A 115,343-nucleotide genomic window follows, 5' to 3' on the forward strand; every position below is an offset into this window, starting at 1 on the left:
GTCACCGGTTGTTCGGGATGCAGGCTCATGCCGCTGCTGAAGCGGTTTTCAAACAAGCCACTGAGGCGCTGGGTGCTTTCGCGCAGGCTGCTGTGAAAGGTGTTGAGCTGGTCCGCCAGCAGGCGCGCTTCGCTGGCCAAGTGCTCTTCTCGGGTGTCGAGATTCGCCGAATCCAGAGAACGCAGGGCAAACAGGGTACTGCCGCTGATCACCAGGGCGAGTATCAGGGCAAGGGCAAGCCCTAGCTGGGAGGCTATCCGGGCACGGGGTTGGGACATGATGGCTCCTGGCCGAGAAGGCGGATCATCCTGATCGAGTGGCACGCTCGGCAACAATATTTCTAAGTGTTTTTAGTAATTAGGACCTTCCTGAACGCTGGTTCCATGTCCTAGGATTCGGCGGCGCCGGGCAATACTTGAGCGTCTTGCAAGGATATGTGCACAACCTTGCCGGCCGGGTGCTTCAACGTTTCAGCCCAGGCGCTCTACCGCAGGCAATTGCATCGCCTCGACCTCACCCTGGAGAAAGTCGCTGAGACGACGCAAACGTTCACCTCCCGGCCGGGTCTTGGGCCACACCAGGTAATAGTTCAAGCCGCTGGCGACGGCAGTCGGCCAGGGCAGGCTCAAGCGACCTTGAGCGACATCCTCGGCCACCATCAGCAGGTCCCCCATGGACACGCCGTAGCCCCGAGCCGCCGCAATCATCCCCAGCTCCAGAGTGTCGAACACCTGCCCGCCCTTGAGGGAAACCTGATCCGTGAGCCCCATCTGCTCCAGCCAACTGCGCCAGTCCCGCCGGTCAGGAGTCGGATGCAACAACTCCGTGGCCGCCAGCCGCGCCACATCCCAGGGCAGGTCTTCGAGCAGATTCGGAGCGCCCACCGGGACCAGTAACTCCGGGAACAGGTAGCTGGCTTCCCAATCCGGTGGAAAGTGTCCGTTGCTCAGCAGTACCGCACAGTCGAAGGGTTCCTGGTTGAAGTCCACGGAATCCACATCCATCCAGGCACTGGTGAGCTGCACTTCGTTGCCCGGCTGCAGATGGCGGAAACGGCTGAGGCGCGCCAGCAACCAGCGCATGGTCAGGGTCGACGGCGCCTTCATGCGCAGGATGTCGTCTTCGGCCCGCAAGGTATTGCAGGCCCGCTCCAGGGCACCGAAGCCCTCGCGGATGCCCGGCAGCAGCAAACGCGCCGCTTCGGTCAGTTGCAGATTGCGCCCACTGCGCTGGAACAGCCGGCAAGCGAAGTGCTCCTCCAGGGTGCGGATATGCCGGCTGACAGCACTCTGGGTAATGGACAGCTCCTCGGCCGCCCGGGTGAACGAGCTGTGCCGCGCCGCTGCTTCAAAGGCACGCAGGGCATAAAGAGGAGGAAGACGGCGGGACATGGATGCGCTCCGGCAGCGGAATGACGCAACGCTACCAGAAAGTCGTTCGCATGAGTTTTAATCATGCCAGCAAGTATTTTTATCCCTTTGTGCTATGGCCAAGAAGCGCCGAGAATCAGCGCTCTCCCCGACTTTACCCTGATCGAGCCTGATGACCATGCAGCATCCAGCACGTACCGAACTCTGGGCCATCCTGCGGCTGGCGGGGCCGCTGATCGCCTCCCAGCTGGCGCACATGCTGATGGTACTCACCGACACCCTGATGATGGCCCGCCTCAGCCCCGAAGCGCTGGCCGGCGGCGGTCTGGGCGCCGCCAGCTATTCCTTTGTCTCGATTTTCTGCATCGGCGTGATTGCCGCTGTAGGCACCCTGGTGGCGATTCGTCAGGGCGCCGGAGACATCGAGGGCGCCGCCCGCCTGACCCAGGCCGGCCTGTGGCTGGCCTGGGTCATGGCCCTGGTCGCCGGCCTGCTGCTGTGGAACCTCAAACCGCTGTTGCTGCTGTTCGGCCAGACCCCAAGCAACGTCCAGGCCGCCGGCCAGTTCCTGCTGATCCTGCCGTTCGCCCTGCCCGGCTACTTGAGTTTCATGGCCTTGCGCGGTTTTACCAGCGCCATCGGCCGGGCGACGCCGGTGATGGTCATCAGCCTGGCAGGGACTGTGGCCAACTTCCTGCTCAACTATGCATTGATCACCGGCATGTTCGGCCTGCCGAAACTCGGCCTGGTGGGCATCGGCCTGGTGACCGCCATCGTCGCCAACTGCATGGCGCTGGCACTGGCCTGGCACATCAAGCGCCATCCGGCCTACGCCGCGTACCCGTTGCGCCAGGGCCTGGCCCGGCTGAACACCTATTACCTGCGGGAACTGTGGCGCCTGGGCCTGCCCATTGGCGGCACCTATGCGGTGGAAGTCGGGTTGTTCGCCTTCGCCGCGCTGTGCATGGGCACCATGGGCAGCACCCAGTTGGCGGCGCACCAGATCGCCCTGCAGATCGTGTCGGTGGCGTTCATGGTGCCGGCTGGCATCTCCTACGCCATCACCATGCGCATCGGCCAGCACTACGGTGCCGGACAACTGCTGGATGCAAGGTTGGCCGGACGGGTCGGCATCGCCTTCGGCGCGGTGGCGATGCTGGGGTTCGCGATGATTTTCTGGCTGCTACCCAACCAGTTGATCGGGCTCTTCCTGGACCACAATGACCCGGCCTTCGCCGAGGTGATTCAACTGGCGGTGAGCCTGTTGGCGGTGGCGGCCTGGTTCGAGCTGTTCGATGGCACCCAGACCATCGCCATGGGCGCGATCCGCGGCCTCAAGGATGCCAAGACCACCTTCCTGGTGGGCCTGGGCTGCTACTGGCTGATCGGTGCCCCTTCGGCGTGGCTGATGGCCTTTACCCTGGACTGGGGACCGACCGGTGTCTGGTGGGGACTGGCCCTGGGCCTGGCCTGCGCGGCCATCAGCCTGACCCTGGCGTTCGAGTGGCGGATGCGCCGCATGATCAAGCGCGAGCCCGTGGCAGCGGCGATGAACCTTCAGACCAGCAGCGCGGATTGACAGGGAGCTGATCACCGCCGCCCAAGGCGGTGGATCAGCACCGGTATCAGTCGCTTAAAGCGTCCCTTCCTGCAGCGACTGCTGGCTGCTGCCGAACGTCAGGTACTCCATCAGATCAGCCAGGGGCAGCGGCTTGCTGATCAGGTAGCCCTGGACCTGATCGCAGCCAAAGCCTCGCAGCAACGCCAGTTGCTCCGCGGTTTCCACCCCCTCGGCCACCACATCCAGATTGAGGTTGTGGGCCAGGTTGATCATGGCGTGCACCAGTTTGCGGTTCTCTTCACGCTGCTCCATGCCCCCGACAAAGCTCTTGTCGACCTTGAGCAGGGTGATCGGCAGGCTGTTGAGGTGGACGAAGGAAGAGAAACCGGTACCGAAGTCGTCCAGGGAAAAACGCACCCCCAGGCGCCCGAGGGCATCCATGGTCTGCTTCACCAGATCGCTGCGGCGCATCACTGCGGTTTCCGTCAGCTCGAACTCCAGCCACTGGGCTTCAACCCCGCGCTCGGCAATCAGCCGGCTCAGGGTCGAGAGCAACTGGCTGTCCTGGAACTGGCGGAACGACAGGTTGACCGCCATATGCAGCGAAGGCAGCCCGCGCTCGCGCAGGGCCTGCATGTCTCGTAGAGCACGGGAAATCACCCAGTAGCCCAGGGGCACGATCAGCCCGCTCTGTTCCGCCAGGGGCACAAACTCGCTGGGAGGCAGCAGGCCGCGCTCGCCGTGACGCCAACGCACCAGGGCTTCGAGGCCGACAATCTTGCCGTCATGCAGGTTCAGCCGCGGCTGGTAATGCAGCTCCAGCTCGTCACGGCGCAAGGCCCGACGCAGCTCGCTTTCCAGATCGGCAAGGCTGCGAGCGTTGCGATTGATCCGCTCGTTGAAGATATGAAAGGTGCAACCCTGGGTGCTCTTGGCCTGCTGCATGGCGATATGTGCATGCCACATCAACGGGTCGGCGCCGGCATTGGCCCGGGCATGAGCAATCCCCAGGCTGCAGCCGATCAACAGGCTTTCGCCGTCGACCCAATAGGGTTCGGCCATGGCTTCGGTGATGCGTTCGGCCATCCATTCGGCACGCTGCGGCGCGCGGCGGGTGTCGATCAGCAAGGCAAACTCGTCGCTGCCCAGGCGGGCCAGTTGGTCACCGGCCTCCAGCTGGCTCTTGAGCCGCGACACCACCTGCAGGATCAGCCGGTCACCGGCCTGGTGGCCGAGGGCATCGTTGGCGTGACGGAAGTTATCCAGGTCCAGGTGCCCCAGGGCCAGGCCGCGACCATCGTTTTCCGCCAGCCGCGCGGCCAGCAGGGTCTGAAAGCCCTGCCGGTTGGCAATACCGGTCAGGGGGTCCTGCTCGGCCAGGCGTTGCAAGGTGTTTTCCAGCACACCGCGCTCACGCACATGACGCAGGCAGCGGCGCAGGGCATCGGTACTCAGGCAGGAACCCACCAGCCAGTCGCTGACGCCCACCGGGGCCACCGAGGGCTCATGGTCCAGCAATAGAATGGTGGGCAAACTGCAACGCCCGGGACCGGGCTGCAGGCGTGGAATGGTCAACAGGACCGCATTGCGATCGTCTTCGAACAAACGACTGACCGACTCCCAGGTGGGAGCACTGATCAATACCACCGAGTCTCCCAACGGAGCGACACACTCGCGCAACAACGCTGTCCACACAGGCTCTTCGGCCAGTAGCAGCAAACGCAAGGGTTCGACAGGCTTAGACAAGCTAGCTCCCTAGACTCTGCAAAATAAGTTGGCGGCGGGCATTATGGCGCGCAAATAAGCAATAACAATTGATATTGATTATCATACGCAATTTCTTGTACCGCTCTAACTCGAACATTAGACGCATATTCAGCGCGCATCCTGAGGGAAAGTATCAAAACCGGCAAATTTAGATAGCGTTGTGCGTCACAAGTCGGAGAGAGCAGCAGAATCTGTCCAGCCTGTTAAAATGCCCGCCCTTTTCGTAACCGATCCCTTTTTACTGTCATGTCCCGACTCAATCCCCGGCAGCAAGAAGCCGTGAACTATGTCGGCGGCCCTCTTTTGGTGCTCGCCGGCGCAGGCTCCGGCAAGACCAGCGTGATCACCCGCAAGATCGCGCACCTGATCCAGAACTGCGGCATCCGCGCCCAGTACATCGTCGCCATGACCTTTACCAACAAGGCCGCGCGGGAAATGAAGGAGCGGGTCGGCACCCTGCTGCGCAGTGGCGAAGGTCGCGGCCTGACCGTGTCGACCTTCCACAACCTGGGCCTGAACATCATCCGCAAGGAGCATGCGCGGCTGGGCTACAAGCCGGGCTTCTCGATCTTCGACGAGACTGATGTCAAGGCCCTGATGACCGACATCATGCAGAAGGAGTATTCCGGAGACGACGGCGTCGACGAGATCAAGAACATGATCGGCTCGTGGAAGAACGACCTGATCCTGCCCGCCGAAGCCCTGGAAAATGCCCGCAACCCCAAGGAACAGACTGCGGCCATCGTCTATACCCACTACCAGCGCACGCTCAAGGCGTTCAACGCGGTGGACTTCGACGACCTGATCCTGCTGCCGGTGAAGTTGTTCGAAGAACACGCCGACATCCTGGAAAAATGGCAGAACAAGGTCCGCTACCTGCTGGTGGACGAATACCAGGACACCAACGCCAGCCAGTACCTGCTGGTGAAGATGCTCATCGGCAAGCGCAACCAGTTCACCGTGGTGGGCGACGACGACCAGTCGATCTACGCCTGGCGTGGCGCGCGCCCGGAAAACCTGATGCTGCTCAAGGACGACTATCCGTCCCTGAAAGTGGTGATGCTGGAGCAGAACTATCGCTCCACCAGCCGTATCCTGCGCTGTGCCAACGTGCTGATCTCCAACAACCCCCATGAGTTCGAAAAGCAGCTGTGGAGCGAGATGGGCCACGGTGACGAAATCCGCGTGATCCGCTGCCGCAACGAAGATGCCGAGGCCGAACGGGTGGCGATGGAGATCCTTAGCCTGCACCTGCGCACCGACCGGCCCTACAGCGACTTCGCCATTCTTTACCGGGGCAACTACCAGGCCAAACTGATCGAACTGAAGCTGCAGCACCATCAGGTGCCCTATCGTCTGTCCGGCGGTAACAGCTTCTTCGGACGCCAGGAAGTAAAGGATCTGATGGCCTACTTCCGCCTGATCGTGAACCCGGACGACGACAACGCCTTTCTCAGGGTGATCAACGTGCCGCGCCGGGAAATCGGTTCCACGACCCTGGAAAAACTCGGCAACTACGCCACCGAGCGCAAGATCTCGATGTACGCCGCCACCGATGAAATCGGCTTGGGCGAGCACCTGGACAGCCGTTTCACCGACCGCCTGGCGCGCTTCAAGCGCTTCATGGACCGGGTCCGCGAACAATGCGCCGGCGAAGACCCGATCTCCGCCCTGCGCAGCATGGTCATGGACATCGACTACGAGAACTGGCTGCGCACCAACAGCTCCAGCGACAAGGCCGCAGACTACCGGATGGGCAACGTCTGGTTCCTGATCGAGGCCTTGAAGAACACCCTGGAAAAAGACGAAGACGGCGAAATGACCGTCGAAGACGCCATCGGCAAGCTGGTCCTGCGGGACATGCTGGAACGCCAGCAGGAAGAGGAAGACGGCGCCGAAGGTGTACAAATGATGACCTTGCATGCCTCCAAGGGCCTGGAATTTCCCTACGTGTTCATCATGGGCATGGAAGAGGAAATCCTCCCGCACCGCTCCAGCATCGAAGCCGACACCATCGAGGAAGAACGACGCCTGGCCTACGTGGGCATTACCCGTGCTCGCCAGACCCTGGCCTTCACCTTCGCAGCCAAGCGCAAGCAATACGGTGAAATCATCGACTGCGCGCCGAGCCGATTCCTCGATGAACTGCCCCCGGACGATCTGGCCTGGGAAGGCAACGACGACACGCCGACCGAAGTCAAAGCCGTTCGCGGCAATAGCGCTTTGGCGGATATACGCGCGATGTTAAAGCGCTAAAATCGACTATTTTTAACTGACCTTTGGCGCAACAGGCGCTATTTGAGGAAGCTCCGTGGAAGCACTGCACAAGAAAATTCGCGAAGAAGGCATCGTGCTTTCCGATCAAGTACTGAAAGTCGACGCCTTTCTGAACCATCAGATCGATCCGCAGTTGATGAAGCTGATCGGCGACGAATTCGCCACGCTGTTCAAGGACTCGGGCATCACCAAGATCGTCACCATCGAAGCCTCGGGGATTGCCCCGGCGATCATGACCGGTCTGAACCTGGGCGTGCCGGTGATCTTCGCCCGCAAGCACCAGTCCCTGACCCTGACCGAGAACCTGCTGTCGGCCACCGTGTACTCCTTCACCAAACAGGTGGAAAGCACCGTCGCCATCTCCCCACGGCACCTGACCAGCAGCGACCGCGTACTGATCATCGATGACTTCCTGGCCAACGGTAAGGCGTCCCAGGCGCTGATCTCGATCATCAAGCAGGCCGGTGCCACCGTGGCCGGCCTGGGCATCGTGATCGAAAAGTCCTTCCAGGGCGGCCGTGCCGAACTGGACTCCCAGGGCTACCGCGTGGAATCCCTGGCCCGGGTCAAATCCCTGGCTGGCGGCGTGGTCACCTTCATCGAGTAACCCCGCCCGTCTTGTGGGAGCTGGCTTGTGTAGGAGCTGGCTTGCCAGCGAAGACGCCCTTGAGAGCAATGCAAGACTTGATGGCCCATTCGCCGGCAAGCCGGCTCCTACGACAAGGTGGTTGCCGTGGCCTGCAGGCCAGCCAGCAGGAAACGCTGGTACAGGTCTTCACGCAGGCCTTCGGGCTTCTCCAGCCCCATGCGCTCAAGGTGCGCCGGGAATGCCTCAGGCTCCGGCGCATCGAGTGCCGCCTTGCCCAGCTCAAGGATCTCGCTGAGCTTGAACTTGCTCTTCAGCCAGTTCAGTGCCCGCAGCAGGTCACGCTCTTGATCGCTGAAATCACTGCCCAGCGGATACTCCGGAAACAGGTGGCTGTGACGTGCCTGAATATTCTGCAAACGCTGTGGGCTGTTGTCGGTAAAACGCGGATCCAGACGAAAATCCTTTGGCAGTTTTCCGGCTTTCTGTGCCTGCTCCATCAACCCCGGCTGAAAGCGTGAGTCGCTGATATTGAGCAGCGCCTCGATCACTTTCGCATCCGTTTTACCCCGCAGATCGGCAATACCGTACTCGGTGATCACAACGTCCCGCAGATGGCGCGGGATGGTGCAATGGCCGTACTCCCAGACAATGTTGGAACTGACCTCGCCAGCGGACTCACGCCAGCTGCGCAGGATCAGCACCGAGCGAGCATCGTGCAGAGCATGGCCCTGGGCAACGAAGTTGTACTGCCCGCCAACACCACTCAGTACCTTCCCGCCCTGCAACTGATCGGACACCGCCGCCCCCATCAGGGTCATGGTGAAGGCACTGTTGATGAATCGTGCGTCCCGACGCTGCAGGCGCTTGAGGGCCTCGTAGCCATAGAGTTCGTTGATGTAGCTGATGGCGGTCATGTTGAACTCCGCCAGCTTGCCCTTGGGCAGCTCTCGCAGCCGCTGATAGAAACTGCGCGGGCCCAGGAAGAAACCACCGTGGACCGAAACCCCGCCAGCCGTGGCCGGGTCCAGGGTGCCGGCGTTGGCTTGTTGTTGCAGCTCCAGGGTCGGGTAGACCTTGCGCCGCACGATGCCGGCATCCGCCAGGGCCAGCAGACCGTTGACGAACATTTCACTGCAACCGTAAAGGCCCTGGGCAAAGGGCTCGACGCCACCTTCACGGTCAATCAGCGACTGCCATTGGTTCACCTGCAGGTCCGCCAGTAGGGCACGATAACCGTCGTTGTCAGCCTGCCGCGCCAGCAAGGCTGCGGTCAGTGCATCACCCATGGAGCCGATGCCGATCTGCAGGGTGCCGCCGTCGCGCACCAGGGTGCTGGCATGCATGCCGATGCAATGATCCTGAATCCCCACCGGCATGTTCGGCGTGGAAAACAGCGTGCTGTGCTCTTCTTCGTCGATCAGCAGGTCGAGGTCCGCCGCGTCGATCTCGGAGTCCCCGGGCATATAAGGCAGGTCGCTGTGGACCTGACCGAGAATCAGGATGGTCTCCCCTGCGGCACGGCGCTTGGCGATCATCGGCAGCATGTCGAGGGTGATATCCGGGTTGCAGCTCAGGCTCAGACGGCCGGGGTGTTGCGGATCGCGGGCCAGCAGTTGCGCCACCAGGTTCAAGCCGGCGGCGTTGATGTCCCGGGCTGCATGGCTGTAGTTGCTGCTGACGTAGTCCTGCTGCGCTGCGGCGCTGTGTAAAAGGCTGCCGGGCTGCATGAAGAACTGCTCGACGCGGATGTTCGCCGGCAGGCTGTTGCGGTGCAGGTCGGCGAGATAATCCAGTTCCGGGTAGTCGCCGAACACCCGTTCCACAAAGGGTTCGAGAAAGCGCTTCTGCAAGCCGTCGCCCAGGGACGGACGGCCCAGGCTCAGGGCGGTGTAGATCGTCAGTTGGCGTTCGGGCAATTGGGCAATGCGGCGATACAGGGCGTTGGCAAAACGGTTGGGTTTGCCCAGGCCCAGGGGCATGCCCATGTGAATGTGTTGCGGCAAACGGGCGAGCACTTCATCTACCGCATGCTCGATAGAACAGGATTGCAGCATCTGACCCTCCGGGGACCATCCATGAATTGAGGTTGGACCGAGCTTGCCGGGAGTTTGCTGCGTTGAACAGTGCACAGGCTGAATTACGCCCACAAAAAAGCCGCTCGTAAGCGGCTTTTTCGCTGAAGATGGCGGCTTATTTCAGGCCGGACATCTTCTGGATAGCACCTTTGAGCTCGTCATCGGAGCAATCCATGCAAGTGCCTTTAGGCGGCATGGCGTTGATACCGGTGATGGCCTTGGCCAGGATGCCGTCGAGGCCGCCCTGGTGATCGGCGCGCTCTTTCCAGGCTGCGGTGTCACCGATTTTCGGTGCGCCCAACAGGCCGGTGCCGTGGCAAGCATTGCAGTGCTTGGCGATCACGTCATCCGGGGATTTCGCCCCACCGCCGCCGCCAGCAGAAGCAGCGACTTCCATACCCTTGCATTCCTGCCCCTGGACGCAGACCTGGCCAACAGGCTCAAGACGCTTGGCAATGTCATCATTAGTCGCAGCTTGAGCGCTGACTGCCCAAAGGGCCAATACGGTTGCTGGTGCGGCCAGCATTTTCATAATTAGGTTCACGCGTACACCCTCAATGGTGGCTAGTCACGCCTGCGGCCACGGTTTCGCAGGCGGGCGAAAGTATAACGGTTAGCCCGCCACACTGAAACAACCCCAAAGTCGAAGGGGTCTTAATCGCGGCGAAATGTCGCTGGGGCCCTCTCTGCAAGCCTTGCAGGATGCCTCTTGGTCTAGAAATTCGCCGGAGTGGCTGCGCTGATTAGTCGCGCCGGAGCATCGAACGGATTACGAAAACGGTGCGGCTTCGTACTCTCAAAGTAGTAGCTGTCACCGGCTTCGAGGACAAATGTTTCCAGCCCTACCACTAATTCCAGGCGACCCTCGAGGAGAATCCCGGTTTCTTCGCCGTCATGGGTGAGCATCTCTTCGCCAGTGTCGGCGCCCGGCGGATAGATCTCGTTGAGAAAGGCAATGGCGCGACTTGGATGGGCCCGGCCCACCAGCTTCATGGTGACTGCACCATCGGAGATATCGATCAGTTCGTGGGCCTTGTAGACGATCTGAGAAGGCGTTTCCTGGAGAACTTCCTCGGAAAAGAACTCGACCATGGACATGGGAATGCCGCCCAGCACCTTTCGCAGTGAGCTGATCGAGGGGCTGACACTGTTCTTTTCGATCATTGAAATGGTGCTATTGGTGACGCCCGCGCGCTTGGCGAGTTCACGCTGGGAAAGACCTTTCAGTTTACGGATGGATTGTAGTCGTTCACCGACGTCCAATGCGGCAGCCTCCTAGGCGGGAATCAGGCGTTGTTGTAATTGAGCGTTATCATGGCGACAGCGTTCAGTATTTACAACACTTGGCCCCGATTCCCCCGAGGGCAGGCGACTTTCGGTACAACCCGCGCAATCTCAGTCTTCGCAGTACACCAGCGGCACCCGACGCAGGTTGCAGAACAGCTGATAAGGGATGGTATCGGCGGCCAGGGCGACCTCGCTGGCGAGGATGTTCTTGCCCCATAGCTCAACGGTGGAACCCAGCCCGGCCTGAGGCACATCCGTCAGGTCGACACACAGCATGTCCATGGACACCCGGCCCAGCAGGCGGCTGCGCTGACCGTCCACCAACACTGGAGTGCCGGTTGGCGCGTGGCGTGGATAGCCATCGGCATAACCCATGGCGACCACGCCGATGCGCATCGGCTTGTCGGTGATGAACTTGGCGCCATAGCCAACCGGCTCGCCGGCGGGCAGCTCACGCACACAGATCACCTTGGATTCCAGGGTCATGACCGGCTGCAGACGCTCTGCCACGGAGTTGTTTTCTTCGAACGGCGTGGAACCGTAGAGCATGATGCCCGGGCGAACCCAGTCACTTGGCACGCTGGGCCAGCCCAATACTGCGGGCGAATTGCGCAGGCTGATCTCGGCCCCCAGCCCCTGGCGAGCCGCCTCGAATACCGCGACCTGCTCACTGCTGCGTGGGCAGTCCAGCTCATCAGCGCGAGCGAAGTGGCTCATCAGCACGATCTTCTCGACCTTGCCGCTGGCCTGCAGCCGTTGATAGGCCGCCTGGTAATCCTTGGGATGCAGGCCAACCCGGTGCATGCCCGAATCCAGTTTGAGCCAGACCGTCAGCGGCTTGGCCACCGGCGTCTGCTCGATGGCCTCGAGCTGCCACAGCGAATGCACCACACACCAGAAATCATGCTCGACGATCAGCGCCAGCTCAGAGGCTTCGAAGAACCCCTCCAACAACAGCACCGGCGCACGGATGCCGGCGGCGCGCAGTTCCAGGGCTTCCTCGATACAGGCCACGGCAAAGCCATCGGCCTCGCTCTCCAGCGCCTGGGCGCATCGCACCGCGCCATGACCGTAGGCATCGGCCTTGATCACCGCGAGAGCGCGAACACCCGAAACTTCACGGGCCAGTTGGTAGTTATGACGCAGGGCTTGGAGATCGATCAGGGCACGGGCAGGACGCATGGCGGCAGACTTCTAGGCGGTCATGGGGAATAAAAAACCGGTGCTGGATGACGGCGGACCACCACCGGCACCGGGAGAGGGATCTTGTCGCTTAAGGCAGAGCGGCCACTACCGACAGCTCGATGAGGATTTCCGGCTCACAGAGCTTGGCTTCCACAGTAGCCCGGGCCGGTGCCACGCCTTTTGGCAACCACTGGTCCCAGACACTGTTCATGCCTTCGAAATGGGCATCGATGTCCTTCAGGTAGATGGTCACCGACAGCAGCTTGCTTTTGTCGGTGCCGGCCAGGTCCAGCAGACGCTCGATGTTGGCCAGGGTCTCCCGAGTCTGCTGTTCAATTCCGGCCTGCAGGTCGTCACCGACTTGCCCGGACAGATACACCGTACCGCTGTGAACGACGATCTGACTCATGCGCTCATTGGTGAGCTGGCGCTGGATTGACATGTTTAGCTGACTCCTGAGGGTTGCCGTAACGGGAAATATCGAGGCCTTCGGCGCTGATCTGCGGCTTTTTCTTGGCCATCAGGTCCGCAAGCAAACGACCGGAACCACAGGCCATGGTCCAACCGAGGGTGCCATGACCGGTGTTCAAGAACAGATTGCGAAACGGCGTGGCACCGACGATTGGCGTGCCATCCGGGGTGGTAGGACGCAGCCCGGTCCAGAAACTGGCCTGGGACAGATCACCGCCCTGAGGATAGAGATCGTTGACGATCATCTCCAGCGTTTCGCGCCGGCGCGGGTTCAGCGAGAGGTCAAAACCGGCTATTTCAGCCATGCCGCCGACCCGGATACGGTTATCGAAACGGGTGATCGCAACCTTGTAGGTCTCGTCGAGGATGGTCGAAGTCGGAGCCATCGCCGGGTTGGTGATCGGCACGGTCAGGGAGTAGCCCTTGAGCGGGTAGACCGGGGCCTTGATGCCCAGCGGCTTGAGCAGTTGCGGCGAATAGCTGCCCAGCGCCAGCACGTAGCGGTCGGCGGTTTCCAGCTTGCCGTCGATCCATACGCCATTGATCCGGTCGCCGGCGAAGTCGAGGCGCTGGATGTCCTGGCCAAAACGGAACTCCACACCCAGCTTGATGGCCATTTCGGCCAGGCGAGTGGTGAAGATCTGGCAGTCGCCGGTCTGGTCATTTGGCAGACGCAGGGCACCGGCAAGGATGTCGGTGACGTTGGCCAGAGCCGGTTCGACCCGGGCAATGCCCTCGCGATCCAGCAGCTCGAACGGCACGCCGGATTCCTTGAGCACGGCGATGTCTTTCGCCGCGCCGTCCAGTTGCGCCTGGGTGCGGAACAGCTGGGTGGTGCCCAGGCTGCGGCCTTCATAGGCGATACCGGTTTCCGCCCGCAGTTCGTCGAGGCAGTCACGGCTGTATTCGGACAGACGCACCATGCGCTCTTTGTTCACCGCATAACGGCTGGCGGTGCAGTTGCGCAGCATCTGCGCCATCCACAGGTATTGATCGATATCGGCGGTGGCCTTGATTGCCAGCGGTGCGTGGCGCTGCAGCAGCCATTTGATGGCCTTGAGCGGCACGCCCGGAGCAGCCCAGGGCGAGGCATAGCCAGGGGATACCTGACCGGCGTTGGCGAAACTGGTTTCCATGGCTGCAGCCGGCTGGCGGTCCACCACGGTCACATCAAACCCGGCTCGAGCCAGGTAATAGGCACTGGTGGTTCCGATAACGCCACTGCCCAAGACCAGAACGCGCATTTTCATATCCCTCATCGCGGCTTGACCGCTGACGTTTGTTATTCAGAGCAAAGATGGGCGCAGTGTAAGAAACATTGAGCAGTGATTTTCACTATATAACCGCCTATATTTGGCGAGAATTCTCGGCGATATCGCTTTTCACGGAGGGGCATCCCCTATGCGCACCAATCATCAGACCCGTCGTGCCCTGGACAAGATAGATCGCAATATCCTGCGGATACTGCAGGCCGATGGGCGTATTTCCTTCACCGAGCTGGGGGAACGAGTCGGACTCTCCACCACCCCTTGCACCGAGCGAGTGCGCCGCCTGGAACGCGAAGGAATCATCATGGGCTACAACGCCCGGCTCAATCCGCAGCACCTGAAGGGCAGCCTGCTGGTGTTCGTCGAGATCAGCCTGGACTACAAGTCAGGGGATACCTTCGAGGAGTTCCGTCGCGCGGTGCTGAAGCTGCCGCACGTGCTGGAATGCCATCTGGTGTCCGGCGACTTCGACTATCTGGTCAAGGCGCGGATCTCAGAGATGGCGTCCTACCGCAAGCTGCTGGGGGACATCCTGCTCAAGCTGCCCCATGTACGGGAATCCAAGAGCTACATCGTGATGGAGGAAGTGAAGGAGAGCCTGAGCCTGCCCATTCCGGATTGAGATGGGGAGCGCCGGTCCGGGACGCTTTCGCCGGCAAGCCGGCTCCTACAAGGAGTGACGGGCTAGACCAGGACCTGACGATTACTGGCCATGTAGTCGTGGATCTGCTTCTCGACCCGGGGGTGGATCATCTCTACCGGACGCCGGCCGTTGGGACACGGCAGGCTCGGCGTGGTGCCGAACAGGCGACAGATCAGCGGGCGCTCGTCATACACTGTGCAGCCATTGGGGCCCAGGTGCACACAGTTGAGTTCATCCATGGCGGCGTCCTGTTCGGCAGCAGTCTTGCGCGGCAGGCGGGACATTTCCTCAGGTGAAGTAGTCACTGGCCCGCAGCAATCGTGGCAGCCAGGAACGCACTCGAAGGAGGGAATCTGCTGACGCAGGCTGCGGACTATTTGACGGTTACAGCTCATGAAAAGGCTACCGGGACATGAATAGCCGTGAATTCTGCCTCAAATGCCCCGCCGCAGACAGGACCAGGCGTCCTGCGGTTGCCGCAAACGAAAGCCCCGGCTTATGCTCCGGCAATTTTTCAAGACCCCCTGATCAGGACGCTTTCCATGCCCGCCAGTGCTCAGCAATCCGCCTCCAGCGATCGGCACGCCGCCTCTTACTATGCCGCCAGCAGCCTGCCGCAACCTGACTACCCGACACTGGCAGGCGAGCTGACAGCGGACGTGTGCGTGGTAGGCGGCGGGTTCTCGGGGCTCAATACCGCTCTGGAACTGGCCGAGCGCGGGTTCAGTGTGATCCTGCTGGAAGCCCGCAAGATCGGCTGGGGCGCCAGCGGCCGCAACGGCGGACAGTTGATTCGTGGGGTCGGCCACGGCCTGGATCAGTTCACCAAGGTGCTCGGCAACGACGGTGTGCGGCAGATGAAACTCATGGGGCTGGAGGCGGTGGAAATCGTCCGCCAGCGCATCGAACGCCTGCGGATCCCCTGCGATCTGACCTGGGGTTACTGCGACCTGGCCAACAAGCCGGCGGACCTTGAAGGCTTTGCCGAGGACGCCGAAGAACTGCGCAGCCTGGGCTATCGCCACGAAACCCGCCTGTTGCAGGCCGCTGAAATGCACAGCGTGGTGGGCTCCAAACGCTACGTTGGCGGGCTGATCGACATGGGCTCGGGCCATCTGCACCCGCTGAACCTGGCCCTGGGTGAAGCTCAGGCGGCGCAGCAGATGGGCGTGCGTCTGTTCGAGCATTCGGCAGTGACTCGCATCGACTACGGTCCCGAGGTCAAGGTCCACAGCCATCGCGGCACGGTACGGGCCAAGACCCTGGTCCTGGGCTGCAACGCCTACCTCAACGACCTCAACCCGGAGCTGGGGGGCAAGGTGCTGCCGGCCGGCAGCTACATCATTGCCACCGAACCCTTGAGTGAGGCCCAGGCGCAGGAGCTACTGCCTCAGAACATGGCCGTCTGCGACCAGCGCGTAGCCCTGGACTACTACCGACTCTCGGCCGATCGGCGCCTGTTGTTCGGCGGTGCCTGCCACTACTCCGGGCGCGACCCCAAGGACATCGCTGCCTACATGCGGCCGAAGATGCTGGAAGTGTTCCCGCAACTGGCCGAGGTGAAGATTGACTACCAGTGGGGCGGCATGATCGGCATCGGCGCCAACCGCCTGCCACAGATCGGCCGACTCAAGGACCAACCCAATGTGTATTACGCCCAGGCCTATTCAGGCCATGGGCTGAACGCCACGCACCTGGCGGGCAAGTTGCTGGGGGAAGCCATCAGCGGCCAACAGGGTGGCGGTTTCGACCTGTTCGCCAAGGTGCCGCACATCACCTTTCCCGGCGGCAAGCACCTGCGCTCACCACTGCTGGCCCTGGGCATGCTCTGGCATCGCCTGAAAGAGCTGGCCTGACCTTGCGCGGCTCCTTGCCGCCGCTGCGGGATTACAGCCGCCAGAAAGGCTTGAGGCCTTCGGCCCGGGCCTCCTCGCGGCTCAGCCCCACGTCCCGCAACTCCTCGGCGGTCAACTCCAGCAACGCCTTGCGGGTACGCAGCCGATGCCAGTACAAGCCCCAGGGACCCAGCCCGGACGGCGCAGTGCGTGGCAGGGTCGCCGCCGCTCCCCGCTCCTGCTCGGCCTCCAGTTCCTGACTGCGTAACGACAGCCGCACATCGCTCAAGCCGTTCATTTCCATTGCTCCTGTTTGCTCAAGTTGCCATGAGCGAACATGATGGGCGCCGCATCAAAACCAATACAGACCCAATACAGCGGTATTACTTCCATACAGTTTTGCCAAAAATATCGCTGAATCCTGTATTTTTGCCCCATCTGTACTGGTCCTCCGTGACTGCCACTTCGAGCCAACGCCATGACCCTCTATGTGAACCTCGCCGAACTCCTGGGCACCCGCATCGAACAGGGCTTCTATCGCCCCGGTGATCGACTACCCTCGGTGCGCGCCCTGAGCGTAGAACACGGGGTCAGCCTGAGCACAGTGCAGCAGGCCTATCGCCTGCTGGAAGACAACGGCCTGGCCATGCCCAAGCCAAAATCCGGCTACTTCGTCCCCCCCAGCCGTGAGTTGCCCGCCCTGCCGGCGGTCGGTCGCCCGGCCCAGCGGCCGGTGGAAATCTCCCAGTGGGACCAGGTGCTGGAGCTGATCCGCGCGGTGCCGCGCAAGGACGTGGTGCAGCTGGGCCGCGGCATGCCGGACATCACCACACCAACCATGAAGCCCTTGCTGCGGGCCATGGCCCGGCTCAGCCGGCGCCAGGACATGCCCGGCCTGCACTACGACAACATCTACGGCGTGCTGGAATTGCGCGAGCAAGTGGCGCGGCTGATGCTGGATTCCGGCTGCCAGCTGGGGGCCAATGACCTGGTGATCACCACCGGCTGCCACGAGGCCTTGTCCTCCAGCATTCGCGCCATCTGCGAGCCTGGGGACATTGTTGCCGTAGACTCGCCGAGCTTTCACGGCGCCATGCAGACCCTCAAGGGGCTGGGCATGAAGGCCCTGGAAATCCCCACCGACCCGATTACCGGGATCAGCCTGGAAGCCCTGGAACTGGCTCTGGAGCAGTGGCCGATCAAGGCCATACAGTTGACCCCCAACTGCAACAATCCCTTGGGCTACATCATGCCGGAGTCGCGCAAGCGGGCCCTGTTGACCCTGGCCCAGCGCTTCGACGTGGCGATCATCGAGGACGATGTGTATGGCGAACTGGCCTACACCTACCCACGCCCGCGAACCATCAAGTCCTTCGACGACGACGGCAGGGTCCTGCTGTGCAGCTCCTTCTCCAAGACCTTGGCCCCCGGCCTGCGCATCGGCTGGGTCGCGCCCGGCCGCTACTTGGAGCGGGTGCTGCACATGAAGTACATCAGCACCGGTTCCACCGCCACGCAGCCCCAGGTGGCCATCGCCGAGTTCCTGAAAAGCGGCCACTTCGAACCCCATTTGCGCAAGATGCGCACTCAATACCAGCGCAACCGCGACCTGATGCTCGACTGGGTCAGCCGCTATTTCCCCACAGGCACCCGCGCCAGTCGTCCCCAGGGCAGTTTCATGCTGTGGATCGAACTGCCCGAAGGCTTCGACGCTCTGAAACTCAACCGGGCATTGCTCGACCAAGGCGTGCAGATCGCCGTGGGCAGTATCTTTTCCGCCTCGGGCAAGTACCGCAATTGCCTGCGGATGAACTACGCTGCCAAGCCAACCGCGCAGATCGAGGACGCGGTACGCAAAGTCGGCTCCGCAGCCATCAAGCTGCTCAGCGAAACCCAGGACTGAACCCCGGGTCACGTTGCAGGAAGCCAGCCGTCCCATGCCAACCCGCGCCGTGATGCGAGATGACCTGACTTGATCCGTAAACAGGGGTTTATCCTAGCGCTGATCCTGACCCTCGGGCTGGGCGGCTGCGCCACCCAGGAAGTGCCTTACCAGCCCAGCCAAGCGTTGGCCGCCAAGGATTCCAGCTTCGCCCAGTCCATCAGGGCCCAGGCCGCCCCTTACCAGGGACGCTCCGGCTTTCGCTTGCTGCCCAACAGCACTGAAGCCTTCATGGCCCGCGCCGAGCTGATCCGCAACGCCCAGAGCAGCCTCGACCTGCAGTACTACATCGTCCATGACGGCATCAGCACCCGGATGCTGGTACACGAGCTGCTCAAGGCTGCCGATCGAGGCGTGCGGGTACGCATCCTGCTGGACGACACTACCAGTGACGGGCTGGACCAGATCATCGCCACCCTGGCCGCTCACCAGCAGATCCAGATCCGCCTGTTCAACCCGCTGCACCTGGGCCGCAGCACCGGTGTTACCCGAGCCGTGGGCCGGCTGTTCAACCTGTCGCAGCAGCATCGACGGATGCACAACAAGCTGTGGTTGGCGGACAACAGCGTGGCCATCGTCGGCGGGCGCAACCTCGGCGACGAATACTTCGATGCCGAACCCAATCTCAACTTCACCGACATCGACATGTTCAGCGCCGGCCCCGTGGCCGAGCAGTTGGGCCATAGCTTCGACCAATACTGGAACAGCGCCCTGAGCCGGCCCATAGGCGAGTTCCTGTCTTACGCACCTTCAGCCAAGGCCCTGAACAACACCCGCCAGCGCCTGGAAGAGTCGCTACAGGACAGCCGCCGGCAGAACCAGGTCCTGTATCGCCAACTGATGACCTATCAAACCCAGCCGCGCATGGATATCTGGCGCAAGGAACTGATCTGGGCCTGGAACCAAGCCCTGTGGGATGCGCCGACCAAGGTCCTGGCCAAGGGCGATCCCGACCCGCACTTGCTGCTGACCACCCAGTTGGCACCGGAACTCAAGGGCGTCAGCAAGGAACTGATCATGGTCTCGGCCTACTTCGTCCCGGGCCAGCCGGGGCTGGTGTACCTGACCGGCCGGGCTGACGCCGGGGTCGCGGTCAGCCTCTTGACCAACTCCCTGGAAGCCACCGACGTGCCGGTGGTGCATGGCGGCTACGCGCCCTATCGCAAGGCCTTGCTGGAACACGGCGTGAAGCTCTACGAGTTGCGCAGACAACCCGGAGAGCGGGGCGGCGGCAGCGGTCCGCGGCTGTTCCACAGCGGTTCCCTGAAGGGATCGGATTCCAGCCTGCACAGCAAGGCGATGGTCTTCGACCGACAGAAGAGCTTTATCGGCTCGTTCAATTTCGATTCACGCTCAGTGCTGTGGAACACCGAGGTTGGGGTGCTGGTGGACAGCCCCGAACTGGCCGAGCATGTACGCGCCCTGGCCCTGCAAGGGATGGCGCCGCCCCTCAGCTACCAGGTCAAACTGGAGGGCGGCAAGCTGGTCTGGATCACCGAGGACCAAGGGCAGTTGCACAGCCTGAGCCACGAGCCCGGCAGTTGGTGGCGACGCATCAATGCCTGGCTGAGCACCCGCATCGGTCTGGAGCGCATGCTTTGAAGCGCTACAGAGGTTGTGCCTGGACGCTTCCAAAAGCGCCCTGACGCAGCAGCAGAAGCAACAGGCCAAAGGCCCCCGCCGCTACCAGCAGCAACATCGCGTGGCCGGTGACCCACTGACTGCCCGCCCCTGCCACCAAGGGACCGATCAGACAACCGATACCCCACAACTGCGCCACATGGGCATTGGCTCGCACCAGCGCATCGTCGCGATAACGCTCGCCGATCAGGATCAGCGACAAAGTGAACAACCCGCCAGCGCTGGCCCCGAACAGCACCCACAAAGGCCAGATCAATACGCTGTCCAGCAGCAGGGGAATGGCCAGGCTGGAACACAGCAGGATTACCGCGCAACCGGTGAACAGGCCGCGCCGGGAGACGCGATCGGCCAAGGCGCCGATCGGCAGCTGCAACAATGCATCGCCCACCACCACGGTGCTGACCATGGCCAGGGCCACGTCCTCGGTGAAGCCCTGGCTCAAGCAATAAACCGGAAGCAGGGTCAGGATCAGAGCCTCGAAAGTAGCGAACAAGGCCACCGCCCAACCAATCGCCGGCAGCGTCTGACAGAAGCGCCAGAGGTCGATCAGGGTGACATTGCAGGACTCGGTGCTCGGCGCTCCGCTACGCCCCAAGAGCAGCAAGGGCGCCGCCACCAACAACCCCACCGAGACCCAGAAACCGTAGTCCTGCGTGGTACCCAGGACGCCCAGCAGCAAGGGACCCGCCAGCTGGCTCAAGGCATAGCCGCTGCCATACAACGCCACCAGCCGCCCCCGCCACTGCTCCACCACCAGCTGGTTGATCCAGCTTTCCCCCAGGATGAAGATGATGGTCAGCACCACACCCAGGATCAGGCGCAAGGCCAGCCACACCGGATAGCTGGGCAACAGCGCCAGCAGCCCAATAGAGAGCGCACCCGCCCACAGGCACAGGCGCATCAGGTTGGCGGTACCGAAGCGGGCCGCCAGGCGGCTGGAAATCTTCGCGCCCAGCAGCACGCCAATGGCCGGCATCGCCGCTACCACACCTATCGCAAAGGGTCCGTAGCCCCAGCTTTCCAGGCGAAAGGACACCAGCGGCATGGTCATGCCCAGGGCCAGGCCGACACTCAAGACAGCGGATAAAACGGCGAAATAGGTCGCCCAAGGCATTTCCACACTCCTGTGGATCATTATTCTGCAAGCCACAGACAACACAGCCGGACTCCCCTCGCGGGAAGTCCGGCTGCGCTGTGGATCAACAGCTTCGGGCAGGAGCGCCTGTACGGCGTGGCGCTTGCCGGCGAAAGCACCCTGGCGGACGCCATCGCCTCAACCCCGAAGACTCAGAGCTTGATCCAGGTCGCTTTCAGCTCGGTGTACTTGTCGAACGCGTGCAGCGACTTGTCCCGACCATTGCCCGACTGCTTGAAGCCGCCGAACGGCGCGGTCATGTCGCCACCGTCGTACTGGTTGACCCACACGCTACCGGCACGCAGTGCCTTGGCCGTCAGGTGAGCCTTGGAGATGTTCGCAGTCCAGACCGCTGCCGCCAACCCGTACGGGGTGTCGTTGGCAATCTGGATGGCCTCTTCCACGCTGTCGAAAGCAATCACCGACAGCACGGGGCCGAAGATCTCTTCCTGAGCAATCTTCATCGCGTTGCTGACGCCGTCGAAAATCGTCGGCTCGACGTAGGTACCGCCCGTTTCCTGCAGGGTGCGCTTGCCACCGGCCACCAGTTTGGCGCCATCGGCATGACCGGCCTCGATGTAGGACAACACGGTGTTCATCTGCTGGGTGTCCACCAGGGCGCCGACGTTGGTAGCCGGATCCAGTGGGTTGCCCGGTTTCCAGGCTTTCAGGGCCTCGATCACCAGCGGCAGGAATTTGTCCTTGATGGAACGCTCCACCAGCAGGCGGGAACCGGCGGTGCAGACTTCGCCCTGGTTGAAGGCGATGGCGCTGGCAGCGGATTCGGCGGCGGCCTGCAGGTCCGGGGCATCGGCGAACACAATGTTCGGGCTTTTGCCACCGGCTTCCAGCCAGACGCGCTTCATGTTGGATTCACCGGAGTACACCAGCAGTTGCTTGGCGATCTTGGTGGAGCCGGTGAACACCAGGGTGTCCACGTCCATGTGCAGGGCCAGGGCCTTGCCCACGGTGTGGCCGTAACCTGGCAGTACGTTGAACACGCCAGCCGGAATCCCGGCTTCCACCGCCAGGGCCGCGATGCGGATCGCGGTCAGCGGGGATTTTTCCGAAGGCTTGAGGATCACCGAGTTACCGGTGGACAGCGCCGGCCCCAGTTTCCAGCAGGCCATCATCAGCGGGAAGTTCCACGGCACGATGGCCGCGACTACGCCCACGGGCTCACGGGTCACCAGACCCAGTTGGTCGTGGGGGGTGGCAGCGACTTCGTCATAGATCTTGTCGATGGCCTCGCCGCTCCAGCTCAGGGCCTGCGCCGCGCCGGGAACGTCGATTTCCAGGGAGTCGGTGATGGGCTTGCCCATGTCCAGGGTTTCCAGGAGCGCAAGCTCTTGGGCGTGTTGCTTGAGCAGGCCGGCAAAACGAATCATGACGGACTTGCGCTTGGCCGGCGCCAGGCGCGACCAGACGCCAGAGTTGAAGGTGGCGCGGGCATTGTCCACGGCGCGCTGGGCATCGGCGGCGTCACAGCTGGCAATGGTTGCCAGCACACGGCCGTCTACCGGGCTGATGCACTCGAAGGTGTCATTGGAAACAGATGCGGTGTATTCACCGTTGATGTAGGCGCGGCCTTCGATTTTCAGGTCGCGGGCACGTTGTTCCCAATCGGCACGAGTCAGGGTGGTCATACGAGTGTCCTCCTCTTATTTGAATACAAGCGCCATGCGAACTACGCCGGCACTCATGAAGAATTCTGCCCGGCCAGCCTGTTTTCGGCCAAAGGCACCCGCCACCCTAAACCAGCGACCCCTGTACTTTCAATATATTTGACAAAGTCCGGGCAAACGCCATTGCTATGTGCATTTTAATAAACATAGACTTTGGCCTTCATAGCCACTCGCGCCGCAATCACGGGGGAATACAAGAATGAGCATCCACAACGTCGTCGACTTCAGCCAGGCCAACACCGAGGGTGAACGCTACCGCCCTGCTCCGGAAAAAATCCTCAAGGGCGATCCCGAGCAAGCGGTGTTCAACCACTACGGCAGCCCCTGCGGGCAGCTCAATGCCGGGATCTGGGAAGGCGCAGTGGGCCAATGGACGGTGAACTTCACCGAACACGAATACTGCGAGATTCTCCAGGGCGTGTCGGTGCTGCGAGACAACGACGGCAACGCCAAGACCTTGCGCTCTGGCGACCGCTTTGTGATCCCGGCCGGCTTCAAGGGCACCTGGGAAGTGCTGGAGCCCTGCCGCAAGGTCTACGTGGCCTTCGAACAGAAAGCCTGAATCCCAGGCACAAAAAAACCCGCTTGAAGGCGGGTTTTTTTGTCAGAAGAAAAATCAATTACTTGATTTTGCCTTCCTTGTAGATCACGTGCTTACGAACAACCGGATCATATTTCTTGATCTCGATTTTGTCCGGAGTAGTACGCTTGTTCTTGTCGGTAGTGTAGAAGTGACCAGTACCGGCGCTCGAGATCAAACGAATCAATTCACGCATGATTAGCTCCCTTAAACCTTGCCGCCATCGCGACGGATTTCGGCCAGCACGACATCAATGCCGCGCTTGTCGATGATACGCATGCCTTTGGCAGATACGCGCAGACGCACAAAACGTTTCTCGGACTCAACCCAGAAGCGGTGATGCTGCAGGTTCGGCAGGAAACGACGACGGGTTTTGTTGTTTGCGTGGGAAATGTTATTCCCAGTCACCGGACCCTTACCGGTAACTTGACAGACTCTAGACATGCCTCAGCCCTCTAAAACCACATGCCCAACCCGGCATGGGTTGGCCGCTTAATCTCTCAGTCATTTGGCGCCAGGCGCCGCGTTTCTTTAGGGTCTTACCGGCTACACCTACAAGCGAAGGAACCGGGCCCCTAGAAAAGAGCGCTGCTTTATACCAGAAAGACCCCATAGCAACAACAGCCGCTGTGTGCAGGATGATGAAAAGTCCTGATTTTCTTGCGCCGGACGCCTGCGGCAAAGGCTACCGCAGAAATCTACCGCTCGTCGCAGAATATATTTCTCTCGAAACCCCGGGAACAAATCTGCCGCTGAACGCGGGCCTATCTGTGCAAAATCACGGCTCGGGCCCTGACCGCGCCCCAGGTTTCAGCGGCGGATACAAAAGGGATAGTCATTTTACAAAGAGGCCACTAGGGTAAGGCATTTCCAGACTGCACTCGCAGATGGGCTTTCGATCTGCACAAGGAACCCGACCATGCGTCTCGCCGCCCTCCCGCTCCTGCTCGCCCCTCTTCTGAGCCCGTTGGCCCAGGCCGCCGCGTTGAGCGTCTGCACCGAAGCCAGCCCGGAAGGCTTCGACGTGGTGCAGTACAACTCGCTGACCACCACCAACGCGTCCGCCGACGTACTGATGAACCGCCTGGTGGAATTCGACGCTGTCAGCGGCAAGGTGGTCCCCAGCCTGGCCGATAGCTGGGAAGTCTCCGCGGATGGCCTGAGCTATGTCTTCAAGCTGCATCCCAAGGTCAAGTTTCACCGTACCGACTACTTCAACCCCAGCCGTGAGCTGACCGCCGAAGACGTCAAATTCAGCTTCGAGCGCATGCTCGACCCAGCCCAACCGTGGCACAAGGTCGCCCAGAGCGGTTTCCCACACGCCCAATCCCTGCAGTTGCCCAGCCTGATCAAGAAGATCGACGCCCTGGACCCGCTGACCGTGCGCTTTACCCTGGATCACGCCGACTCGACCTTCCTTCCCACGCTGAGCATGGGCTTCGCCTCGATCTACTCCGCGGAGTACGCCGACCAGTTGCTCAAGGCCGGTACCCCGGAGAAGCTCAACAGCCAGCCAATCGGCAGCGGCCCGTTCATTTTCGGGCGCTTCCAGAAAGACGCCTCGATCCGCTACAAGGCCAACCGCGACTACTTTGCCGGCAAACCGGCGGTAGACTCGCTGATATTCGCCATCACCCCAGACGCCAACGTGCGCCTGCAGAAACTGCGGCGCAATGAGTGCCAGATCGCCCTGTCGCCCAAGCCCCTGGATGTCCAGGCCGCCAGTGACGATCCAACCCTGAAGATCGAGAAAACTGCTGCCTTCATGACGGCCTTTGTCGCGATCAACAGCCAGCATCCGCCTCTGGACAAACCCGAAGTACGCCAGGCGATCAACCTGGCCTTCGACAAGGCCCACTACCTCAAGACGGTGTTCGAAGGCACCGCCGAGGCCGCCAACGGCCCCTACCCGGCCAATACCTGGAGCTACGCCAAGGAGCTGCCGGGTTACGCCCATGACCCGGAAAAAGCTCGTCAGTTGCTGGCCAAGGCAGGCTTGAAAAACGGCTTCGAGACCACGATCTGGACCCGCCCCTCCGGCAGCCTGCTCAACCCCAACCCGAGCCTGGGCGCCCAACTGCTGCAGGCGGACCTGGCCCAAGTGGGAATCCAGGCGGAAATCCGCGTGATCGAATGGGGCGAGCTGATCCGCCGGGCCAAGGCCGGCGAACATGACCTGCTGTTCATGGGCTGGGCCGGCGACAACGGCGACCCGGATAACTTCCTCACACCACAGTTCACCTGTGCAGCGGTCAAATCCGGCACCAACTTCGCCCGCTACTGCGACCAGAACCTGGACAAGCTGATTACCGCCGGCAAGACCACCAGCGAACAGGGCGTGCGCAGCAAGCTCTACCAACAGGCCCAGACCCAGATCCAGCAACAGGCGCTGTGGCTCCCCCTGGCTCACCCGACCGCTTTCGCCCTGACCCGCAAACAGGTCGAGGGTTATCAAGTGAGCCCCTTCGGCCGCCAGGACTACTCAAAGGTCAGCGTCAAATGACACACAGGCCAGCTTCAAGGTCAGTGCCGACCTTGAAGCTGGCCGCCTTCAGATCCAGCCATACTCGGCCATGGACAACGGATCGCCCTCTCCCACGATGAAGTGATCCAGCACCCTTACATCGATCAACTCCAGTGCTTCCTGCAAACGCCGGGTCACCACTCGATCGGCCGGGCTGGGCTCAGAGATACCCGATGGATGGTTGTGACAGAGAATCACCGCTGCGGCGTTATGCGCCAGGGTGCGCTTGAGCACTTGCCGCGGGTACACCGTGGTGCTGTCGATCGAACCTTGAAACAGCACCTCAAAGGCCAGGACCCGATGCTTGGTGTCGAGAAACAGACAGCCAAACACCTCGTGGGGCTCGTGTCGCAGCATCGACTTCAGGTAATCACGCACCACCAGCGGACTTTCCAGGGCCGACTGCCGGTGGAGTTTTTCTGCCAGATGCCGACGCGCCATCTCCAACACCGCTTGCAACAGGGCGTACTTGGCCGGCCCCAACCCCAACTGACGGGTGAAGGTCAGCTGATCGGCTTCCAGCAGACTGCGCAAGCTGCCGAAGCGATGCAACAGGTGCCGCGCCAGGTCGACCGCACTTTTTCCGGCTACCCCGGTGCGCAGGAAAATAGCCAGTAATTCGGCGTCAGAAAGACTGATGGCGCCCTGCTCCAGAAGCCGTTCCCGCGGGCGCTCCGCCGCAGGCCAATCACGAATACTCATCACACCTCCCTGTGCATGGCGCCGCTGTTCGGCAGCGGGCGCTGTGCTATCTTAGCCCCCTCTTTTTTGCGTGGTATTTCACCTGGGGAGGGGGCATGCCACGCAGCAATCACTGAACGGAAAAACAGGCCTATGCAGCGGCTGTATCGGAAACGCATCGTGCTCGGCGTCGGCGGCGGCATTGCCGCCTATAAGAGCGCGGAGCTGGTTCGCCGACTCCTCGACCAGGGCGCCGAAGTGCGTGTGGTCATGACTCGGGGCGGCAGTGAATTCATCACCCCGCTGACCATGCAGGCTCTCTCCGGGCACCCGGTCCATCTCGACCTGCTGGATCCGGCCGCAGAAGCTGCCATGGGCCACATCGAGCTGGCCAAATGGGCCGACCTGGTCCTGATCGCCCCCGCCACGGCCGACCTGATCGCCCGCCTGGCCCAGGGCATCGCCGATGACCTGCTGACCACTCTGGTCCTGGCCACAGACGCCACCGTCGCCATCGCCCCGGCCATGAATCAGGCCATGTGGCGCGACCCTGCCACCCAGGCCAACACCCAATTGCTGCAAAGCCGTGGCCTGCGGGTCTTCGGCCCGGCCTCCGGCAGCCAGGCCTGTGGCGACGTCGGTCTGGGCCGCATGCTGGAAGCCAACGATCTGGCGCTGTGCGCCGCCGACTGCTTCCAGCACCTGGCACTGACCGGTAAACACCTGCTGATCACGGCCGGGCCCACGCAGGAAAACATCGATCCGGTGCGCTACATCACCAACCATAGCTCAGGAAAAATGGGCTTCGCCCTGGCCGAGGCTGCCGTCGAAGCCGGCGCCCGGGTCACTCTGATCACCGGACCGGTGTACCTGCCGACCCCCGACAGAGTCACTCGGATCGACGTAGTCAGCGCTCGCGACATGCTCGCGGCCTGCGAGGCGGCCATCCCGTGCGACGTTTTCATCGCCTCCGCGGCGGTCGCGGACTACCGCCCGGAAGTCGTCGCCCCACAGAAATTAAAGAAAGACCCTACGAAAGGTGACGGCCTGCTACTACAGATGGTGCGCAACCCAGATATCCTGGCCACCATCGCTACGCGGCCGGACCGGCCATTCAGTGTCGGTTTCGCCGCCGAAACCGAAAATCTGCTCGACTACGCTGCACGCAAATTGAAGGACAAGAACCTCGACCTGATCGTCGCCAACGACGTAGCCAACCCGAGCATTGGCTTCAACAGCGAGGAAAACGCCTGCAGCGTGATTGACCGGGAGTTGCACGCAACTCTCTTCGCCCAGACCAGCAAGGGCAAGATTGCCCGCCAACTGATCTCTTTTATCGCCGAACGGCTGAACCAGGTTTAACTTCAATGCACGCTTTACAAGCCAAGATCCTCGACCCACGCATCGGCAACGAATTCCCTCTGCCGCAGTACGCCACGCCGGGCTCCGCCGGCCTCGACCTGCGGGCTATGCTCAAGGAAGACACCATCCTGGAGCCAGGCCAGACGCTGCTGATCCCTACCGGGCTGTCGGTCTACATTGGCGATCCGGGCCTCGCGGCGCTGATCCTGCCGCGCTCCGGCCTGGGCCATAAACACGGCATCGTGCTGGGTAACCTGGTAGGCCTGATCGACTCGGACTACCAGGGCGAACTGATGGTTTCCTGCTGGAACCGCGGCCAGACCGCCTTCAATATCGCTGTTGGCGAGCGTATCGCCCAACTGGTGCTGGTGCCGGTGGTGCAGGCGCACTTCGAAGTGGTTGAGGCTTTTGATGAAAGTCAGCGTGGCGCAGGCGGTTTCGGCCACTCCGGTAGTCACTGATTGCGCGCCCTCGGACCGGGCACCTGGCCCGGCCCGAGGGTGGCTGCAGGGGATTCAAGGATAAATGACCGCCGGTTTCTGCATGGCCCCATGGGCCTGTCAAATCGGGCTCTTGAGCATCAGCAGACCGGCAAGTGCCCTCCGGATGGCACTTTCACAGTACGAACTCTATGCTGAAAACGCCGTCATACCCTTCAGTTTGAGCCCGCCGGCCTGTCATTTCCCCGGCCGTACTGCCCCCTCTTCAAATGGAGCACCCTCAGTGATGAGCAACGCAGCCAAAGTCGCCCCGACATTTCCCGAGAGCATCTTCCGCGCCTATGACATCCGCGGCGTTGTACCGCAAACCCTGACCGCCGAAACCGCCTACTGGATCGGTCGCGCCATTGGCTCCCAGAGCCTTGAACAAGGCGAACCCGATGTTTGCGTGGGGCGCGACGGTCGCCTGTCCGGGCCAGAGCTGGTAGCGCAACTGATCCAGGGCCTGCACGACAGCGGCTGCCACGTCAGCGATGTCGGCCTGGTACCGACCCCTGCCCTGTACTACGCCGCCAACGTCCTGGCCGGCAAGTCCGGCGTGATGCTCACCGGCAGCCACAACCCGTCGAACTACAACGGTTTCAAGATCGTCATTGCCGGCGACACCCTGGCCAACGAACAGATCCAGGCCCTGCACCAGCGCCTCAAGACCAACAACCTGAGCAGCGCCAAGGGCAGCATCACCAAGGTCGACATCCTGCCGCGCTACGCCGACGAGATCACCCGGGACGTGAAGCTGGCCCGCCGCCTGAAAGTCGTGGTGGATTGCGGCAACGGCGCCGCCGGGGTCATTGCCCCGCAACTGATCGAGGCCTTGAACTGCGAAGTCATTCCGCTGTTCTGCGAGGTGGACGGCAACTTCCCCAATCATCACCCGGACCCGGGCAAACCCGAGAACCTTGAAGACCTGATCGCCAAGGTCAAGGAAACCGGCGCCGACCTGGGCCTGGCCTTCGACGGTGACGGCGATCGCGTCGGCGTGGTGACCAACACCGGCAGTATCGTTTACCCCGATCGCCTGCTGATGCTGTTCGCCAAGGATGTGGTGGCGCGCAACCCGGACGCGGAGATCATCTTCGACGTCAAATGCACCCGGCGCCTGATTCCACTGATCAAGGAATATGGCGGTCGCCCACTAATGTGGAAAACCGGTCACTCGTTGATCAAAAAGAAAATGAAACAGACCGGTGCCCTGCTGGCCGGCGAGATGAGCGGCCACGTGTTCTTCAAGGAGCGCTGGTTCGGTTTCGACGACGGCATTTATAGCGCCGCACGGTTGCTGGAGATTCTCAGCAAGGAAAAATCCACTGCAGAAGAGTTGTTCGCGACCTTCCCGAACGATATTTCTACGCCGGAAATCAATATCCATGTGACCGAAGAGAGCAAATTCAGCATCATTGATGCCCTGCACGACGCGCAGTGGGGCGCAGGCGCCGACCTGACCACCATTGACGGGGTGCGAGTCGACTATGCCAAGGGCTGGGGCCTGGTTCGCGCCTCCAACACCACCCCTGTGCTGGTGCTGCGCTTCGAGGCTGATGACGAAGCCGAGCTGCAGCGGATCAAGGACGTGTTCCACGTCCAGCTGAAACGTGTTGCACCTGATCTCCAACTACCGTTTTGACTGTTTGAAGCACCGGAGCCCTGAATGACCATCGAACGCGATGCCGCCGCCAATACCGCCAAGGTCCTATCCGAAGCGCTGCCCTACATTCGCCGCTATGTCGGCAAGACCCTGGTGATCAAGTACGGCGGCAACGCTATGGAGAGCGAGGAGCTGAAAACCGGCTTCGCCCGCGACATCGTGCTGATGAAGGCTGTCGGGATCAACCCGGTGGTGGTGCACGGCGGCGGCCCGCAAATCGGTGACCTGCTCAAGCGCTTGTCGATCGAAAGCCACTTCGTCGATGGCATGCGCGTGACTGACGCACAGACCATGGACGTGGTGGAGATGGTCCTCGGCGGCCAGGTCAACAAGGACATCGTCAACCTGATCAACCGTCACGGCGGCAGCGCTATCGGCCTGACCGGTAAAGATGCCGAGCTGATCCGGGCGAAGAAACTTACAGTGACCCGCCAGACACCGGAAATGACCACGCCTGAAATCATCGATATCGGCCATGTGGGCGAAGTGGTCGGGATCAACACCGACCTGCTGAACCTGCTGGTCAAGGGTGACTTCATCCCGGTGATCGCGCCGATCGGCGTTGGCGCCAACGGCGAGTCCTACAACATCAACGCCGACCTGGTCGCCGGAAAGGTGGCTGAAGCACTGAAAGCCGAAAAGCTGATGCTGCTGACCAACATCGCCGGTCTGATGGACAAGTCCGGCAAGGTCCTGACCGGCCTGAGCACCCAGCAGGTAGACGAGCTGATCGCCGATGGCACTATCTACGGCGGCATGCTGCCGAAAATCCGCTGTGCCCTGGAAGCAGTACAAGGCGGCGTCGGCAGTTCCCTGATCATCGACGGTCGCGTACCCAATGCGATTTTGCTGGAGATCTTCACCGATACCGGTGTTGGCACCCTGATCAGCAACCGCAAGCGCCCTTAAGCGACAGCCACAAAAAAGCCCCCGCCCGGCATCCCGGGCGGGGGCTTTTTTATCGACGCAATCTTTGTAGGAGCTGGCTTGTGTAGGAGCTGGCTTGCCAGCGAAGGCGCTCACACGGGCAACTCAAGACTCAAGGTCTCTTCACCGGCAAGCCGGCTCCTACAGTGTCAGATTCCGTACTGCGCGCGGTAGGCCTCTACCGCCGGCAAGTGCTGCTTGAGCGCCGGATCATCCGCCAGAAACTGCAGGACCTGGGTCAGGGAAACGATACTCACCACTGGAATGCCGAAGTCACGCTCGACTTCCTGGATCGCCGACAACTCACCGTTGCCACGCTCCTCGCGGTTCAGGGCGATCAACACACCGGCAGCCTTGGCACCGTCCTGGGACTCGATGATCTGCATCACTTCACGAATCGCAGTGCCGGCAGTGATCACGTCATCGATGATCAGCACATCGCCGGTCAATGGCGCGCCTACCAGGCTCCCGCCTTCACCGTGCGCCTTGGCTTCCTTGCGGTTGAAGCACCAAGGCAGATCGCGCTGATGATGTTCAGCCAGAGCCACTGCAGTGGCTGCTGCCAAGGGAATGCCTTTATAAGCCGGGCCAAACAGCACATCGAAGGGAATGCCGCTCTCGACGATCGCCGCCGCATAGAAACGCCCCAGCTGGGCCAGGGCCGAACCGCTGTTGAACAGGCCGGCATTGAAGAAGTAAGGGCTGGTGCGCCCGGACTTCAGGGTGAACTCACCGAAGCGCAAAACCCCGCGATCGATGGCAAAACGAATGAAATCGCGCTGATACGCCTGCATGAAAAAACCCCAGATACCACGGATTTAGCTAATTAGGTAGAGCTCGGGTATCATACACGCACGTGATTTTTGGGGCCATTTATGCGGATCATCAGTGTGAACGTCAATGGTATTCAGGCTGCAGTGGAGCGTGGTTTGCTCAGTTGGCTGCAGGCACAGAATGCCGACGTCATCTGCCTGCAGGACACCCGCGCCTCTGCCTTTGAACTGGACGACCCAGCCTTCCAACTGGATGGCTACTTCCTTTATGCCTGCGATGCTGAAGTCCCTGCCCAAGGCGGTGTGGCTTTGTATTCGCGGTTGCAGCCGAAGGCGGTCATCAGCGGCCTCGGCTTCGAGACAGCCGATCGTTACGGGCGCTACCTGCAAGCCGATTTCGACAAGGTCAGCATCGCGACCTTGCTGCTTCCATCAGGGCAGAACGGCGATGAAGACTTGAACCAGAAGTTCAAGTTAATGGACGATTTCGCCCGTTATCTGGACAAGCAGCGGCGCAAACGTCGCGAGTACATTTATTGTGGCTCGCTGTACGTGGCGCAACAGAAGCTGGATATCAAGAACTGGCGTGACGGCCAGCAATCTCCGGGCTTCCTGGCACCTGAACGCGCCTGGATGGACGAGATTATCGGCAACATGGGTTATGTCGACGCACTGCGCGAAGTCAGTCGCGAAGGCGACCAGTACAGCTGGTGGCCGGACAATGAACAGGCCGAGATGCTCAACCTGGGCTGGCGTTTCGACTATCAGTTGCTGACTCCCGGCCTGCGCCGCTTTGTCCGCAGCGCACGCCTGCCGCGCCAGCCGCGTTTTTCGCAGCATGCACCGCTGATCGTGGACTATGACTGGACACTGACCATCTAAGCGTCCGTTCACAGCCACAAAAAAGCCGACATCACTGTCGGCTTTTTTGTGCGCGCTTGCTCTATTTGATCAGGCGCAACGTGAAAGGGTAGCGATATGGAACTCCCTCTCCAGCCTTGACCCCACCGATGATGGTCAGCACCAGACCACCAATCGCCAACAGGCCGAACATAAAGAACCCGATTATCACGATCATCAGCAGGAAACACACTGCCGAAGCGATAGCGACCGTCAGCTGAAAGTTCAGCGCTTCCTTACCTTGTGCATCAATGAAGGGATCGGTCTCGCGCTTCATCTGCCAAAGAATCAGCGGCCCGATCAGTGTGCCGAATGGAACCCAGATCCCCAGCAAGGCGGACAAGTGACAAAACATTGCCCATTGCCGAACTTCATGGCTCGGGGTGGGCTGGGGTAGCTGCTCATCACTCATGGTGCTCTCCTTGCTGAAGACCGGCGCCCATCAATCGGCGAGTGCCGCCTGCTGCAGTTGGAAGATTTCGTTCATACCTTGCTGAGCCAAGGCCAGCATTGCATTCAGTTCAGCAGGCTGGAATGGCGCACCCTCGGCGGTGCCCTGCACCTCGATGAAGCCTCCAGTGCTGGTCATCACTACGTTGAGGTCGGTCTCGGCTGCCGAATCTTCCAGATAGTCCAGGTCCAGAACCGGTTCGCCCTGATACATGCCCACGGACACGGCAGCAATCATCTGCTTGAGTGGATCGCCACCCTTGAGGCCGCCACGCTTCTTGATCACTTTCAAAGCGTCTACCAGGGCCACCATGGCACCTGTGATCGAAGCGGTACGAGTGCCACCATCCGCCTGGATCACATCGCAATCGACATACAGGGTCACGTCGCCCAACTTGGACATGTCCAGTGCGGCACGCAGGGAACGACCGATCAGACGCTGGATTTCCAGAGTCCGGCCGCCTTGCTTGCCACGGCTGGCTTCACGCTGGTTACGCTCGCCGGTGGCGCGCGGCAGCATGCCGTATTCGGCGGTCAGCCAACCCTGACCCTGGCCCTTAAGGAAGCGCGGTACGCCATTCTCGACACTGACAGTGCAAATCACCTTGGTATCACCGAACTCGACCAGTACAGATCCCTCGGCGTGTTTGGTGTAGTTGCGGGTGATGCGGATCGAGCGGAGCTGATCGGCAGCGCGACCACTTGGACGTTTCATAGGGGAACACCTGTACGAGGACGGAAAACTGCCGAGCATTATAAAGCCCGCAACCGCACCAGGGCACGCCTAAAACGGCCAAAGGCACATTTACGCGTCAGATCGGTCCTGTAGCGACGACCTGCAGCCCATTGTCAGCGCCAGGGATTGGGGCCTCCGGCCGCACTGCGCTACAATCCTGCGCCTTCGCAGCCTGTCGGCTTCAATTCATCACTATCAGGCCCGCTCAATCCTCTTGGGGTTGGCGCCGGCGCTGAATCGGAGGTACCTCCATGGTGCACAGCATGACCGCCTTCGCCCGAGTCGAACGGGCCGGCACTCAGGGCACCCTGAGCTGGGAATTGCGCTCGGTCAACAGCCGCTACCTGGAGCCGCACCTGCGTTTGCCGGAAGCCTTTCGCGACCTCGAAAGCGCAGTCCGCGAAGCCTTGCGCCAGGGCCTGTCCCGGGGCAAGGTCGAATGCACCCTGCGCTTCACTGAAGAAACCACCGGCAAGCCACTGCAGGTCGACCGTGAGCGTGCGGCACAACTGGTCGCCGCTGCCGAATCCGTCGCCAGCCTGATCAAGCAGCCGGCAGCCCTGAATCCCCTGGAAGTCCTGGCCTGGCCCGGCGTGCTGGTGGCCGACGCCACTGACCCGCAAGCCTTGAACAGCGACGCCTTGGCCCTGTTCAACCAGGGCCTGAAAGACCTGAAGAATGGCCGCGAGCGCGAAGGCGCCGAATTGGCCCGACTGATCAACGAACGCCTGTCCTCCATTGAAGAAGACGTGGCGACCTTGCGTGAACTGGTTCCGCAGATGCTAGCGACCCAGCGCCAGAAAGTCCTCGACCGCTTCGCCGACATGCAAGCCGAGCTGGACCCCGCCCGCCTCGAGCAAGAGATGGTCTTGCTGGCGCAAAAGAGCGACGTCGCCGAAGAACTGGACCGCCTGAGCACCCACATCATCGAAGTACGCCGCGTACTCAAGTCCGGCGGCGCTGCCGGTCGGCGCCTGGACTTCCTGATGCAGGAGCTCAATCGCGAAGCCAACACACTGGGCTCCAAGGCCTTCGACCCGCGCAGCACCCAGGCTGCGGTCAACCTCAAGGTGTTGATCGAGCAGATGCGCGAACAAGTGCAGAACATTGAGTAAGGCAACTGACATGACCCACAGCACCGGCACCCTGTACATCATTTCCGCCCCGTCGGGCGCGGGCAAAAGCAGCCTGGTCAAGGCCCTGACCGACGCCAATCAGGAGATCCGCGTCTCGGTCTCCCACACCACCCGCGCCATGCGCCCAGGTGAAGTGAATGGCGTGAACTATCACTTCGTCGAACGCAGCGAGTTCGTGAAGATGATCGAGCACGGCGATTTTCTCGAGCGTGCCGAAGTCTTTGGCAACCTTTATGGCACCTCCCAAAGCCACCTGCAGCAGACCCTGGATAAAGGCCATGACCTGATTCTGGAAATCGACTGGCAGGGTGCCGAGCAGGTGCGCAAGCTGATGCCTCAGGCACGCTCGATCTTCATTCTGCCGCCGTCACTGCAGGCCCTGCACCAGCGCCTGACCAACCGCGGGCAGGACAGCGACGAAATCATCGAAGGGCGGATGCGTGAAGCCGTCAGCGAAATGAGCCACTACGTCGACTATGACTACCTGATCATCAACGACGATTTCGCCCACGCGCTGGATGATCTGAAAGCGATTTTCCGCTCCAATCAGCTGCAACAGAAACGTCAGCAGCAGCGCTTTGGCAAATTGCTCGCCGAATTGCTTGGTTAAACAGCACTTCCCAAAACCGCTGCAAGCGCTTTACATTGGCACTTGCAGCGCGTTGAAGAGCTTGGTCAAAAAATCAGCGCTTCCCTAAACGCTGGTGATTTTTTAAACTGTTGAGTCCGCTCGCCCATCCGGGCAGCGCGCATATTGCATTTGCTACGAGGAAGACCATGGCCCGCGTAACCGTTGAAGACTGTCTAGAACACGTGGATAACCGCTTTGAGCTGGTCATGCTCTCTACCAAGCGTGCCCGTCAACTGGCAACCGGCGGCAAAGAGCCGAAAGTAGCATGGGAAAACGACAAGCCTACCGTTGTCGCCCTGCGCGAAATCGCTGAAGGCCTGATCGACTACGCAGCTATCGCCGAAGCCGAAATCGTTGAAGATGAACCGCTTTTTGCTGCTTTCGAGGACGAGTCCAACGAGGCCGTCTAAGCCTATGCCTGGTCGACGTAGCACGGCGCGGGATCACAGCTTACGGCAGGAGACATCATGCCGAGCATAGACGCCCTCGCCGATCGCTTATCGACCTATCTCGGCACGGACCAGGTCAATCTGGTCCGCCGAGCGTATTTCTACGCCGAACAAGCCCATGACGGTCAACGCCGTCGCAGCGGCGAGGCGTATGTCACGCACCCACTCGCGGTAGCGAACATTCTTGCCGACATGCACATGGACCATCAGAGCCTGATGGCTGCGATGCTGCATGACGTGATCGAAGACACCGGAATCGCCAAAGAAGCGCTCAGCGCGCAGTTTGGTGAAACCGTGGCCGAATTGGTGGATGGGGTCAGCAAACTGACCCAGATGAACTTCGAAACCAAGGCCGAAGCCCAAGCTGAAAACTTCCAGAAGATGGCCATGGCCATGGCTCGCGACATTCGCGTGATCCTGGTCAAACTCGCCGACCGCCTGCACAACATGCGCACCCTGGAAGTGCTGTCCGGCGAAAAACGTCGGCGGATTGCCAAGGAAACCCTGGAAATCTACGCGCCCATCGCCAATCGCCTGGGCATGCACGCCATTCGCATCGAGTTCGAGGACCTGGGCTTCAAGGCCATGCACCCGATGCGTTCCGCGCGGATCTACCAGGCGGTCAAACGCGCCCGGGGCAACCGCAAGGAAATCGTCAACAAAATCGAAGAGTCCCTGAGCCACTGCCTGGCGATTGATGAAATCCAGGGCGAGGTCAGTGGGCGCCAGAAACACCTGTACGGCATCTACAAGAAGATGCGCGGCAAGCGTCGCGCCTTCAACGAGATCATGGATGTCTACGCATTCCGCATCATCGTCGACAAAGTAGACACCTGCTACCGCGTGCTCGGCGCTGTACATAATTTGTACAAACCGCTGCCCGGACGCTTCAAGGACTACATCGCCATTCCCAAGGCCAACGGCTACCAATCCCTGCATACCACGCTGTTTGGCATGCACGGCGTGCCGATCGAGATTCAGATCCGCACCCGGGAAATGGAAGAGATGGCCAACAACGGCATCGCTGCCCATTGGCTGTACAAATCCAGCGGCGATGAGCAGCCCAAAGGCACCCACGCCCGGGCTCGCCAATGGGTCAAAGGCGTGCTGGAAATGCAGCAGCGGGCCGGCAACTCCCTGGAATTCATCGAAAGCGTGAAGATCGACCTGTTCCCGGACGAGGTCTACGTGTTCACGCCCAAAGGCCGGATCATGGAGCTGCCCAAAGGCTCCACCGCGGTGGACTTTGCCTATGCGGTGCACACCGACGTGGGCAACAGCTGCATCGCCTGCCGGATCAACCGCCGCCTGGCCCCACTGTCGGAACCCCTGCAAAGCGGTTCCACCGTGGAGATCGTCAGCGCCCCGGGAGCGCGGCCGAACCCGGCCTGGCTCAACTTCGTAGTCACCGGCAAGGCCCGCACCCACATTCGTCACGCCCTCAAGCTGCAACGTCGCTCCGAGTCCATCAGCCTCGGCGAACGCCTGCTGAACAAGGTGCTCAACGGCTTCGACAGCTCCCTGGAAAAAATCCCGGCGGAACGTATCCAGGCGATTCTTCAGGAATACCGCCTGGAGCTGATCGAGGACCTGCTGGAAGACATCGGCCTGGGCAACCGCATGGCCTATGTAGTCGCACGCCGCCTGCTGGGCGAAGGCGAACAATTGCCAAGCCCGGAAGGCCCGCTGGCGATCCGCGGCACCGAAGGCCTGGTCCTGAGCTACGCCAAGTGCTGCACACCGATCCCCGGCGACCCGATCGTCGGCCATCTGTCCGCCGGCAAGGGGATGGTGGTGCACCTGGACAACTGCCGCAATATCAGTGAAATCCGCCACAACCCGGAAAAATGCATCCAGCTGTCCTGGGCCAAGGATGTCACCGGCGAATTCAACGTCGAACTGCGGGTCGAGCTGGAGCACCAGCGCGGCCTGATCGCGCTGCTGGCCAGCAGCGTCAACGCCGCCGACGGCAACATCGAGAAAATCAGCATGGACGAACGCGATGGTCGCATCAGCGTGGTCCAACTGGTGGTCAGCGTGCACGACCGCGTGCACCTGGCCCGCGTAATCAAGAAACTGCGCGCCCTGACCGGGGTCATCCGCATCACCCGCATGCGTGCGTAGCCCTTCCATTACAAGGAGTCATTCATGACCAAGACAGTTATCACCAGCGACAAGGCCCCCGCCGCCATCGGCACCTATTCCCAGGCCATCAAGGCGGGCAACACCGTCTACATGTCGGGCCAGATCCCTCTCGATCCAAAAACCATGGAACTGGTTGAAGGCTTCGAAGCCCAGACCGTCCAGGTGTTCGAGAACCTCAAGTCGGTGGCCGAAGCTGCTGGTGGTTCGTTCAAGGACATCGTCAAACTGAACATCTTCCTCACCGACCTGAGCCACTTCGCCAAGGTCAACGAGATCATGGGCAAGTACTTCCAACAGCCTTACCCAGCCCGCGCCGCCATTGGCGTGGCGGCCCTGCCAAAGGGCGCACAGGTTGAAATGGATGCCATTCTGGTCATCGAGTAACACCCGCGGCGCAGCTGTTCAGGCTGCGCCGTTTTCGTTCTGAAAGGATTTCGTCATGCGCCAAGCGCTAGCTGTTTCGCTGCTCGCCGTATTGCTCGGCGGTTGTGCCAGCGACCCCGCCAAAAACGATGTTGGCGGCATCTGGATCAATCAGGTAGCGATCGACGCAGCCTCCAAGGGCGGCCCTTTGCGTGAAGCCCTCCAGGCTTACGGCCCGAACCTGGAATGGGAACTCAACACCAAAGCTGGCCAGGCCCGCTACACCAATGGCTTCGAGACCATCGAAGGCAAGATCATCGGCGACGGCTCAAACACCACAAAGGTCGAGTTCTATGGCAGCGCCGCCACCGAACTCAAGCGCAACGGCAAGCAATTGCTGCAAGTGGCCAACGACAACGAACCCGAACAAGTGTTCGCAGCGCCCAAAGACCCGGCACCTGAAGGCGCGCCACTGGGCGCCAACTTCGAGCGCGCTTTGTACTCGGCCTATCTGGGTGGCAAATGGAAAATCGTCAGCGGCCCCGGACTGGGCAGCGAAGTACAGTTCCAGGCCAACGGCGCCGTGCAAGGCCTGCCAGGCGCCGATCGCTACGCCCTGTGCCTGGCCGGTGACTGCGCCTCCATGAGCGGCGGCAATGACAGCATCTGGCTGCAGCTCAATGGCCAGGGCAACTCCTGGATCTTTGTCCGCAAGGATCAGCAGATGGAAATCTTCCAGGCGGTGAATACCGCACTGGCGGATGAAGTGCCCTCGCTGACGCCGGGCAGTCAGCAATGGCTGCTGGAAAAACAATGACACCCCTGTAGCCGCTGCCAACCGCAGCGGCTACAGCCCGGTTCAGTCTTGTCCCTGAAGAATCTCCGCATACCCCTCGCGATAGCTCGAATAACGTGGCACCCAACCCAATGCCCGGACCCGGGCATTGCTGCAGCGCTTGCTGCCTGTGCGCCGGACGCTGGCATCATCGGCCCATTCGGTCACGCCCAGGTAATCACGCAGCCAGCCAACCACCTCCGCCAGAGGCGCAGGCGCGTCATCCACGCCTATATAGCAGTCGTCCAGGACAGCACCGCCCTGGTCAGCCTTGAGCAAAAACGCCAGCAACCCCGCCGCATCGTCGGCATGAATGCGATTGCCATATAACGGCGGATCGATGGCAACGCGATAGCCACGACGCACTTGGGTCAGCAACCATTCACGGCCCGGCCCATAGATACCGGTCAGGCGCACCCGACTGGCAGGAATCCCGCTGTCCAAGGCCATCTGCTCTGCCTCCAGCATCAAACGGCCCGAGTAGCCAGTCGCCAGGGCCGGGGAGCTCTCGTCGACCCACTCGCCGTCCTTTTGCTCGTAGACACTGCTGCTGGACACGAACAACAAACGCTTGGGCTGCTGACCATGCTGTTTGAGCCAGCTCAGGACATGCTGCAAGCCCTCGACATAGGCCGCGCGATACCCGGCCTCGTCATGTTCTGTGGCCGCTGCGCAGTACACCAGGTAATCCAGGGACGCTTGCGGCCAGTGCGCCGGACAGTGCTCGCTGAACAGGTCTCCGGCGACGCCCACCACCCCCTGCGGCAAGCGCGAAACGTTGCGACGCAGGCCATAAACCTGCCATTGCTCGGCCAGCAATTGAGTCGCCAGGCGACTCCCGACATCACCGCAGCCGGCGATCAAAACAGAGGGGGAGGACATCAGAAAACTCCTTTCAGAAAAGTCAAGACTAGCCTCGACACTGGACGAACGGCTAGCAATCAAGGAAAAAAAGATACTCTATTACTTCTGTTAACAAGAATTACTTGCAATAATGCTCGCCCATTTTGTTCTCGGCCCTGCGAGGCCTAGAAGGACATTTAACCCTTTTTTCCTCTCAGGTCCGGCCAGCATGACAAGCAATCAACTCTCCGCCTCGCCAACCAAACGCCCAAGCCCGCTGCGCTCCGTGAGCGCGGTTGCAGCGCTGCTGTGCAGCCTGCTGCTGGCACCGACCGCAGCCTTCGCCGACCAGCATGCACCGGCCACCGCCGCAGCCCCTGCCGCGACCGCACCGGCCACCGAGCATCCGGCCGCCGATCCAACCGCTCCCGTCTCCGCCCCAGTCGCTGGCGAACCGGCTCAGGCCGAAGGCCAGCCAGTGCTTGGTGAAGACGCTCCCGAAGTCCTCGAAGCTGACAACAGCCTGGGCATGGCACACGACCTGTCGCCATGGGGCATGTACCAGAACGCCGACATCATCGTGAAACTGGTGATGATCGGGCTGGCCATCGCTTCGATCATCACCTGGACCATCTGGATCGCCAAAGGCCTTGAGCTGATGGGCGCCAAACGCCGTCTGCGCAGTGAAATCGCCGCCCTGAAACAGGCCACCACCCTCAAAGAAGCCAGCACCAGCGCATCCAAGGAAGGCACCCTCGCCCACCTGCTGGTGCACGACGCCCTGGAAGAAATGCGCCTTTCGGTCAACAGCCGTGAAAAAGAAGGCATCAAGGAGCGCGTCGCGTTCCGCCTGGAACGCCTGGTAGCCGCCTGCGGCCGCAACATGAGCAGTGGCACCGGCGTACTGGCCACCATCGGCTCAACCGCACCGTTCGTCGGTCTGTTCGGTACCGTTTGGGGCATCATGAACAGCTTCATCGGCATCGCCAAAACCCAGACCACCAACCTTGCCGTGGTTGCCCCGGGTATCGCCGAAGCCCTGCTGGCCACCGCCCTGGGCCTGGTTGCAGCAATCCCGGCGGTCGTCATCTACAACGTCTTCGCTCGCTCCATCACCGGCTATCGGGCCCAGGTGGCAGACGCCTCGGCAGAAGTCCTGCTGCTGGTCAGCCGTGACCTGGATCACCAGCCGACCGAGCGCTCCGCACAACCGCACATGGTGAAAGTGGGGTAATCAGCCATGGGCTTGCATTTGAAAGAAGGCGCAGGCGACGACCTGGCCGAAAACCACGAAATCAACGTCACGCCGTTCATCGACGTGATGCTGGTGCTGCTGATCATCTTCATGGTGGCCGCCCCTCTGGCCACTGTGGACATCAAGGTCGATCTTCCTGCCTCCAGCGCCAAGCCGGCGCCGCGCCCCGAGAAACCGGTGTTCCTCAGCGTCAAGGCCGATCAACGCCTGTTCCTCGGTGAAGACGAGGTCAAGGCCGAAACCCTCGGAGCCATTCTCGACGCCCGCACCCAGGGCAAGAAGGACACCACGATCTTCTTCCAGGCTGACAAGGGCGTGGACTACGGCGACCTGATGAGCGTGATGGACACACTGCGGGCCGCCGGCTACCTGAAAGTCGGCCTGGTCGGACTTGAGACGGCAGCCAAGAAATGATCACGACGCGCCAAAGACTGACGCGTTACAGCGGTAGCCTGGCGGTGGTGCTGGGTGTCCATGCGGTGGCGATCCTGCTCGCCCTCAACTGGTCCAAGCCACAGCCGATGCCCATTCCACCACAAGCCATGGTGGTCGAACTGGCGCCTGCCCCTGTGCCGCCTCCACCGGCACCACCGAAAGTGGTGACCCCACCGCAACCACCGGCGCCCGTGGAAGAACTGCCATTGCCCAAGCTCGCCGAAGCACCGAAGCCGACTATTTCGGTGCCCAAGCCGGTCAAGCAGAAGCCCAAGCCGCAGCCGCCAAAACCGGTGGTCAAGCCTGAGCCCCCCAAGGAAAAACCTTCCGAGGAAAAGCCCAGCGACGCTCCGGTAACCCCGTCGCCGTCCAAGCAGCCGGCTCCAGCGACTCCAGGCCCGTCACCGGCCCAGGCAGCCGCCAAAGCCAACTGGCAGGGTGAACTGCAAGCCCACCTGGCGAAATACAAGCGCTACCCGGGCGAAGCCCAGCGTCGCGGCAAGGAAGGCACCAACTCCTTGCGCTTCGTGGTGGATGCCGAAGGCAAGGTGCTGTCCTACGAACTGGTGGGACGCTCGGGCAACGCTGATCTGGACCGGGCCACCCTGGACATGATCCGGCGCGCCCAGCCACTGCCCAAGCCACCGGCCGACATGCTCACCAACGGCAGCGTGGAAATCACCGCCTCGTACAACTACGAGATCGACAGAAGCCGCGGCCGCCGCTGATACAACGCAAGGGCACCTCAGGGTGCCCTTGTCGTTTGTGCAGCCTGCAGCAGACATTGGCGGGTGTCGCACTCCACCCTCTGTCTGATAACGTGCGTCTATCGATTGCAGCCGTTATGCTTGGCCGCAACCTCATGGACGCCCGCTATGACTCTCACAGAATTACGCTACATCGTTACCCTCGCCCAAGAGCAGCACTTCGGCCACGCCGCCGAGCGTTGCCATGTCAGCCAGCCGACCCTTTCGGTAGGCGTGAAGAAGCTTGAAGACGAACTCGGTGTGCTGATTTTCGAGCGCAGCAAGAGCGCGGTGCGCCTGACGCCAGTAGGCGAAACCATCGTTGCCCAGGCACAGAAGGTTCTGGAACAGGCCCAAGGCATCCGCGAACTGGCCCAGGCCGGCAAGAACCAGCTGACCGCACCGCTGAAGGTGGGCGCCATCTACACCGTCGGTCCTTACCTGTTTCCCCACCTGATTCCACAGCTGCACCGGGTCGCTCCGCAGATGCCGCTGTATATCGAAGAAAACTTCACCCACGTCCTGCGCGACAAACTGCGCAACGGCGAGCTGGACGCCATCATCATCGCCCTGCCGTTCAACGAGGCCGACGTCCTGACCCTGCCGCTGTACGACGAACCCTTCTATGTACTGATGCCCAGCGGCCATTCCTGGACCAAGAAGGAAACCATCGACGCCAGCCTGCTCAACGACAAGAGCCTGTTGCTGCTGGGCGAAGGCCACTGCTTCCGCGATCAGGTACTGGAAGCCTGTCCGACCCTGACCAAGGGCAACGACGGCGCCAAGCACACCACCGTGGAATCCAGTTCCCTGGAAACCATCCGCCACATGGTCGCCTCCGGCCTGGGCATCTCGATCCTGCCGCTGTCGGCAGTGGACAGCCATCACTACGCACCCGGGGTGATCGAAGTCCGCCCACTGACTCCACCGGTGCCGTTCCGCACCGTGGCCATCGCCTGGCGTGCCAGCTTCCCGCGGCCCAAGGCCATCGAGATCCTCGCCGACTCGATCCGCCTGTGCTCGGTGGCCAAGCCGCCCGCCGCAAGCTAAGCAATCGCAATGACTGAGCTGTCGAAAGTGCCGGTCACGGCACTCAAGGGTGTCGGCGAAGCCATGGCCGAGAAGCTGGCCAAGGTCGGCCTGGAGAACCTTCAGGACGTGCTGTTCCACCTGCCCCTGCGCTATCAGGATCGCACCCGCGTGGTGCCGATCGGCGCTCTGCGCCCCGGCCAGGATGCGGTGATCGAAGGTACCGTCAGCGGCGCCGATGTGGTCATGGGCAAGCGCCGCAGCCTGCTGGTACGCCTGCAAGACGGCACCGGCGGCCTGAGCCTGCGCTTCTACCATTTCAGCAATGCACAGAAAGACGGCCTCAAGCGCGGCACCCGCGTGCGCTGCTACGGCGAAGCCCGACCCGGCGCCTCGGGCCTGGAGATCTACCATCCCGAATACCGCGCCATCAGTGGTGACGAGCCGCCGCCGGTGGATCAGACCCTGACGCCGATCTACCCCCTGACTGAAGGCCTGACCCAACAGCGCCTGCGCCTGCTCTGCCAGCAGAGCCTGGCCCTGCTTGGCCCCCGCAGCCTGCCCGACTGGCTGCCCCATGAACTGGCCCGCGACTATCAACTGGCGCCCCTGGACGATGCGATCCGCTACCTGCATCACCCTCCCGCGGACGCCGATGTCGACGAACTGGCCCTGGGTCACCACTGGGCCCAGCATCGCCTGGCGTTCGAGGAACTGCTGACCCACCAGCTGTCCCAACAACGCCTGCGGGACAGCCTGCGCTCCCAGCGCGCCCCGGTGCTGCCATTGGCCAAGAAACTGCCGGCCAAGTACCTGAAGAACCTCGGCTTTGCCCCCACCGGCGCGCAACAGCGTGTGGGCAACGAAATCGCCTACGACCTGAGCCAGCCGGAGCCCATGCTGCGCCTGATTCAAGGCGACGTAGGGGCGGGCAAGACCGTGGTCGCCGCCCTCGCCGCCCTGCAGGCCCTGGAAGCCGGTTATCAGGTGACGCTGATGGCGCCCACGGAGATCCTCGCCGAGCAGCACTTCATCACCTTCAAGCGCTGGCTCGAGCCCCTGGGCCTGGAAGTCGCCTGGCTGGCGGGCAAGCTCAAGGGCAAGAACCGCGCGGCGGCCCTGGAACAGATTGCCGGCGGCGCGCCGATGGTGGTGGGCACCCACGCCCTGTTCCAGGACGAAGTGCAGTTCAAGAACCTGGCTCTAGTGATCATCGACGAACAGCACCGCTTCGGCGTCCAGCAGCGTCTGGCCCTGCGCCAGAAAGGCGTGGGCGGCCGCCTCTGTCCGCACCAGTTGATCATGACCGCCACGCCCATTCCGCGAACCCTGGCCATGAGCGCCTACGCCGATCTGGACACCTCGATCCTCGATGAACTGCCGCCCGGCCGCACCCCGGTGAACACCGTGCTGGTGACCGACAGCCGCCGCGTCGAAGTGATCGAGCGGGTGCGTGCGGCCTGCGCCGAAGGGCGCCAGGCCTATTGGGTCTGCACTCTGATCGAAGAGTCCGAAGAGCTCACCTGCCAGGCTGCCGAAACCACCTTCGAAGACCTCTCCAGCGCCCTGGGCGAACTGCGCGTGGGGTTGATCCACGGCCGCATGAAACCGGCGGAGAAAGCCGCAGTCATGGCCGAGTTCAAGGCCGGCCAGCTGCAACTGCTGGTGGCCACCACGGTGATCGAGGTCGGGGTCGATGTACCCAATGCCAGCCTGATGATCATCGAGAACCCGGAACGCCTGGGCCTGGCGCAACTGCACCAGCTGCGCGGCCGGGTCGGGCGTGGCAGCGCCGCCAGCCACTGCGTGCTGCTCTACCATCCGCCGCTTTCACAAATCGGTCGTCAGCGTCTGGGCATCATGCGCGAGACCAACGACGGTTTCGTCATCGCCGAAAAGGACCTGGAACTGCGCGGCCCCGGAGAAATGCTCGGCACCCGCCAGACCGGCCTGCTGCAATTCAAGGTCGCCGACCTGATGCGTGACGCTGACCTGCTACCGGCCGTGCGTGACGCCGCGCAGGCCTTGCTGGAGCGTTGGCCGGACCATGTGAGCCCGCTGCTGGAACGCTGGCTGCGCCACGGCCAGCAATACGGCCAAGTGTGAACCAACGCTCAGTTAATGGACCATCGGCGTAACCAAGCTGGTTATACTCGTCAAATTGTAGAAAAACGGATACCAGACCATGACAGAAGTTGCCCTCGCCACTGCAACCCCACACGCTCCGTCTGTTATCCGGTTGCTGCTCGGCAAGCTGGCCATCAGCTACAACGAAGTGCTCGACCAGCCGGGCCTGCCGGCTGCGCGCAAGGTCCAGGCCGTGCTCCTGGACGACGCCGTCGGCGCGCTGATGGTGCTGTTTCCGCAGAGCCAGCTACTGGACCTCAATCGCCTCGCCGAACTCACCGGCCGCCGGCTCACCGCGGTGTCCACCGAACGCCTGGAGCGCATGCTCGGCAAACACAGCCTGAGCCTGCTGCCCGGCCTGCCGGCGCTTACCAGTTCCCCCTGCCTGTACGAAGAAAGCCTGCTGCGCGAACCCAGCCTGCTGATCTATTCGGGCGAGCCGGGCGTGCTTCTGGAAATCACCAGCGAAGCCTTCAAGAGCATGCTCAGCAAGGCCAGCGCCGGTCATTTCGGCGAGCCCCTGAGCAGCATCCGCCCCAACCTCGATCGCCCGGACGATGACCGCGAGGAAATCTCCCAGGCCATGCAGGCCTTCACCGCGCGGCGCATCCAGCAACGCCTGGAAGCCACCATTGAGATCCCGCCACTGGCGGAAACCGCGCAGAAAATCATCAAGCTGCGGGTCGACCCCAACGCCACCATCGACGACATCACCGGCGTGGTGGAGACCGACCCGGCCCTGGCCGCGCAAGTGGTCAGCTGGGCCGCGTCGCCTTACTACGCGTCGCCGGGCAAGATCCGCTCGGTGGAGGACGCCATCGTCCGCGTGCTGGGCTTCGACCTGGTGATCAACCTCGCCCTGGGCCTGGCCCTGGGCAAGACCCTGAGCCTGCCCAAGGACCAGCCGCAGCACGCCACGCCCTACTGGCAACAATCGATCTACACCGCGGCGGTGATCGAAGGCCTGACCCGCGCCATGCCCCGCGCCCAGCGCCCGGAAGCCGGCCTGACCTACCTCGCCGGTCTGTTGCACAACTTCGGCTACCTGTTGCTGGCCCACGTGTTCCCGCCGCACTTCTCGCTGATCTGCCGGCACCTGGAGGTCAACCCGCACCTGTGCCACAGCTATGTCGAGCAGCATCTGCTGGGGATCAGCCGCGAACAGATCGGTTCCTGGCTGATGCGTTACTGGGACATGCCGGACGAGCTGTCCACCGCCCTGCGCTTCCAGCACGACCCGAGCTACGACGGCGCCTACGCCGAGTACCCGAATCTGGTGTGCCTGGCCGTGCGCCTGCTGCGCAGCCGTGGCATCGGTTCCGGTCCCCACGAGGAAATTCCCGACGCACTGTTCGAGCGCCTGGGCCTGAGCCGCGACAAGGCTGAAGACGTGGTGAGCAAGGTGCTGGAAGCGGAAGTGCTGCTGCGGGAACTGGCTTCGCAGTTCAGCCAGGCCTGACCCCTCTCGCCGGCGAGCCGGCTCCTACCGGGCGCGTGTAGGAGCCGGCTCGCCGGCGAAGCCCCACCATCAAGCCTTGGGCTTGGCCTTCTTCGGTTTCAGATACTTGGTCAGCCCCTGGAACCAGATCACCAGCGCCGGATTGCCCTTGATCTGGATCGACTTGTCCTGAATACCGGTCATGAACGCCAACTGCTTGTTCTTCGCCTGCATCGTGGCGAAGCCGTAGGCGGCATCCTTGAAGGCAATGGCGAACGCAGGCTCGGGATAGAAACCCGAACGACTGGTCACGCGCTGGTCTTTGACGAAGAAATGTCGAGCAACCTTGCCGTCGAGCGTCTGCAGCTGGAACACCAGCTCCTTGTCACCCAACTGTTGCTGAAAAGCAGGATTGTTGCGGCTGGCTTTGCCCATCAACAGGCCAAGCACCCAGAGAAGAAAGCGGAATTTCATGCACGGCGCCTCAGTGGAGTTATTGGATGGCCGCCGCAGTTTAACCTGTAACTCGAAGAGCGCCAGCCGATCTGTTCGATTACTCGGAGATCGACTGGCGTTCAACGCTTATCGCTACATCTTGTCAGACAATCACTGACTCAGACGTTAGGGCAAGGCACCGGTGCCCAGTCACCCAGGTCAGGGCTCTTGCACATGCTGTTGACCTGAGTCTGGCCGGTGGTCGCGACCTTGTTGCTCTCGGCCTGCTTGATCTTGGCCTCCTGGATCGACCTCTCGGTGCTCACCGCTTCCTGAGGCACGGTCGGAAGCTTCGGCTGCTTGACCTTCTGCACCGGCTGCTTGCGCTTGCCACCGCTGGTGGTGGTCACCTGGGTGGTATCGGCGGTGGCGACTTTCACTACGTCGGTACGCTGCACGCCCACTTGCTGCAGGTCCTGCTCGTAGGCCTGGTTGTACTTGCTCAGGTCTTCGCTGGCACGACCGTTCACCGCGGCGATCAGGTCATTGGACTCTTTCAGGCCGCTGACGATTTCCGCCAGGCGCTTGCGCCCTTCCACATCATTGATGCTGTTGGCCTTGCGGGCACTGATCAGGCTGTCGAAGGCACGCTGGTAGCAGGTCTGCGAAGCACGGGCGTAAGCGGTGCTGCGGTCGATGTCGGCAGCGCTCTTGTTAAAGTCGGCGGCGTAGGAAGCGATGCGCTGATTGTCATCGGCGATCTGCTTCTGGCGCTCGGTGTAGTAACCGGCGGCACCACCGGCCAGAGCACCACCGGCAGCACCGATGGCCGCATTGCGACCACGGTGATCGCCGTCGCCGGTCAGGGCGCCGAGCAAGGCACCGCCGGCAGCGCCCAGGGCAGCACCGGTGACCACCGACTTGGTCATGTCCGAATCAGTGGCGCGCAAGTGCTGCACCGGCTCATAGCAGCTCGGGTAGTACTCGACCTTGGTGGTGGAGGCGACCTTGGACACCGGAGAGGTCGCGCAACCGGTCAATACGGTGCTGAACCCGGCGGCAACCAACAGCAGGTGACGCTTGGATGTTGAAGCAAATGGGTTGCGGGAAAAAAGCATGTTGGTGATCTCGATTAAGTTTGACCAACTCGGTACGACACGAAATCGTCCGAGCTCCTCCAGGCTCGACAGACAGCGGCCAGTCATGACTTCTGACCGGTCGATGCGAGCAGTTCCTTCAAAATCGTCGCTGGGTCGGCTCGCCGTTGCTGGCGATAATTCCCGACATGGCGGACGAATAACGTAGCGCGTGTCACCAGGCTCTTGCCGAGCACCGGCTTGCGATTGAGTTCTTCCTTGATCCGTTGAAATTGCGCCTGGATCACCGCGTCGGTGTAACGGGTGCCCGTGGCCAGGTTGTCGATGTAGATCGCCACCGCCCCGTCCAGTGCGCTGCGGCCGTTGTCGATGGCTTCGGCGAACAGCTTGGCGCTGGGTTCGTCCTTGGCATCGATGGCCTGCTGCTGGCTCTTCTTCAGATTGGTCAGGCGAATGTTGTAGTTGTTGATGGTTTCAGCCACCAGAGCGGAGGACTGGATCAGGTTGCCCGCCGCCTCCTCGCGCTGCTGGGCGATCAGCGAGACGTTGCGCTTGAGCTCTTCGTTGACCAGCCCCAGCTCCGCCTGCAGACGCGGGTCGACACTGGCGGCGATGATGGCGTCCAGGCGCTTGGTGGGGTCCTGGGCGTCGTCGATGGCGTCGGTCAGGGACGCCAGGCGGCCTTCCTTCTGCCACTGGGCAAACAGCTCCTTGTAGCGCGAACGCGGGGCCGACAAGGCGCCGATGGCCACCCGGAAACCGGTAGTTTCGTTGCTTTGCTCGGTGCCGTCGGCGCCAAACAGCGGGTACTCGCGGCGCATGCCGGTAAACAGCGTGCCCTCGCCTTCCAGGTAATTGCCGCCCTTGACCACGAAGCCGCCGTAAGTGCCCTGGCGCCGTCCGGCGCGCACCAGCTGGAACGACTCCTGGACCATCTCGGCGGCATTGCCGATCACGTCGAACATGCCGATGGGGTTGGGCAGCTTGGTGCCGATCGGCATCAGCCGCGCCGCTTGGCCAGTGCCACCGGCCACCTGATTGAACACGGCCCAGTCCGCCAGCGGACCATCGCTCTCGCTGCCCTCCAGGCGCCGTGGAAACAGCCGCCCTTCCAGCTCCTGGCGACTCACCGCCTGACCGCCACGGGCAGCGTATTCCCACTCCACCTCGGTGGGCAGGCGCACGAAACCCAGGCCGCCGTCTTCGGAGGAACCGCCGCGGCCGCTGACCGGCAGCAGGTCACGGTGATTCTTCATCAGCCAGGCGCTGTAGACCGCGGCAAAACGCTCGGCCTCGAAGCGCGACAGCTTGACCTTGGGCAAGCGCCCCGGCATGCCCTCCGAGGCCTCACAGGCCGGGGCCGGCTCGCCACTGGCCAGGGACTGGGCCTGCGCCATTACCTGGGCGTACTGGCGAGCGGTGACTTCGTACTTGCCGATGAAATACAGCATCGGCTTGAGGGGCACCCCGGCACCGGTTTTCGGCAAGGCCGGGCCAATGGTCTTGCTCCAGGCGCCAGGCAGGTCCTTGAGGGTGAACTGGCCGTTGATGTAGTCCCGGCGATAACCGGAGATGAACGATTGCTGGTAGCCGCTCTCACCTTCGCTGAAGGGATAGCCGAGGTTCACCTCGCGGTCGTCCAGGGTGCCCTGGGCCAGCACGTAGACATAGCGGAACACCATCTCGCCTTCACAGGGCAGCGGCAGACTGACGTCGTCCGGCAAGGGCTTGGGGTTGTCCATCTTGTTGCCGGGCTCTTGCGCCCACACGGCGCCGGCCAGGGTCATGGCCAACACGGTGCCGATCAACTTATACATCGCGAATTCCTTCACAGGCTTCAATGCGCGACACCCGCCAGCCGCCCAGCGCGGCGGCCAGGGTGCTGACGCCCAGCGTCGCCAACAGGGCCAGCCCGTAATGGGCCGGCAGCAAATGACTGGCGTACTCGCCGGGCACCTGCATGAACAAATGATTCAGCCCGGCCTGGGCCAGGCCATACAGAGCGCCACTCAACAGCGCAGCGAAACCGGCGCTGTACAGTGCCTGGGCCACCACGAACAACAGCAGGGCCCCGGTGGAAAATCCCAGCAGGCGCAGCACCGACAACTCCCGGCGCTTACGCTCCACCGCCGCCAGGGCACCGGCAAAGATCGCCGCAAAGGCGCCCGCCAGGGCCAGCCCGGCAATCACCCAGAAAACAATGGACAGGTTGCGGCTCAAGGACTGCACCTGGGCGATGGTCTGGGCCTGGGTTGCCACCAACAGGCCACGCTCGGCGAAATAGCGGCGCAACGATTCGACGTCATCGAGGCTGCGGGCATACAGGCGAAAGGCTGGATAGACCCGCTGCCCGGACGCGGCCTGCGCCTCGCCGAGCCAGCCCAGGGCCGCCACGGCACGGCCGTCGCGGTAATCCTCGGCGGCCTCCAGCAAGGCCAGGGGCGCGAACAGGGCATCCCGGGCAAAGGCTTCCAGGGGCAATACGCCCTCCACCTGGACTCGGGTCCGCTGCACTTCGCTACGTCCCGCCACTTGCCGGCCGAAGGCCGCCTGCAGCCAATCTCCAGGCTGTACGCCAAGCTTTTCGGCGGCGGTCCGACTCAGGAGCACGCCACTCATGCTCCGAGGCACCGGCAAACGCCCGAGCAACGGGTCCGAGACAGCGGTAGGCAGCATTTCCACGGTCAGGCCGATATCCCCCGCGCCCCGGGACAGATCTGCCGTAGCCGCGATCTGCCGGGTTCTGGGCAAGGCAAAGGCCACCTCCGGTCGCCGCCCCAGCTCGGCAATGAACTCGGCGCTGAACCGGCCGCCGCCCAGAGGAATGATCTCGCGCACCGCCGGGTCCTTTTCCAGGCGCTCGGTGAGGCTGCTCACCAGCCCGAACTTGAGCCCGAACAGCACCAGCAGCGGCGCGATCACCGCCACCAGGGCCAGCACCGAACAGGCCGACAACCAGGTATCGGCCCGGTAGTCCTGCCAGGCCAGCGCCGCGGTCAGGGACGCACGCATCAGCAAGCCTCCCCCAGCGTCGCGGTGACCCCGCCGTCGGCATCGCGCTGGCAGGCAATGCGCCGCACCTGCAAGCCGTTGGCCCGGGCCAGCACCTCATCGTGGGTGGCGATCACGCAGCACAGCCGCTGATCCCGCGCCTGCTGCACCAGCAGCTGCATCACTCGCTGAGCGTTCAAGGGGTCCAGGGCCGCGGTCGGTTCATCCGCCAGCAGCACCTGCGGACCATGGGCCAAGGCCCGAGCACAACTGACCCGCTGACGCTGGCCCACCGACAGGGCGGCGGGCTTCTTGTGCAGTTGATCGGCGATTTCCAGGCGTTCGGCCAGGCGCCGGGGAATGCCCTCGTCCGCCAGCCCCAGCAACTGCCGGGGCAGGCTGATATTACCGCGCACATCAAGAAACCCCAGCAGCCCGCCGGTCTGCAGCACATACCCCAGGTGCCGGCTGCGCAGCTGCGCCAGGGCGCTGTGCCCCGTGCCGCGCCAGATACCGGCAATGTCGATGGGGGCGTTGGCCGGAGCGAACTCAAAACGCGCCGCCGAATCCGGAGCCAGCACCAGCGCCAGCAGATCGAGCAGCGTGCTCTTGCCGCAGCCGCTGGGGCCGACCACCGCCAGCTGATCGCCCGCGCGCAGTTGCAGCCTGGGGATCACCAGGCTGTAGCGTTGGCGACCCTCGCCGCGGCTCTTGCGCACCTCCGCCAGATTGAGCATCACGGCAGGGTCGACAACGGAACGCGGTACAGGGCATCACCCGGCTCGGCATCGCCGAAGCGCACCCAGTTGGCCAGGTCGTTGTGGAAGGTTTCATACAGACGGATCTTCGAATCCAGCTCGTCGATGAAGTCTTCCTGCTCGGCCACGCTCAGGGACAGCCACAGGTCCTGGGTCATGTTCAGCGACTTGCTGCGGTACGGCAGCCCTTCCAGGTATTCCCCCAGCACGCCGCCGTCGGCCAGGTTGCCGCCCTTGCGCAGGGCCGAGGGGTCGCGGCTCATGTAGGCACTGGCACTGGCGATTTCCTGGAAGAAATCCTTGGGCGAGGTCTGGGTCTTGCGCGCCGCATCGACAATCAGCTTCAGCGACTGCTGCAGGTCGTTGAGCTGCAGTTTGGTGAGCATCACGCAGACCTGGAACGCCGGCAGCGCCGGGTTGGTCAGGTCGCGGTCGGCGGTCCAGGCGCTGACCAGTTGCGGCGCCTGACTGGCGGATTTGCGACCGAGGAAATCCATGTGCATGGCATAACCGATGGCCGCGGATTTCTCGGCGATGCTCGGCGCTGCCGCCAACGACGGCACCGCCTGGCTCTGGTTGCTGCGTACCTGATGCACCAGGTCGGCGAACACCGTGCCGATCTCGTCGACCCGCGCGCCGAACTTGCCCACATCGCCGCCAGGCACCGGAATGTACAGGTCGCCGATCTTCGGGTTGGCGTCGGCGGTCAACACCCGGTACTGGGTTTCCGCCTGGGCATGGTTCTTCTTGCCGGCGTCGGTGCGCAGGTGCAGGGCGTAGATCTTGATCTGCTTGCCCAAAGCCGCCTGGCGCACTTCCGCCTCGTTCATCTGGGTGCGGCTGTAGGGATCGTTCTTGCGCAGGGCGCCGGCATCACTGACCAGCAGGATCAGGCGTCCGCCGTAGCCCTTCCAGTCCATGCCTTCCACCGCCTGCATGACCCCGGCGAAAGCGTCTTCGTTGAACGAGTGGCTGGAGACGCTGGTGGCCTTGACCTGGCTCACCAGTTCCTGGAAGCGCTGAGGGTCGCGGCCCTGGTCCAGGGTCACCAGGGTCTTGGTCACGTACTCCAGGCCCGGGGTCTTGCTGGTGTTGTTGCGAAAACCCACCAGACCGAAGCTGACACTGTCCAACTCGCCGCGCGCGGCAATCTTGCCCTGCAGTTCGTGGACCACATCGCGCACCTGATCGATGTAGGGCTGCATTGACACCGAGGTGTCCACCACCAGCACCACCGCCGTGCGGAAAGCGTCGCCGGCTGCCGGCGCGGTGCTCGCCGGCAGGCGCTTGCCACTGCTGTCGCTGATGCTCTGCGGGCTGTTGCCCGGATCGATCGAGGCGACATTGAGCAACTGCACCGACTGGCCGTTCTCGTCGAAGCTCTCCTTGGAGTCAAAGATCGGCAGCAGGTAGAACTGCTCCTGTGGCACTGCGCTGGCATTGGGTTCCAGGGCCAGCACCTGCTGCTCGTCCTGGGGATTCTTCTGCGCCCTGAGCAGCAGGTTCTTGGCCGCCGCAGGGTCCGCCAGCAAACGCTCCAGCTCGCTGGCCTGACGCACGAACATCACCGGTGCACGACCGGAGCGCTCGGTGAACTTCAGCACCAGGCTCTGCTTCCAGTCGCTGACCTGCTCCGCCGGCAACCAGCCGGCGCTGCGGCCGTCACTGGCGGCGCCCAGGCGCAGCCAGGAGCGGCCATCGAGGTTCTTGCGCTGATACACATAGAGCACCGAGAACGCCGGCACCGCCTGGCCCGGCGCAGCGCCAGGCTCGCTGGAAAAGCTCGCCCCCGGCTTGCTCAGTACCCGCTGGAACAGGGTCTTCTTGCCCGGCATCAGCAACGGCCGCTGGCCGCCGTCGACATCGGCGGCCACCGGTTGATTCACCGGCGGCGCCACCACGGCAGGCGTGGTGCTGACAGTCGAAGCGGTCTTGGGCGCAGGCGCCGGACTGTCACCGGACAGCCACCAGTAACCGGCGCCGGCCACGGCCAGGGCGACGGCCACGGCGACGCCGGCCAGGGCCAGTACCGGGCCACGACGCTGCTCGGAGGCCGGGCTGCCGGCGGGCGGCAGATGGGATGAACGCGGCGGCGGTGTCTCCTGACGCGGCTCCTGGCGCGGTGCAGGCGCTGGCGCCTGCCGGGGAATCTCGATGGACACCGGAGTCAGCCCGGCCAGGTCGTTGCCCGGGGGCGCGGCCTGAGGCGGCAGCGGCAATGGCAACGGCTGGATCAGCGTCGCCTCGACCTCGGAAGTCTCCGGCGGCAGGTTGTCCAGGGCCGTCAGCAAGGCCGCGGCATCCGGATAGCGTTCCGCCGGGTCCTTGGCCAGCAGCTTGCGCAGGATGTGCTGGTAGCGCCCGTGGTGCAGCGGCAATTCAGGCAAGGGCTCGGTAAGGTGGGCCAGGGCCGTGGACAGCGCGTCGGTGCCGTTGTACGGCAACTCGCCGACGAGAATCTCGTACAGCACCACGCCCAGGGCATACAGGTCGGCGCGACCGTCGATGTCCTGGCCCCGGGCCTGCTCCGGACTCATGTAGCTCGGCGTGCCCACGGCAAAACCGGCCTGGGTGAACTGGGTGCGGTCATCCAGGGACTTGGCGATGCCGAAGTCCGAAAGCACCGCCGTGCCGTCGGCGCGGAACAGAATGTTGGCCGGTTTCACATCACGGTGCACCAGCCCCTGGGCGTGGGCATAACCCAGGGCCGAGGCGATCTGGCGGATATAGGTCAGGCCCTGCTCCGGGGTCAGCCCGGCGGCGATGCGCTCTTTCAGGGTGCCGTTGGGCAGGTACTCCATGGCCATGTAGTACAGCTCGCCGACATTGCCGATGTCGTGGATGGTCACGGTGTGCGGGTGCGACAGCCGCGCCAGGGTCTTGCCCTCGCGCAAAAAGCGCTCGCAGAAGCTCGGGTCAGCGGCCAGCGCCGCGGCCATGACCTTGAGCGCCACCTTGCGCTCCAGGGAGCGCTGGGTCGCCAGGTACACGGAGGCCATGGCGCCTTCGCCAATCTCGCCCTGGATGTCAAAGCCGGGAATCAGAATGTCCATGGTCAGTGTCCTGCGGCCTTGATCACGATGGCGGTGATGTTGTCCGGCGCGCCCCGGGTCAGGCCCAGGTGAATCAAGCTGCGCACCACGTCGTTAGGCTCGCTGTGGCTGAGCACGTCGCGCAGTTCGAAGTCTTCGGCGGTCTTGTTCAAACCGTCGCTGCACAGCAGGAAGGTGTCACCGTCCTCCACCTGCAGATCGACCTGGGACAACTCCAGCTGGGCTTCAACGCCAATGGCCCGGGTGACAATATTGGCCCGTGGGTGCACCCGCGCCTCGGCCTCGCTGAGCAGGCCGCTGTCCTGCAGGTCCTGGACGTAGCTGTGATCCCTGGAAATGCTTTCCAGTTGCTCGTCCCGCAGCCGGTACAGGCGGCTGTCACCGGCCCACAGGCACACCGCCCGGGCGCCGCGCACGGCCAGCAGGACCACGGTGCTGCCCATCATGGTCACCCCGCGATTGGCGGTTTCCTCGCGCACGGCGGCATTCACCGCCGCCAGGCCATTGCGCAGCGCGGCGACGTATTGATCGAGGCTGTCCACCGCCGCAATCGCGCGCAGGCTATCGACGATCAGGCTGCTGACGTAATCCCCGGCGGCGTGTCCGCCCATGCCATCGGCTACCAGCCAGAGGCCGGCTTCCGGGGCTTCGAGCCAGGCGTCTTCATTGATCTTCCGCACCATGCCGACATGGCTGTAGCTGGCGGACTGGTAGGACAGTTGTGGCGCTGAACCCATTTAGACGGCACCTTCTTGTCCGAGCAAAAATTGCGCAAAATCGCTGGCCGGCGGCAGGCCCTGGCAACGCAGCAACATCGGGCTGATGTACGGCGAACCCCGGCCCCACCAGGCACTCGATCCTTCACTGCCCTGGGTCGCGAGGATCGCGCCACGGGCCTGTGGATCACTGACATAAAACCGCTGCAATCCGGCGAAATGGCTACCTTCAGCGCGAGTCGCCGGGCTCGGCGCTCCCAGGGCCTGCATCCCCTCTTCCAGGGCTTCGAAACTGGCGTCCTGATCCAGGGTCGCCAGCAGCAGCTCTTCCACCTGTTCAAACCACAGATCCGGGCCACTCACCAGGGAAGCCACATCGCTTTCAGGCTCCAGCAAGGCCGCCACGGTCAGAGGGAAATAACGCCCGACCCGATCGATGCTCGGCATCACCACGCCCACCGCCGCCTGGGGCCCGCAGACTCCGGGGGCCAGGGCGAACCGCCACAGCGGGCTGACCAGATAGGCGTTCAGCCACTGCTCGCCCAGAGCGTTCTGGCTGGCCAGCAAACCCGCCGCCAGCCAGCTGTCCCAGGGGCCGATGAAACTCTGCGGCAAGCCACGGCTGACAAAATCGCCGCGACTGGCCAACTTGCCGTACAGACCGACCACCGTCATAGCCGCTCCGGCAGGCTGAAGCCGCTGAGCACCCGGCTCTTGAACGGGTTGAAGGCACTGCTGGCCCGCAGCTCGTAGGAAATGCTCGCGCCATCCACCCGCAGCCGCAGGTTGAAGCGGTCCGGCGAGTTGGTGGCCGTCAGGTCCGACTGCTCCAGCAGGCGGAACCAGGCCCATGGGCCGTCCAGGGTGATCCCGGAGCGCCCAGTGGCCGACGGCGGCATGATCGACAGGCGCACCACGCCGATGCTCCCCGGATTCGGCCACTGCATGGCCACCGGGCGGCTCGGACCGTGGTCGTAGCTCAGTTGCTGGCCATCCAGGTCGAGGAGGAACTGGCTGATATTGGCGTCCATGGCCACCGGCTTGAGTTCGAAACGCACCGCCGGCTGGGTACCGCCACTGGAGCGGAAGAAGGCATCACGGATGTTCGAAGCGCGCTGGAAGGTCTGCAGCACGCCGGGGGAAATGCCCAGCTTCTGCGCCGCGCCCGGCTGCCAGCTCCAGGTCGGGGTCGAGGTGTTGACGTAAGGCTGCAAGTACTTGCGGAAGTAGTTGTCCATCACCCCGCCGGTGCCGAAGAACTGGCCGAAATCCTCCAGGGTCGCGTCCCGGGAGCTGCCCGGAGACATCGGATAACGCCCGCTCAGGGACTGGCGATAAACGTTCACCACCTCGCTGACCCAGGCCGCGTTCAATTGGTTGCGCACCCCGCCCATCATGGTGTTGGTGGTGGAGCCCACCACCGATTTCACCAGCCCCTGGACCACCGGCGGCTGACGCTCGGCGGTCAGGCTGACCCGCGCCGCCGCGGCACTGGCCTGGTTCTTGGCCTCGCCCAGCAGGGCATCGCCGCTGGCTCCGACCATGGCACTGACCTGCACGTACAGGGCATTCATGTCCGCCAGCAGGCCGTCGATGGCCGCCGGCTCGCCCTCACCCTTGCTCACCAGGCTGTTGAGATCGGCAAAATGCGCGCTCACCGGATCTTCGCTGCTGGCCACGGCCGCCGGGTTGCCCGCCTGCTCCTGACCCAGCAGAGAACCCAGGCGCTGCTTGAGCTGATCCACACCGCCCTCGACCTTCTGGCCCTGGGCCGCCAACAGGCGTTCTTCCTGTTGCAGATCGGTTTCCTTGGCCACGGCCACCAGCAGCTTCTTCAGCGGCGACGTAGGCCCGGAGAGAATCCGCAGCACGTCCGCGGCCTGGGCCACGCTGGTGATCGGCACAAAATCGATGTCCGCCAGCAAGGCGTCCCACTGGCGCAGGTAGTCCTGGAAGTACAGGCGGCGCACATCGGCGGCAAGGCTGGCGACGTTCTGCTGATCGGCCTGGTCGCGGCCCAGCACCCACTGTTCTTCCGCCAGGGTGCCGGCCTGGTTGAGGCTGGCCAGGAGGAAGCCTTCGCGGTAGCCCTTGACGGTGAACAGCCCGCTCAAGGGTTCGCTCAGGGGCTTGCCGCTCTTGCGGGTGAACACCAGCGCCGCGTCGCGGCCACCGGCTTCGCTGAGGCGGAAGTCCGGGACACCGTCCGGCAGCTTGGCGCGCTTGACCCGGTCATAGACCCGCTGGGCCACCGGCAACTGCTGCAACTGGCGCCGCAGATCGTCGATCAGGCGCTGGTCCAGGCGCGCATTGGGCGGATGCTTTTCGAACAGCGCTTGCAAGTGGCCGGTCAGGGCCTGGCGTTGCTCGGGAGGCAGGTCGCGGGCCAGGGTCCGCTCCCAGTCCAGGGTGATCCAGGCCTTGATGAAGTCCGGATCGTAGTGCTCGCTGTCCGCCAACATCAGGTAGGCCTTGAGCCCCTCGTAGAGGTAGTCCGAGTTGCCGCCGCTGTGCAGTTGCTCTTCGATGCGGGTCATCAAACGCGGGGCGAACACCGCCACCAGCAGCTTGCGATAGACACTGGCGGACTCGGCTTCGAGCATGTCGCCCTGATACAGGCCCAGGCCTTCGGCCCAGCCCGGCGCATCGCCGGCCAGATTGCGCGTGGCGTTGAGCAGCGGCAGCACCGCCAGCACATCGCGCTGGGCCGGGCTCAGGCTCTGCACGTCCTGGCGCACCGGGCCGACCCGCTGGTCGACCTGGGCGATATAGGCCTGGTTGGCCCGGTAGCTGACGATCCACAAGGTACCGACTATCAGCACCAGGGCCACGGTGGCAGCCAGGGCGCCCCGAGCGATCCATTTGCGCCGCCGCTCGACCTTGGGGTTGACCCCCACCAGCCCGCGCTCGGCAAAGGCCACGGCGCTGAACAGTTTCTCGATGAAGTAGCTGCGCCCGGTGCCGGTCTGCCGTGCCAGGTGCTGGCGGTCCAGGTTCATGCTCTGGGCCATGGCGCCGATCAGGCGGTCGATGGGGCTGCCTTCCTGGGTGCCGCTGGTGAAATACACCCCGCGCAGCAGCACGCGCTCTTCGAAAGCGTTGGGTTTGAACACGCCTTCAAGGAAGCCCTGCAAGGATTCCTTGAGCGCGGCGAATTGCTGCGGGAAGCCGTAGATCAGGTCACGCCGCGCCGGGTCGCGCTCCTGTTGCAGGCGCTCCACCAGACGCTCGTTGAGGCGCTGCTCCAGGGCCGCCAGCTCCGCCGGCAACTGGGCCAGGGGGCTATCGCCACTCTTGCCGTCATCCAGGGCGAAGGTCATGCCCCAGACCTGGGCCCGCTCTTCCTTGCTCAGGGAGTCGAAGAACTCCATGAAGCCCGGCACCAGATCGAGCTTGGTGAGCATCAGGTAGATGGGGAAGCGTACGCCCAGCTGGGTGTACAGCTCCTGGATGCGCAGGCGAATCGCCGCGGCGTGAGCCGCCCGCTCCGCCTCGCTGCTTAGCAGCAGGTCGGAGAGGCTGATGGCGACGAAGGCACCGTCGATGGGCCGCCGCGAGCGCTGGGTTTTCAGCAGGTCGAGAAAGCCCAGCCAGGCTGCCTTGTCCACCGCGGCATGGCTGTCCTGGGTGGTGTAGCGCCCGGCCGTGTCCAGCAGCACGGCCTGGTCGGTGAACCACCAGTCGCAGTTGCGGGTGCCACCGACACCACGCACCGCACCGGCGCCCAACTGAGCGGCCAGGGGAAAATGCAGGCCGGAATTGACCAGCGCCGTGGTCTTGCCCGAGCCCGGCGGCCCGATGATCACGTACCACGGCAGCTCGTAGAGGTTGCGTCGCTCGTCACCGCCGAGCTTGGCCTTCTTCAACAGCGCCAGGGCTTCGTCCATGCGCTGGCGCAGGGCCGCCAGCTCCTCGGCGGTGGCCACGCTGTCCGGGTCCGGCGGGGTATCGGCGGCCAGGCTCTGCAGGACCTTGGCCGCATGCCGGCGGGCCTGGATGATGCTAAACACCCGGTAGCCGATCCACACCGCGAAGATGAGAATGATCAGCGCCCAACGCCGTCCTTCCGGTACCAGGAACTCCAGCAGCGGGCCAATGAACCAGATGATCAGGCTCAGGGCGATCAGCCCCAGCAGCGGAATCACCCAGCGCGTCACAAAACTGAAAAACGCCTTCACTCGACCCCCTCCGCCAATACGCTGATTTCTACCCGACGATTGCGCGCCCGCCCTTCGGCGGTGGCATTGGTTGCCAACGGCTCAGTGTCGCTGCGGCCTTCGGCGCTGAAGCGCTCCGGCTGCCCGGTCTTCGCCGCGAGAATCTGCAACACCGATTCGGCGCGGGCCTGGGACAGCTTCCAGTTGGACGGGAAGCGCAAGGTGGCGATCGGTCGGTTGTCGCTGTGGCCGGTAATCCGCACCTGGCCCTTGACCTTGCGCACCGCGTCGGCGATGCGCAGCATCAGCGGCTGATAGTCGTCGAGGATGCTGGCGCTGGCCGAGGCGAACAGTTCATCGCCACGGATGGTCACCACCGAACGGTCGACGGCATCTTCAACAGCCACTCGCCCGGCCTTGATGTCCTCGGCGAGGAAGCCGGCCAGGCGCGGACGCTCGACAATCTTCGGCTGGATCACCGGGCGGTCCAGGGTCTGCACCGGGATCTCGCCCAGGGCATGGATGTTCTTGAACACCGGCTCGGCGTCCGCTGCCAGCTTCAGGCGCAGGCCGAACAGCAGTGCCAGCAGCAAGGCCACACCAATAGCGATGCCGACCCAGGGCGGCATGAACTGGGCCAGGCGATCACGGGCCACGGTGACCCCGCGCCAATGGGGCGAGAGCTCGCGCTCATGCTCGCCACGGGCACTGCGGATGGTCGCCGCCGTGCGCTCGCGCAGGGCTTCAAGCTGGCTGCGACCGTCGATCATCACTCGGTAGCGGCCTTCGAAACCCAGGCACATGCACAGGTACAGCAGCTCCAGCAGGTACAGGCGCTCGCGGGGGCTTTGCAGGCAGTGCTCCAGCAACTGGAAGACCTTCTCGCCGCCCCAGGCTTCGTTGTGCACGGTGATCAGCAGGCTTTGCTTGCCCCAGTCGCTGGTGCTGCCCCAAGGGGTGCTGAGCACCGCTTCATCCAGGGCGGTGCACAGCGCATAGCGGGCCAGCAGCACGTCGTTGCGCGGCACTCCGGCGGCCTCGGCACGCTCCTCGAACTGGCGCAGGTAAGCCAGCAGCTGCGCTCGCAGGCTGGCCGGCGCCGGGTGGGCCAAGGTGCTGCGCAGCCGGGTGAGCAAGGCCAGCAGTGGGCCGGCAGCACTCTCCAGGGGGTTCAGGCCCCGGGCCTGACCGGCCGGCAGTGGCGCCGCCGGCACGGCCAGGGACGGTGCCGGCCCCGGGCTCGGGCGCCCAGGCTCGGGCGCACGGCCACCGGGGCGCGGCATGAATTGGGTGCGGTCATTGGCCGGGGACGGCTGCCCTGCCGAATCGTCGAAAGGATGCATCGCGACTTATCCTCGAATGGCCCAGAAGGCCAGGTTCAAGCCCGGGAATTCCCCCGCGACGTGGAACGCGAAGCCTCCGGAGTGAACCAGCTGTTTCCAGTGCTCGCTGCCACGATCGAGCTCGTAGTAGGTGGAACCGGCGTGATACGGCAACTGCCGTGGCGCCACCGGCAGCGGCAGCAGGCCGATGCCCGGCAACTGCAGGTTGACCAGATCGCGGATGTGCTCCACCGAGCCCACCTTGCTCTGCTGGGCAAAACGCCCGCGCAGGGTCTCGCCGGGCACGTCGGCGCGCACCACCAGAATGAAGCTGGCGTTCTCCAACAGGGTGCGGTCCGCCAGCATCGCCACGTGCACGCCGTAGGCTTTCTCGACGATCGGAATCGGCGTCGCCTTGCTGTCGATCAGCATCGACAGGGCCTCGCGCAGGGCCTGCATCACCGGAGCGAAGCTCAGGGCCAGTTCATCGTGCTGGTACTGCGGGTACTCCACCGGGCGTCGAGCGCTGTTGGAGAAGGTCGAGAATTCGCCGGCCAGGCTCACCAGCTCGCTGTACAAGCGCTCGGGGTGCAGCGGGCTGATCTGGTTCAGGTGGTTCACCAGCGGCTGGGCGCGGTTCACCAGTTGCAGGAGCATGAAGTCGGCAATTTCCGAAGCGCCACCGGCCCCCGAAGCCACCACCCGTCCGGCCAGGGCTTCGCCGCGCTGATGCAGCAGACCCAACAGTTCGCTGCGAAAGGCACTCAAGGGCTTGGACGCGGCCACATCCAGCAGCGGCGGGATGTAGCTGTCATCGAGCACCAGGGCGCGGTCGGCGCGCTTCTCCTTGACCCGCACCACGCCGATGGCGGCGTAGTCGCTGAGGCCGTCCGCAGCGGTGAGCAGGCGCAAGGCCCGGGAGCCCACCGCCACCGGCGCACGGTTCTCAAAAGGCGCGTTATCGTCACGCACCTCACGCACCTGGCTCAGATAGCGGGCGCCACCCAGCGCCTCGCCTTCGTCCACGGTGTCCCGGGCGCCGGCGCGCTTGAGGGGCAGCGCCAGGTACACCAGGCCATCGCGCAGGCTGTCGTCAATGCTCAGCGGGGTCGGCGCCAGGTCGTCGTGGGGAATGTTGAACGGGGTGCCGTCGGGCAACAGGCCGCGGGCGCTGACAATGGCCAGCTTGCCCTGGGCCAGCAGGCCCTGATCGACACGCAGCTCGGAGAATCCCCAGGCCCCCGCCGACAGCGGACGGCTGCGGGCGTCGATGAGGTTTTCCAGGTAACGGTCATGCTGCTGGAAGTGCTGGGTTCCAATGAACATGCCTTCCGACCAGACCACGCGATTGTTCCAGGACATGGTTGCTCCGATTGCCTATTGGGCAGGGCTGGATGGGGGGGCCACGAGCTCGGCGCTGATCGCGCGGACATCGAGGACGATCTGATACTGATTGTTCAGGCGCTGCGCCGTGTTGACCCCGACTCGCCACAGGGCCTGGTCCACTTCGCGATACCCCACCAGCAGGCCGACCTGACGGGTGGCCGGGTCCAGGGTGCGCTTGAGGGTGAACTGATCGCCGGGCTTGACCAGCACTTCATCCTGGTCGATGAGGTCCGGGCCCAGGGTGGCCGGGGCCCGCTCTGCCAGGGCGAAGTAGTCGGCGCGCATGAAGGTGGCCGGGTTCTTCAGCTCGAAGATCCGTACCCGTACCGGGGTGCTCAGGCCATCAGGACCCGGGTTGAGCCCGGCCACGGCCTGGAAACGCAGCTCCACGGTGGTGGCGCCAGGTTCTTCCTTGACCGGCTCGGCGGGGGTTGGTGCGTCCTTGGCACAGGCCGCCAGTACCAGCATGGCGACCAATGTCAGCAATCGTTGAATCATCCTGCGTCCTCAATGACGTGTCAGCTGTCCGTGTATCCGTGTGTTTAGGGGGTTCCAGGCGCGCTCAGGAACGGCGCAGCCGGTGGGTATGTTCTTCGTAGGCGCGACTGAATTCGCGCCCGAAAAGGTCCTGGAAATCGTCCTGGGCCTCTTGGGAAATCTGCTTGTAGAGCGCTGTGAACTGCTGCCAGTTCTGCGCCTGCCGCGAACCGCTGAACAGGTTGCCCAGGCCACCGGGGCGGGCCATGCGGGCTTCCAGCTCACCGGGCTCGAAGCGCCCCAGGAGGTGCTTGATCGCGGCTTCCACGCCGGCCATGACGGCCAGTTGGTGAGCCCGCAGGTCGTCGAAGCTGTCCTGCACCGCCTGATCCGGAGCCATGAAAGCCTGGTTGCTGTGGCGCAGCAGCAGAAGCATGGCTTCGTCGACATTGGGGGCGAATTTCAGCGGGTTGTTTTCCACCGGGCGGATCATCGTCTGCTGCATGCGGAACTCGCCCTTGAGACTGCTGCGGGCACGCAACACATCGATCAGGCCTTCCACCATCAAGCGGTAGCTGCGCCCCAGGCTTTCCATCTGCGCCTGGGCCTGCTGCGGGTCGATGCGCAACTGCTCCAGCCCGGCGCCCCGCAGGAAGGCTTGCAACAGGTCGGTTTGTGGCCCCGACTCGACCGCCGGCGCTGGCACGACGGGAGCGACGGGAGTCGCAGGAGCGACAGGGACAATAGGGACAACGGCGGCGACCTCGACCTCGACCGGCTGCGGCTGCGGCTGCGGCTGCGGCTGCGGCTGCGGCTGCGGCGGTACTGCACCAAATTCAGCGACGCTGGCAAAGGGTTCCGCGACGACAGGTGGAGCTGCCATCGGTGCCACGCTCAACACTGGAGCCGGGCGGGCCGGGGTTTCACCGAACAGGTCCCAGTCATCCGGAATCAACGCCCCGCTCTGGGGCGCCGCCGGTTGGGGCTGAGCGAGGGGCTGAGGCACCGCGGTGGGGGTCGGCGGGCGAAAATCGTGCTGTTCGGCGGGCACGTGATCAGGCTGGGTCGCCGGCGGAGTCGCGCTCGGAGCGAGGAAATCGAACAGGTCGGGAAAAGTATCCTGGGCCGAAGCGCCCTGAAAATGCGCCACCGGCGCCATGGCAATCGGCTCGATGGGCGTGGGCGGCGACGACTGGCGGCCCATCAGTGCTTCGAAACTGTTGGAGCTGTCCCCGGAAAAGGCCTCAGCCTGGACACGATTCAGACTGAAATCGATACGCGCACTGATTTCATAATCGCCAATACGAATAACCTCGCCATCTTCCAATGGCTCACTGCTACCCCGGCGCATGCGAATACCGGCGCGGACTAACTCCACACCATTAGTACTGTTATCGGTCAAATAATAACGGCCATCCTTGTATTGGATGACACAATGTCGCGCGGAAACTAAGCGCTCGGGATCAGGAAGTACCCAGTCATTATCGGAACTACGGCCAATTGCCATCATTCCCTGATCCATTAGTTTCTCAGGGCATTGGCCAGGGGTAATCTTGTGATAACTAGTGATAGTCAAACACAGCGACATTGCGCCTCCTTGCTGTACTTCCGCGTGCGAACCGGCGTCGGGAAAAAAGTTCCGTAAAAAATGAAAAGCCCGCAAAAAATCCTTTAAACAGCGCCGTTCACAGCATGATCGCTCAACTTAAACTACACAGATGACAAAAGCCTTTCGCCCCGCCTCAATCTGACTCGCCGGTCAAGGAACTAATAAGTCGACATAACACTGTCATGCGGGGCGAATAGCTTACCTTGACAAGCCACAACTACTACACCAAAAATGCACAACTTCTTGAACACGGATGATGGCTCACTAGTATCAATGAGTCCATGTTAACCAAGAAATGTGCGCGAGTTCACAAACAACTAGTGCATTAATTGCCTGACTGTCCTGCAGGCTGATAGGGAGATCGAACCAGGTGGATGTACCGATGTTGCTCGCCGCCATTTCAGCAACTTCGCCTTGTGGCGAAGATCTGGAGTATGACGCGGATTTCTTGCACTTGGAGCGGGCCGCACAAGGCCAGCCCGAGCGCAGCATGGGCGACTCGATCCTGCCGGCCGAGCCGCCGGACTGGCGCAGCGTCCAGCAACAGAGCCTGGACTTGCTGGCCCGCAGCAAAGACCTGCGCATCACCCATTTCCTCCTGCAAAGCACCCTGGCCCTTGAAGGCCTGCCGGGCCTGGCCACCAGCCTCGACCTGATCAACGGTTTGCTCCGTGATTACTGGGCCGAGCTGCACCCGCGCCTGGACGCCGACGACGACAACGATCCCACGGTGCGGATCAATGCCCTGGCCGGCCTGGCAGCCGATTCCACCATCGGCCTGCTGCGCGAAGCCATCCTCACCCGTTCCCGGACCTTTGGCCCGGTGAGCGTGCGTGCGGCACTGAACGCCGCCGGCCTGCAGCATTTCTCGGGCGAGAGCCTGGGCTCCGATCACTTGGCCGGGGCCCTGCAAGACAGCGATCCCCAGCACCTTGAAGCCATTCGCCACGCCTTGAGCAGCGCTCGCTCGGCGGCCGAAGCCATCGAGAAGCAGGTCAGCGAACAGGTAGGTTCCGCCGCCGGCGTGGACCTCAGCGCCCTCAAGCAGCCCCTGCGCCTGGCACTGCAGGTGCTTGGCCAGCAGGCCCCGCAAAGCGTCGACAGCCCCGTCGAACAGCACGCCGATGCACCCGCGAGCGAAGGTTCCAGTGCGCCTTTGGCGCCGGCGCCGGCACGGGTTGGCGGTGAGATCAACAGCCGCGAAGACGTGCTGCGCAGCCTCGACCGGCTGTTGGCCTACTACAGCCGTCACGAGCCTTCGAGCCCGCTGCCGGTGCTGCTCAACCGGGCCAAGAACCTGGTCAACGCCGATTTCGCGGCCATCGTGCGCAATCTGATCCCCGATGGCATGTCCCAATTTGAAAACCTGCGCGGCCCCGAATCCGACTAACCCCGGTACGGCCGAACAGTATCGTCAGCGGCAATCACCGACCGACGCCAACACCGTCGCAGCAGCGACCAGGAGCACAACGTGGCGAAGCAAAGTTCTCAAAAGTTCATCGCGCGCAACCGCGCGCCCCGGGTGCAGATCGAGTACGACGTCGAACTCTACGGCGCCGAGAAAAAGGTCCAGCTGCCCTTCGTCATGGGCGTGATGGCTGACCTGGCCGGCAAGCCTGTCGAGCCCCTGGCCGCGGTGGCCGATCGCAAGTTCCTGGAAATCGACGTCGACAACTTCGACTCGCGCCTCAAGGCCATGCAGCCACGGGTCGCGTTCCACGTACCCAACGAGCTGACCGGCGAAGGCAACCTGAGCCTGGACATCACCTTCGAGAGCATGGACGACTTCAGCCCTGCCGCCGTCGCGCGCAAGGTCGACTCCCTGAACCAGCTGCTGGAGGCCCGTACACAACTGGCCAACCTGCTGACCTACATGGACGGCAAGACCGGCGCTGAAGAAATCATCATGAAAGCCATCAAGGATCCGGCGTTGCTCCAGGCCCTGGCGAGTGCGCCAAAGCCTGTGGACTCCGAGCCGAACGCTTAATCAGGACCAACGATCATGACCGAATTGCTGCGTGACAATCAGGCCCAACCCGGCGCCACCGAGCAGGCCAGCGAATTCGCTTCGCTGCTGCTACAGGAATTCAAACCCAAGACCGAGCGTGCTCGCGAAGCCGTGGAAACCGCGGTGCGGACTCTGGCCGAACAGGCTCTGGCGCAGACCGACCTGGTGTCCAACGACGCCATCAAGTCGATCGAATCGATCATCGCCGCCATCGACGCCAAGCTCACCGCCCAGGTCAACCAGGTGATCCATCACCCGGAATTCCAGAAACTGGAAAGCGCCTGGCGTGGCCTGCACTACCTGGTCAACAACACCGAAAGCGACGAGCAGCTGAAGATTCGCGTGCTCAACATCTCCAAGCCGGAACTGCACAAGACCCTGAAGAAATTCAAGGGCACGGCCTGGGACCAGAGCCCGCTGTTCAAGAAGATGTACGAAGAGGAATACGGCCAGTTCGGCGGCGAGCCTTACGGCTGCCTGGTGGGCGACTACTACTTCGATCAGTCACCACCGGACGTGGAGCTGCTGGGCGAGCTGTCCAAGGTCTGTGCGGCCATGCACTCGCCATTCATCGCTGCGGCGTCACCGACCGTGATGGGCATGGGTTCGTGGCAGGAACTGTCCAACCCGCGCGACCTGACCAAGATCTTCACCACCCCGGAATACGCCGGCTGGCGCTCCCTGCGTGAATCGGAAGACTCGCGCTATATCGGCCTGACCATGCCGCGCTTCCTGGCGCGTCTGCCGTACGGTGCCAAGACCGATCCGGTGGAGGCCTTCGCCTTCGAAGAAAACACCGACGGCGCCGACAGCACCAAGTACACCTGGGCCAACGCGGCCTACGCGATGGCGGTGAACATCAACCGTTCGTTCAAGCATTTCGGCTGGTGCTCGCGGATTCGCGGCGTGGAGTCCGGTGGCGAGGTGGAAAACCTCCCGGCCCACACCTTCCCCACCGACGACGGTGGCGTGGACATGAAGTGCCCGACCGAGATCGCCATCTCCGACCGCCGTGAAGCGGAACTGGCGAAGAACGGTTTCATGCCGCTGCTGCACAAGAAGAACACCGACTTCGCTGCCTTCATCGGCGCCCAGTCGCTGCAGAAGCCTGCCGAGTACGACGATCCGGACGCCACCGCCAACGCCAACCTGGCCGCGCGCCTGCCGTACCTGTTCGCCACCTGCCGCTTCGCCCATTACCTGAAGTGCATCGTGCGCGACAAGATCGGCTCCTTCAAAGAGAAGGACGAGATGCAGCGCTGGTTGCAGGACTGGATCCTCAACTACGTCGACGGTGATCCGGCGCACTCCACCGAAACCACCAAGGCCCAGCACCCACTGGCCGCGGCGGAAGTGGTGGTCGAGGAAGTCGAAGGCAACCCGGGCTACTACAACTCGAAGTTCTTCCTGCGCCCGCACTACCAGCTCGAAGGGCTGACCGTGTCGCTGCGCCTGGTATCCAAACTGCCGTCCGCCAAGGGCGCCTGACCCATAACCGACTCAAACCTGTAGCCGCTGGCGCAGCGGCTACAGACGCTGAATCAACATCGTGGCAAGTGCCACACAGGGAGAAAACATGGCTGTTGATATTTTCATCAAGATCGGTGACATCAAGGGCGAGTCCATGGACAAAGCCCACAAGGACGAAATCGACGTGCTGAACTGGAGCTGGGGCATGTCCCAGTCTGGCAACATGCATGTAGGTGGCGGCGGCGGTGCGGGCAAGGTGAACATCCAGGACCTGTCGCTGACCAAGTACGTCGACAAGGCATCGCCGAACCTGATGATGCATTGCTCCAGCGGCAAGCACATCGACAAGGTGCGCCTGACCGTGCGCAAGGCCGGCGGCGAAAGCCAGGTCGAGTACATGATCATCGACCTGGAAGAAGTGCTGATCACTTCCCTGAGCACCGGCGGCTCGGGCAGCGATGACCGCCTGACCGAAAACATCACCCTGAACTTCGCTCAGGTGATGGTCGAGTACCAGCCGCAGAAAGCCGACGGCACCAAGGACGGCGGCCCGATCAAGTACGGCTGGAACATCCGCTCCAACACCAAGCGCTGATGCGCTGCGGTCGCCGCCCCAAGGCGGCGACCGACCCGGCCCTCGCGTTGTGCCTGGCACAACGCGGGGACGGTTGGCCAAGACCGCGTCCTCGTGAGTCTTTGGTTATGCCCCTTTTCGTGACGTCATGCCTGCGCAATCCGATCCTGGAGCGAACCCTTTGGTAACCGACATCGCCGCCCGCGATCGCTTGCAACCCTCTTTGCTGGATCGTCTGACCGACGATGAACCCGGCAACCTGAAAGAAAGCCCGGACAAACGCGTGCTGTCCCTGAGCCAGCTCAAGGCCTCGGTACTGCGCGACCTGGCATGGCTGCTCAACACCACTTCGCTGCTGGAAGCCGATGCCACCCTGCACACCCCCGCCGGTACTTCGGTGGTCAACTACGGCCTGCCGGCCCTGGCCGGGTACAGCGCGTCGAGCATCGATATTCCGGCCCTGGAAGCGCTGATCCACCAGGCCATCGCCACCTTTGAACCACGGATTCTGCGCAGCACCTTGCGGGTTCGCGCGCGCACCGCCCCCGGCGAGATGAACCACAACGCCCTGAGCTTCGAGATCGAGGGCGACCTGTGGGCCCAGCCCATGCCCCTGCGCCTGCTGCTGCAAACCGACATGGACCTGGAATCCGGTCACGTCCGGGTGGTGCATGCCGATTCCCGGAGGCGCTCATGAACCCGCGCCTCTTGGAACTGTACAACCAGGAACTGCAACACGTGCGCGAAAGCGCTGCGGAGTTCGCCAAGGAATACCCGAAGATCGCCAGCCGCCTGACCCTGTCGGGCATGGACTGCGCCGACCCCTATGTCGAGCGCCTGCTGGAAGGCTTCGCCTATCTGACGGCCCGGGTGCAGTTGAAGCTCGATGCCGAGTACCCGACCTTCACCCACAACCTGCTGGAGATCGCCTACCCGCACTACCTGGCACCGACCCCGTCGATGACCGTGGTGCAGTTGCAGGCCGATCCCGATGAAGGCTCCCTGAGCAGCGGCTTCACCCTGGAACGCGACACCAGCCTGCGCGCCGCCCTGGGTCGCGATACCCAGACCTGCTGCGAGTACCGCACCGCCCACGCGGTGACGCTGTGGCCGCTGCAAGTCAGCCAGGCCGAGTACTTCGGCAACCCGGCAGCGGTACTCGGACGCCTGGCCGCCAGCGAGCCCAAGGCCAAGGCCGGGCTGCGCCTGACCCTGCGCACCGGCGCCGAGCTGCCGTTCAACAGCCTGGCCCTGGACCAGTTACCGCTGTACCTGAACGGCAACGACGAGCTGCCGTTCCGCCTCTACGAACAGTTGCTGGGCAACGCCTGCGCAGTGTTCGCCCGGGCCCCCGGCAGCGACTGGGTCGAGCGCCTGCCCCAGGACGCCCTGCGTTCCCGGGGCTTCGACGACCGCGATGCGGCCCTGCCGGTGGTGCCCCAGGCCTTTCAGGGCTATCGCCTGTTACAGGAATACTTCGCCCTGCCCAACCGCTTCCTGTTCGTCGAGTTCGCCAAACTGGGCCCTGCGGTACAACGCTGCACCGGCCAGGAGCTGGAGCTGATCGTACTCTTCGAGCGCTTCGACCAGAGCCTGGAAGGCAGCGTCGGCAGTGCCCAGTTCGTGCCCTTCTGCACCCCGGCGATCAACCTGTTTCCCAAGCGCCTGGACCGTATCCACCTGTCCGACCGGGTCAACGAGCACCATGTGATCGCCGACCGTACCCGACCCATGGATTTCGAAGTGCACTCGCTGAGCACCCTCAGTGGCCACGGCACCGGGCCGGAGCAGCCGTTCCTGCCGTTCTACGCGGTACGCGACCCGTCACGCTACGGCCGTGACCAGGCTTACTACATCGTCCGCCGCGAGCCACGGGTGCTGTCCAGCGACCAGCGCCGCAACGGCCCGCGCTCGACCTACATCGGCAGCGAGTCCTTCGTCAGCCTGGTGGACAGCCAGCAGGCGCCCTATCGCCATGACCTGCGCCAGCTCGGGGTCAGCGCCCTGTGCACCAACCGCGACCTGCCGCTGTTCATGAACACCGGCAACGGCAAGACCGATTTCACCCTGGCCGACAGTGCCCCGGTGCAGGCCATCCGCTGCCTGGCAGGCCCCAGCCGCCCGCGGCCCAGCCACGCCCATGACGGCAAGGCCTGGCGCCTGATCAGCCAGCTGTCGCTGAATTACCTGTCCCTGAGCGAACAGGGTCAGGGCGCGGCGGCCCTGCGCGAGCTGCTGCGGCTGTATGGCGACAGCAACGACGCGGCCCTGCAACTGCAGATCGAAGGCCTGCGGGAAGTCAGCAGCAAGGCGGTGACCCGGCGCCTGCCGATGCCTGGGCCGATCGTCTTCGGCCGGGGCCTGGAGATCACCCTGCAATTCGACGAAAACGCGTTTCGCGGCACCGGGGTGTTCCTGCTCGGTGCAGTCTTCGAGCGCTTCCTGGCACGTTACGTGTCGATCAACAGTTTTACCGAGACGGTGATCCGTACCACCGAACGCGGCGAGATCATGCGATGGAAAGCCAAGCCCGGACGTCGTCCGACTCTTTGAATACGCTGACGGCGATGCACGCCGAGCCCTGGGAGTACGACTTCTTCCAGGCCCTGCGGCGTATCGAATGCCTGTCGCCGCAACTGCCGCGCTTCGGTCACTCCCTGCGCCTGGCGGACGATCCGCTGCGCCTGGGCCAGCAGGCCGACTGCACTTTCGCCCCCTCGACCCTGGCTTCGGTCACCCCCGGCAGCGAGGGCGCGGCCACCCGCCTGGAGCAGTTCTTCTTCGGCCTCGGCGGCCCCAACGGCCCCCTGCCGCTGCACATCACCGAGTACGTGCGCGAACGCCAGCGCAACAACGCCGACAGCACCAGCAAGCGCTTTCTCGATGTGTTCCACCATCGTCTGCTGAGCCTGTTCTACCGGGCCTGGGCCGAAGCCCGGCCCACGGTGAGCCACGACCGCCCGGACGACGACTACTGGTCCGCGCGCCTGGCGGCCCTGAGTGGCCGGGGCATGCCCAGCCTGCTCAAGCAGGGGTTGATTCCCGACACCGCCAAGCTGCACTACAGCGGCCACCTGGCGGCCCAGACCCGCTACCCGGACGGTCTGCGCGCCATCATCGGCGAATATTTCGGCCTGCCGGTGGCGATCGAAGAGTACGTCGGCCAGTGGCTGGAGCTGCCGGAGCGCAGCCGGGTCGGGGTGCAGTCCCATCAACTGGGGGTGGACTTCTGCCTGGGCAGCCACGTCTGGGATCGCCAGCACAAATTCCGCATTCGCCTGGGTCCGCTGAAACTGGACGACTACCAGGGGATGCTGCCCGACGGCCAGCAGTTCAAGGAACTGGTGGCCTGGGTCGCCGAATACCTGGGCTTCGAGCTGGACTGGGACCTGAACCTGGTCCTGCTCAAGGACGAAGTGCCCAAGCTGCAACTCAACGGCCGCCAGCGCCTGGGTTTCAACACCTGGCTCGGTCAACCCGGCAGTGATGCCAAGGATCTAATACTGGCCCGGCACTACGCCGACCTGGCCACTACCTCACGTACACCAAGGAGCACAGAGCATGGGTGAAATCAGTCGCGCGGCGCTGTTCGGCAAACTCAACAGCGTTGCCTACAAAGCCATCGAAGCCGCCACGGTCTTCTGCAAACTGCGGGGCAATCCCTATGTGGAACTGGCCCACTGGCTGCACCAGTTGCTGCAACTGCAGGACTCGGACCTGCACCGCATCATCCGCCAGTTCAACCTGGAACCGGCGCGCCTGGCCAAGGACCTGACCGAGGCCCTGGACCGCCTGCCCCGGGGCTCGACCTCGATCACCGACCTGTCGTCCCACGTCGAGGAAGCGGTGGAACGCGGTTGGGTCTACGGCAGCCTGATGTTCGGCGAAAGCCAGGTGCGCACCGGCTATCTGGTGATCGGCATCCTCAAGACGCCGAGCCTGCGCCATGCACTGCTGGGGCTGTCCCGGGAGTTCGACAAGATCAAGATCGAGGCCCTGTGCGAGCGCTTTGACGAGTACATCGGCGACTCGCCGGAAAACGCCCTGAACGCCAGCGACGGTTTCAATGCCGGTGCGGTCCCGGGCGAAGCCAGCGGCGCCATGGCCCCCAGCGCCCTGGGCAAGCAGGAAGCCCTGAAGCGCTTCACCGTCGACCTCACCGAGCAGGCCCGCAGCGGCAAGCTCGACCCCATCGTCGGCCGTGACGAAGAGATCCGCCAACTGGTGGACATCCTCATGCGTCGCCGCCAGAACAACCCGATCCTCACCGGCGAAGCCGGGGTCGGCAAGACCGCGGTGGTGGAAGGTTTCGCCCTGCGCATCGTCGCCGGCGACGTGCCGCCGGCGCTCAAGGACGTCGAGCTGCGCAGCCTCGATGTCGGTCTGCTGCAGGCCGGCGCCAGCATGAAGGGCGAGTTCGAACAACGCCTGCGCCAAGTCATCGAAGACGTCCAGGCCTCGCCCAAGCCGATCATTCTGTTCATCGACGAAGCCCACACCCTGGTGGGTGCCGGTGGCGCCGCCGGCACCGGCGATGCGGCCAACCTGCTCAAGCCGGCCCTGGCCCGCGGCACCTTGCGTACCGTGGCCGCCACTACCTGGGCCGAGTACAAGAAGCACATCGAGAAAGACCCGGCCCTGACCCGCCGCTTCCAGGTGGTGCAAGTGGCCGAGCCTTCGGAAGACAAGGCGCTGCTGATGATGCGCGGCGTGGCCTCGACCATGGAACAGCACCATCAGGTGCAGATCCTCGACGAAGCCCTGGAAGCCTCGGTCAAGCTCTCGCACCGCTACATCCCGGCGCGCCAGTTGCCCGATAAATCCGTCAGCCTGCTGGACACTGCCTGCGCCCGTGTAGCCATCAGCCTGCACGCGGTGCCGGCGGAAGTGGATGACAGCCGCCGCCGGATCGAAGCCCTGGAAACCGAGCTGCAGATCATCGCCCGGGAACAGGCGATCGGCGTGGCCATCGGCAACCGCCAGGTCAACAGCGAGAACCTCCTGGCCGCCGAGCGCGAGCGCCTGGCCGAGCTGGAAAGCCGCTGGGCGCAAGAGAAGACCCTGGTGGACGAGCTGCTGGCGACCCGCGCCCAACTGCGGGAAAACGTCGGCCTGGTGGACAGTGACGTCGGCGACGAAAACCACGGCCTGCGGGAAAAACTGCTGGACCTGCAACAGCGTCTGACGACCCTGCAAGGTGAAACCCCTTTGATCCTGCCGACCGTGGATTACCAGGCGGTAGCCTCGGTGGTGGCCGACTGGACCGGGATTCCCGTAGGCCGCATGGCCCGCAACGAGCTGGAAACCGTGCTCAACCTCGACCAGCACCTGAAGAAACGCATCATCGGCCAGGACCACGCCCTGCAGATGATCGCCAAGCGCATCCAGACCTCCCGCGCCGGCCTCGACAACCCGAACAAGCCGATTGGTGTGTTCATGCTGGCGGGCACCTCCGGGGTGGGCAAGACCGAGACCGCCCTGGCCCTGGCCGAAGCCATGTATGGCGGTGAGCAGAACGTCATCACCATCAACATGAGCGAGTTCCAGGAAGCCCACACCGTGTCCACCCTCAAAGGTGCCCCGCCAGGCTACGTCGGCTATGGCGAAGGCGGCGTGCTCACCGAAGCGGTGCGGCGCAAGCCCTACAGCGTGGTGCTGCTGGACGAAGTGGAAAAGGCCCACCCGGACGTGCACGAGATCTTCTTCCAGGTGTTCGACAAGGGCGTCATGGAAGACGGCGAAGGCCGCATGATCGACTTCAAGAACACCCTGATCCTGCTCACCACCAACGCCGGCACCGAGCTGATCGCCAACGTCTGCAAGAACCCGCAGACCATGCCCGAGCCGGAAGAGATCGCCAAGGCCCTGCGTCAGCCATTGCTGGAGATCTTCCCGCCGGCGCTGCTGGGCCGTCTGGTGACCATCCCTTACTACCCGCTGAGCGACGACATGCTCAAAGCGATCACCCGCCTGCAACTGGGACGGATCAAGAAACGCGTGGAAAGCACCCACAAGGTGGATTTCGATTTCGACGACGACGTCATCGACCTGATCGTTTCCCGCTGCACCGAGACCGAGAGTGGCGGCCGCATGATCGACGCCATCCTGACCAACAGCCTGCTGCCGGACATGAGCCGCGAGTTCCTCACCCGCATGCTCGAAGGCCGCGCCCTGGCCGGAGTGCGCATCCGCCAGCGGGACAACGAACTGCACTACGACTTCAGCGAGCCGGCCTGACCCCGCGCCCCTGCTTCCGTAGGAGCTGGCTTGCCAGCGAAGCGCGCGCCACGGTGATGAACCTGGCGCCTTCGCGAACAAGCTCGCTCCTGCGGGGGTGACGCCAGGCACACCACGCATTCAACGAGACTGACGATGCAATTTCAGCAATCCACACGACTGGCTCAGGTCAATTGCCCTCTGGGACCGGACGTCCTGCTGCTCAACAGCATGGGCGGCGGCGAAGAGCTGGGGCGCTTGTTCGACTACCAGATGCAGCTGACCTCCAGCGACGCCAACATCGACCTCAACCAGCTGCTGGGCAAGCCCATGGGCCTCAGCGTGCAGTTGGACGACGGTAGCCAGCGCTATTTCCACGGCATCGTGGCCCGCTGCAGCCAGAACGTCGACAGCGGCCAGTTCGCCAGTTATCAGGTGACCCTGCGCCCCTGGCTGTGGCTGCTGAGCCGCACCTCCGACTGCCGGATTTTCCAGAACCTGAGCATCCCGCAGATCATCAAGCAGGTGTTCCGCGACCTGGGCTTTTCCGATTTCGAAGACGCCCTGAGCCGTCCCTATCGGGAGTGGGAATACTGCGTGCAGTACCGGGAAAACAGCTTCGACTTCGTCAGCCGGCTGATGGAACAGGAAGGCATCTACTATTTCTTCCGTCACGAGAAGGACCGCCACGTACTGGTGCTGGCCGACGCCTACGGTGCCCACAGCAGCGTGCCCGGCTACGCCTCGGTGCCCTACTACCCGCGAGACGAGCAACAGCGCGAACGCGACCATATCTTCGACTGGCACCTGGCCCAGGAAGTCCAGCCCGGGTCCCTCGAACTCAACGACTACGACTTCCAGCGCCCCAGCGCACGGATCGACGTGCGCTCGGCCATGCCGCGTCCCCACAGTGCCGGCGACTACCCGCTCTACGACTACCCCGGCACCTACGTGCAGAGCAGCGACGGCGAGCACTACGCGCAGACCCGTATCGAAGCCCTGCAAAGCCTGCACGAGCGCATCGAACTCAGCGGCAATGCCCGTGGCCTGGGGGTGGGCAACCTGTTCAACCTCACCGGCTTCAGCCGCCAGGACCAGAACCGCGAATACCTGATCGTCGGCATCCACTACTACGTGGTCCAGGAGAGTCTGGAGACCGGCGGCAGCGGCGGCTCGGCACAGTTCGAAAGCCACCTGACCTGCATCGACGCCCAGCAGAGTTTCCGCCCCCTGGCCAAGACCCAGCGGCCTATCGTCCAGGGCCCGCAGACCGCGCGGGTGGTGGGCCCGGCCGGGGAAGAGATCTGGACCGACCAATATGGCCGGGTCAAGGTGCACTTCCATTGGGACCGCCACGACCAGTCCAACGAGAACAGCTCCTGCTGGATCCGCGTGTCCCAGGCCTGGGCCGGCAAGAACTGGGGTTCGATGCAGATCCCGCGGATCGGCCAGGAGGTGATCGTCAGCTTCCTCGAAGGCGACCCCGACCGCCCGATCATCACCGGCCGGGTGTACAACGCCGAGCAGACCGTGCCCTACGACCTGCCGGCCAACGCCACCCAGAGCGGGATGAAGAGCCGTTCGAGCAAGGGCGGCAGCCCGGCCAACTTCAACGAAATCCGCATGGAAGACAAAAAGGGCGCGGAGCAGCTGTACATCCATGCCGAGCGCAACCAGGACATCGTGGTCGAGGTCAACGAAAGCCACTCGGTGGGCAATGACCGCAACAAGAGCATTGGCCACGATGAGTACGTGACCGTTGGCAACAAGCGCACGCGCATCGTCCAGCACGTGGACGAGCTGCGGGTCGGCGAGAAAAAAATCGACAGCGTCGGCCAGAGCTACGTGATCGAGGTCGGCGAGCGTCTGCGCCTGGTGTGCGGGGCCAGCATCCTGGAGCTCAACGCCAGCGGCCAGATCAACCTGTGCGGGGTCAACATCAGTGTCCACGCCAGCAGTGACGCGCAGATCAACACCGGCGGCGTGCTGCACCTGAACAACGGCGGCGGCCCGGACACCACCACCGAGGGCCAGGGAGTCCACGGCGCCATCAGCGCCCTGGTGAAAGCCGCCTTCCCCACGCCCAAGGGCCAGTAAACGGATGCTTGCACCATGACCTATCGCCTCAATGAACTGCAATTCCAAGCGCCCGCCGGCGAGCTGCAGGACGCCTCGATCAACATCCTCAAGTTCCCGCAGCTGGGTACGTCGCTGATTGTCAGCCGCAGCTTGCTGGGCGACGGTGAAACCCTGGAAAGCAACCTGACAAGCCAGCTGCAACGGCTGGAGCAACAGGTCCAGGAACTGCGCTACCAGACCCCGCAACCGGTGCTGCTGGGTCCGGCCCAGGACATTCCGGGCCTGGAGCTGCGCAGCCAGTTCAGCAAGGGCAGCGAGCAGGTGTTCCAGTTCCAGCTGGCCCTGGTGCTGCCCGGCACCCGGCAGATGCTCGCCATGAGCTACGTCAAGGCACAGAAACTCGGGGATGGGGAAGCCGCCCATTGGGCGCAGATCAAGAACACCTTGGTGCTGAGCTGAGGCGGGCCCATGTCTGACGCGCTGTGGGCCGCCCGACTGGGCGACGGGCTGGAACACACTTCGATGATGGCCGACATCCTCGGCGGCGTGCTGGAGGTGGCGGCCAACGTCGCCATCGGCGCCCTGGCAACCATGGCGGTGGCCGCGGCGGCGGGCATCACCGTGGCCACCGGCGGCCTCGGCGCTTGCGTGCTGGGGCTGGTGGTCGGCGTGGTGGTGGGCGTGGTCATGAGCAAGACCGGAGCCGACAAGGGCCTGAGCAATTTATGCGAGGGCTTCGCCAACGCCCTGTTCCCCCCCTCGATCCAGGCCACCATCGCCAGCGGTTCGCAAAAGGTGTTGACCAACAACAAACCGGCGGCCCGCGCGGCGGGCATCGCCCCGCCGTCGCATATCAGCGGCGACGGCGCCGAGGAAGGCGAAGCCACCGACACCCCTTCGGCCACCCCGGATGAAGGCCCGGGCTTCCTCGACATGGCCAAGGAATTCTTCTCGCAGATGTGGCGGCCCACCGTGGCCTCCCCGGCCCCCGGCTCCCAGACCAAGGAACTGGACCTGGTGACCTGCACCAAGCACCCGCCGATGCCCGTGCAGTACCTGGCCGAAGGCTCGGAGAAGGTCAGCATCGACGGCCAGCCGGCGGTGCGCAGCGGCGACCGCAGCACCTGCGACGCCAAGGTGGTGGCGGCCGGGCCGATTTCTCCCGACGTGACCATCGGTGGCGGCTCGGTGGTGGTGCGCGAGATCCGCAGCGGCAAGACCCCGGGGGTAGGCCTGGCGGTGACTGTGCTGATGATGCTCAAGGGCGGCAAGGGCAAGTTCCTCAGCAACCTGCCGTGCATGCTGATGGCCGGAGTCAACTCCTTTGTCGTCAGCCAGGCGACCAATGCCCTGACCCAGGCTATCGCCGGCTCGCCCAATCCGGTGCACGCCGCCACCGGGGCCAAGGTGCTGGGGTACGACGAGGACCTGGATTTCGCCTTGCCCGGGGTGTTGCCCATCGATTGGCAGCGGGTCTACAACAGCCTCGACGAGCGCCGGGACGGGCTGTTTGGCGCCGGCTGGAGCGTGCTCTACGAGAGCTTTGTGGCGCTCGACGCCCACCCCGAGGGTGGTGAACGCCTGATCTACACCGATGAACAGGGGCGGCGCATCGACATGGGGTCGATTCCCCTCGGTGGCGCGGTGTTCAGTGACGGCGAAGGCCTGAGCGTGCGGCGCAATCACGACGGCCGGCTGCTGATCGAGAGCGAGGACGGCCTGTACCGGCTGTTCGAGCCCAGCCCGGAGCGTCCGGCCCATCTGCGCCTGAGCCAGCTGGGGGACCGCAACGACAACCGCATTCACCTGGACTACGACAGCGGCGGGCGCCTCGGCCGCCTGCGCGATACCTTCGATCAGGTCCAGGTCGAACTGATCTACAGCCCGCAATGGCCCGGCCGGGTGGCGCAGATCGAGCGCCTGTACCCCGACCAGCAGCGTGAAGTGCTGGCCAGCTACGCCTATGACAACCAGGGCGACCTGGCCGAAGTGCGCGACGCCAGCCAGCAATTGCAACGCCACTTTGCCTACGACAGTGCCCGGCGCATGGTCGAGCACTGGCTACCCACCGGGTTGCGCTGCTTCTATGAATGGGCCTGGATCGACGAGCGCGAATGGCGGGTGGTTCGTCATTACACCGATGAAGGCGACGAATACCGCTACGACTACGACCTGCAGGAGGGCATCACCCGCATCACCGACAGCCTGCAGCGCCAGAGCCTGCGGCGTTGGAACAGCCAACGGCAGATCACCGAATACACCGACAACCTGGGGCAGACCTGGCAGTTCCAATGGAACGAAGAGCGCCAACTGCTCGGGGCCATCGACCCTCTGGGCGGCCAGTACCAGTTCCATTACGACGACACCGGCAACCTGTGCCGCAGCGTCGACCCCCTGGGACGCTGCGAGTCGACCCTGTGGCTGGAACACTGGTCGCTGCCACTGACGCAAATCGACGCCGCCGGCAATAGCTGGACCTACCAGTACGACGCCCGGGGCAACTGCATCCGCGAAACCGATCCGCTGGGCCACAGCACCCGCTACCGCTATGACGCCCGCGGCCTGGTGCGGGAAGTCATCGACGCCAGCGGCAAGCGCCAGACCCTGGAATGGAACGACCAGGGGCAGTTGGTGCAGCAGGTCGACTGCTCGGGCTACCCCACCCGTTTCAGCTATGACCGCCAGGGCTACCTGCAGACCATTACCAACGCCCTGGGCGAGCGTCAGACCTTTCACTACAACGCCCAGGGGCGCTTGCTGCAGAGCCACTTGCCCGATGGCCGCAGCGAACACTACCAGCGCGACGCCAGCGGCCTGCTGACCGGCTACATCGACCCGGCGGGCCACAGCACCGGCTATCAATACGATCGCCGGGGCCAGGTGCGCCTGCGCACCGATCCCCATGGCCGGCAAGTGCAGTTCGGCTACGACGCCTTTGGCCGTCTGCAGACGCTGACCAATGAAAACGGCGAAAGCTACCGTTTCACCTGGGACGTGGGCGATCGCCTGGTGCAGCAGCAGGACCTCGACGGCAGCGCCCGGCGCTTTGCCTACGACGGTCTGGACCAGGTCACCCGCCTGGAGTACGTCCCCGCGCCCGCGGCCCCGGGAGCGCCGGCCGTAGCGCCCATCGTCCACCAGTTGCAGCGCGACGCCGTGGGCCGCCTGATCGGTAAGACCACCGACGACGGGCACACCCGGTACGACTACGACCCGCTGGATCAACTGACGGCGGTGCACTTTACCGACCACGCCGGCCAGCAGCAGGACCTGAGCTTCACCTACGATGCCCTCGGCCAGTTGCTCTCGGAGCAGACCCCCGACGCCAGCCTGCAGTACGAGTACGACGAGCTGGGCAATCCGACCCGCACCCGCCTGCCGGATGGCCGCTGGCTCAACCGCCTGTATTACGGCAGTGGCCACCTGCACCAGATCAACCTCGACGGCCAGCTCATCAGCGACTTCGAGCGCGACCGGCTGCACCGCGAAGTGCTGCGCACCCAGGGCCAGATCAGCTGCCACAGCGAATACGACCGCGGTGGCCGCCTGCGTGCCCGTCTGCGGTGCTCGACAGCGATGCCGGGCAACCCGACGCTGGAGCGGCAGAAGCACTTCGAATTCGATCCCGGCGATAACCTGATCGGGCGCATGACCCGACAGCCTCAGGGGCAGGACCAGCAACTGCTGCACTACGACGCCAGCGGTCGCATCATCGCCAGCCAGGGGCGCCTGGCGGGGCACAACGAAACCTTCAGCTACGATGCCGCAGCCAACCTGCTGGACGGGGCCCAGGTGGCAGGCGGGCAGGTCCGGCACAACCAGCTGCTGAGCCTCCAGGACAAACGCTACCGCTACGATGGCTTCGGCCGGCTGATCGAGAAACGCAGCGCTAGCCGCGGCGTACAGCATTTCAGCTATGACGCCGAGCATCGCCTGATCGAGGTGCGCAACCTGAGCGCCGCGGGTGACACCCTGGTGCGCATGCGCTACGACCCGTTCGGCCGGCGGATCGCCAAGAGCCTCTGCGACAGCCAGGGCCAGCCCCTGGATGAGACCCGCTTCACCTGGGATGGCATGCAACTGCTGCAGGAGCACAACCGCCACCAGGACAGCCTGTACCTCTATGCCCCGGACAGCGATGAGCCCCTGGCGCGGGTCGATGGCCTGGGGGCCCGGCAGAAGGTGCGCTACTACCACAACGACTTGAGCGGGCTGCCGGAGCAATTGACCGAGGCCGACGGCCACTGCGTCTGGCAGGCGCGCTATCGGGTCTGGGGCAACACCCTGGAAGAGGTGCGTGAACCCTATTACATCGAAGAGCAGAACCTGCGGTTCCAGGGCCAGTACCTGGATCGGGAAACCGGCCTGCACTACAACACCTTCCGCTTCTATGACCCGGATGTGGGACGCTTCACCACGCCGGACCCGATCAGCCTGGCCGGGGGCCTGAACCTCTACCTCTACGCCCCCAATCCGTTTGGCTGGATCGACCCCCTGGGCTGGAGCTGTGCCTCGTCGATCAACCGCCGGATCAAGAGCCTGAAGAAACAGGGCTATCAGGACCACCACATCCTCAGCGACAAGCACCCGGCGACCAAGAATCATCCGTTGCTCAAGCTGGCCGGCTACGATCTGCAAAGCCGAAGGAATAAAATCTTCCTGCCCAACAAGAAGACCGCGATGAAGGACCCGCGCCGTTCGATCCACGAAGGCCGCCACGCCGGCCGGGTCAGCGACAACCTGGCGGCGAAGATGACCCAGGTGGAGCAGGTCGGCAAACGCAATAACTGGAACCAGGCCCAATACCGCAAGGCCCTGGACAAAATTGTCTCCGATGAGCGCCAGTTGCTGCGCTCAGGCCAGCGGCAACTGAACAAGAATGCTCGGCCGGGAGCCTATTACGATTAGGAACAGATGATGATCTTGAGCTGGAAACCCCCGATCCAATACAACCCGAAGCTGATCGGTTCCTACGACGTCGAGAGCGGTGCCTATGAAACCCCGGGCTCCAGTTTCGACTACCTGGCCCTGCTCGCCGGGCAGCCGTATCCAAAGGCGATGGACACGCCGCCGGTGTTCTTCCCGTGCAAGGCGAAGAAGCTGCTGGAGCACGATTGCCTGTGGCTGCTGGGGGGCATTCCCCTGGTCTCGGCGCGCCTGGCGGACTTTCTCCGCCAGCAGGCGCCGGCCGACGTCGAGCTGATCCAGCCCTTGCGCCTGGTGGCCGACCACCAGGACGTCAGCCAGCCGTACTACATCGTCAACGCCATCCAGGCCGTCAAGGCCATCGACCACGCGCGTTCCGAAGCGGAGCGCGACGATGACGGCACCCTGCTCTACTTCAACAAGACCTGGTTTCTTGAGAGCGCCCCGGGCATGGGCCAGATCGCCCGGGAGCCGGAATCCGGGGATCTGTTGATCACCGCGACGCTGGCCGATCGCTTGATCGACGCCGGCTTCAAGGGTGACAAGGGGCTGGGGCTGTACAGCGCCGAACGGCGTTTCGTGCCTTATCGCAACAATGCCTGAGGCCTGAAAGAGCCCGGGTCAGATCGCCGAGCCGCGATTGCTGCCCGGCTTGATGATCAGCAACCAATCCAGCTCGCGCCGCCTGGCGCGGGTGACGAACGCCAGCGCGGCTTGCAGGTCCTGTTCGAACCGCTCAAAGGTCGCGCGATCGATGGCGTAGTACTCCTCGTAGTCCACCACGCCGAGGCTGACCGGAAAGGAGACGTAGTACTGTGCGGTGGACTCCTCGATGCCCATCGAGAACATTTCCTCGCGGTTGACCAACAGATCCTTGAACAGCATGGCGCGCCTCAGGGCAGATCGACCTTCAAGCCACGCCCGGTCTGCACCGCCACGTAGTGCGCGTCTTTCAGCGCTCGGGCCAGCTCAGGGTCGGTTTCGTCGAACTCCTTCACGGCAATGGCGCCAATGCTGATCTGGTGCAGCGCGGAGCGGTCCAGGCTGCGGTCCAGCAGAACCGCGCGAACGTACTGCAGCTGTTTTTGCAGGACGTCGAAGACCTCGTAACCCGGCAGGACCAGGGCTCGCTTGGCCACCAGCGCCAGTGCGCGATCAATGTAGTCGATTGGTTTCATGGTCCACCAGGAGAGAGCGCGCCGAAGGCGCCTTTGTCATTGGAGAACAACTGCTGCGCCCCGCCCTTGGCGGGATAGGACTGCCCCTTGACCGACCAGAAGTCGTTGGTCGGCGCAGCCGTGCTGCGCAGGACTTGCACCTTGCGGGTTGTTCCATAGGAATTGAGAACCTTGGGTTCAATGGTGTTGGCGGCGCGGTTGGTGCCCATGGGGTTGATCCCCAGCTCGGTCGGCTGCACTCGCGGGCTGAGAGTATACCAGTTGCCTTGGGGCGCCCCGGGGGACTGGTATTGCCACAGGTTCTTGCCGGGGGCCAAGGTCTCGACGCGCACCGGATGATTGAAATCCAGGCCGTTCATGTAGGACTGTGCGTCGACCTTGGAATAGCCCTGGGACTCGAAGAAGTTCGCCGCCACTTCACGGTTGCCACGGTAATTGATGTCGCCATGCAGGTCACCGGAGCGGCCGAACTTCTGATTCAGGTAGGCACGCCGCGAGGTCAACTCGGGTACCGCGGTCGCCGGTTTGCGCGCCGCCAGTTTCGGCCCCAAGCCCAGCAGGGCCATGCCGGCCACCCCTTGCAGCAGATCGCGATAGCCCGGCCCCAGGCGGTCGCCCAGGTCCCCCAGCAGGGCCATGCCGCCATACACCGCGGCGCCCACTGCCAGGGCGCCGGCCAATGCCGCCACTCCCGCCATGGCCGCCACCACCAGCCCGGCGCCGAGCGCCGCCAGCCCCAGTGCTTCCAGCCCGGTGTGCATCCAGCCTTCGATATCCAGGACGAACGCCACCTGCACCGTGGGCCCGCCGATGAAGGTGTTTTCACTGCCGGTCTTGATATGGGCGCCGCAGACCATCTTGCTTTGCAGGCGCGCCGCCGGCTTGCCGTTGATGGTGACCTTGGCGCTGCCCTCGGCGATCAGTACCGGGAACGGCCAGATCGGGTGGTTCAGCGGCAAGCCGCTGCACGAGGACGAGTGATCCTGGCCCGCGCGCATGGCGTTGCGCAGGTTGATGCGGACATTGAAGCTGCCCTCCACCAGCACCCCCGTGCTGGGTTCAGGCAGGTTGAAAATGGTGCTCAAGCCCTTGGCGATCTGGAACATCGACAAGCCGCCCGCCGCGACCGAGCCCGCGATGATGGCGATCGCCACCCCACCGGTGGCCACCGTCGCCGCCACTACTGCGGCGCCAATCAGGGCACCGACAACGGCCCCTGCGACCATCGCCGCCACGCCAAAACCGTGGGCGATCTCATCCCCCAGGCGCGCTGCTGCCAACATATCCATGGTTCGTTACTCGGCCTGGAGGATCAGACCACCGCTGGCTGGGGCTTGAGGCTTTGCATGGCCTGTTTCCAGGCGGGTTCGTGGTGCACCAGATCATTGACCGTGGTGGTCAGGGTGGTGATCAGCACCGCCGGCTTACGCTCGATGAACACCTGGCGCAGCATCAGCTCGCGACCTTCGCGTTTCCAGCTGTAGTCCAGCAGGACCGAGGCGTGGCCGTGCATGTCGAAGTCCCAGCGCTTGATCAGGGTGAAGCCCGGCAGTTGCTGCTCGGCGCCGCTCAGTTGCCGGGCCACGTAATCGGCGAATGAAGCGTCGCCCTGGCTCGGGTCGCGGCTGATGACGAAGCTGGCTTCCTGGGCGCCGCCCACTGCCGGCAGCTTGAAGATATTGATGCTCTGGTCCTGCCAGGCATCGGGGATGTCGAGGTCGGCTTCTTGAATGCGGTAAGAGGACAAGAGGTTCGCGTTCCATGCTGAGGGGGTCGGACAGCGGCGGATTTTCAAGCAATGAACGGCAACAATCAAGGAACCCGTCGGCAACTTTGAACAAACCAATCCTGCCCGGCAAAAGCACCTGGATCAGGCTCAGCGTGCTTCCAGACAGGCGGCGTAAGCCTGGGCAAAACGTCGGTCGAACTTGAGGGCCTGAGGCTCTTCGGGATCGATGCTGACATTCCACAGCGCTTGTTGCGGCACGTCATAGCGAACCCAGCCGATGATCCCGCTGCCGGAGGTTTCGTAGAACAACTGCAGGCTCAGTTCATCGCCATCATCGCGGTCGATCAGCAGCTTGAGCCGCTGCGGGGTGGTGAAGTCGCGGTAGGGAAAGTCACTGCTCCTGACCATTTCGGTGAGGTAGCCGTAGCAGCCTTGACCCGGGTTGGCCTCATCGGCCAGGGCCGGCAGGGTGAAGACAGTGATCAGCAGGCTCAGGCCCGCCCGGATCAAGTACCGCATGATTGCCCCTTGAGGGTCAGGGTTTCGACCTGATCGTTCATCTCGATCTGCGCCAGCACCTGGCGGTCGTGGGATTCCTGGTACTCGCTGAAGTTGTTGCGCTTGAGGATGTTCAGGGTGACGCGGATATGGGCGCCGGCATTCTGGTACTCGCTGCGCTCGGGGCCCTGAGCGGCGCCGGTGAGTTCCACCAGTTGCCCGCCAGTCTTGAGGTAGAGAAAGCGCTCATCCACTTCCACCAGCAAGCGCGGCGCCTTGGGTGCCACGCTGTAGTCCTCGCGGGCCAGGGAGTAGCCGCAGAGCCAGGAGCCGGTGCTGTCGTATTTCTGACTGTGGAACCAGCTGAGGGCCTCGCGATAGCCGATCTGGCCCAGTCGCGAATCGCTGCCGGCCGAGGCCGATGACAGGCCAAGGGAGAGGATGCAGCCCAGTAGCATGGCGGCAACATCGGGGCGCCCCAGGTAGCGCAACGTGGCCACCCATGCCGGGCGGTTGTCAGTGGTGCGGGTCATCCTTGGCCTTAGATCACGAATCGGACAATCGCGCATCCTAGCCACGCCACTGCGGCTTCGCAAGCTGATCGGCGAGCAATCTGCGGGCAATCTGCGGGCAAAAAAAATAGGCACCCGATGCGTTCGGCGTGCCTATTTTCCCCTGCGAGCTCCCGCTGCCGGGAGCTCGCTCAATGCTTATGGGTTGACGCTGTCTTTCAGCGACTTGCCCGGTTTGAATGCCACGGTGTTGCTGGCCTTGATCTTCACCGGCTCGCCGGTTTGCGGGTTCTTGCCGGTGCGGGCGCCACGGTGACGTTGCAGGAAAGTACCAAAACCGACCAGGGTGACGCTGTCTTTGCGGTGCAGAGCCCCGGTGATTTCTTCAAGAATGGCGTTGAGCACGCGATTGGCCTGCTCTTTGGTCAGGTCCGCTTTTTCAGCAATGGCTGCGGCGAGTTCTGGTTTACGCATAGTGTGAAGCCTCTTTGACGGTTTTTTGTTGTTATGTCCGTGCTGTTCACGGGAACAGCGCCCAAGGCGCCGCAGGCTCTACGCTGCGGCAGACGGGTGTGAGGATGGCACGCGCTTGAGAGTGGCGCCAGTCTTGCCACGACCTTTGTGAGGGCAAAAACCCGGTTATTCCGACAGAACGACCGGTATTTAAGCCAGCAGGGCCGGGAGTTCCTTGTTCAGGGCCAGTTTTTCCATCACCGCCGCCCCGGTCAGGGCGTAACCCAGCAACTGGCCGCTGGCGTCACGGCACAGCACCTTGATGTCGGCGCCCTGCCCTTCGGCGGTCCAGACACCTTCGGCACCCCGTGGCGGTGGCGACACCACCAGGGGGCAGACCGGCGTCTTCACCGTGATCGGCATCGGCCCATAGCTGACCGCGGTGGGCTTGCCGGCCAGGGTTTGCGCCAGGGCCCGGGCGCAGCTCATCAACGGCATCACGTACAGCAGGTTGAGGCCATCGACCTCGGCGCAATCGCCCAGGGCGTAGATATTGGCGTGGGAGGTTTTCAGTTCACGGTCCACCACCACGCCGCGATTGACCACCAGCCCGGCGGCGGCGGCCAGGTCGATACGCGGACGCAGGCCAATGGCCGAGACCACCAGATCGCAAGCGATCACCTGGCCATCGGACAGATGGGCTTCCAGGCCGTCGGCGCTGCGTTGCAGGCGGTTGAGCACCGGCCCCAGGTGGAAACGCGCGCCCAGGCTTTCCAGTCCGGCCTGGACCGCCGCCGCAGCAGCCGGGTGCAGCAGGGTCGGCATCACCTGTTCGCACGGGGCCACCAGGTCCACGCTGTAGCCGCCGAGGATCAGGTCGTTGGCAAACTCGCAGCCAATCAGCCCGGCCCCCAGCAACAGCACCCGACGCTTGCCTGCCGCGGCGCTACGAAAGCGTGCGTAGTCTTCCAGGTCGTTGATGGGGAAAATCAGTTCGGATGCATCGCCCTGCACCGGCACCCGCACGGTTTCCGCGCCCCAGGCCAGGATCAGGTCGCGATAGGCCACCGCCTCTTCACCGATCCACAGGCGCTTGTGGCCAGGATCGATACCGCTGATACGGGTGTGGGTGCGAACCTCGGCCTTGAGCTGCTCGGCCATGGCGCCAGGCTCGGCCATGCTCAGGCCGTCGGCGTCCTTGTTCTTGCCAAAGCCGGTGGACAGCATCGGCTTGGAGTAGGAACGGCCGTCATCGGCAGTGATCAGCAACAACGGCGTTTGGCCATCGAGCTTGCGAAATTCCCGGGCCAGGTTATAACCCGCCAGACCTGTTCCCACGATCACCACCGGTGCGCTCATTCCCTGCTCCTTGTTATTGGTCGTTCAATCCACAGAATTCGATCAAGCGATCTCGATCATTTCGAAATCCATCTTGCCCACGCCGCAGTCTGGGCAGAGCCAGTCTTCGGGCACATCTTCCCAACGGGTACCCGGCAAAATACCGTCGTCCGGCCAGCCTTCCGCTTCGTTATAAATCAGGCCGCAGACCACACATTGCCACTTTTTCATTGATGCATTTCCTCGGGAGTTCAGGCTCGGTCGATGGATCGACTCTAAAGGCCACGCTGATCAGCGTCCGGCACTGGGGTTTTTTACTGATCACTACCGGCAGATGCAAGCACGTTCGTGCTGCCAGGCGTCCTGGATCAATCAAAACCGGCGGTTGCCATGCTAAGCTCGCCGCCTCATTTGCTGCCAATACTGACCCACTGTGCCGCACTCAATGCCCCCCGCACCGACCCCGACCTGGGTGGTGCAAAGCCGTCTGTCCCCCTTCCCCGGCGCAGCCGTTGCCAACTGGCTGTTCGATGAAGGGTCGCTGACCCGACGCCTGACCCGACTCTCCCACAACGGCTTCAGCGTCACGCCGCTGGTGGAAGAATGGCAAACCCTGCGCAACGACGAATGCGCCGCCCTGGACCTGCCCGAACACAGCCAGGGCTGGGTTCGCGAGGTGTACCTGCGGGGCCACGGCGAAGCCTGGGTGTTCGCCCGCAGTGTGGCCGCCCGCAGCGCCTTGCAGGAGGGCGGGTTGAACATCGACGAACTGGGCAGCCGCTCCCTCGGAGAACTGCTGTTCTGCGACGAAGCCTTTACCCGTCGGCCTATCGAAGTCTGCCGCTATCCTCAGGCCTGGCTGCCCACTGCGGTGGCCACCGAGGGGCTCTGGGGCCGCCGTTCGCGCTTCGATCGCGGGCCCCTGAGCCTGCTGGTCGCCGAGGTCTTCCTGCCCAGTCTGTGGCGCGCCATCGAAGCCCGACCGGAGGCCTGCTGATGTACCTGAGCCTGCTCAAATCCCTCAACCGCCTGCATCCACGGGCCTGGGACTTCCTGCAACTGACCCGCATGGACAAGCCTATCGGCATCTACCTGCTGCTGTGGCCGACCCTGGTTGCCCTGTGGATCGCCGCCGAGGGCACGCCGTCCCTCAGCCATGTGCTGATTTTCACCTTCGGCGTGGTCCTGACCCGGGCCGGCGGCTGCGCCATCAACGACTTCGCCGACCGCAAGGTCGACGGTCAGGTCAAGCGCACCGACCAGCGGCCCCTGGCCACCGGCAAGGTCAGCGCCAAGGAAGCCCTGGCACTGTTCGCGATCCTCATGGGCGCAGCCTTCCTGCTGGTGCTGTGCACCAACGCCACCACGGTCTGGCTGTCGTTCGGCGCCCTGGCCCTGGCGGCCTGCTACCCCTTCATGAAGCGCTACACCTATTACCCGCAAGTGGTACTGGGAGCGGCCTATTCCTGGGGCATTCTGATGACCTTCACCGCGCAGAACGGCGAACTGCCGGCCAGCGCGTGGCTGCTGTACATCGCCAATCTGCTGTGGACCGTGGGCTACGACACCTACTACGCCATGACCGACCGCGACGATGACCTGAAGATCGGGGTCAAGTCCACGGCGATCCTGTTCGGCGATGCCGACCGGGTGATCATTCTCACCCTGCAGGGCTTGTCATTGGGCTGCCTGCTGCTGGCTGGCGCGCGCTTCCATCTGGGGGGCTGGTTCCACCTGGGGCTGGTGGTGGCGGCGGCGTGTTTTGCCTGGGAGTTCTGGTACACCCGGGATCGCGACCGGATGAAATGCTTCAAGGCCTTCCTGCACAACCACTGGGCGGGCATGGCGATCTTTATCGGCGTGGTCCTGGATTACGCGTTGCGCTGAAATCCCTATCTATAAAGCCGTAGCCGCTACCCATGTAGCGGCTACGCGCTGCTGGCTAATCGGACTTGGCGACCTTCCAGGCGCCGTCCATCTTGCCTTCACCGGTCATGTCGCCGGGCTTCTTGTCCATCACAAAGCTGTACAACGGCTTGCCGTCATAGGCCCACTGCGCCTTGCCGTCATCACGCTTGACCACCGTCCACTTGCCCATGTCCTTGTCGCTGCCCTCGGCCATCAGAGGCGGCCAGTTGGCGGCGCATTTGTCGTTGCACATGGATTTTCCACCTGCATCCTTGGCAAAGGTGTAGAGGGTCATGCCCTGGAGATTGACCAGCACGCCATCCTTGCTCGTCGCCGGGTCGGCGGCCATGGCGAATGTCGGCAGGGCCAGGACAGCGCCTACCAACAGGACTTTCAACGATTGCTTGAACAGAGTCATGGAAACCTTCTTTTGTGGTTGTCAGGAATCGGACCCAAAGCTTAGTCGACGAAGCTGCACCACGCCCCGCGACCTGAAATACTGTCACACGACTGCAATAATTCCGTTATCTAATGCGGCGCAAGACAGTTAAATGACAAGAGGTTCAAGCATGGTTGGCAGAAGCATTCTGATCGTTGACGACGAAGCGCCTATTCGCGAAATGATCGCCGTTGCGTTGGAAATGGCCGGCTATGACTGCATGGAGGCAGAGAACTCTCAGCAGGCCCATGCCATCATCGTCGACCGCAAGCCGGACCTGATCCTGCTGGACTGGATGCTCCCCGGCACCTCCGGCATCGAGCTGGCCCGACGCCTCAAGCGCGACGAGCTGACCGGGGACATCCCGATCATCATGCTCACCGCCAAGGGTGAAGAGGACAACAAGATCCAGGGCCTGGAAGTCGGCGCCGACGACTACATCACCAAGCCGTTTTCGCCCCGTGAGCTGGTCGCCCGCCTCAAGGCCGTGCTGCGCCGCGCCGGCCCTACCGACGGCGAAGCACCGATCGAAGTCGGCGGCCTGCTGCTGGACCCCATCAGCCACCGAGTGACCATCGACGGCAAGCCGGCGGAAATGGGCCCCACCGAATACCGCCTGCTGCAGTTCTTCATGACCCACCAGGAGCGTGCCTACACCCGCGGCCAGCTGCTGGATCAGGTCTGGGGCGGCAATGTGTACGTCGAGGAACGCACCGTGGACGTGCACATCCGCCGGTTGCGCAAAGCCCTGGGTGACGCCTACGAGAATCTGGTACAAACCGTGCGCGGCACCGGCTATCGTTTTTCCACCAAGGCCTGATGCCGAAGGCAAGCGACAAGCGGCCAGCTGACAGGCGACCGCTTCAACACTTGCAGCTCGGAGCTGCTTCACCCCCACGGACGTGTTTCAAGTGAATCAAAACTGGCATGGCACCCTGATTCGCCACCTGCTGCTGTTGATCACCGGCTGCCTGCTGGTGGGCCTGATCAGTGGTTACTACGGCTGGAGCCTGGCCGCCGGCTTAGGGCTCTACCTGGCCTGGACCCTCAAGCAGCTGCTGCGTCTGCACGAATGGCTGCGCCTGCATCAACCCGACGAAGCACCGCCCGATGGCTACGGCCTGTGGGGCGAGGTGTTCGACAGCATCTATCACCTGCAACGCCGCGACCAACGGGTGCGCGGCCGCCTGCAAGCGGTGATCGACCGGGTCCAGGAGTCCACCGCGGCCCTGAAAGACGCGGTGATCATGCTCGACAGCGACGGCAACCTGGAATGGTGGAACCGCGCCGCCGAGACCCTGCTGGGCCTCAAGACGCCCCAGGACAGCGGCCAGCCGGTGACCAACCTGGTGCGCCATCCGCGCTTCAAGGAATACTTCGAGCAAGACAGCTACGCCGAACCGCTGGAGATCCCCTCCCCGGCCAACGACCGGGTACGCATCCAGCTGTACATCACCCGCTACGGCAACAATGAGCACCTGATGCTGGTGCGCGACGTAACCCGCATCCACCAGCTGGAACAGATGCGCAAGGACTTCATCGCCAACGTGTCCCACGAGCTGCGCACCCCGCTGACCGTGATCTGCGGCTACCTGGAGACCCTGCTGGACAACGTCGAGGAAGTGAATCCGCGCTGGAGCCGTGCCCTGCAGCAGATGCAGCAGCAAGGCGGACGCATGCAGACCCTGCTCAACGACCTGCTCTTGCTGGCCAAGCTGGAAGCCACCGACTACCCCTCGGACAATCAGCCGGTGCCCATCGATGGGCTGCTGCAGTCGATCAAGAGCGATGCCCAGGCCCTGTCCGGGGAGCGCAACCAGCGCATCACCCTGGAAGCCGACGCCTCGATACAGCTCAAGGGCAGCGAGGCGGAACTGCGCAGCGCCTTCTCCAACCTGGTGTTCAATGCGGTGAAATACACCCCGGCCGAAGGCAATATCCGCATCCGCTGGTGGGGCGACGAACAGGGCGCGCACCTGAGCGTGCAAGACTCCGGGATCGGCATCGACAACAAGCACCTGCCGCGCCTCACCGAACGCTTCTACCGCGTGGATTCGAGCCGCAACTCCAATACCGGCGGCACTGGCCTGGGCCTGGCCATCGTCAAGCACGTGCTGCTGCGCCACCGCGCACGCCTGGAAATCAGCAGCGTACTGGGCCACGGCAGTACCTTTACCTGTCATTTCGCCCCGGCCCAGGTTAAAAAAACCGCAGCAGGCAGCCTTACCGAACAGCGCTGACCGTGGCTTGCCCCTAGGCAATCGCCCTGTCAGCCGCTACATTGCGTAGCTTGTGCCTGCCTTTCAGGCACCGCCTTTCCTTCTTTTTCGAATACACGGAACCCGCAAAACTCCATCATGGACCCTTCCCCTGGTTTTACCCTCGCGTCTCTGTTCGCCGACTTCGGCATGATTCTTTTTGCTCTGATCCTGGTCCTGCTCAACGGTTTTTTCGTTGCCGCAGAGTTCGCCATGGTCAAACTGCGCTCGACCCGAGTCGAAGCCATCGCCCATAAGAACGGCTGGCGCGGGCAGATCCTGCGCACCGTGCACAGCCAGCTGGACGCCTACCTCTCGGCCTGCCAGCTGGGCATCACCCTGGCCTCCCTGGGCCTGGGCTGGGTCGGCGAGCCGGCGTTCGCCCACCTGCTGGAGCCGCTGTTGGGCGCCGTAGGCGTGAACTCCCCGGAAGTGATCCGCGGCGTGTCGTTCTTCACCGCGTTCTTCATCATTTCCTACCTGCACATCGTGGTTGGCGAGCTGGCACCCAAATCCTGGGCGATCCGCAAGCCCGAGCTGCTGTCGCTGTGGACCGCCGTGCCGCTGTACCTGTTCTACTGGCTGATGTACCCGGCCATCTACCTGCTCAACGCCAGCGCCAACACCATCCTGCGCATCGCCGGCCAGGGTGAGCCCGGCCCGCACCACGAGCACCACTACAGCCGTGAAGAGCTCAAGCTGATCCTGCACTCCAGCCGCGGCCAGGACCCTAGCGACCAGGGCATGCGCGTACTGGCCTCGGCCGTGGAAATGGGCGAACTGGAAGTGGTGGACTGGGCCAACTCCCGGGAAGATCTGGTCAGCGTCGAATTCAATGCGCCGCTCAAGGAAATCCTCGCCCTGTTCCGCCGTCACAAGTTCAGCCGCTACCCGGTCTACGACAGCGAGCGCAACGAATTCGTCGGTCTGCTGCACATCAAGGACCTGCTGCTGGAACTGGCGGCCCTGGACCATATCCCCGAGTCGTTCAACCTGGCCGAGCTGACCCGCCCGCTGGAGCGCGTGTCGCGGCACATGCCGCTGTCGCAGCTGCTGGAGCAGTTCCGCAAGGGCGGTTCGCACTTCGCCCTGGTGGAAGAAGCCGATGGCAAGGTCATTGGCTACTTGACCATGGAAGACGTGCTGGAAGTGCTGGTGGGCGACATCCAGGACGAACACCGCAAGACCGAGCGCGGCATCCTCGCCTATCAGCCAGGCAAGCTACTGGTGCGTGGTGACACGCCGCTGTTCAAGGTCGAGCGCCTGCTGGGCATCGACCTGGACCATATCGAAGCCGAAACCCTCGCCGGCCTGGTGTACGAAACCCTGAAACGGGTGCCGGAAGAGGAAGAAGTGCTGGAAGTCGAAGGCCTGCGCATCATCATCAAGAAGATGAAGGGACCGAAGATCATCCTGGCCAAGGTGCTGATGCTCGACTGAGCGGACCGATAGGGCCTGGCCCGTGTCCGTCCGGCCTTGAGGCACTACCGGGCAATCGGGAAGCCGGGTTCTGGGGTAGGGCCGCTTCGCGGCCCAGCGGGAGCAAGCGCCCTCGCCACGACAAGCACCCTCGGCCCTGGCCTCCTTTAGGGGTTGCCCAGGGCAAAGTTCGGCAGATCCCCCAGGGGCTGGTTGAACTGATAGGGAATCGACACCAGCCCCAGCCCGGTATTGCGCTGCACCACGAAATGCAGGTGTGGCCCGCTGCTGTTGCCGGTATTGCCCGACAACCCCAACGGGCTGCCCACCGCCACCCGCTGCCCTTCCCGCACACTCACCGAACCTTGCTTGAGGTGCAGGTACACGCCCATGGTGCCGTCGTCGTGCAGCACCCGGACAAAGTTGCCCGCTGGGTTGTTGCCCCGGCCGTTCTGGGCATTCTCGGTCTTCACCACCACCCCGCCCCTGGCGGCGATGATCGGTGTGCCCACGGGCATGGCGATGTCCATGGCATAACGGCTCCTGGGACCGAAATGGCTGTATTGACCATTGGCCCCCTGAGTCAGGCGAAACGGCCCGCCACGCCAGGGCAGCGGGTAACGATAGGCCTGGGCGGCCCCTGCCGGGTCCCCCAGGGAATAACGGAACCTGGGGACATAGCTCAGGGGCTGGTCGGCGCGAGTCGCCGTGAGCAGCGCCAGGCGCTGCCTGCTGCGGGCCGGCAGCACCTGGCGGATCGGCCGCCCGGGCGCTCCGCTGACGTTGTGCAAGCCGGCAAAGCCCAACTCGATCTCCACCGGCGCGTAGAGGTCGTTGCGCACATACACCGCGTCCCCGCCCTTGTGCTTCTGGATATCCAGGCGCACCTGGCGCTCCAGGTGTTCTTCCATGCGGTCGCGAAACACGAACGCCTGGGCTCCCGGCGAAGGCCGGTCGCTGTAGGACACCACGCCATCGGCATCGATGGACTTGTAGACCGTCATCGCTGCCAGCGACGTGGCAAGCATGGACAGTCCGCACAACAACAGCAGGCGCACAAACATTGGGCAGCTTCTTGGCAGGTTATGCAGCCACGCTAACAGCCGGATATGGAGCTTGTGTGAATCAGGCCGGGGCCAAAGGGTGCGTGCCCGACGCGTCGAAATGGATATCCACACCCAGTTGCGCGGCCTCGGACAGGTTGACCAGGGCATCGAGGGAGAACTTGTTGATCTTGCCGCTGAGCACGTCATTGAGGCGTGGCTGGGAGATGTTGAGGCGCTTGGCCGCCTCCTTCTGCGATACCCCCCAGGCTTGCACGGTCTTGCCCAGTTCAAGCATCAGCTTGGCCCGCAGGCGCATGTTGGCGGCCTCCTGGGGCGTGGCTTCCAGGGCGTCCCAGACGCTGGCAAAGCGCTGGTTGATCGGTTGGTCAGTCATGGCGTGAACCTGCTTCTTGATATCTGGCACGAGCCAGCTCGATATCCCGCGCTTGGGTCTTGCGGGTGGTCTTGCGCACCGCGTGCAGCACATAGATGGCTGCGGGCCGCCTGACCACATAGAACACCCGAAACGCCCCTGAATCCTCATGGATCCTGATTTCGAAAACGCCCGGACCGATGGTTTTCACTGACCTGCAATCGTAGGGCTGTTCCCCCTGCTGCAGCAGATCCAGCTGGTAACCGGCGGCCCGACGGGCATCTTCAGGGAAAGCCCTGAGCTCCCTGAGCGCACTCCCGACAAACACCACATCCTTGTGCCTGGGCATCGAACTTCTCCTGTTACTGACCAGGAGCAAGGCTAATCAAGACTGCCGAGGCCGGCCGTGCCGGGTTGTTGCAAGGCATGGCCACAAGCATCGAATGACGTGGAGCGCTTCCTGCAATCTATATCCAAACAGATATAAATCAAGAGCAAAAATATCAATCGGACGTACGGCAGAAAATACCGAGGGGTACGGTGAAGGCCTTGTGGCTTGGGGGTCACGGCCTGTGTGACGGGTTATTGCCAGGATCGAGGGGGCACATTGCAGCCCGCCTCGGCGGCAGGCAAAAAACAGCAGCGCAAAAGTGTTTTCAGCAGATTTCCGCGGCCCCCATCACCGTAGGAGCCGGCTTGCCGGCGAAGAGGCCTGCAAGCCGTGCATCGCCCTTGCGGACGCTTTCGCTGGCAAGCCAGCTCCTACACAGCAAGACGGATTGTCGGGGACTCAGCACCTTCCATCGTAGGAGCCGGCTTGTCGGCGAAGAGGCCCGCAAGCCTTGTGTTGCCCTTGTGGACGCTTTCGCTGGCAAGCCAGCTCCTACAAAGCGGACTGCGCGGATCAGGCGCCGGGAACGAAATGCTTCTGCGCGGTGCCGCGGGCGATCAGACGGGAGATGTAGTCGAGCTTCTGGGCATCCTGGTCCACGAACCGGAAGGTCAGTTGCAGCCACTCGCTGTCCGGCTTGGGTTCAAAGGCCACGACCGCATGCAGGTAGCCATTGAGCCGCGCCACTTCGGCGTTGTCACCTTGCTCCAGGTCCAGCACCGCGCTTTCCAGCACCTGGGGCAGGTTCTCGCCGCGCTTCACCACCAGCAACGCTTCCTTGATGCTCAAGGCCTTGATCACGCACTGCTGGTTGCCGCTGGACAAGCGCAGTTGGCCCTGGCCACGCCCGGCACTGGCCGCGGCAGCAGGAGTCGGCGCCTTGACCGGTGGGCTGTTGAGCAGGCCACGAGCCGGAGCCGCTGCGCCAGGGGCCGGTGCAGGAGCCGCTGCCGGTTTGGCAAACGGATTGACCGGGGCCGAAGCTGCCCCCACCACCGCCGGCTTGCCGCCGGTCAGGGCGCTCAGGGAATCATTGCCGAAGGCCGAGTTCATCTTGGTCGGCGCGCTGTTCATCAAGGTGTCGAGCTTGCCGACCTTGTTCAGCGCCTGCTTGACCTTGGTCAGCAGCTGTTCGTTGGTGAAAGGCTTGCTCACATAGCCGGATACCCCGGCCTGGATCGCCTGCACCACGTTTTCCTTGTCGCCACGGCTGGTGACCATGACGAACGGCATGGTTTTCAGTGCCTCTTGCTCACGGCACCAGGTCAGCAGCTCAAGGCCGGACATTTCCGGCATTTCCCAATCGCACAGGACCAGGTCGAAGGCTTCGCGGGCGAGCATCGCCTGGGCCTTCTTGCCGTTGATCGCGTCTTCGATCTTGATGCCAGGGAAGTAGTTGCGCAGGCACTTCTTCACCAGGTCACGAATGAACGAAGCGTCATCCACCACCAACACACTTACCTTACTCATCGACCACCCCTTTAAAAATCCCGGCAAGCATAACGCTGGCTGATGGCACTTTGCCAAAACTCTTCAGTCACGCCGGGACTTTTCGTTCGCGGGTGCTGCTTTTCAAATTCGAGGAGCACAAACAAAAACGCCCGGCCAAAGGGCCGGGCGCTCTTCTCGGGCACTCTTACTTATCGTCAGCTTGATCCGGAACATTAGCGGATTCGCCACTTGTGCCTTCAACTTCTTCCTTCATGCGCTTGAGCCCCAGATGGCGCACGTCGGTGCCACGCACCAGATAAATCACCAGCTCGGAAATGTTGCGCGCGTGATCGCCGATCCGCTCCAGCGAACGCAGCACCCAGATAATGCTCAGAACCCGCGAGATAGAGCGCGGGTCTTCCATCATGTAGGTGGCCAGCTCGCGCAGCGCGGTCTTGTATTCGCGGTCGATGATCTTGTCGTACTGAGCCACGGAAAGTGCCAGATCGGCATCGAAGCGGGCAAAAGCGTCCAAGGCGTCGCGGACCATGTTGCGCACCTGATCGCCGATATGCCGCACTTCCACGTAGCCACGCGGGGCTTCGCCCTCTTCGCACAGCTGGATGGCCCGACGGGCGATCTTGGTGGCTTCGTCGCCGATGCGTTCCAGGTCGATCACCGACTTGGAGATGCTGATGATCAACCGCAAGTCGGAAGCCGCCGGCTGGCGACGGGCGAGGATGCGCAGGCATTCCTCGTCGATATTGCGCTCCATCTGATTGATCTGATCGTCAATCTCGCGCACCTGCTGGGCCAACCCGGAGTCGGCTTCGATCAGCGCGGTGACCGCGTCATTGACTTGCTTCTCCACCAGCCCGCCCATGGCCAGCAGGTGGCTGCGCACCTCTTCCAGCTCGGCATTGAACTGCGCGGAGATGTGGTGGGTGAGGCCTTCCTTCGAAATCATGGTTCTGCTCCACAAAAGCTGTAAGCCGCAAGCTACAAGCTGCCAGTTGATAGGTTTCGTCGCGTTGAACTGCTGTTACCTGCCGCTTGAAGCATGCGGCTTGACGGCTAGCCGTAACGCCCGGTGATGTAGTCTTCGGTCTGCTTCTTCGCCGGGTTGGTGAACAGGGTATCGGTATCGCCGAATTCCACCAGTTTGCCCATGTACATGAACGCGGTGTAATCGGAAACCCGCGCCGCCTGCTGCATGTTGTGGGTCACGATGACGATGGTGAACTTGGATTTCAGCTCGTAGATCAGCTCTTCGACTTTCAGGGTCGAGATCGGGTCCAGGGCCGAGCAGGGTTCGTCCAGCAGCAGCACTTCCGGTTCCACGGCAATGGTCCGGGCAATCACCAGACGCTGTTGCTGACCGCCGGACAGGCCCAGGGCCGAGTCGTGCAGGCGGTCCTTGACCTCATCCCACAGCGCCGCGCCCTTGAGCGCCCACTCCACGGCTTCGTCGAGCACGCGCTTCTTGTTGATGCCCTGGATGCGCAGGCCGTAAACCACGTTTTCGTAGATGGTCTTGGGGAACGGGTTGGGCTTCTGGAACACCATCCCGACCCGACGACGCAGCTCGGCCACGTCCTCGCCCTTGCGATAGATGTTGTTGCCGTAAAGGTTGATCGCACCCTCTACACGGCAGCCGTCCACCAGGTCGTTCATACGGTTGAAGGTCCGCAGCAGGGTCGACTTGCCGCAACCGGACGGGCCGATGAACGCGGTCACGCGCTGCTTGGGAATGTTCATGCTGACGTCGAACAGCGCTTGTTTCTCGCCGTAGAACAGGCTCAGGCCGGGCACTTCGATGGCCACGGTTTCCTGTTCCAGGCTCAGGCTCTGCTTGTCGCGGCCCAGGGCAGACATGTTGATGCCATGAGTGTGTGCTTCGTGTTGCATGGGATGCTCCCTGTGCTACCAATTCGTTTGTCGTGAACCGCAGGCATCAGGCCTGCGGTGACATCATTCTGTTTGTAGGCGCCGGCTTGCCGGCGAAGAGGCCTGCAGGCCTTGTGTCGTCCTTGCGGACGCCTTCGCTGGCAAGCCAGCTCCTACGCAAGCCAGCCGATCAGCTGTCCAGTGCCTTGTATTTTTCCCGCAGGTGGTTACGAATCCATACGGCCGACAGGTTGAGCGTGGCGATCACCAGCACCAGCAGCAGCGCGGTGGCGTACACCAGCGGCCGCGCCGCCTCGACGTTGGGGCTCTGGAAGCCGACGTCATAGATGTGGAAGCCCAGGTGCATGATCTTCTGGTCCAGGTGCAGGTACGGGTAGTTGCCGTCCAGCGGCAGCGACGGCGCCAGTTTCACCACGCCCACCAGCATCAGCGGCGCCACTTCACCGGCGGCGCGGGCCACCGCGAGGATCATGCCGGTCATCATCGCCGGGCTGGCCATGGGCAGCACGATCTTCCACAGGGTCTCGGCCTTGGTCGCGCCCAGGGCCAGAGAACCTTCACGCACGGTACGGGGAATCCGCGCCAGGCCTTCCTCGGTGGCCACGATCACCACCGGCACCGCCAGCAGCGCCAGGGTCAAGGAGGCCCAGAGCAGGCCCGGGGTGCCGAAGGTCGGCGCCGGCAGGGCTTCCGGGAAGAACAGACGGTCAACCGAACCGCCCAGCACGTAGACGAAGAACCCCAGGCCGAACACGCCGTAGACGATGGCCGGAACCCCCGCCAGGTTGTTCACCGCGATGCGGATCACCCGGGTCAGGGCGTTCTGCTTGGCGTATTCGCGCAGGTACACCGCCGCCAGCACGCCGAACGGGGTGACGATCATGGCCATGATCAGGGTCATCATCACCGTGCCGAAAATTGCCGGGAAGATGCCGCCTTCAGTGTTGGCTTCACGCGGGTCGTCGCTGAGGAATTCCCAGACCTTGCTGAAGTAGAAGCCGATCTTGGTGAAAGTGCCCATGGCGTTCGGCTGGTAGGCGTGTACCACCTTGCCCAGGCCGATCTCGACTTCCTTACCGTTGGCATCACGAGCGGTCAGGCTGTCGCGGTTGAACTGGGCGTGCAGGTCACTCAGGCGCGCCTCGATGTCCTGGTAACGGGCATTGAGTTCGGCACGCTCGGCGTCCATGTCGGCCTGGGCCGCGGCGCTCATCTGGCCATCCAGCTCCAGCTTGCGACCGTGCAGGCGGATGCGCTCCAGACCGGCGTTGATCGCGCCGATATCGGATTTCTCCAGACTCTTGAGCTGGGCCGCCAGCTTGTTCACCCGGTCGATCCGCGCTTGCAGCTCGGGCCAGGCGGCTTCGCCTTCGGCAATCACCTTGCCGCTTTCCTTGACGTTGACCAGATAGCCGTAGAAGTTGCCCCACTCACGGCGCTCGATGGCCATCAGCTCTTTCGGATAGCTCTGGTTGGTCAGCCACTCGCCGACGATCCAGGTGAAGTCGTTGCCGTTCAGGTCACGGTTGCCGACCTTGATCAGCTCGCGGGTCATGAACTCCGGGCCCTGGTCGGGCACCGGCAGGCCGGCACTCTTGAGGCGCGCCCGGGGCACTTCTTCCTTCTGTACCACTTCACCGATGACCAGATGGTTGGCCTGGCCCGGCACGTCGTAGTGAGCGTGCACCAGGTCCGCCGGCCAGAAGTGGCCGAGGCCGCGCACGGCGATCACCGCCAGCAAACCGATGGTCATGATGACCGCGATGGACACCGCGCCACCGCTGATCCAGACGCCCGGGGCGCCGCTCTTGAACCAGTCTTTTAGGGAGTTCTGTTTCACAGACTTCTACCTTTCTTAAAGCGACGAGTATTTCTTGCGCAGACGCTGACGAATCAGTTCTGCGAGGGTGTTCATGACGAAGGTGAACAACAGCAGCACCAGCGCCGAGAGGAACAGCACGCGGTAGTGGCTGCCGCCGACTTCCGATTCGGGCATTTCCACCGCGACGTTGGCGGCCAGGGTGCGCAGGCCTTCGAACAGGTTCATTTCCATGACCGGGGTGTTGCCGGTGGCCATCAGCACGATCATGGTCTCGCCCACGGCGCGGCCCATGCCGATCATCAGCGCCGAGAAAATCCCCGGGCTGGCGGTGAGGATCACCACGCGAGTCATGGTCTGCCACGGCGTGGCACCCAGGGCCAGGGAGCCCAGGGTCAGGCCGCGGGGTACGCTGAACACGGCGTCTTCGGCGATGGAGTAGATGTTCGGAATCACCGCGAAACCCATGGCCAGACCAACTACCAGGGCGTTGCGCTGGTCGTAGGTAATGCCTAAGTCATGGGAGATCCACATGCGCATGTCGCCGCCGAAGAACCAGTTCTCCATGAACGGGCTCATGTACAGCGAGAGGAAGCCGACGAAGATGATCACCGGGATCAGAATCGCGCTTTCCCAGCCTTCCGGCACTTTCAGGCGCAGGGATTCGGGCAAACGGCTCCAGGCGAAACCCGCCACCAGGATGCCGATCGGCAGCAGCAGCAGCAGGCTGAAGATGCCCGGCAAGTGGCCCTCGACATAAGGCGCGAGGAACAGCCCGGCGAAGAAGCCGAGGATCACCGTCGGCATCGCTTCCATCAGTTCGATCACCGGCTTGACCTTGCGGCGCATGCCCGGGGCCATGAAGTAGGCGGTGTAGATCGCCGCAGCCACCGCCAGCGGAGCCGCCAGCAACATGGCGTAGAACGCCGCCTTCAGGGTGCCGAAGGTCAGGGGCGAGAGGCTCAGCTTGGGTTCGAAATCGGTGTTGGCCGCGGTGGATTGCCAGACGTATTTAGGCTCGTCGTAGTTCTCGTACCAGACCTTGCTCCACAGCGCGCTCCAGGACACTTCCGGGTGCGGGTTGTCCAGCAGCAGCGGTTGCAGCTTGCCGCCGGCCTCGACGATCACCCGGTTGGCCCGTGGCGACAGGCCGAACAGGCCCTGGCCGTCCACCACCTGATCCACCAGCAGGGTGCGGTGGGCAGTGCTGTGGAACACCCCGAGCTTGCCGGCGGCGTCCAGGGCAACGAAGCCCTTGCGACGCTCTTCGGCGGTGATTTCAAGGATAGGCGCGGTGCCCATCTGGAAGGTGCGGATCTGTTTCAGGCGCAGTTCGCCATCCGGGTCGCGGGCCATGAACCACTGAGCCAGGCCGCCCTTGGAGGTGCCGATGATCAGCGAGATGCCGCCCACCAGCTGGGTGCTGGCCGTGACTTCGGTGTTGGCATCTTCCAGCAGCTTGTAGCGACCGTTGAGACTCTTGTCGCGCAGGCTGAACACGTCGGCCTGGGCCCGTCCATTGATCACATACAGCCATTGCTGGCGCGGATCGATGTACATCGCCTTCACCGCCTCGGTCATCTGCGGCAGCTCGATGCGGCTCTGCTCGCTGGTGACTTCGCCGGTCATCATGTTTTCTTCGCGGGTCAGCTTCAGCACATGCAGTTGCGAACCGGTGGAACCGGCGATGATCAGCGACGAGTCGGTGGCGTTGAGGTTGACGTGTTCCAGCGCGCCGCCCTGCTCGTTCAGGGTGATCGGGGTGTCGCCGTAGGGGTACTCGATGGCCGGCGAGATGGTCTTCTTGCCGTCCGGGTAGCTGACCTTGTAGGTGTGACGGAACACCAGGGCCTGGCCGTTGGACAGGCCGACCACCACCAGCGGATTGCCGGGCTGGTCCTTGCCGATGGAGGTGACGCTGGCGCCCGCCGGGATCGGCAGGTCGACCTTGCGCAGCTCGGCACCGCTGTCGATGTCGAAAAACAGCGCCTGGCCCTTGTCGGAAACGCGCATGCCGACCTGATTCTGCTCTTCCAGAGAGAACATCAGCGGCTTGCCGGCGTCCTGCATCCAGGCAGGCGTCAGAGGGTCCTTGGCGGTCAGCTCGGCCCCTTGGAACAGCGGCGCGACGACGTAGGCGAGGAAGAAGAAGATCAGGGTGATCGCACCCAGCACCGCCAGGCCGCCGACAAGGACGTACCAGCGAGTCAGACGATCTTTGAGCGCGCGGATGCGGCGCTTGCGTTGCAGTTCAGGCGTATTGAAGTCAATGCGCTTGGGGGGAGAAGTCGTAGTCATGGGGGAGTTGGCCAGATCATTCATGCGCACACCCTAGCGATCCTGTATGACAGAAAGATGACAATGCAGTGACGCAACAAATCCGCCGCGTGGCAGAGCCTGCAGCGGACAGAAAAATGAGGTTGCAGGAGCCGACTCACCGACGAACAGAGCCTTGAGCGCTGGTCGCCCTGAAGGGCGCTTTCGCTGGCAAGCGGAACGCCGCCCGGCCAGCTCCTACGAAAACCAGAAGGTCCGAGGAGCCCGGACCTTCTGCGGCGGCTTATGCGCCTTCTTTCAGACCCAGGTCAGCCAGGGCCTTGGCGGCCACCTTGGCTGGCAGTGGGATGTAGCCGTCTTTCACGACCACTTCCTGACCCTGTTTGGACAGGACCAGTTTCACGAACTCGGCTTCCAGCGGGGCCAGAGGCTTGTTCGGGGCCTTGTTGACGTAGACGTAGAGGAAGCGCGACAGCGGGTACTTGCCGTTCAGGGCGTTTTCTTCGGTGTCTTCGATGAAGTCGCTGCTGCCTTTCTTGGCCAGGGCCACGGTCTTCACGCTGGCGGTCTTGTAGCCGATGCCCGAGTAGCCGATGCCGTTCAGCGAGGAGCTGATGGACTGCACCACCGACGCCGAACCGGGTTGCTCGTTGACGTTAGGCTTGTAGTCGCCTTTGCACAGGGCTTCTTCCTTGAAGTAGCCGTAGGTGCCGGATACCGAGTTGCGACCGAACAGCTGAACCGGCTTGTTGGCCAGGTCGCCCTTCACGCCCAGGTCGCCCCAGGTCTTCACTTCTTCTTTAGCGCCGCACAGACGAGTCGAGGAGAAGATCGCGTCGACCTGTTCCATGGTCAGGTGCTGGATCGGGTTGTCCTTGTGCACGAACACCGCCAGGGCGTCCACGGCCACCGGGATAGCGGTTGGCTTGTAGCCATACTTCTGCTCGAAGGCCGCGAGTTCCGTGTCCTTCATCTTGCGGCTCATAGGGCCCAGGTTGGAGGTGCCTTCGGTCAGCGCGGGTGGCGCGGTGGCGGAGCCGGCGGCCTGAATCTGAATGTTGACGTTCGGGTATTCTTTTTTGTAGTTCTCGGCCCACAGGGTCATCAGGTTCGCCAAGGTATCGGAACCGACGCTGGACAGGTTGCCCGACACACCAGTGGTCTTGGTGTAGCTCGGGATAGCAGGGTCAACAGCGGCAACCGCGTGGGCAGTCGCAACGCCAGCGGCGACAAAGGTCATTGCCGCCATCAAACGCTTCAGTTTCATGCCTTACTCCTAGCAGATAGGGTGTGTTAAGTCGGGGCCAAGTATCTGTAGGCCGTGTGAACACTCTATGTCCGGAATATGACAATTAGATGAAAGGCCAGCATTCCTCAACGGAAGCTGGCCTTTGCTTATTGTGTCGGTAGGAGCCGGTTGGCCGGCGAACCCATCTAAATGGGCATCAAGCCTGTCAGCGGCCCTTCTTCCACAGGTACAGCCCCACCAGCAGGCCGATGCCGCAAATGATTGCCACATAGTAGGCCGGGCCCATCGGGCTCTCCTTGAGCAGCCAGGTCACCACCATCGGCGTCAGGCCACCGAAGATCGCGTAGGCCAGGTTGTAGGAAAACGACAGGCCGCTGAAGCGCACCGCTGCCGGGAACGCCTTGACCATTACATAAGGCACCGCGCCGATGGTGCCGACGAACAGGCCGGTCAGGGCATACAGCGGGAACAGCCACTGCGGGTTGTCCAGCAGGCCGTGATAGAAGGTCCAGGAGGTGGCCAGCAACAAGGCGCTGCCGAAGACGAAGACCTTGCCGGCACCGAAACGGTCCGCCAGGGCTCCGGAGGCGACGCAACCCAGACTCAGGAACACGATCGCCAGGCTGTTGGCTTCCAAGGCAGTGATGGCCGGGAATTTATAGACGGTCTGCAGCACCGTAGGAGTCATCAGGATCACCACGATGATCCCGGCGGACAGCAGCCAGGTCAGCAGCATGGAAATGACGATGGCGCCACGGTGGTCGCGCAGCACCGCCCGCAGCGGCAGCTCTTCGGCCAGGGCCTTGCGCAGTTGCAGTTCGGCGAACACCGGGGTTTCGTGCAGCAGACGGCGCAGGTACACCGAGAACAGACCGAACACCCCGCCCAGCAGGAACGGGATACGCCAGGCGTAGTCCGCCACTTCCACCGGGGTATAGATGCTGTTGATCGCGGTGGCCACCAGCGAGCCCAGAAGAATCCCGGCGGTCAGGCCCGAGGTCAGGGTGCCGCAGGCATAGCCGATATGCCGCTGGGGCACGTGTTCGGAAACGAATACCCAGGCGCCGGGCACTTCACCGCCGATGGCCGCGCCCTGGATCACCCGCATCAACAGCAACAGGATCGGCGCCCACAGGCCGATCTGCGCGTAGGTCGGCAGCAGGCCCATGATCAGAGTCGGCACCGCCATCATGAAGATGCTCAGGGTGAACATCTTCTTGCGCCCCAGCAGGTCGCCGAAGTGGGCCATGACAATCCCGCCCAGGGGCCGCGCCAGGTAACCGGCGGCGAAGATGCCAAAAGTCTGCATCAGGCGCAGCCACTCAGGCATGTCCGCCGGGAAGAACAGCTTGCCGACCACGGTGGCGAAGAACACGAATATGATGAAGTCGTAGAACTCCAGCGCACCGCCCAAGGCAGACAGCGACAGGGTCTTGTAGTCACTTCGGGTCAAGGGACGGGCGGGCTGCGCTGGCTGCGCGGCGCTCGAGGGCACAGTGGTCATGGCAAGGGCTTCTCTTATTAGTCGGTTCTGGAAGCCGCAACAGCGCTGGTTGGGGCCTGGCAGGTTCGGCACGATAGCAAATTGTTCGAATGCGTACACAGCGGCGCACAAATGACTCACAAATTTGCGAACTGAGTGGGTCGTCGCGGAGTCTATCGACCGATATACTCGCAAACCTCGAAGCGCAAAGCCGCTTCTGGCAAGGGTTGCTGTGCGAAAGCGCTGCTGCGCGCCCCAGTCCATGGACAGTGCCAGTCGATTTCGCAGAGTTTCTCTTTAGCACGCCTTAGAAAGAACGTGACGAACGTAGTATGTTCGGGCTGAATCGTTTTTCCTGAAGACGGCTATTCACCTGAAGTACCCATGAAGCGTCACGGGTCAGAGGCCCCCCGGCATGATAGAACTCGAACAAGAAGATCCAATCCCGCAAGGCGACCTGGCCCTGCAAATCACCGCTTTGCCCCGTGAAACCAACGGCTTTGGCGATATTTTCGGCGGCTGGCTGGTGGCGCAGATGGACCTGGCGGGCACCGCCATGGCCAGTCGCGTTGCTGGTGGCAGGGTGGCCACCGTGGCCATCGATCGCATGGCGTTCCTGGTGCCAGTGGCAGTGGGCGCGCAGCTGTCCTTCTATACCCAGACCCTGGAGATCGGCCGCAGCTCGATCCAGATGATGGTGGAAGTGTGGAGCGACGATCCCCTGTCCAGCGAATGGCGCAAGGTCACCGAAGCGGTGTTCGTATTCGTCGCCATCGACGGCAGCGGCCGCACCCGTTCGGTCCCGCCCCGCGCGCGTTAAACCTGGAGGCTGTTATGCGGTCCATAACAGCCCAAACCTTGCGAACGAGATCAGCAGCATGCCTACGCCCCACGTTGAAACGGTGAAACTGGATGAACTGAACTGCTGGCGCATTCGCCACGGTGACGCCGAACTGTTGGTGGCCCAGCAAGGCGCGCACATCCTCAGTTATCAAGTGGCCGGGCAACAGCCGCTGATCTGGCTCAACGACGAGGCGCAGTTCAAGACTGGCAAAAGCATCCGCGCCGGGGTTCCGGTGTGCTGGCCCTGGTTCGGCAACTTTGCGCGCAACCCGCAAAGCGTGCAGGCCATGCGCCAAAGTGCTGAGCCGGCGCCTGCCCACGGTCTGGTGCGGGCCTGCGACTGGGAACTGCAAGGCATCGAGAGTGAAGGCGACAGCTTGCTGGTGCATCTGCGCCTGCCCTGCCCCGCAGGCGGCTTCCCCGGCTGGCCCCATCAAGTGGAACCGAGCCTGAGCATCCGCCTCGACGAGCAACTGCACATCAGCCTCAGCAGCCATAACCTGGGCACTGAAAGCGTGAGCATCAGCCAGGCACTGCACAGCTACTTCGCGGTCAGCGATGTGCGCAAGGTGCAGGTGGAGGGCGTGGACGGGCTGAACTACATCGAGACCCTGGAAGACTGGAAAACCAAGGTGCAGAACGGCGCCCTGCAATTTAGCGGCGAGACCGACCGCATCTACCTGAATGTTCCGGCGCAGCTGGAGATCGTCGACCCGCAGTGGCAACGACGGATTCGCCTGAACAGTGAAGGCTCGCGCACCGCAGTGATCTGGAACCCCTGGATCGACCGCGCCGCGCAATTCAGCGACATGGCCAACGACGGCTGGCAGCGCATGCTGTGCATCGAGACCGCCAACGTGATGGATGACATCGTCACCCTGGCCCCCGGCGCCCGCCACACCCTGAGCGTCAGCATCAGCGGCACCCCGCTCTGACCCCACCTGCCCCGTAGGAGCTGGCTTGCCAGCGAAGAGGCCCTCAAGACCGCTTTCGCCGGCAAGCCGGCTCCTACCGTTCAGCGGCGTTCAAATGCGCCGCTTCAGAGATCCGATTCCTGAACCACCCGCACCTTCGCCGCATCCAGGGCGTAGGCCGCGTCGGCCAGGTCATTGCTGACCTTCTCGATCTTCAAGGTGCCCGTCACCCACAGCGGCGTGTAAATGTCATCCAGCTTCACGCCCTTGGGAAAGCGCACCAACACCAGCTGGTTGGGCGGCGGTGGCGGCACGTGGATGCAGGCGCCCGGATACGGCACCAGGAAAAACAGCGTGCTGCGTCCCTTGGCATCGGCTTCCAGCGGCACCGGATAACCGCCAAGGCGGATCTGCTTGTCGTTCATCGCCGGCACGGTCTTGGTGGAATACATCACCGCCGGCAAGCCCTTGCTCTGCTTCAGGCCGCCCTTGTCGGTGAAGGTGCCGTTGGCTTCGGGGGAGTTGTGGTCGATTTCCGGCATCTGCTCCAGGGCCTTCTGGTCCGACTTGGGCATCAGCTCCAGCCAGTCGGTTTCCGGCAGTTCGCCAGCCTGGGCCAGGCCACAGCCCAGCAGAACAAAGGTCAATAGAAGACGGCGCATGAGAGGGTGGCTCGGTCAAAAAGGAAGGACGTGAAAACCCGGGCATTCTAGTGCCCAAACCGTCAGCTGCGTTGAAGTTTCAGATGAAGAAAAGGGCTCCCCTCCGCACGAGCGGCAGAGGGGGCTTGCAGGCTGGATCAGCTTTTTTTGATAAAGCTGTAGATCACCAGCAGGACAATCGCGCCCACCAGCGCACCGATGAAACCGGCACCTTGGCCAACCTCATAGAGACCCAGAGCACGGCCACCATAAGTGGCTGCAAAGGAGCCGGCAACGCCCAGCAGGATGGTCATGATCCAGCCCATGCTGTCGTCTCCCGGTTTGAGGAAACGCGCCAGCAGACCAACGATCAAGCCGATGAAAATGGTTCCAATAATGCCCATGGCTGTTCCTCTGTAGGGGGGATCAAGCCAAAGCCTAGTCAGCACTTTGGCATCCTGCTATCAGAGAACGGCGGGAAACGAAGGTTCCCGCCAGCCGGAGGATTTGTTACTCGGCGATCAGCGCTTGCACCTTGAGGATCTGCGCTTGCAGGGTCGCCTGATCGGCGCAGCGCAGGTTGGCGTGGCCGACCTTGCGCCCGACCTTGAAGGCCTTGCCGTAGTGATGCAAATGGCAGTCGTCAATGGCGATGACTTTGTCCACCGGCGGCACTTCGCCGATGAAGTTGATCATGGCGCTCTCGCCGACTTTGGCGGTGGAGCCCAGGGGCAGGCCGGCCACCGCCCGCAGGTGGTTTTCGAACTGGCTGCACTCGGCGCCTTCAGTGGTCCAGTGACCGGAGTTGTGCACCCGCGGCGCAATCTCGTTGGCCTTGAGGCCACCGTCGACTTCGAAGAATTCGAAGGCCATGACGCCGACGTAATCCAGCTGCTTGAGCACGCGGCTGGAGTAATCCTCGGCCAGGGCCTGCAGCGGGTGATCGCTGCTGGCCACCGACAGACGCAGGATGCCACTGTCGTGGGTGTTGTGCACCAGCGGGTAGAAACGGGTTTCCCCGTCACGGGCACGCACGGCGATCAGCGAGACTTCGCCGGTGAACGGCACGAAGCCTTCCAGCAGGCAAGGCACGCTACCCAGTTCGGCGAAGGTGCCTTCGAGGTCGGCGGCGCTGCGCAGGACCTTCTGGCCCTTGCCGTCGTAACCCAGGGTGCGGGTCTTGAGCACGGCAGGCAGGCCGATGCGCGCCACGGCAGCGTCGAGATCCGCCTGGGACTGGATGTCGGCGAACTCCGGGGTAGGAATCCCCAAGTCCTTGAACATGCTCTTCTCGAACCAGCGATCGCGGGCGATGCGCAGGGCTTCGGCGCTCGGGTAGACCGGCACAAACTGCGAGAGGAAGGCCACGGTTTCCGCCGGCACGCTCTCGAATTCGAAGGTCACCAGATCCACTTCATCGGCCAGCTGGCGCAGGTGATCCTGGTCGCCGTAGTCGGCCCGCAGGTGTTCGCCCAGGGCAGCGGCGCAAGCATCCGGCGCCGGGTCGAGGAAAGCGAAGTTCATTCCCAGCGGAGTCCCCGCCAGGGCCAACATGCGGCCCAACTGGCCGCCACCGATTACACCGATCTTCATCGTCAACAACCTCAGGCGACGCGCGGGTCTGGATTGTCCAGGACGCTGTCTGTCTGTTCAGCACGGAATTTTTTCAGCACCGCGTGGAACTGCGGGTGCTTGGCGCCCAGGATGCTCGCCGAGAGCAGGGCCGCGTTGATCGCGCCAGCCTTGCCGATGGCCAGGGTGGCCACGGGGATGCCGGCCGGCATCTGCACGATGGACAGCAGCGAATCCACGCCCGAGAGCATCGACGACTGCACCGGCACGCCCAGCACCGGCAGGTGGGTCTTGGCCGCACACATGCCCGGCAAGTGCGCCGCGCCGCCGGCACCGGCGATGATCACCTCGATGCCACGCGCCTCAGCCTCATCGGCGTACTGGAACAGCAGGTCCGGGGTGCGGTGTGCGGAAACCACCTTCACCTCGTAAGGGATGCCGAGCTTTTCCAGCATATCGGCGGTGTGGCTAAGGGTGGACCAATCGGACTTGGAGCCCATGATCACGCCAACCAGTGCACTCATCGTCGTGCCTCTTCTCTCTGGGCGCCCGCAGGCGCGTCAAAAACAACAAGCCACGCGAAAATGCGTGGCTTGACTGTACGAATTATGGCCGGACGAACCGGCCGAAGGCCGCGCAGTATACCGAAAAAGCCGCGCTAAACGCACTTTCGCCGACCATCTGTCGAACAAAGTATTTCCGCCGCAAAACCCCGGTTTTATTGACTCCCAGGTCAATCCCGTCCCCCTCGCAGGCGCTGGCTTGCCAGCGAAGAGACCCACCCTGCGATCACCACCCTCCCGGCCGACGCCTTCGCCGGCAAGCCGGCTCCTAGGTGGCCGCAGCTTGTGCGGCGGCGCCTTCCAGCTTGCGCCAGAGCAAGCGCACGTTGGCCTTGCGCACCAGGGCGCAGCGGTACAGGCGGATCTCCAGCGGCACATGCCATTGCGCGCCGCCGCAAACCACCAGTTCACCTCGGGCCAGTTCGGCACGCACGCTCAACTGCGGCACCCAGGCGATGCCCAGCCCTTCCAATGCCATGCTCTTGAGGCTGTCGGCCATGGCGGTCTCATAAACCGTGGTGAAACGCAGGTTGCGCTGGCGCAGCAGCAGATTCACCGAACGCCCGAGAAAGGCCCCGGCACTGTACGCCAGCAGCGGCACGCTGGCCTCGCCTTCCAGGTCGAACAGCGGCTTGCCCTGGGGGTCGGCGGCACACACCGGGAGCATCTCGGTGTGCCCCAGGTGCAGCGAGGGGAAGATTTCCGAATCCATCTGCAAGGCGGCGTCCGGGTCGTAGAAGGCCAGCATCAGGTCGCAGCCGCCTTCGCGCAGGGCGTGCACCGCATCGCCGACGTTGGTGGCCACCAGCCGCGTGGCGATATTCAGTCCTTCATTGCGCAACTGGGCAATCCAGCGCGGGAAGAAGCCCAGCGCCAGGGAGTGGGCCGCCGCCACCTGCATCACCTCACCCTGCCCGCCTTCCAGATGGTGCAGGTGGCGTACCACCTCGCCGAGCTGTTCGACCACGGTGCGCGCGGTGACCAGGAACAACTGCCCCGCCGCCGTCAGTTCCACCGGCGTGCGCGAGCGGTTGACCAGGGTCAGGCCCAGGGCCGCTTCCAGGCTGCGGATGCGCCGACTGAACGCCGGCTGGGTCACGAAACGTCGCTCGGCAGCCTGGGAAAAGCTGCGGGTGGCGGCCAGGGCACTGAAGTCCTCGAGCCATTTGCTTTCCAGATTCATCACGTCCTCCCGGACACGCACCATTTTAGGTCACACGCTCGCCGGCAACCCGGCGTCACACCGCCATTATGCCGAATATGCATAGCCCAGTGTTTAACAGCATTGGCCCAAAAATTCCCTTCGGCCTAGGATTCGCAGCGTTCCCGGCACAGACCGGGTCCCTACCGAGATGATCTTCGTCATGTCCTCCGCTGCATCATTCCGCACCGAAAAAGACCTGCTTGGCGTACTCGAAGTACCCGCTCAAGCGTATTACGGCATCCAGACCCTGCGAGCGGTGAACAACTTCCGCCTCTCCGGTGTTCCGATTTCGCATTACCCGAAATTGGTGGTCGGCCTGGCAATGGTCAAGCAGGCAGCTGCTGACGCCAACCGCGAGCTGGGTCAGCTCAGCGAAGCCAAGCACGCGGCCATCAGCGAAGCTTGTGCCCGTCTGATCCGCGGCGATTTCCACGATGAGTTCGTGGTGGACATGATTCAAGGCGGCGCTGGCACTTCAACCAACATGAATGCCAACGAAGTCATCGCCAACATCGCGCTGGAGGCCATGGGCCACAGCAAGGGCGAATACCAGTACCTGCACCCGAACAACGACGTGAACATGGCGCAGTCCACCAACGACGCCTACCCGACCGCGATCCGCCTGGGTCTGCTGCTGGGTCACGACGCCCTGCTGGCCAGCCTCGACAGCCTGATCCAGTCGTTCGCCGCCAAAGGCGTCGAGTTCAGCCACGTCTTGAAGATGGGCCGTACCCAGCTGCAAGACGCCGTGCCGATGACCCTCGGCCAGGAATTCCGCGCCTTCGCCACCACTCTGGGTGAAGACCTGGCGCGCCTGAAGACCCTGGCCCCCGAGCTGCTGACCGAAGTCAACCTGGGCGGCACCGCCATCGGCACCGGCATCAACGCCGACCCGCGTTACCAGGCCCTGGCCGTGCAACGCCTGGCCGTCATCAGCGGCCAGCCGGTTGTTCCAGCTGCCGACCTGATCGAAGCCACTTCCGACATGGGCGCCTTCGTGCTGTTCTCCGGCATGCTCAAGCGTACCGCCGTGAAGCTGTCGAAGATCTGCAACGACCTGCGCCTGCTGTCCAGCGGCCCACGCACCGGCATCAACGAAATCAACCTGCCAGCGCGCCAGCCAGGCAGCTCGATCATGCCCGGCAAGGTCAACCCGGTGATCCCGGAAGCCGTGAACCAGGTAGCGTTCCAAGTTATCGGCAACGACCTGGCCCTGACCATGGCGGCCGAAGGCGGCCAGCTGCAACTGAACGTGATGGAGCCGCTGATCGCCTTCAAGATCTTCGACTCGATCCGCCTGCTGCAACGCGCCATGGACATGCTGCGCGAGCACTGCATCACCGGCATCACCGCCAACGAAACCCGTTGCCGCGAACTGGTGGAACACTCCATCGGCCTGGTCACCGCGCTGAACCCGTACATCGGCTATGAAAACGCCACCCGTATCGCCCGCATCGCCCTGGAAAGTGGCCGTGGCGTACTGGAACTGGTGCGCGAAGAAGGCCTGCTGGACGACGCCATGCTCGACGACATCCTGCGTCCGGAAAACATGATTGCCCCGCGCCTGGTTCCGCTGAAAGCGTAACCGCCGCGACACCGAAACATGCAACACCGCTCACCAGGTTGAGGGACTAGACACCTCTCACCTTTTGAGGGCTTGGAGCTTCGTCTCCAGGCCCTTTTTTTTGCCTGGAGAAAAGCAGAGTTTGTAAGGGGATGCCGCCCAGTATCGAAGCAGATTCGCTTTGTTTTGTAGGGCAAATCCGAGAGAATCCCCCACGCCTTTGAGCGCCTTGTACCCCTTCGAACGATCAGGCAGTCTCCCGGTGCCGCTGCAAAATCAGCGGCCCGGATGTGGAAGTCTGGGATAAAGGACGTGCAGTCGTCTCATTCGAACACCCTTGCCGATGCGGCTTGAGTGAACTCGATCTATGGCGGCTGTGCGTAGGGCACCCTCGGGTGCGCCGGTTCCTTTAGCCCGGTCTTCCACACCTGCGCACGGCTGCCACCCTCTCATGTGGAAGTGAGATCCGGCGGTTTCTTAAACGCTAAAGGAATCAGTCTCATGAAAAAGCTCGTCCCCGATCCACCCTTGTCTACCGATCATCCGCGCCGCGACCCGGAGCTGGACCGCGCCAACGCCAACCTGCTGGCCGCCTTGCACGGCACCCGTCATCGCCCCTTCGGCCTGCGCGATGGCCAAGGCCATCCGCTGTTCGCCGTGCAACCCCAGGTGAATGCCGAAGACGCCCTGATGCACGTCTCCTTACTGCTCAAATGCGCCGAAGAGGTGTCCGATGAAATCACCGAACGGGCCAGCGGCATCGAACGCGGGCTGATCTGGTCCATGGTGCATTCCGTGGAGATGGCCCGCGCCGTGGTGGACGCCCTGCTCGACGGCGCCCGCCCCGGCCCCGCCTAAAACACCGCCCCGTAGGAGCTGGCTTGCCAGCGAAGAGGCCGGCCCTGCCTTCAGCGGCATTCCGGCTGACGCTTTCGCCGGCAAGCCGGCTCCTACAGGTCTTGCGAACATCGTGGGGCCCTTGTTTTAAACCAGCACAATCCATCGCCCAAGGTGGATAATCGCCCCTCCCAAACATCCGCCATCCCCGAGGCACCGCAGTCGATGGACCCGACGCACACCCAAGCCCTGCAACAGCTACGCAAGCTGATCCCCATCGGCCTGCGCCACGCCCAGGCCCTACTGGAACGCTGCGCAGGCGATCCGCAGCAAGCCGCCGAGCTCTATAAATCCGAACTGCTGCAGGTGCTGGTGGAAAAGTCCGGCCTGGCCGCCGAGCAAGCCCGGGAATACCTGCTCAACGCCGGCTACGACCTGAACCGCGCCCTGCACGCTATAGAAGAAGCGCGCTTCACCCTGACCCAGCGCATCCTGCGCAAGCATCACCGGGACAAAGGCCAGGCCCTGGACCTGATCGCTCAGGCCATCGAAACCGCCGAGCAACTGCCGCGCCAGTACTGGCTGGATTTCGAACGTCTGGAACAACTGCCCCCTGCACCGCGTTGCTTCATGGTGCTCCACGAGTGGCTGGCCTTCGAGGACTGGGAGGGTTTCGACAGCGCCCTGCACTTTCACCTGCCCCAGGCGATCGCTCAGTTCAGGCTCCTGCAACTGGACGCCCTGGCAGACACCCTGGAACAGGCCGATCAACGCCAGCAACAGTTGCGCTCCGCGCAGGGCGCAAGCGACAGCGCCACCGAGCTGGCGGCTCGGGTCAATCAGGACCCGCTCTTCAACCGTTGCCAGGACAGCTACCGCCAACATCGATCCCAGCTCGACGAGCGTCTGTTGGAGTGGGTGGTACTGCATCAGCAAGCATTTCCCGCCTGAGCGGCACGGTCGCCGCTCACGCCACTCCTC

At 63.2% G+C, this 115,343-nt stretch carries 105 protein-coding genes and 1 pseudogene (1 of these 106 only partly in view); 48 read left to right on the forward strand and 58 right to left on the reverse strand.

Annotated features, from left to right (window positions below):
- Both P7C00_RS31330 and P7C00_RS31335 read right to left on the reverse strand, forming a co-directional pair.
- Positions 1–278 carry the 5' portion of a methyl-accepting chemotaxis protein gene (locus P7C00_RS31330; protein ID WP_346633400.1) on the reverse strand. The gene continues 1,699 nt to the left of window position 1, outside the view, so the window shows 278 of its 1,977 coding nt (coding positions 1–278); its start codon is at positions 276–278; its stop codon lies beyond the left edge, outside the window.
- Positions 279–470: 192 nt separating this feature from the next.
- On the reverse strand, positions 471–1,391 hold the full coding sequence (locus P7C00_RS31335; protein ID WP_404937899.1) for a LysR substrate-binding domain-containing protein: 921 nt from the start codon (positions 1,389–1,391) through the stop codon (positions 471–473).
- A 157-nt stretch (positions 1,392–1,548) separates the two neighbouring features.
- On the opposite strand from P7C00_RS31335, the gene P7C00_RS31340 reads away from it, so the two are divergent.
- The gene (locus P7C00_RS31340; protein ID WP_404937900.1) at positions 1,549–2,949 is read left to right on the forward strand and encodes a NorM family multidrug efflux MATE transporter; all 1,401 of its coding nucleotides are present in this window, start codon (positions 1,549–1,551) and stop codon (positions 2,947–2,949) included.
- Positions 2,950–3,003: 54 nt separating this feature from the next.
- Here the strand turns inward: P7C00_RS31340 and P7C00_RS31345 are convergent, their stop codons facing one another.
- On the reverse strand, positions 3,004–4,677 hold the full coding sequence (locus tag P7C00_RS31345; protein WP_346633403.1) for a bifunctional diguanylate cyclase/phosphodiesterase: 1,674 nt from the start codon (positions 4,675–4,677) through the stop codon (positions 3,004–3,006).
- Positions 4,678–4,944: 267 nt separating this feature from the next.
- On the opposite strand from P7C00_RS31345, the gene rep reads away from it, so the two are divergent.
- On the forward strand, positions 4,945–6,954 hold the full coding sequence (gene rep / locus P7C00_RS31350) for a DNA helicase Rep (protein ID WP_346633404.1): 2,010 nt from the start codon (positions 4,945–4,947) through the stop codon (positions 6,952–6,954).
- Positions 6,955–7,009: 55 nt separating this feature from the next.
- On the forward strand, positions 7,010–7,582 hold the full coding sequence (locus P7C00_RS31355) for a xanthine phosphoribosyltransferase (protein ID WP_011064203.1): 573 nt from the start codon (positions 7,010–7,012) through the stop codon (positions 7,580–7,582).
- A 107-nt stretch (positions 7,583–7,689) separates the two neighbouring features.
- Here P7C00_RS31355 and P7C00_RS31360 read toward each other — a convergent pair whose 3' ends face one another.
- From P7C00_RS31360 to dadA, 6 genes are all read right to left on the reverse strand, one after another.
- A complete protein-coding gene (locus tag P7C00_RS31360) occupies positions 7,690–9,618 on the reverse strand; it encodes an acetyl-CoA hydrolase/transferase C-terminal domain-containing protein (protein ID WP_404937901.1) in 1,929 nt (642 codons plus the stop codon).
- Between the two features lie 136 nt (positions 9,619–9,754).
- Entirely contained in the window at positions 9,755–10,171 is a 417-nt protein-coding gene (locus P7C00_RS31365) for a cytochrome c5 family protein (protein WP_123726819.1), read from the reverse strand.
- Positions 10,172–10,353: 182 nt separating this feature from the next.
- Entirely contained in the window at positions 10,354–10,902 is a 549-nt protein-coding gene (locus P7C00_RS31370) for a cupin domain-containing protein (RefSeq protein WP_123726820.1), read from the reverse strand.
- Positions 10,903–11,034: 132 nt separating this feature from the next.
- On the reverse strand, positions 11,035–12,108 hold the full coding sequence (alr, locus tag P7C00_RS31375) for an alanine racemase (RefSeq protein WP_404937902.1): 1,074 nt from the start codon (positions 12,106–12,108) through the stop codon (positions 11,035–11,037).
- 91 nt (positions 12,109–12,199) lie between these two features.
- Positions 12,200–12,553, reverse strand: coding sequence for a RidA family protein (locus tag P7C00_RS31380; RefSeq protein ID WP_346633408.1), 354 nt, complete (start codon positions 12,551–12,553; stop codon positions 12,200–12,202).
- Positions 12,525–13,826, reverse strand: coding sequence for a D-amino acid dehydrogenase (dadA, locus tag P7C00_RS31385; RefSeq protein ID WP_123726853.1), 1,302 nt, complete (start codon positions 13,824–13,826; stop codon positions 12,525–12,527). Before dadA ends, P7C00_RS31380 begins: the two co-directional genes overlap by 29 nt.
- A gap of 157 nt (positions 13,827–13,983) precedes the next feature.
- Here dadA and P7C00_RS31390 point away from each other — a divergent pair, with 157 nt between their 5' ends.
- Positions 13,984–14,472 (forward strand): Lrp/AsnC ligand binding domain-containing protein, encoded by a 489-nt coding sequence (locus P7C00_RS31390; protein WP_011064210.1) that lies wholly within the window; start codon positions 13,984–13,986, stop codon positions 14,470–14,472.
- Positions 14,473–14,534: 62 nt separating this feature from the next.
- Here P7C00_RS31390 and P7C00_RS31395 read toward each other — a convergent pair whose 3' ends face one another.
- Positions 14,535–14,888 carry a YkgJ family cysteine cluster protein gene (locus tag P7C00_RS31395; RefSeq protein WP_102862531.1) on the reverse strand — a complete coding sequence of 118 codons (354 nt, stop codon included), beginning with the start codon at positions 14,886–14,888 and terminating at the stop codon, positions 14,535–14,537.
- 147 nt (positions 14,889–15,035) lie between these two features.
- Here P7C00_RS31395 and P7C00_RS31400 point away from each other — a divergent pair, with 147 nt between their 5' ends.
- Complete coding sequence (locus P7C00_RS31400; protein WP_404937903.1) at positions 15,036–16,349, forward strand: NAD(P)/FAD-dependent oxidoreductase; 1,314 nt, start codon at positions 15,036–15,038, stop codon at positions 16,347–16,349.
- Between the two features lie 31 nt (positions 16,350–16,380).
- On the opposite strand, the gene P7C00_RS31405 is transcribed toward P7C00_RS31400, so the two are convergent.
- Entirely contained in the window at positions 16,381–16,626 is a 246-nt protein-coding gene (locus P7C00_RS31405; RefSeq protein WP_404937904.1) for a DUF1127 domain-containing protein, read from the reverse strand.
- Between the two features lie 180 nt (positions 16,627–16,806).
- On the opposite strand from P7C00_RS31405, the gene P7C00_RS31410 reads away from it, so the two are divergent.
- Entirely contained in the window at positions 16,807–18,231 is a 1,425-nt protein-coding gene (locus P7C00_RS31410) for a PLP-dependent aminotransferase family protein (protein ID WP_404937905.1), read from the forward strand.
- A 72-nt stretch (positions 18,232–18,303) separates the two neighbouring features.
- Positions 18,304–19,872, forward strand: a complete 1,569-nt coding sequence (locus P7C00_RS31415) for a phospholipase D family protein (protein ID WP_404940118.1) — start codon at positions 18,304–18,306, stop codon at positions 19,870–19,872.
- Positions 19,873–19,876: 4 nt separating this feature from the next.
- On the opposite strand, the gene P7C00_RS31420 is transcribed toward P7C00_RS31415, so the two are convergent.
- Positions 19,877–21,025 carry an MFS transporter gene (locus tag P7C00_RS31420; protein WP_346633414.1) on the reverse strand — a complete coding sequence of 383 codons (1,149 nt, stop codon included), beginning with the start codon at positions 21,023–21,025 and terminating at the stop codon, positions 19,877–19,879.
- A gap of 173 nt (positions 21,026–21,198) precedes the next feature.
- Positions 21,199–22,692, reverse strand: a complete 1,494-nt coding sequence (locus P7C00_RS31425) for an aldehyde dehydrogenase (RefSeq protein ID WP_346633415.1) — start codon at positions 22,690–22,692, stop codon at positions 21,199–21,201.
- A 238-nt stretch (positions 22,693–22,930) separates the two neighbouring features.
- Between P7C00_RS31425 and P7C00_RS31430 the strand changes: the two genes are divergently transcribed.
- On the forward strand, positions 22,931–23,293 hold the full coding sequence (locus tag P7C00_RS31430) for a cupin domain-containing protein (protein WP_346633416.1): 363 nt from the start codon (positions 22,931–22,933) through the stop codon (positions 23,291–23,293).
- Between the two features lie 58 nt (positions 23,294–23,351).
- Here the strand turns inward: P7C00_RS31430 and rpmG are convergent, their stop codons facing one another.
- Together rpmG and rpmB are read right to left on the reverse strand one after the other, a co-directional pair.
- Positions 23,352–23,507, reverse strand: a complete 156-nt coding sequence (gene rpmG, locus P7C00_RS31435; protein WP_003177274.1) for a 50S ribosomal protein L33 — start codon at positions 23,505–23,507, stop codon at positions 23,352–23,354.
- A gap of 11 nt (positions 23,508–23,518) precedes the next feature.
- Positions 23,519–23,755, reverse strand: coding sequence for a 50S ribosomal protein L28 (rpmB, locus tag P7C00_RS31440; RefSeq protein ID WP_011064219.1), 237 nt, complete (start codon positions 23,753–23,755; stop codon positions 23,519–23,521).
- 475 nt (positions 23,756–24,230) lie between these two features.
- Here rpmB and P7C00_RS31445 point away from each other — a divergent pair, with 475 nt between their 5' ends.
- A complete protein-coding gene (locus tag P7C00_RS31445) occupies positions 24,231–25,814 on the forward strand; it encodes an ABC transporter substrate-binding protein (protein ID WP_346633417.1) in 1,584 nt (527 codons plus the stop codon).
- A 48-nt stretch (positions 25,815–25,862) separates the two neighbouring features.
- Here the strand turns inward: P7C00_RS31445 and radC are convergent, their stop codons facing one another.
- Positions 25,863–26,537, reverse strand: coding sequence for a DNA repair protein RadC (gene radC, locus P7C00_RS31450; protein ID WP_102881287.1), 675 nt, complete (start codon positions 26,535–26,537; stop codon positions 25,863–25,865).
- A 132-nt stretch (positions 26,538–26,669) separates the two neighbouring features.
- On the opposite strand from radC, the gene coaBC reads away from it, so the two are divergent.
- From coaBC to argB, 4 genes and pseudogenes are all read left to right on the forward strand, one after another.
- On the forward strand, positions 26,670–27,878 hold the full coding sequence (coaBC, locus tag P7C00_RS31455) for a bifunctional phosphopantothenoylcysteine decarboxylase/phosphopantothenate--cysteine ligase CoaBC (RefSeq protein WP_346633418.1): 1,209 nt from the start codon (positions 26,670–26,672) through the stop codon (positions 27,876–27,878).
- Positions 27,879–27,883: 5 nt separating this feature from the next.
- Positions 27,884–28,339: a dUTP diphosphatase gene (gene dut / locus P7C00_RS31460; protein ID WP_102862261.1), complete on the forward strand. Its 456-nt coding sequence runs from the start codon at positions 27,884–27,886 to the stop codon at positions 28,337–28,339.
- A gap of 262 nt (positions 28,340–28,601) precedes the next feature.
- A pseudogene (locus P7C00_RS31465) lies at positions 28,602–30,002 on the forward strand (phosphomannomutase/phosphoglucomutase); the annotation flags it as partial.
- A 24-nt stretch (positions 30,003–30,026) separates the two neighbouring features.
- Entirely contained in the window at positions 30,027–30,932 is a 906-nt protein-coding gene (argB, locus tag P7C00_RS31470; protein WP_011064225.1) for an acetylglutamate kinase, read from the forward strand.
- Between the two features lie 167 nt (positions 30,933–31,099).
- Here argB and pyrE read toward each other — a convergent pair whose 3' ends face one another.
- On the reverse strand, positions 31,100–31,744 hold the full coding sequence (gene pyrE, locus P7C00_RS31475; RefSeq protein ID WP_346633419.1) for an orotate phosphoribosyltransferase: 645 nt from the start codon (positions 31,742–31,744) through the stop codon (positions 31,100–31,102).
- Positions 31,745–31,825: 81 nt separating this feature from the next.
- Here pyrE and P7C00_RS31480 point away from each other — a divergent pair, with 81 nt between their 5' ends.
- Entirely contained in the window at positions 31,826–32,605 is a 780-nt protein-coding gene (locus P7C00_RS31480; protein ID WP_123726834.1) for an exodeoxyribonuclease III, read from the forward strand.
- A 61-nt stretch (positions 32,606–32,666) separates the two neighbouring features.
- Here P7C00_RS31480 and P7C00_RS31485 read toward each other — a convergent pair whose 3' ends face one another.
- Together P7C00_RS31485 and rph are read right to left on the reverse strand one after the other, a co-directional pair.
- Positions 32,667–33,035 (reverse strand): DUF4870 domain-containing protein, encoded by a 369-nt coding sequence (locus tag P7C00_RS31485; RefSeq protein ID WP_346633420.1) that lies wholly within the window; start codon positions 33,033–33,035, stop codon positions 32,667–32,669.
- 30 nt (positions 33,036–33,065) lie between these two features.
- Positions 33,066–33,788: a ribonuclease PH gene (gene rph / locus P7C00_RS31490; protein ID WP_011064229.1), complete on the reverse strand. Its 723-nt coding sequence runs from the start codon at positions 33,786–33,788 to the stop codon at positions 33,066–33,068.
- A gap of 272 nt (positions 33,789–34,060) precedes the next feature.
- Between rph and P7C00_RS31495 the strand changes: the two genes are divergently transcribed.
- The 6 genes from P7C00_RS31495 (at position 34,061) to P7C00_RS31520 (ending at position 39,350) form a co-directional block, all read left to right on the forward strand.
- Entirely contained in the window at positions 34,061–34,924 is an 864-nt protein-coding gene (locus tag P7C00_RS31495; RefSeq protein WP_346633421.1) for a YicC/YloC family endoribonuclease, read from the forward strand.
- 10 nt (positions 34,925–34,934) lie between these two features.
- A complete protein-coding gene (gmk, locus tag P7C00_RS31500) occupies positions 34,935–35,555 on the forward strand; it encodes a guanylate kinase (RefSeq protein WP_404937906.1) in 621 nt (206 codons plus the stop codon).
- Positions 35,556–35,722: 167 nt separating this feature from the next.
- Positions 35,723–35,986 (forward strand): DNA-directed RNA polymerase subunit omega, encoded by a 264-nt coding sequence (gene rpoZ, locus P7C00_RS31505; RefSeq protein WP_007921129.1) that lies wholly within the window; start codon positions 35,723–35,725, stop codon positions 35,984–35,986.
- Positions 35,987–36,043: 57 nt separating this feature from the next.
- On the forward strand, positions 36,044–38,149 hold the full coding sequence (gene spoT, locus P7C00_RS31510; RefSeq protein ID WP_346633422.1) for a bifunctional GTP diphosphokinase/guanosine-3',5'-bis pyrophosphate 3'-pyrophosphohydrolase: 2,106 nt from the start codon (positions 36,044–36,046) through the stop codon (positions 38,147–38,149).
- Between the two features lie 24 nt (positions 38,150–38,173).
- Positions 38,174–38,554 (forward strand): RidA family protein, encoded by a 381-nt coding sequence (locus P7C00_RS31515; RefSeq protein WP_007921133.1) that lies wholly within the window; start codon positions 38,174–38,176, stop codon positions 38,552–38,554.
- 55 nt (positions 38,555–38,609) lie between these two features.
- A complete protein-coding gene (locus P7C00_RS31520; protein WP_346633423.1) occupies positions 38,610–39,350 on the forward strand; it encodes a hypothetical protein in 741 nt (246 codons plus the stop codon).
- Positions 39,351–39,392: 42 nt separating this feature from the next.
- Here P7C00_RS31520 and P7C00_RS31525 read toward each other — a convergent pair whose 3' ends face one another.
- Positions 39,393–40,250 carry an SDR family oxidoreductase gene (locus tag P7C00_RS31525; protein WP_404937907.1) on the reverse strand — a complete coding sequence of 286 codons (858 nt, stop codon included), beginning with the start codon at positions 40,248–40,250 and terminating at the stop codon, positions 39,393–39,395.
- A 190-nt stretch (positions 40,251–40,440) separates the two neighbouring features.
- Between P7C00_RS31525 and exbB the strand changes: the two genes are divergently transcribed.
- From exbB to P7C00_RS31555, 6 genes are all read left to right on the forward strand, one after another.
- Complete coding sequence (exbB, locus tag P7C00_RS31530) at positions 40,441–41,445, forward strand: tonB-system energizer ExbB (protein WP_404937908.1); 1,005 nt, start codon at positions 40,441–40,443, stop codon at positions 41,443–41,445.
- Between the two features lie 6 nt (positions 41,446–41,451).
- Complete coding sequence (gene exbD, locus P7C00_RS31535) at positions 41,452–41,880, forward strand: TonB system transport protein ExbD (protein ID WP_102862272.1); 429 nt, start codon at positions 41,452–41,454, stop codon at positions 41,878–41,880.
- Complete coding sequence (locus tag P7C00_RS31540; protein ID WP_317070627.1) at positions 41,877–42,629, forward strand: energy transducer TonB; 753 nt, start codon at positions 41,877–41,879, stop codon at positions 42,627–42,629. The genes exbD and P7C00_RS31540 overlap by 4 nt, the downstream gene beginning before the upstream one ends.
- A gap of 147 nt (positions 42,630–42,776) precedes the next feature.
- On the forward strand, positions 42,777–43,697 hold the full coding sequence (locus tag P7C00_RS31545) for a hydrogen peroxide-inducible genes activator (protein WP_102881293.1): 921 nt from the start codon (positions 42,777–42,779) through the stop codon (positions 43,695–43,697).
- Between the two features lie 9 nt (positions 43,698–43,706).
- Positions 43,707–45,782: an ATP-dependent DNA helicase RecG gene (recG, locus tag P7C00_RS31550; protein WP_404937909.1), complete on the forward strand. Its 2,076-nt coding sequence runs from the start codon at positions 43,707–43,709 to the stop codon at positions 45,780–45,782.
- A gap of 79 nt (positions 45,783–45,861) precedes the next feature.
- On the forward strand, positions 45,862–47,262 hold the full coding sequence (locus P7C00_RS31555; RefSeq protein WP_346633427.1) for an HDOD domain-containing protein: 1,401 nt from the start codon (positions 45,862–45,864) through the stop codon (positions 47,260–47,262).
- Positions 47,263–47,331: 69 nt separating this feature from the next.
- Here the strand turns inward: P7C00_RS31555 and P7C00_RS31560 are convergent, their stop codons facing one another.
- From P7C00_RS31560 to tagH, 13 genes are all read right to left on the reverse strand, one after another.
- On the reverse strand, positions 47,332–47,715 hold the full coding sequence (locus P7C00_RS31560; RefSeq protein ID WP_102862277.1) for a helicase: 384 nt from the start codon (positions 47,713–47,715) through the stop codon (positions 47,332–47,334).
- 140 nt (positions 47,716–47,855) lie between these two features.
- Positions 47,856–48,794 carry a type VI secretion system-associated lipoprotein TagQ gene (gene tagQ, locus P7C00_RS31565; protein ID WP_346634804.1) on the reverse strand — a complete coding sequence of 313 codons (939 nt, stop codon included), beginning with the start codon at positions 48,792–48,794 and terminating at the stop codon, positions 47,856–47,858.
- Between the two features lie 83 nt (positions 48,795–48,877).
- Positions 48,878–50,560, reverse strand: a complete 1,683-nt coding sequence (locus P7C00_RS31570; protein WP_404940120.1) for a formylglycine-generating enzyme family protein — start codon at positions 50,558–50,560, stop codon at positions 48,878–48,880.
- 22 nt (positions 50,561–50,582) lie between these two features.
- On the reverse strand, positions 50,583–51,785 hold the full coding sequence (locus P7C00_RS31575) for an ABC transporter permease (protein WP_346634803.1): 1,203 nt from the start codon (positions 51,783–51,785) through the stop codon (positions 50,583–50,585).
- A complete protein-coding gene (locus tag P7C00_RS31580) occupies positions 51,785–52,501 on the reverse strand; it encodes an ABC transporter ATP-binding protein (protein WP_346634812.1) in 717 nt (238 codons plus the stop codon). Before P7C00_RS31580 ends, P7C00_RS31575 begins: the two co-directional genes overlap by 1 nt.
- Positions 52,501–55,575 (reverse strand): protein kinase domain-containing protein, encoded by a 3,075-nt coding sequence (locus tag P7C00_RS31585; protein WP_404937910.1) that lies wholly within the window; start codon positions 55,573–55,575, stop codon positions 52,501–52,503. The genes P7C00_RS31580 and P7C00_RS31585 overlap by 1 nt, the downstream gene beginning before the upstream one ends.
- Positions 55,576–55,577: 2 nt before the next feature.
- Entirely contained in the window at positions 55,578–56,312 is a 735-nt protein-coding gene (locus tag P7C00_RS31590) for a PP2C family serine/threonine-protein phosphatase (RefSeq protein ID WP_041120394.1), read from the reverse strand.
- Positions 56,313–56,966, reverse strand: a complete 654-nt coding sequence (tagF, locus tag P7C00_RS31595) for a type VI secretion system-associated protein TagF (protein ID WP_041120396.1) — start codon at positions 56,964–56,966, stop codon at positions 56,313–56,315.
- Positions 56,963–60,469 (reverse strand): type VI secretion system membrane subunit TssM, encoded by a 3,507-nt coding sequence (gene tssM, locus P7C00_RS31600; protein WP_404937911.1) that lies wholly within the window; start codon positions 60,467–60,469, stop codon positions 56,963–56,965. Before tssM ends, tagF begins: the two co-directional genes overlap by 4 nt.
- A complete protein-coding gene (locus tag P7C00_RS31605) occupies positions 60,466–61,791 on the reverse strand; it encodes a DotU family type VI secretion system protein (RefSeq protein ID WP_346634800.1) in 1,326 nt (441 codons plus the stop codon). The genes tssM and P7C00_RS31605 overlap by 4 nt, the downstream gene beginning before the upstream one ends.
- Positions 61,792–61,797: 6 nt before the next feature.
- Positions 61,798–63,132, reverse strand: a complete 1,335-nt coding sequence (gene tssK, locus P7C00_RS31610) for a type VI secretion system baseplate subunit TssK (protein ID WP_346634799.1) — start codon at positions 63,130–63,132, stop codon at positions 61,798–61,800.
- Between the two features lie 15 nt (positions 63,133–63,147).
- Positions 63,148–63,654 (reverse strand): type VI secretion system lipoprotein TssJ, encoded by a 507-nt coding sequence (gene tssJ / locus P7C00_RS31615; protein ID WP_346634798.1) that lies wholly within the window; start codon positions 63,652–63,654, stop codon positions 63,148–63,150.
- 64 nt (positions 63,655–63,718) lie between these two features.
- Positions 63,719–65,221 carry a type VI secretion system-associated FHA domain protein TagH gene (gene tagH / locus P7C00_RS31620; RefSeq protein WP_404937912.1) on the reverse strand — a complete coding sequence of 501 codons (1,503 nt, stop codon included), beginning with the start codon at positions 65,219–65,221 and terminating at the stop codon, positions 63,719–63,721.
- 391 nt (positions 65,222–65,612) lie between these two features.
- Here tagH and tssA point away from each other — a divergent pair, with 391 nt between their 5' ends.
- From tssA to P7C00_RS31680, 12 genes are all read left to right on the forward strand, one after another.
- On the forward strand, positions 65,613–66,632 hold the full coding sequence (tssA, locus tag P7C00_RS31625; protein ID WP_346634796.1) for a type VI secretion system protein TssA: 1,020 nt from the start codon (positions 65,613–65,615) through the stop codon (positions 66,630–66,632).
- 81 nt (positions 66,633–66,713) lie between these two features.
- Positions 66,714–67,229 (forward strand): type VI secretion system contractile sheath small subunit, encoded by a 516-nt coding sequence (gene tssB, locus P7C00_RS31630; RefSeq protein ID WP_102881305.1) that lies wholly within the window; start codon positions 66,714–66,716, stop codon positions 67,227–67,229.
- A 15-nt stretch (positions 67,230–67,244) separates the two neighbouring features.
- Positions 67,245–68,738, forward strand: a complete 1,494-nt coding sequence (tssC, locus tag P7C00_RS31635; protein WP_123728018.1) for a type VI secretion system contractile sheath large subunit — start codon at positions 67,245–67,247, stop codon at positions 68,736–68,738.
- A gap of 88 nt (positions 68,739–68,826) precedes the next feature.
- Positions 68,827–69,315 carry a type VI secretion system tube protein Hcp gene (locus tag P7C00_RS31640; RefSeq protein ID WP_011064257.1) on the forward strand — a complete coding sequence of 163 codons (489 nt, stop codon included), beginning with the start codon at positions 68,827–68,829 and terminating at the stop codon, positions 69,313–69,315.
- 160 nt (positions 69,316–69,475) lie between these two features.
- Complete coding sequence (tssE, locus tag P7C00_RS31645; protein WP_011064258.1) at positions 69,476–69,991, forward strand: type VI secretion system baseplate subunit TssE; 516 nt, start codon at positions 69,476–69,478, stop codon at positions 69,989–69,991.
- A complete protein-coding gene (tssF, locus tag P7C00_RS31650; RefSeq protein ID WP_346634795.1) occupies positions 69,988–71,847 on the forward strand; it encodes a type VI secretion system baseplate subunit TssF in 1,860 nt (619 codons plus the stop codon). Before tssE ends, tssF begins: the two co-directional genes overlap by 4 nt.
- Positions 71,811–72,863 carry a type VI secretion system baseplate subunit TssG gene (gene tssG, locus P7C00_RS31655; protein WP_404937913.1) on the forward strand — a complete coding sequence of 351 codons (1,053 nt, stop codon included), beginning with the start codon at positions 71,811–71,813 and terminating at the stop codon, positions 72,861–72,863. Before tssF ends, tssG begins: the two co-directional genes overlap by 37 nt.
- Positions 72,856–75,531, forward strand: a complete 2,676-nt coding sequence (gene tssH / locus P7C00_RS31660; protein ID WP_404937914.1) for a type VI secretion system ATPase TssH — start codon at positions 72,856–72,858, stop codon at positions 75,529–75,531. Before tssG ends, tssH begins: the two co-directional genes overlap by 8 nt.
- A 135-nt stretch (positions 75,532–75,666) precedes the next feature.
- Positions 75,667–77,607 (forward strand): type VI secretion system tip protein VgrG, encoded by a 1,941-nt coding sequence (locus P7C00_RS31665; RefSeq protein WP_346634793.1) that lies wholly within the window; start codon positions 75,667–75,669, stop codon positions 77,605–77,607.
- Positions 77,608–77,622: 15 nt separating this feature from the next.
- Complete coding sequence (locus tag P7C00_RS31670; protein WP_123728024.1) at positions 77,623–78,048, forward strand: DcrB-related protein; 426 nt, start codon at positions 77,623–77,625, stop codon at positions 78,046–78,048.
- Positions 78,049–78,057: 9 nt separating this feature from the next.
- Positions 78,058–82,497 carry an RHS repeat-associated core domain-containing protein gene (locus tag P7C00_RS31675; RefSeq protein WP_404937915.1) on the forward strand — a complete coding sequence of 1,480 codons (4,440 nt, stop codon included), beginning with the start codon at positions 78,058–78,060 and terminating at the stop codon, positions 82,495–82,497.
- Positions 82,498–82,512: 15 nt separating this feature from the next.
- Positions 82,513–83,118 (forward strand): imm11 family protein, encoded by a 606-nt coding sequence (locus P7C00_RS31680; protein ID WP_148059794.1) that lies wholly within the window; start codon positions 82,513–82,515, stop codon positions 83,116–83,118.
- Positions 83,119–83,136: 18 nt separating this feature from the next.
- Here P7C00_RS31680 and P7C00_RS31685 read toward each other — a convergent pair whose 3' ends face one another.
- The 9 genes from P7C00_RS31685 to P7C00_RS31725 form a co-directional block, all read right to left on the reverse strand.
- Positions 83,137–83,400 (reverse strand): hypothetical protein, encoded by a 264-nt coding sequence (locus P7C00_RS31685; RefSeq protein ID WP_404937916.1) that lies wholly within the window; start codon positions 83,398–83,400, stop codon positions 83,137–83,139.
- An 8-nt stretch (positions 83,401–83,408) separates the two neighbouring features.
- Positions 83,409–83,693, reverse strand: a complete 285-nt coding sequence (locus tag P7C00_RS31690; RefSeq protein WP_123728028.1) for an immunity protein Tsi6 family protein — start codon at positions 83,691–83,693, stop codon at positions 83,409–83,411.
- Positions 83,690–84,982 (reverse strand): polymorphic toxin type 46 domain-containing protein, encoded by a 1,293-nt coding sequence (locus P7C00_RS31695; protein WP_123728029.1) that lies wholly within the window; start codon positions 84,980–84,982, stop codon positions 83,690–83,692. The genes P7C00_RS31690 and P7C00_RS31695 overlap by 4 nt, the downstream gene beginning before the upstream one ends.
- A gap of 23 nt (positions 84,983–85,005) precedes the next feature.
- A complete protein-coding gene (locus P7C00_RS31700; RefSeq protein ID WP_123728030.1) occupies positions 85,006–85,440 on the reverse strand; it encodes a DcrB-related protein in 435 nt (144 codons plus the stop codon).
- Positions 85,441–85,569: 129 nt separating this feature from the next.
- Positions 85,570–85,941 carry a hypothetical protein gene (locus P7C00_RS31705; RefSeq protein ID WP_404937917.1) on the reverse strand — a complete coding sequence of 124 codons (372 nt, stop codon included), beginning with the start codon at positions 85,939–85,941 and terminating at the stop codon, positions 85,570–85,572.
- Positions 85,929–86,453, reverse strand: a complete 525-nt coding sequence (locus tag P7C00_RS31710; protein WP_346634789.1) for a hypothetical protein — start codon at positions 86,451–86,453, stop codon at positions 85,929–85,931. The genes P7C00_RS31705 and P7C00_RS31710 overlap by 13 nt, the downstream gene beginning before the upstream one ends.
- 177 nt (positions 86,454–86,630) lie before the next feature.
- Positions 86,631–86,906: an HU family DNA-binding protein gene (locus tag P7C00_RS31715; protein ID WP_011064269.1), complete on the reverse strand. Its 276-nt coding sequence runs from the start codon at positions 86,904–86,906 to the stop codon at positions 86,631–86,633.
- A 189-nt stretch (positions 86,907–87,095) separates the two neighbouring features.
- The gene (locus P7C00_RS31720) at positions 87,096–88,244 is read right to left on the reverse strand and encodes an FAD-dependent oxidoreductase (RefSeq protein WP_346634788.1); all 1,149 of its coding nucleotides are present in this window, start codon (positions 88,242–88,244) and stop codon (positions 87,096–87,098) included.
- Between the two features lie 42 nt (positions 88,245–88,286).
- Positions 88,287–88,454, reverse strand: coding sequence for a rubredoxin (locus tag P7C00_RS31725; protein WP_025130776.1), 168 nt, complete (start codon positions 88,452–88,454; stop codon positions 88,287–88,289).
- A 202-nt stretch (positions 88,455–88,656) separates the two neighbouring features.
- On the opposite strand from P7C00_RS31725, the gene P7C00_RS31730 reads away from it, so the two are divergent.
- Positions 88,657–89,220, forward strand: coding sequence for a chorismate lyase (locus tag P7C00_RS31730; protein ID WP_346634787.1), 564 nt, complete (start codon positions 88,657–88,659; stop codon positions 89,218–89,220).
- The gene (gene ubiA, locus P7C00_RS31735) at positions 89,220–90,110 is read left to right on the forward strand and encodes a 4-hydroxybenzoate octaprenyltransferase (RefSeq protein ID WP_404937918.1); all 891 of its coding nucleotides are present in this window, start codon (positions 89,220–89,222) and stop codon (positions 90,108–90,110) included. Before P7C00_RS31730 ends, ubiA begins: the two co-directional genes overlap by 1 nt.
- Before the next feature lie 55 nt (positions 90,111–90,165).
- Here ubiA and P7C00_RS31740 read toward each other — a convergent pair whose 3' ends face one another.
- A complete protein-coding gene (locus P7C00_RS31740) occupies positions 90,166–90,549 on the reverse strand; it encodes a hypothetical protein (RefSeq protein ID WP_123728036.1) in 384 nt (127 codons plus the stop codon).
- A gap of 151 nt (positions 90,550–90,700) precedes the next feature.
- Here P7C00_RS31740 and phoB point away from each other — a divergent pair, with 151 nt between their 5' ends.
- From phoB to P7C00_RS31755, 3 genes are all read left to right on the forward strand, one after another.
- On the forward strand, positions 90,701–91,390 hold the full coding sequence (gene phoB / locus P7C00_RS31745; RefSeq protein ID WP_003177195.1) for a phosphate regulon transcriptional regulator PhoB: 690 nt from the start codon (positions 90,701–90,703) through the stop codon (positions 91,388–91,390).
- Positions 91,391–91,481: 91 nt separating this feature from the next.
- The gene (phoR, locus tag P7C00_RS31750; RefSeq protein WP_346634785.1) at positions 91,482–92,810 is read left to right on the forward strand and encodes a phosphate regulon sensor histidine kinase PhoR; all 1,329 of its coding nucleotides are present in this window, start codon (positions 91,482–91,484) and stop codon (positions 92,808–92,810) included.
- Between the two features lie 117 nt (positions 92,811–92,927).
- Positions 92,928–94,268, forward strand: a complete 1,341-nt coding sequence (locus tag P7C00_RS31755; protein WP_102862311.1) for a hemolysin family protein — start codon at positions 92,928–92,930, stop codon at positions 94,266–94,268.
- Positions 94,269–94,414: 146 nt separating this feature from the next.
- Here the strand turns inward: P7C00_RS31755 and P7C00_RS31760 are convergent, their stop codons facing one another.
- The 10 genes from P7C00_RS31760 to P7C00_RS31805 form a co-directional block, all read right to left on the reverse strand.
- Positions 94,415–95,311 carry a peptidoglycan DD-metalloendopeptidase family protein gene (locus P7C00_RS31760; protein ID WP_346634784.1) on the reverse strand — a complete coding sequence of 299 codons (897 nt, stop codon included), beginning with the start codon at positions 95,309–95,311 and terminating at the stop codon, positions 94,415–94,417.
- Positions 95,312–95,372: 61 nt separating this feature from the next.
- The gene (locus tag P7C00_RS31765) at positions 95,373–95,687 is read right to left on the reverse strand and encodes an XRE family transcriptional regulator (protein ID WP_346634783.1); all 315 of its coding nucleotides are present in this window, start codon (positions 95,685–95,687) and stop codon (positions 95,373–95,375) included.
- Entirely contained in the window at positions 95,680–96,015 is a 336-nt protein-coding gene (locus P7C00_RS31770; RefSeq protein WP_404937919.1) for a type II toxin-antitoxin system RelE/ParE family toxin, read from the reverse strand. The genes P7C00_RS31765 and P7C00_RS31770 overlap by 8 nt, the downstream gene beginning before the upstream one ends.
- Before the next feature lie 555 nt (positions 96,016–96,570).
- On the reverse strand, positions 96,571–97,527 hold the full coding sequence (locus tag P7C00_RS31775) for a response regulator (protein ID WP_346634781.1): 957 nt from the start codon (positions 97,525–97,527) through the stop codon (positions 96,571–96,573).
- A 166-nt stretch (positions 97,528–97,693) separates the two neighbouring features.
- Entirely contained in the window at positions 97,694–98,455 is a 762-nt protein-coding gene (phoU, locus tag P7C00_RS31780) for a phosphate signaling complex protein PhoU (protein WP_025130765.1), read from the reverse strand.
- A gap of 107 nt (positions 98,456–98,562) precedes the next feature.
- The gene (gene pstB, locus P7C00_RS31785; protein ID WP_092317750.1) at positions 98,563–99,396 is read right to left on the reverse strand and encodes a phosphate ABC transporter ATP-binding protein PstB; all 834 of its coding nucleotides are present in this window, start codon (positions 99,394–99,396) and stop codon (positions 98,563–98,565) included.
- Between the two features lie 169 nt (positions 99,397–99,565).
- Positions 99,566–101,236 carry a phosphate ABC transporter permease PstA gene (pstA, locus tag P7C00_RS31790; RefSeq protein ID WP_346634780.1) on the reverse strand — a complete coding sequence of 557 codons (1,671 nt, stop codon included), beginning with the start codon at positions 101,234–101,236 and terminating at the stop codon, positions 99,566–99,568.
- A gap of 15 nt (positions 101,237–101,251) precedes the next feature.
- On the reverse strand, positions 101,252–103,285 hold the full coding sequence (locus P7C00_RS31795) for an ABC transporter permease subunit (protein ID WP_404940122.1): 2,034 nt from the start codon (positions 103,283–103,285) through the stop codon (positions 101,252–101,254).
- 490 nt (positions 103,286–103,775) lie between these two features.
- Positions 103,776–104,759 carry a phosphate ABC transporter substrate-binding protein PstS gene (locus tag P7C00_RS31800; RefSeq protein WP_016964962.1) on the reverse strand — a complete coding sequence of 328 codons (984 nt, stop codon included), beginning with the start codon at positions 104,757–104,759 and terminating at the stop codon, positions 103,776–103,778.
- A gap of 187 nt (positions 104,760–104,946) precedes the next feature.
- Positions 104,947–106,245 (reverse strand): MFS transporter, encoded by a 1,299-nt coding sequence (locus P7C00_RS31805; RefSeq protein ID WP_015637502.1) that lies wholly within the window; start codon positions 106,243–106,245, stop codon positions 104,947–104,949.
- Positions 106,246–106,639: 394 nt separating this feature from the next.
- Between P7C00_RS31805 and P7C00_RS31810 the strand changes: the two genes are divergently transcribed.
- Positions 106,640–107,044, forward strand: coding sequence for an acyl-CoA thioesterase (locus P7C00_RS31810; RefSeq protein WP_003229628.1), 405 nt, complete (start codon positions 106,640–106,642; stop codon positions 107,042–107,044).
- 58 nt (positions 107,045–107,102) lie between these two features.
- Positions 107,103–108,002, forward strand: a complete 900-nt coding sequence (locus tag P7C00_RS31815) for a D-hexose-6-phosphate mutarotase (protein ID WP_346634779.1) — start codon at positions 107,103–107,105, stop codon at positions 108,000–108,002.
- A 104-nt stretch (positions 108,003–108,106) separates the two neighbouring features.
- On the opposite strand, the gene P7C00_RS31820 is transcribed toward P7C00_RS31815, so the two are convergent.
- The 5 genes from P7C00_RS31820 to P7C00_RS31840 all read right to left on the reverse strand — a co-directional run bounded on the left by P7C00_RS31820 (position 108,107) and on the right by P7C00_RS31840 (position 111,940).
- Positions 108,107–108,643, reverse strand: coding sequence for a DUF3299 domain-containing protein (locus P7C00_RS31820; RefSeq protein ID WP_346634778.1), 537 nt, complete (start codon positions 108,641–108,643; stop codon positions 108,107–108,109).
- Positions 108,644–108,780: 137 nt separating this feature from the next.
- Positions 108,781–109,026, reverse strand: a complete 246-nt coding sequence (locus P7C00_RS31825; protein ID WP_346634777.1) for a GlsB/YeaQ/YmgE family stress response membrane protein — start codon at positions 109,024–109,026, stop codon at positions 108,781–108,783.
- 106 nt (positions 109,027–109,132) lie between these two features.
- Positions 109,133–110,215 (reverse strand): 5-(carboxyamino)imidazole ribonucleotide synthase, encoded by a 1,083-nt coding sequence (locus tag P7C00_RS31830; protein ID WP_404937920.1) that lies wholly within the window; start codon positions 110,213–110,215, stop codon positions 109,133–109,135.
- An 11-nt stretch (positions 110,216–110,226) separates the two neighbouring features.
- Complete coding sequence (purE, locus tag P7C00_RS31835; protein WP_011064291.1) at positions 110,227–110,718, reverse strand: 5-(carboxyamino)imidazole ribonucleotide mutase; 492 nt, start codon at positions 110,716–110,718, stop codon at positions 110,227–110,229.
- A gap of 307 nt (positions 110,719–111,025) precedes the next feature.
- Entirely contained in the window at positions 111,026–111,940 is a 915-nt protein-coding gene (locus P7C00_RS31840; protein ID WP_253128993.1) for a LysR substrate-binding domain-containing protein, read from the reverse strand.
- A 181-nt stretch (positions 111,941–112,121) separates the two neighbouring features.
- Between P7C00_RS31840 and aspA the strand changes: the two genes are divergently transcribed.
- The 3 genes from aspA to P7C00_RS31855 all read left to right on the forward strand — a co-directional run bounded on the left by aspA (position 112,122) and on the right by P7C00_RS31855 (position 115,313).
- On the forward strand, positions 112,122–113,546 hold the full coding sequence (gene aspA, locus P7C00_RS31845) for an aspartate ammonia-lyase (RefSeq protein ID WP_025131510.1): 1,425 nt from the start codon (positions 112,122–112,124) through the stop codon (positions 113,544–113,546).
- Positions 113,547–114,026: 480 nt separating this feature from the next.
- Complete coding sequence (locus P7C00_RS31850) at positions 114,027–114,383, forward strand: DUF6124 family protein (protein ID WP_346634776.1); 357 nt, start codon at positions 114,027–114,029, stop codon at positions 114,381–114,383.
- Between the two features lie 204 nt (positions 114,384–114,587).
- The gene (locus P7C00_RS31855; protein WP_404937921.1) at positions 114,588–115,313 is read left to right on the forward strand and encodes a hypothetical protein; all 726 of its coding nucleotides are present in this window, start codon (positions 114,588–114,590) and stop codon (positions 115,311–115,313) included.
- Positions 115,314–115,343: the final 30 nt, after the last annotated feature.

Source organism: Pseudomonas sp. JDS08PS003 (assembly GCF_045013505.1).
Classification (GTDB): Bacteria; Pseudomonadota; Gammaproteobacteria; order Pseudomonadales; family Pseudomonadaceae; genus Aquipseudomonas; species Aquipseudomonas protegens_B.

Coding starts and splice junctions, on each gene's coding strand:
- P7C00_RS31335 (WP_404937899.1), bottom strand. CDS start 1,391: ATGTCCCGCCGTCTTCCTCCTCTTTATGCCCTGCGTGCCTTTGAAGCA.
- P7C00_RS31340 (WP_404937900.1), top strand. CDS start 1,549: ATGCAGCATCCAGCACGTACCGAACTCTGGGCCATCCTGCGGCTGGCG.
- rep (WP_346633404.1), top strand. CDS start 4,945: ATGTCCCGACTCAATCCCCGGCAGCAAGAAGCCGTGAACTATGTCGGC.
- P7C00_RS31360 (WP_404937901.1), bottom strand. CDS start 9,618: ATGCTGCAATCCTGTTCTATCGAGCATGCGGTAGATGAAGTGCTCGCC.
- P7C00_RS31365 (WP_123726819.1), bottom strand. CDS start 10,171: ATGAAAATGCTGGCCGCACCAGCAACCGTATTGGCCCTTTGGGCAGTC.
- alr (WP_404937902.1), bottom strand. CDS start 12,108: ATGCGTCCTGCCCGTGCCCTGATCGATCTCCAAGCCCTGCGTCATAAC.
- P7C00_RS31380 (WP_346633408.1), bottom strand. CDS start 12,553: ATGTCAATCCAGCGCCAGCTCACCAATGAGCGCATGAGTCAGATCGTC.
- dadA (WP_123726853.1), bottom strand. CDS start 13,826: ATGCGCGTTCTGGTCTTGGGCAGTGGCGTTATCGGAACCACCAGTGCC.
- P7C00_RS31390 (WP_011064210.1), top strand. CDS start 13,984: ATGCGCACCAATCATCAGACCCGTCGTGCCCTGGACAAGATAGATCGC.
- P7C00_RS31395 (WP_102862531.1), bottom strand. CDS start 14,888: ATGAGCTGTAACCGTCAAATAGTCCGCAGCCTGCGTCAGCAGATTCCC.
- P7C00_RS31400 (WP_404937903.1), top strand. CDS start 15,036: ATGCCCGCCAGTGCTCAGCAATCCGCCTCCAGCGATCGGCACGCCGCC.
- P7C00_RS31405 (WP_404937904.1), bottom strand. CDS start 16,626: ATGAACGGCTTGAGCGATGTGCGGCTGTCGTTACGCAGTCAGGAACTG.
- P7C00_RS31410 (WP_404937905.1), top strand. CDS start 16,807: ATGACCCTCTATGTGAACCTCGCCGAACTCCTGGGCACCCGCATCGAA.
- P7C00_RS31420 (WP_346633414.1), bottom strand. CDS start 21,025: ATGCCTTGGGCGACCTATTTCGCCGTTTTATCCGCTGTCTTGAGTGTC.
- P7C00_RS31425 (WP_346633415.1), bottom strand. CDS start 22,692: ATGACCACCCTGACTCGTGCCGATTGGGAACAACGTGCCCGCGACCTG.
- P7C00_RS31430 (WP_346633416.1), top strand. CDS start 22,931: ATGAGCATCCACAACGTCGTCGACTTCAGCCAGGCCAACACCGAGGGT.
- rpmG (WP_003177274.1), bottom strand. CDS start 23,507: ATGCGTGAATTGATTCGTTTGATCTCGAGCGCCGGTACTGGTCACTTC.
- rpmB (WP_011064219.1), bottom strand. CDS start 23,755: ATGTCTAGAGTCTGTCAAGTTACCGGTAAGGGTCCGGTGACTGGGAAT.
- P7C00_RS31445 (WP_346633417.1), top strand. CDS start 24,231: ATGCGTCTCGCCGCCCTCCCGCTCCTGCTCGCCCCTCTTCTGAGCCCG.
- radC (WP_102881287.1), bottom strand. CDS start 26,537: ATGAGTATTCGTGATTGGCCTGCGGCGGAGCGCCCGCGGGAACGGCTT.
- coaBC (WP_346633418.1), top strand. CDS start 26,670: ATGCAGCGGCTGTATCGGAAACGCATCGTGCTCGGCGTCGGCGGCGGC.
- dut (WP_102862261.1), top strand. CDS start 27,884: ATGCACGCTTTACAAGCCAAGATCCTCGACCCACGCATCGGCAACGAA.
- argB (WP_011064225.1), top strand. CDS start 30,027: ATGACCATCGAACGCGATGCCGCCGCCAATACCGCCAAGGTCCTATCC.
- pyrE (WP_346633419.1), bottom strand. CDS start 31,744: ATGCAGGCGTATCAGCGCGATTTCATTCGTTTTGCCATCGATCGCGGG.
- P7C00_RS31480 (WP_123726834.1), top strand. CDS start 31,826: ATGCGGATCATCAGTGTGAACGTCAATGGTATTCAGGCTGCAGTGGAG.
- P7C00_RS31485 (WP_346633420.1), bottom strand. CDS start 33,035: ATGAGTGATGAGCAGCTACCCCAGCCCACCCCGAGCCATGAAGTTCGG.
- rph (WP_011064229.1), bottom strand. CDS start 33,788: ATGAAACGTCCAAGTGGTCGCGCTGCCGATCAGCTCCGCTCGATCCGC.
- P7C00_RS31495 (WP_346633421.1), top strand. CDS start 34,061: ATGGTGCACAGCATGACCGCCTTCGCCCGAGTCGAACGGGCCGGCACT.
- gmk (WP_404937906.1), top strand. CDS start 34,935: ATGACCCACAGCACCGGCACCCTGTACATCATTTCCGCCCCGTCGGGC.
- rpoZ (WP_007921129.1), top strand. CDS start 35,723: ATGGCCCGCGTAACCGTTGAAGACTGTCTAGAACACGTGGATAACCGC.
- spoT (WP_346633422.1), top strand. CDS start 36,044: ATGCCGAGCATAGACGCCCTCGCCGATCGCTTATCGACCTATCTCGGC.
- P7C00_RS31515 (WP_007921133.1), top strand. CDS start 38,174: ATGACCAAGACAGTTATCACCAGCGACAAGGCCCCCGCCGCCATCGGC.
- P7C00_RS31520 (WP_346633423.1), top strand. CDS start 38,610: ATGCGCCAAGCGCTAGCTGTTTCGCTGCTCGCCGTATTGCTCGGCGGT.
- P7C00_RS31525 (WP_404937907.1), bottom strand. CDS start 40,250: ATGTCCTCCCCCTCTGTTTTGATCGCCGGCTGCGGTGATGTCGGGAGT.
- exbB (WP_404937908.1), top strand. CDS start 40,441: ATGACAAGCAATCAACTCTCCGCCTCGCCAACCAAACGCCCAAGCCCG.
- exbD (WP_102862272.1), top strand. CDS start 41,452: ATGGGCTTGCATTTGAAAGAAGGCGCAGGCGACGACCTGGCCGAAAAC.
- P7C00_RS31540 (WP_317070627.1), top strand. CDS start 41,877: ATGATCACGACGCGCCAAAGACTGACGCGTTACAGCGGTAGCCTGGCG.
- P7C00_RS31545 (WP_102881293.1), top strand. CDS start 42,777: ATGACTCTCACAGAATTACGCTACATCGTTACCCTCGCCCAAGAGCAG.
- recG (WP_404937909.1), top strand. CDS start 43,707: ATGACTGAGCTGTCGAAAGTGCCGGTCACGGCACTCAAGGGTGTCGGC.
- P7C00_RS31555 (WP_346633427.1), top strand. CDS start 45,862: ATGACAGAAGTTGCCCTCGCCACTGCAACCCCACACGCTCCGTCTGTT.
- P7C00_RS31560 (WP_102862277.1), bottom strand. CDS start 47,715: ATGAAATTCCGCTTTCTTCTCTGGGTGCTTGGCCTGTTGATGGGCAAA.
- tagQ (WP_346634804.1), bottom strand. CDS start 48,794: ATGCTTTTTTCCCGCAACCCATTTGCTTCAACATCCAAGCGTCACCTG.
- P7C00_RS31570 (WP_404940120.1), bottom strand. CDS start 50,560: ATGACCCTGGCCGGCGCCGTGTGGGCGCAAGAGCCCGGCAACAAGATG.
- P7C00_RS31575 (WP_346634803.1), bottom strand. CDS start 51,785: ATGCGTGCGTCCCTGACCGCGGCGCTGGCCTGGCAGGACTACCGGGCC.
- P7C00_RS31580 (WP_346634812.1), bottom strand. CDS start 52,501: ATGCTCAATCTGGCGGAGGTGCGCAAGAGCCGCGGCGAGGGTCGCCAA.
- P7C00_RS31585 (WP_404937910.1), bottom strand. CDS start 55,575: ATGGACATTCTGATTCCCGGCTTTGACATCCAGGGCGAGATTGGCGAA.
- P7C00_RS31590 (WP_041120394.1), bottom strand. CDS start 56,312: ATGGGTTCAGCGCCACAACTGTCCTACCAGTCCGCCAGCTACAGCCAT.
- tagF (WP_041120396.1), bottom strand. CDS start 56,966: ATGACGGTGGTCGGTCTGTACGGCAAGTTGGCCAGTCGCGGCGATTTT.
- P7C00_RS31605 (WP_346634800.1), bottom strand. CDS start 61,791: ATGCATCCTTTCGACGATTCGGCAGGGCAGCCGTCCCCGGCCAATGAC.
- tssK (WP_346634799.1), bottom strand. CDS start 63,132: ATGTCCTGGAACAATCGCGTGGTCTGGTCGGAAGGCATGTTCATTGGA.
- tssJ (WP_346634798.1), bottom strand. CDS start 63,654: ATGATTCAACGATTGCTGACATTGGTCGCCATGCTGGTACTGGCGGCC.
- tagH (WP_404937912.1), bottom strand. CDS start 65,221: ATGTCGCTGTGTTTGACTATCACTAGTTATCACAAGATTACCCCTGGC.
- tssC (WP_123728018.1), top strand. CDS start 67,245: ATGACCGAATTGCTGCGTGACAATCAGGCCCAACCCGGCGCCACCGAG.
- P7C00_RS31640 (WP_011064257.1), top strand. CDS start 68,827: ATGGCTGTTGATATTTTCATCAAGATCGGTGACATCAAGGGCGAGTCC.
- tssF (WP_346634795.1), top strand. CDS start 69,988: ATGAACCCGCGCCTCTTGGAACTGTACAACCAGGAACTGCAACACGTG.
- tssG (WP_404937913.1), top strand. CDS start 71,811: ATGGAAAGCCAAGCCCGGACGTCGTCCGACTCTTTGAATACGCTGACG.
- tssH (WP_404937914.1), top strand. CDS start 72,856: ATGGGTGAAATCAGTCGCGCGGCGCTGTTCGGCAAACTCAACAGCGTT.
- P7C00_RS31665 (WP_346634793.1), top strand. CDS start 75,667: ATGCAATTTCAGCAATCCACACGACTGGCTCAGGTCAATTGCCCTCTG.
- P7C00_RS31670 (WP_123728024.1), top strand. CDS start 77,623: ATGACCTATCGCCTCAATGAACTGCAATTCCAAGCGCCCGCCGGCGAG.
- P7C00_RS31675 (WP_404937915.1), top strand. CDS start 78,058: ATGTCTGACGCGCTGTGGGCCGCCCGACTGGGCGACGGGCTGGAACAC.
- P7C00_RS31685 (WP_404937916.1), bottom strand. CDS start 83,400: ATGCTGTTCAAGGATCTGTTGGTCAACCGCGAGGAAATGTTCTCGATG.
- P7C00_RS31690 (WP_123728028.1), bottom strand. CDS start 83,693: ATGAAACCAATCGACTACATTGATCGCGCACTGGCGCTGGTGGCCAAG.
- P7C00_RS31695 (WP_123728029.1), bottom strand. CDS start 84,982: ATGGATATGTTGGCAGCAGCGCGCCTGGGGGATGAGATCGCCCACGGT.
- P7C00_RS31705 (WP_404937917.1), bottom strand. CDS start 85,941: ATGCGGTACTTGATCCGGGCGGGCCTGAGCCTGCTGATCACTGTCTTC.
- P7C00_RS31710 (WP_346634789.1), bottom strand. CDS start 86,453: ATGACCCGCACCACTGACAACCGCCCGGCATGGGTGGCCACGTTGCGC.
- P7C00_RS31715 (WP_011064269.1), bottom strand. CDS start 86,906: ATGCGTAAACCAGAACTCGCCGCAGCCATTGCTGAAAAAGCGGACCTG.
- P7C00_RS31720 (WP_346634788.1), bottom strand. CDS start 88,244: ATGAGCGCACCGGTGGTGATCGTGGGAACAGGTCTGGCGGGTTATAAC.
- P7C00_RS31725 (WP_025130776.1), bottom strand. CDS start 88,454: ATGAAAAAGTGGCAATGTGTGGTCTGCGGCCTGATTTATAACGAAGCG.
- ubiA (WP_404937918.1), top strand. CDS start 89,220: ATGTACCTGAGCCTGCTCAAATCCCTCAACCGCCTGCATCCACGGGCC.
- P7C00_RS31740 (WP_123728036.1), bottom strand. CDS start 90,549: ATGACTCTGTTCAAGCAATCGTTGAAAGTCCTGTTGGTAGGCGCTGTC.
- phoB (WP_003177195.1), top strand. CDS start 90,701: ATGGTTGGCAGAAGCATTCTGATCGTTGACGACGAAGCGCCTATTCGC.
- P7C00_RS31755 (WP_102862311.1), top strand. CDS start 92,928: ATGGACCCTTCCCCTGGTTTTACCCTCGCGTCTCTGTTCGCCGACTTC.
- P7C00_RS31760 (WP_346634784.1), bottom strand. CDS start 95,311: ATGTTTGTGCGCCTGCTGTTGTTGTGCGGACTGTCCATGCTTGCCACG.
- P7C00_RS31765 (WP_346634783.1), bottom strand. CDS start 95,687: ATGACTGACCAACCGATCAACCAGCGCTTTGCCAGCGTCTGGGACGCC.
- P7C00_RS31770 (WP_404937919.1), bottom strand. CDS start 96,015: ATGCCCAGGCACAAGGATGTGGTGTTTGTCGGGAGTGCGCTCAGGGAG.
- P7C00_RS31775 (WP_346634781.1), bottom strand. CDS start 97,527: ATGAGTAAGGTAAGTGTGTTGGTGGTGGATGACGCTTCGTTCATTCGT.
- phoU (WP_025130765.1), bottom strand. CDS start 98,455: ATGATTTCGAAGGAAGGCCTCACCCACCACATCTCCGCGCAGTTCAAT.
- pstB (WP_092317750.1), bottom strand. CDS start 99,396: ATGCAACACGAAGCACACACTCATGGCATCAACATGTCTGCCCTGGGC.
- P7C00_RS31795 (WP_404940122.1), bottom strand. CDS start 103,285: ATGCAGGACGCCGGCAAGCCGCTGATGTTCTCTCTGGAAGAGCAGAAT.
- P7C00_RS31800 (WP_016964962.1), bottom strand. CDS start 104,759: ATGAAACTGAAGCGTTTGATGGCGGCAATGACCTTTGTCGCCGCTGGC.
- P7C00_RS31805 (WP_015637502.1), bottom strand. CDS start 106,245: ATGACCACTGTGCCCTCGAGCGCCGCGCAGCCAGCGCAGCCCGCCCGT.
- P7C00_RS31810 (WP_003229628.1), top strand. CDS start 106,640: ATGATAGAACTCGAACAAGAAGATCCAATCCCGCAAGGCGACCTGGCC.
- P7C00_RS31815 (WP_346634779.1), top strand. CDS start 107,103: ATGCCTACGCCCCACGTTGAAACGGTGAAACTGGATGAACTGAACTGC.
- P7C00_RS31820 (WP_346634778.1), bottom strand. CDS start 108,643: ATGCGCCGTCTTCTATTGACCTTTGTTCTGCTGGGCTGTGGCCTGGCC.
- P7C00_RS31825 (WP_346634777.1), bottom strand. CDS start 109,026: ATGGGCATTATTGGAACCATTTTCATCGGCTTGATCGTTGGTCTGCTG.
- P7C00_RS31830 (WP_404937920.1), bottom strand. CDS start 110,215: ATGAAGATCGGTGTAATCGGTGGCGGCCAGTTGGGCCGCATGTTGGCC.
- purE (WP_011064291.1), bottom strand. CDS start 110,718: ATGAGTGCACTGGTTGGCGTGATCATGGGCTCCAAGTCCGATTGGTCC.
- P7C00_RS31840 (WP_253128993.1), bottom strand. CDS start 111,940: ATGAATCTGGAAAGCAAATGGCTCGAGGACTTCAGTGCCCTGGCCGCC.
- aspA (WP_025131510.1), top strand. CDS start 112,122: ATGTCCTCCGCTGCATCATTCCGCACCGAAAAAGACCTGCTTGGCGTA.
- P7C00_RS31850 (WP_346634776.1), top strand. CDS start 114,027: ATGAAAAAGCTCGTCCCCGATCCACCCTTGTCTACCGATCATCCGCGC.
- P7C00_RS31855 (WP_404937921.1), top strand. CDS start 114,588: ATGGACCCGACGCACACCCAAGCCCTGCAACAGCTACGCAAGCTGATC.